Annotated in this window: 108 protein-coding genes (2 of these 108 cut by a window edge); 42 read left to right on the top strand and 66 right to left on the bottom strand. The window is 54.3% G+C overall.

Going from position 1 to position 114921, the window contains the following annotated elements; translation table 11 throughout:
* Both gap (AC2IBB_RS03655) and pyk read left to right on the top strand, forming a co-directional pair.
* A protein-coding gene (gene gap / locus AC2IBB_RS03655; RefSeq protein WP_486331556.1) for a type I glyceraldehyde-3-phosphate dehydrogenase crosses the window boundary here: on the top strand, positions 1 to 351 show its final stretch. 654 nt of this gene lie to the left of the window's left edge; only the last 351 of its 1005 coding nucleotides appear in the window; its start codon lies beyond the left edge, outside the window; its stop codon occupies positions 349 to 351.
* Between the two features lie 25 nt (positions 352 to 376).
* Entirely contained in the window at positions 377 to 1825 is a 1449-nt protein-coding gene (gene pyk / locus AC2IBB_RS03650; RefSeq protein ID WP_486331555.1) for a pyruvate kinase, read from the top strand.
* A 330-nt stretch (positions 1826 to 2155) separates the two neighbouring features.
* On the opposite strand, the gene AC2IBB_RS03645 is transcribed toward pyk, so the two are convergent.
* The 19 genes from AC2IBB_RS03645 to AC2IBB_RS03555 form a co-directional block, all read right to left on the bottom strand.
* Positions 2156 to 2905: an IS5 family transposase gene (locus tag AC2IBB_RS03645; protein ID WP_486328406.1), complete on the bottom strand. Its 750-nt coding sequence runs from the start codon at positions 2903 to 2905 to the stop codon at positions 2156 to 2158.
* A gap of 63 nt (positions 2906 to 2968) precedes the next feature.
* Positions 2969 to 3346, bottom strand: a complete 378-nt coding sequence (locus AC2IBB_RS03640) for a hypothetical protein (RefSeq protein ID WP_486331554.1) — start codon at positions 3344 to 3346, stop codon at positions 2969 to 2971.
* Between the two features lie 4 nt (positions 3347 to 3350).
* Positions 3351 to 3971, bottom strand: a complete 621-nt coding sequence (locus AC2IBB_RS03635; RefSeq protein WP_486331553.1) for a glycine-rich domain-containing protein — start codon at positions 3969 to 3971, stop codon at positions 3351 to 3353.
* 154 nt (positions 3972 to 4125) lie between these two features.
* A complete protein-coding gene (locus AC2IBB_RS03630; protein ID WP_486331552.1) occupies positions 4126 to 4830 on the bottom strand; it encodes an MOSC domain-containing protein in 705 nt (234 codons plus the stop codon).
* An 11-nt stretch (positions 4831 to 4841) separates the two neighbouring features.
* Positions 4842 to 5360 (bottom strand): alpha-ketoglutarate-dependent dioxygenase AlkB family protein, encoded by a 519-nt coding sequence (locus tag AC2IBB_RS03625; protein ID WP_486331551.1) that lies wholly within the window; start codon positions 5358 to 5360, stop codon positions 4842 to 4844.
* A gap of 12 nt (positions 5361 to 5372) precedes the next feature.
* On the bottom strand, positions 5373 to 5996 hold the full coding sequence (locus AC2IBB_RS03620) for a LysE family translocator (RefSeq protein WP_486331550.1): 624 nt from the start codon (positions 5994 to 5996) through the stop codon (positions 5373 to 5375).
* 243 nt (positions 5997 to 6239) lie between these two features.
* Positions 6240 to 6353 carry an SEC-C metal-binding domain-containing protein gene (locus tag AC2IBB_RS03615; RefSeq protein WP_216738955.1) on the bottom strand — a complete coding sequence of 38 codons (114 nt, stop codon included), beginning with the start codon at positions 6351 to 6353 and terminating at the stop codon, positions 6240 to 6242.
* A 324-nt stretch (positions 6354 to 6677) separates the two neighbouring features.
* Positions 6678 to 7373 carry a hypothetical protein gene (locus AC2IBB_RS03610; RefSeq protein ID WP_486331549.1) on the bottom strand — a complete coding sequence of 232 codons (696 nt, stop codon included), beginning with the start codon at positions 7371 to 7373 and terminating at the stop codon, positions 6678 to 6680.
* A 263-nt stretch (positions 7374 to 7636) separates the two neighbouring features.
* The gene (locus tag AC2IBB_RS03605; RefSeq protein ID WP_486331548.1) at positions 7637 to 7963 is read right to left on the bottom strand and encodes a hypothetical protein; all 327 of its coding nucleotides are present in this window, start codon (positions 7961 to 7963) and stop codon (positions 7637 to 7639) included.
* A 131-nt stretch (positions 7964 to 8094) separates the two neighbouring features.
* Positions 8095 to 8622 (bottom strand): tyrosine-protein phosphatase, encoded by a 528-nt coding sequence (locus AC2IBB_RS03600; protein ID WP_486331547.1) that lies wholly within the window; start codon positions 8620 to 8622, stop codon positions 8095 to 8097.
* A gap of 22 nt (positions 8623 to 8644) precedes the next feature.
* Entirely contained in the window at positions 8645 to 9130 is a 486-nt protein-coding gene (locus tag AC2IBB_RS03595; protein ID WP_486331546.1) for a C40 family peptidase, read from the bottom strand.
* Between the two features lie 47 nt (positions 9131 to 9177).
* Positions 9178 to 9801, bottom strand: coding sequence for a response regulator transcription factor (locus tag AC2IBB_RS03590; protein ID WP_486331545.1), 624 nt, complete (start codon positions 9799 to 9801; stop codon positions 9178 to 9180).
* A gap of 10 nt (positions 9802 to 9811) precedes the next feature.
* Positions 9812 to 11152: a cache domain-containing protein gene (locus AC2IBB_RS03585; protein ID WP_486331544.1), complete on the bottom strand. Its 1341-nt coding sequence runs from the start codon at positions 11150 to 11152 to the stop codon at positions 9812 to 9814.
* Between the two features lie 59 nt (positions 11153 to 11211).
* Entirely contained in the window at positions 11212 to 12498 is a 1287-nt protein-coding gene (locus AC2IBB_RS03580; protein WP_486331543.1) for a TRAP transporter large permease, read from the bottom strand.
* On the bottom strand, positions 12495 to 13040 hold the full coding sequence (locus AC2IBB_RS03575) for a TRAP transporter small permease subunit (RefSeq protein WP_486331542.1): 546 nt from the start codon (positions 13038 to 13040) through the stop codon (positions 12495 to 12497). The genes AC2IBB_RS03580 and AC2IBB_RS03575 overlap by 4 nt, the downstream gene beginning before the upstream one ends.
* A gap of 160 nt (positions 13041 to 13200) precedes the next feature.
* Positions 13201 to 14325, bottom strand: coding sequence for a TRAP transporter substrate-binding protein (locus AC2IBB_RS03570; protein WP_486331541.1), 1125 nt, complete (start codon positions 14323 to 14325; stop codon positions 13201 to 13203).
* Between the two features lie 216 nt (positions 14326 to 14541).
* On the bottom strand, positions 14542 to 15042 hold the full coding sequence (locus AC2IBB_RS03565) for a protein-tyrosine phosphatase family protein (RefSeq protein WP_486331540.1): 501 nt from the start codon (positions 15040 to 15042) through the stop codon (positions 14542 to 14544).
* A 42-nt stretch (positions 15043 to 15084) separates the two neighbouring features.
* Positions 15085 to 15555, bottom strand: coding sequence for a hypothetical protein (locus AC2IBB_RS03560; RefSeq protein ID WP_486331539.1), 471 nt, complete (start codon positions 15553 to 15555; stop codon positions 15085 to 15087).
* Between the two features lie 84 nt (positions 15556 to 15639).
* Positions 15640 to 16011 (bottom strand): hypothetical protein, encoded by a 372-nt coding sequence (locus AC2IBB_RS03555; RefSeq protein ID WP_486331538.1) that lies wholly within the window; start codon positions 16009 to 16011, stop codon positions 15640 to 15642.
* Between the two features lie 465 nt (positions 16012 to 16476).
* Between AC2IBB_RS03555 and AC2IBB_RS03550 the strand changes: the two genes are divergently transcribed.
* Both AC2IBB_RS03550 and AC2IBB_RS03545 read left to right on the top strand, forming a co-directional pair.
* Positions 16477 to 17208, top strand: a complete 732-nt coding sequence (locus AC2IBB_RS03550) for a substrate-binding periplasmic protein (RefSeq protein ID WP_486331537.1) — start codon at positions 16477 to 16479, stop codon at positions 17206 to 17208.
* Positions 17209 to 17393: 185 nt separating this feature from the next.
* The gene (locus AC2IBB_RS03545) at positions 17394 to 19310 is read left to right on the top strand and encodes a 5'-nucleotidase C-terminal domain-containing protein (protein ID WP_486331536.1); all 1917 of its coding nucleotides are present in this window, start codon (positions 17394 to 17396) and stop codon (positions 19308 to 19310) included.
* Here AC2IBB_RS03545 and arfB read toward each other — a convergent pair whose 3' ends face one another.
* The 3 genes from arfB to AC2IBB_RS03530 form a co-directional block, all read right to left on the bottom strand.
* A complete protein-coding gene (gene arfB / locus AC2IBB_RS03540; protein ID WP_486331535.1) occupies positions 19311 to 19730 on the bottom strand; it encodes an alternative ribosome rescue aminoacyl-tRNA hydrolase ArfB in 420 nt (139 codons plus the stop codon).
* Positions 19731 to 19732: 2 nt separating this feature from the next.
* Entirely contained in the window at positions 19733 to 20512 is a 780-nt protein-coding gene (locus AC2IBB_RS03535; RefSeq protein WP_486331534.1) for a hypothetical protein, read from the bottom strand.
* A gap of 145 nt (positions 20513 to 20657) precedes the next feature.
* Positions 20658 to 22481: a P-loop NTPase fold protein gene (locus tag AC2IBB_RS03530; protein WP_486331533.1), complete on the bottom strand. Its 1824-nt coding sequence runs from the start codon at positions 22479 to 22481 to the stop codon at positions 20658 to 20660.
* A gap of 262 nt (positions 22482 to 22743) precedes the next feature.
* On the opposite strand from AC2IBB_RS03530, the gene AC2IBB_RS03525 reads away from it, so the two are divergent.
* Entirely contained in the window at positions 22744 to 23280 is a 537-nt protein-coding gene (locus AC2IBB_RS03525) for an HNH endonuclease (protein WP_305901788.1), read from the top strand.
* A 26-nt stretch (positions 23281 to 23306) separates the two neighbouring features.
* Here AC2IBB_RS03525 and AC2IBB_RS03520 read toward each other — a convergent pair whose 3' ends face one another.
* Positions 23307 to 24221 carry a hypothetical protein gene (locus AC2IBB_RS03520; protein ID WP_486331532.1) on the bottom strand — a complete coding sequence of 305 codons (915 nt, stop codon included), beginning with the start codon at positions 24219 to 24221 and terminating at the stop codon, positions 23307 to 23309.
* A gap of 93 nt (positions 24222 to 24314) precedes the next feature.
* The gene (locus AC2IBB_RS03515; protein WP_486331531.1) at positions 24315 to 25235 is read right to left on the bottom strand and encodes an ion channel; all 921 of its coding nucleotides are present in this window, start codon (positions 25233 to 25235) and stop codon (positions 24315 to 24317) included.
* A 250-nt stretch (positions 25236 to 25485) separates the two neighbouring features.
* On the opposite strand from AC2IBB_RS03515, the gene AC2IBB_RS03510 reads away from it, so the two are divergent.
* Positions 25486 to 26442 (top strand): alpha/beta fold hydrolase, encoded by a 957-nt coding sequence (locus AC2IBB_RS03510; RefSeq protein WP_486331530.1) that lies wholly within the window; start codon positions 25486 to 25488, stop codon positions 26440 to 26442.
* 4 nt (positions 26443 to 26446) lie between these two features.
* On the opposite strand, the gene AC2IBB_RS03505 is transcribed toward AC2IBB_RS03510, so the two are convergent.
* Both AC2IBB_RS03505 and AC2IBB_RS03500 read right to left on the bottom strand, forming a co-directional pair.
* Entirely contained in the window at positions 26447 to 27091 is a 645-nt protein-coding gene (locus AC2IBB_RS03505) for a methyltransferase family protein (protein ID WP_486331529.1), read from the bottom strand.
* Positions 27092 to 27148: 57 nt separating this feature from the next.
* Positions 27149 to 27466 carry a GIY-YIG nuclease family protein gene (locus AC2IBB_RS03500; RefSeq protein WP_486331528.1) on the bottom strand — a complete coding sequence of 106 codons (318 nt, stop codon included), beginning with the start codon at positions 27464 to 27466 and terminating at the stop codon, positions 27149 to 27151.
* Positions 27467 to 27956: 490 nt separating this feature from the next.
* On the opposite strand from AC2IBB_RS03500, the gene AC2IBB_RS03495 reads away from it, so the two are divergent.
* The 5 genes from AC2IBB_RS03495 to AC2IBB_RS03475 all read left to right on the top strand — a co-directional run bounded on the left by AC2IBB_RS03495 (position 27957) and on the right by AC2IBB_RS03475 (position 35403).
* Positions 27957 to 30500, top strand: coding sequence for an ExeM/NucH family extracellular endonuclease (locus AC2IBB_RS03495; RefSeq protein WP_486331527.1), 2544 nt, complete (start codon positions 27957 to 27959; stop codon positions 30498 to 30500).
* Between the two features lie 82 nt (positions 30501 to 30582).
* Positions 30583 to 31326: a substrate-binding periplasmic protein gene (locus tag AC2IBB_RS03490; RefSeq protein WP_486331526.1), complete on the top strand. Its 744-nt coding sequence runs from the start codon at positions 30583 to 30585 to the stop codon at positions 31324 to 31326.
* Positions 31327 to 31435: 109 nt separating this feature from the next.
* A complete protein-coding gene (locus tag AC2IBB_RS03485) occupies positions 31436 to 32587 on the top strand; it encodes a GNAT family N-acetyltransferase (protein ID WP_486331525.1) in 1152 nt (383 codons plus the stop codon).
* 275 nt (positions 32588 to 32862) lie between these two features.
* On the top strand, positions 32863 to 34335 hold the full coding sequence (locus AC2IBB_RS03480; protein WP_486331524.1) for a glutamate-cysteine ligase family protein: 1473 nt from the start codon (positions 32863 to 32865) through the stop codon (positions 34333 to 34335).
* A gap of 48 nt (positions 34336 to 34383) precedes the next feature.
* Entirely contained in the window at positions 34384 to 35403 is a 1020-nt protein-coding gene (locus AC2IBB_RS03475; protein ID WP_486331523.1) for a M14 family metallopeptidase, read from the top strand.
* A gap of 129 nt (positions 35404 to 35532) precedes the next feature.
* Here the strand turns inward: AC2IBB_RS03475 and AC2IBB_RS03470 are convergent, their stop codons facing one another.
* From AC2IBB_RS03470 to zwf, 3 genes are read right to left on the bottom strand one after another with little or no spacing between them, the layout of a single operon-like run.
* Positions 35533 to 36186, bottom strand: coding sequence for a bifunctional 4-hydroxy-2-oxoglutarate aldolase/2-dehydro-3-deoxy-phosphogluconate aldolase (locus AC2IBB_RS03470; RefSeq protein ID WP_486331522.1), 654 nt, complete (start codon positions 36184 to 36186; stop codon positions 35533 to 35535).
* 36 nt (positions 36187 to 36222) lie between these two features.
* Positions 36223 to 36930 carry a 6-phosphogluconolactonase gene (pgl, locus tag AC2IBB_RS03465; RefSeq protein WP_486331521.1) on the bottom strand — a complete coding sequence of 236 codons (708 nt, stop codon included), beginning with the start codon at positions 36928 to 36930 and terminating at the stop codon, positions 36223 to 36225.
* Entirely contained in the window at positions 36923 to 38407 is a 1485-nt protein-coding gene (gene zwf / locus AC2IBB_RS03460; protein WP_486331520.1) for a glucose-6-phosphate dehydrogenase, read from the bottom strand. The genes pgl and zwf overlap by 8 nt, the downstream gene beginning before the upstream one ends.
* A gap of 247 nt (positions 38408 to 38654) precedes the next feature.
* On the opposite strand from zwf, the gene AC2IBB_RS03455 reads away from it, so the two are divergent.
* A complete protein-coding gene (locus AC2IBB_RS03455) occupies positions 38655 to 39539 on the top strand; it encodes a MurR/RpiR family transcriptional regulator (protein WP_486331519.1) in 885 nt (294 codons plus the stop codon).
* Here AC2IBB_RS03455 and AC2IBB_RS03450 read toward each other — a convergent pair.
* Positions 39536 to 39667 (bottom strand): hypothetical protein, encoded by a 132-nt coding sequence (locus tag AC2IBB_RS03450; RefSeq protein WP_486331518.1) that lies wholly within the window; start codon positions 39665 to 39667, stop codon positions 39536 to 39538. The two genes, AC2IBB_RS03455 and AC2IBB_RS03450, sit on opposite strands and share 4 nt — an antisense overlap.
* Before the next feature lie 200 nt (positions 39668 to 39867).
* Between AC2IBB_RS03450 and AC2IBB_RS03445 the strand changes: the two genes are divergently transcribed.
* Entirely contained in the window at positions 39868 to 41064 is a 1197-nt protein-coding gene (locus AC2IBB_RS03445) for a maltoporin (protein ID WP_486331517.1), read from the top strand.
* 210 nt (positions 41065 to 41274) lie between these two features.
* A complete protein-coding gene (locus tag AC2IBB_RS03440) occupies positions 41275 to 43440 on the top strand; it encodes a bifunctional diguanylate cyclase/phosphodiesterase (RefSeq protein WP_486331516.1) in 2166 nt (721 codons plus the stop codon).
* Positions 43441 to 43458: 18 nt separating this feature from the next.
* On the opposite strand, the gene AC2IBB_RS03435 is transcribed toward AC2IBB_RS03440, so the two are convergent.
* The 8 genes from AC2IBB_RS03435 to AC2IBB_RS03400 form a co-directional block, all read right to left on the bottom strand.
* Entirely contained in the window at positions 43459 to 43884 is a 426-nt protein-coding gene (locus AC2IBB_RS03435) for an early set domain-containing protein (protein ID WP_486331515.1), read from the bottom strand.
* A gap of 175 nt (positions 43885 to 44059) precedes the next feature.
* On the bottom strand, positions 44060 to 44983 hold the full coding sequence (locus tag AC2IBB_RS03430; RefSeq protein WP_486331514.1) for a DUF4382 domain-containing protein: 924 nt from the start codon (positions 44981 to 44983) through the stop codon (positions 44060 to 44062).
* A 534-nt stretch (positions 44984 to 45517) separates the two neighbouring features.
* Complete coding sequence (locus tag AC2IBB_RS03425; protein WP_486331513.1) at positions 45518 to 46531, bottom strand: SAM-dependent methyltransferase; 1014 nt, start codon at positions 46529 to 46531, stop codon at positions 45518 to 45520.
* Positions 46528 to 47307 (bottom strand): DUF1295 domain-containing protein, encoded by a 780-nt coding sequence (locus AC2IBB_RS03420; protein WP_486331512.1) that lies wholly within the window; start codon positions 47305 to 47307, stop codon positions 46528 to 46530. The genes AC2IBB_RS03425 and AC2IBB_RS03420 overlap by 4 nt, the downstream gene beginning before the upstream one ends.
* On the bottom strand, positions 47298 to 48536 hold the full coding sequence (locus tag AC2IBB_RS03415) for a class I SAM-dependent methyltransferase (protein ID WP_486331511.1): 1239 nt from the start codon (positions 48534 to 48536) through the stop codon (positions 47298 to 47300). The genes AC2IBB_RS03420 and AC2IBB_RS03415 overlap by 10 nt, the downstream gene beginning before the upstream one ends.
* Positions 48537 to 48580: 44 nt before the next feature.
* The gene (locus AC2IBB_RS03410) at positions 48581 to 49375 is read right to left on the bottom strand and encodes a DUF1365 domain-containing protein (RefSeq protein ID WP_486331510.1); all 795 of its coding nucleotides are present in this window, start codon (positions 49373 to 49375) and stop codon (positions 48581 to 48583) included.
* Positions 49359 to 50618, bottom strand: coding sequence for an NAD(P)/FAD-dependent oxidoreductase (locus AC2IBB_RS03405; protein ID WP_486331509.1), 1260 nt, complete (start codon positions 50616 to 50618; stop codon positions 49359 to 49361). Before AC2IBB_RS03405 ends, AC2IBB_RS03410 begins: the two co-directional genes overlap by 17 nt.
* Positions 50615 to 51565 (bottom strand): acyl-CoA desaturase, encoded by a 951-nt coding sequence (locus AC2IBB_RS03400; protein ID WP_486331508.1) that lies wholly within the window; start codon positions 51563 to 51565, stop codon positions 50615 to 50617. The genes AC2IBB_RS03405 and AC2IBB_RS03400 overlap by 4 nt, the downstream gene beginning before the upstream one ends.
* Before the next feature lie 216 nt (positions 51566 to 51781).
* Between AC2IBB_RS03400 and AC2IBB_RS03395 the strand changes: the two genes are divergently transcribed.
* Both AC2IBB_RS03395 and AC2IBB_RS03390 read left to right on the top strand, forming a co-directional pair.
* Positions 51782 to 52348, top strand: coding sequence for a nuclear transport factor 2 family protein (locus AC2IBB_RS03395; RefSeq protein ID WP_486331507.1), 567 nt, complete (start codon positions 51782 to 51784; stop codon positions 52346 to 52348).
* A complete protein-coding gene (locus AC2IBB_RS03390; protein ID WP_486331506.1) occupies positions 52345 to 52881 on the top strand; it encodes a chalcone isomerase family protein in 537 nt (178 codons plus the stop codon). The genes AC2IBB_RS03395 and AC2IBB_RS03390 overlap by 4 nt, the downstream gene beginning before the upstream one ends.
* Here the strand turns inward: AC2IBB_RS03390 and AC2IBB_RS03385 are convergent.
* Positions 52864 to 54408 carry an FMN-binding glutamate synthase family protein gene (locus tag AC2IBB_RS03385; protein WP_486331505.1) on the bottom strand — a complete coding sequence of 515 codons (1545 nt, stop codon included), beginning with the start codon at positions 54406 to 54408 and terminating at the stop codon, positions 52864 to 52866. The two genes, AC2IBB_RS03390 and AC2IBB_RS03385, sit on opposite strands and share 18 nt — an antisense overlap.
* 214 nt (positions 54409 to 54622) lie before the next feature.
* Between AC2IBB_RS03385 and rarD the strand changes: the two genes are divergently transcribed.
* Complete coding sequence (gene rarD, locus AC2IBB_RS03380; RefSeq protein WP_486331504.1) at positions 54623 to 55534, top strand: EamA family transporter RarD; 912 nt, start codon at positions 54623 to 54625, stop codon at positions 55532 to 55534.
* An 83-nt stretch (positions 55535 to 55617) separates the two neighbouring features.
* Here rarD and AC2IBB_RS03375 read toward each other — a convergent pair whose 3' ends face one another.
* The 5 genes from AC2IBB_RS03375 to AC2IBB_RS03355 all read right to left on the bottom strand — a co-directional run bounded on the left by AC2IBB_RS03375 (position 55618) and on the right by AC2IBB_RS03355 (position 61486).
* Positions 55618 to 56112 (bottom strand): hypothetical protein, encoded by a 495-nt coding sequence (locus AC2IBB_RS03375; protein ID WP_486331503.1) that lies wholly within the window; start codon positions 56110 to 56112, stop codon positions 55618 to 55620.
* A gap of 361 nt (positions 56113 to 56473) precedes the next feature.
* Positions 56474 to 56887 carry a hypothetical protein gene (locus AC2IBB_RS03370; RefSeq protein WP_486331502.1) on the bottom strand — a complete coding sequence of 138 codons (414 nt, stop codon included), beginning with the start codon at positions 56885 to 56887 and terminating at the stop codon, positions 56474 to 56476.
* A 7-nt stretch (positions 56888 to 56894) separates the two neighbouring features.
* Complete coding sequence (locus tag AC2IBB_RS03365; RefSeq protein ID WP_486331501.1) at positions 56895 to 57776, bottom strand: lysozyme family protein; 882 nt, start codon at positions 57774 to 57776, stop codon at positions 56895 to 56897.
* Between the two features lie 394 nt (positions 57777 to 58170).
* Positions 58171 to 59559 carry a sigma-54-dependent transcriptional regulator gene (locus tag AC2IBB_RS03360; protein WP_486331500.1) on the bottom strand — a complete coding sequence of 463 codons (1389 nt, stop codon included), beginning with the start codon at positions 59557 to 59559 and terminating at the stop codon, positions 58171 to 58173.
* 4 nt (positions 59560 to 59563) lie between these two features.
* Positions 59564 to 61486, bottom strand: a complete 1923-nt coding sequence (locus AC2IBB_RS03355; protein WP_486331499.1) for a sensor histidine kinase — start codon at positions 61484 to 61486, stop codon at positions 59564 to 59566.
* 339 nt (positions 61487 to 61825) lie between these two features.
* Between AC2IBB_RS03355 and AC2IBB_RS03350 the strand changes: the two genes are divergently transcribed.
* A complete protein-coding gene (locus AC2IBB_RS03350; RefSeq protein WP_486331498.1) occupies positions 61826 to 62116 on the top strand; it encodes an Lpp/OprI family alanine-zipper lipoprotein in 291 nt (96 codons plus the stop codon).
* A 9-nt stretch (positions 62117 to 62125) separates the two neighbouring features.
* Here AC2IBB_RS03350 and AC2IBB_RS03345 read toward each other — a convergent pair whose 3' ends face one another.
* A complete protein-coding gene (locus tag AC2IBB_RS03345) occupies positions 62126 to 63073 on the bottom strand; it encodes a L,D-transpeptidase family protein (RefSeq protein ID WP_486331497.1) in 948 nt (315 codons plus the stop codon).
* A 422-nt stretch (positions 63074 to 63495) separates the two neighbouring features.
* On the opposite strand from AC2IBB_RS03345, the gene AC2IBB_RS03340 reads away from it, so the two are divergent.
* Positions 63496 to 64440 carry an NADP-dependent oxidoreductase gene (locus tag AC2IBB_RS03340; RefSeq protein ID WP_486331496.1) on the top strand — a complete coding sequence of 315 codons (945 nt, stop codon included), beginning with the start codon at positions 63496 to 63498 and terminating at the stop codon, positions 64438 to 64440.
* Positions 64441 to 64450: 10 nt separating this feature from the next.
* Here AC2IBB_RS03340 and AC2IBB_RS03335 read toward each other — a convergent pair whose 3' ends face one another.
* Positions 64451 to 65305, bottom strand: a complete 855-nt coding sequence (locus AC2IBB_RS03335) for a fructosamine kinase family protein (protein WP_486331495.1) — start codon at positions 65303 to 65305, stop codon at positions 64451 to 64453.
* Positions 65283 to 66104, bottom strand: a complete 822-nt coding sequence (locus tag AC2IBB_RS03330; protein WP_486331494.1) for a hypothetical protein — start codon at positions 66102 to 66104, stop codon at positions 65283 to 65285. Before AC2IBB_RS03330 ends, AC2IBB_RS03335 begins: the two co-directional genes overlap by 23 nt.
* A 374-nt stretch (positions 66105 to 66478) precedes the next feature.
* On the opposite strand from AC2IBB_RS03330, the gene AC2IBB_RS03325 reads away from it, so the two are divergent.
* The 3 genes from AC2IBB_RS03325 to AC2IBB_RS03315 all read left to right on the top strand — a co-directional run bounded on the left by AC2IBB_RS03325 (position 66479) and on the right by AC2IBB_RS03315 (position 69118).
* Positions 66479 to 67513 (top strand): Leu/Phe/Val dehydrogenase, encoded by a 1035-nt coding sequence (locus AC2IBB_RS03325; RefSeq protein WP_486331493.1) that lies wholly within the window; start codon positions 66479 to 66481, stop codon positions 67511 to 67513.
* 478 nt (positions 67514 to 67991) lie between these two features.
* The gene (locus AC2IBB_RS03320) at positions 67992 to 68657 is read left to right on the top strand and encodes a GntR family transcriptional regulator (RefSeq protein WP_486331492.1); all 666 of its coding nucleotides are present in this window, start codon (positions 67992 to 67994) and stop codon (positions 68655 to 68657) included.
* Positions 68658 to 68725: 68 nt separating this feature from the next.
* Positions 68726 to 69118 (top strand): hypothetical protein, encoded by a 393-nt coding sequence (locus tag AC2IBB_RS03315; protein ID WP_486331491.1) that lies wholly within the window; start codon positions 68726 to 68728, stop codon positions 69116 to 69118.
* Positions 69119 to 69205: 87 nt separating this feature from the next.
* Here the strand turns inward: AC2IBB_RS03315 and AC2IBB_RS03310 are convergent, their stop codons facing one another.
* Positions 69206 to 69799, bottom strand: a complete 594-nt coding sequence (locus tag AC2IBB_RS03310; protein ID WP_486331490.1) for a hypothetical protein — start codon at positions 69797 to 69799, stop codon at positions 69206 to 69208.
* A 99-nt stretch (positions 69800 to 69898) separates the two neighbouring features.
* Here AC2IBB_RS03310 and AC2IBB_RS03305 point away from each other — a divergent pair, with 99 nt between their 5' ends.
* The 5 genes from AC2IBB_RS03305 to AC2IBB_RS03285 all read left to right on the top strand — a co-directional run bounded on the left by AC2IBB_RS03305 (position 69899) and on the right by AC2IBB_RS03285 (position 72649).
* Positions 69899 to 70456, top strand: a complete 558-nt coding sequence (locus tag AC2IBB_RS03305; RefSeq protein ID WP_486331489.1) for a thioredoxin family protein — start codon at positions 69899 to 69901, stop codon at positions 70454 to 70456.
* Between the two features lie 52 nt (positions 70457 to 70508).
* On the top strand, positions 70509 to 71060 hold the full coding sequence (locus tag AC2IBB_RS03300; protein WP_486331488.1) for a YqiA/YcfP family alpha/beta fold hydrolase: 552 nt from the start codon (positions 70509 to 70511) through the stop codon (positions 71058 to 71060).
* Positions 71061 to 71221: 161 nt separating this feature from the next.
* Positions 71222 to 71515 (top strand): DUF2470 domain-containing protein, encoded by a 294-nt coding sequence (locus AC2IBB_RS03295; RefSeq protein WP_486331487.1) that lies wholly within the window; start codon positions 71222 to 71224, stop codon positions 71513 to 71515.
* A 71-nt stretch (positions 71516 to 71586) separates the two neighbouring features.
* Positions 71587 to 72402, top strand: a complete 816-nt coding sequence (locus tag AC2IBB_RS03290) for a hypothetical protein (RefSeq protein ID WP_486331486.1) — start codon at positions 71587 to 71589, stop codon at positions 72400 to 72402.
* A 55-nt stretch (positions 72403 to 72457) separates the two neighbouring features.
* Positions 72458 to 72649, top strand: a complete 192-nt coding sequence (locus AC2IBB_RS03285; RefSeq protein WP_486331485.1) for a CPXCG motif-containing cysteine-rich protein — start codon at positions 72458 to 72460, stop codon at positions 72647 to 72649.
* 27 nt (positions 72650 to 72676) lie between these two features.
* Here the strand turns inward: AC2IBB_RS03285 and AC2IBB_RS03280 are convergent, their stop codons facing one another.
* Complete coding sequence (locus AC2IBB_RS03280; RefSeq protein WP_486331484.1) at positions 72677 to 73042, bottom strand: hypothetical protein; 366 nt, start codon at positions 73040 to 73042, stop codon at positions 72677 to 72679.
* Between the two features lie 175 nt (positions 73043 to 73217).
* Complete coding sequence (locus AC2IBB_RS03275; RefSeq protein WP_486331483.1) at positions 73218 to 75752, bottom strand: ATP-binding protein; 2535 nt, start codon at positions 75750 to 75752, stop codon at positions 73218 to 73220.
* A gap of 262 nt (positions 75753 to 76014) precedes the next feature.
* Here AC2IBB_RS03275 and AC2IBB_RS03270 point away from each other — a divergent pair, with 262 nt between their 5' ends.
* Together AC2IBB_RS03270 and AC2IBB_RS03265 are read left to right on the top strand one after the other, a co-directional pair.
* The gene (locus AC2IBB_RS03270) at positions 76015 to 76248 is read left to right on the top strand and encodes a DUF2789 domain-containing protein (protein WP_486331482.1); all 234 of its coding nucleotides are present in this window, start codon (positions 76015 to 76017) and stop codon (positions 76246 to 76248) included.
* Positions 76249 to 76578: 330 nt separating this feature from the next.
* Positions 76579 to 78582: an ATP-binding response regulator gene (locus AC2IBB_RS03265; RefSeq protein ID WP_486331481.1), complete on the top strand. Its 2004-nt coding sequence runs from the start codon at positions 76579 to 76581 to the stop codon at positions 78580 to 78582.
* Between the two features lie 178 nt (positions 78583 to 78760).
* Here the strand turns inward: AC2IBB_RS03265 and AC2IBB_RS03260 are convergent, their stop codons facing one another.
* From AC2IBB_RS03260 to argH, 9 genes are all read right to left on the bottom strand, one after another.
* Positions 78761 to 79384, bottom strand: coding sequence for a response regulator transcription factor (locus AC2IBB_RS03260; protein ID WP_011394293.1), 624 nt, complete (start codon positions 79382 to 79384; stop codon positions 78761 to 78763).
* Positions 79385 to 79537: 153 nt separating this feature from the next.
* Positions 79538 to 80527, bottom strand: coding sequence for a response regulator (locus AC2IBB_RS03255; protein WP_486331480.1), 990 nt, complete (start codon positions 80525 to 80527; stop codon positions 79538 to 79540).
* A 273-nt stretch (positions 80528 to 80800) separates the two neighbouring features.
* Positions 80801 to 82552 (bottom strand): diguanylate cyclase, encoded by a 1752-nt coding sequence (locus AC2IBB_RS03250; protein ID WP_486331479.1) that lies wholly within the window; start codon positions 82550 to 82552, stop codon positions 80801 to 80803.
* Between the two features lie 221 nt (positions 82553 to 82773).
* Complete coding sequence (gene xerC / locus AC2IBB_RS03245; protein ID WP_486331478.1) at positions 82774 to 83679, bottom strand: tyrosine recombinase XerC; 906 nt, start codon at positions 83677 to 83679, stop codon at positions 82774 to 82776.
* A gap of 152 nt (positions 83680 to 83831) precedes the next feature.
* Positions 83832 to 84563: a DUF484 family protein gene (locus AC2IBB_RS03240; RefSeq protein ID WP_486331477.1), complete on the bottom strand. Its 732-nt coding sequence runs from the start codon at positions 84561 to 84563 to the stop codon at positions 83832 to 83834.
* Positions 84564 to 84684: 121 nt separating this feature from the next.
* Positions 84685 to 85515 (bottom strand): diaminopimelate epimerase, encoded by an 831-nt coding sequence (dapF, locus tag AC2IBB_RS03235; RefSeq protein ID WP_486331476.1) that lies wholly within the window; start codon positions 85513 to 85515, stop codon positions 84685 to 84687.
* A 12-nt stretch (positions 85516 to 85527) separates the two neighbouring features.
* On the bottom strand, positions 85528 to 86799 hold the full coding sequence (gene lysA, locus AC2IBB_RS03230; protein WP_486331475.1) for a diaminopimelate decarboxylase: 1272 nt from the start codon (positions 86797 to 86799) through the stop codon (positions 85528 to 85530).
* 367 nt (positions 86800 to 87166) lie between these two features.
* Entirely contained in the window at positions 87167 to 90082 is a 2916-nt protein-coding gene (locus AC2IBB_RS03225) for a class I adenylate cyclase (protein ID WP_486331474.1), read from the bottom strand.
* 122 nt (positions 90083 to 90204) lie between these two features.
* Positions 90205 to 91611 carry an argininosuccinate lyase gene (argH, locus tag AC2IBB_RS03220; RefSeq protein ID WP_486333919.1) on the bottom strand — a complete coding sequence of 469 codons (1407 nt, stop codon included), beginning with the start codon at positions 91609 to 91611 and terminating at the stop codon, positions 90205 to 90207.
* A gap of 139 nt (positions 91612 to 91750) precedes the next feature.
* On the opposite strand from argH, the gene AC2IBB_RS03215 reads away from it, so the two are divergent.
* From AC2IBB_RS03215 to AC2IBB_RS03190, 6 genes are all read left to right on the top strand, one after another.
* Positions 91751 to 92836: a sensor histidine kinase gene (locus tag AC2IBB_RS03215; RefSeq protein WP_486331473.1), complete on the top strand. Its 1086-nt coding sequence runs from the start codon at positions 91751 to 91753 to the stop codon at positions 92834 to 92836.
* Positions 92837 to 92876: 40 nt separating this feature from the next.
* Positions 92877 to 93614, top strand: a complete 738-nt coding sequence (locus AC2IBB_RS03210; protein WP_486331472.1) for a LytR/AlgR family response regulator transcription factor — start codon at positions 92877 to 92879, stop codon at positions 93612 to 93614.
* 120 nt (positions 93615 to 93734) lie between these two features.
* Complete coding sequence (gene hemC, locus AC2IBB_RS03205; RefSeq protein WP_486331471.1) at positions 93735 to 94670, top strand: hydroxymethylbilane synthase; 936 nt, start codon at positions 93735 to 93737, stop codon at positions 94668 to 94670.
* Positions 94654 to 95436, top strand: a complete 783-nt coding sequence (locus AC2IBB_RS03200) for a uroporphyrinogen-III synthase (RefSeq protein WP_486331470.1) — start codon at positions 94654 to 94656, stop codon at positions 95434 to 95436. Before hemC ends, AC2IBB_RS03200 begins: the two co-directional genes overlap by 17 nt.
* Positions 95437 to 95510: 74 nt before the next feature.
* The gene (locus tag AC2IBB_RS03195; protein ID WP_486331469.1) at positions 95511 to 96914 is read left to right on the top strand and encodes a uroporphyrinogen-III C-methyltransferase; all 1404 of its coding nucleotides are present in this window, start codon (positions 95511 to 95513) and stop codon (positions 96912 to 96914) included.
* Positions 96911 to 98161, top strand: coding sequence for a heme biosynthesis HemY N-terminal domain-containing protein (locus AC2IBB_RS03190; RefSeq protein ID WP_486331468.1), 1251 nt, complete (start codon positions 96911 to 96913; stop codon positions 98159 to 98161). The genes AC2IBB_RS03195 and AC2IBB_RS03190 overlap by 4 nt, the downstream gene beginning before the upstream one ends.
* Before the next feature lie 17 nt (positions 98162 to 98178).
* Here AC2IBB_RS03190 and AC2IBB_RS03185 read toward each other — a convergent pair whose 3' ends face one another.
* The 4 genes from AC2IBB_RS03185 to trxA all read right to left on the bottom strand — a co-directional run bounded on the left by AC2IBB_RS03185 (position 98179) and on the right by trxA (position 102580).
* Positions 98179 to 99180 carry a 2Fe-2S iron-sulfur cluster-binding protein gene (locus AC2IBB_RS03185; protein WP_486331467.1) on the bottom strand — a complete coding sequence of 334 codons (1002 nt, stop codon included), beginning with the start codon at positions 99178 to 99180 and terminating at the stop codon, positions 98179 to 98181.
* Positions 99181 to 99190: 10 nt separating this feature from the next.
* The gene (gene ubiD, locus AC2IBB_RS03180; RefSeq protein WP_486331466.1) at positions 99191 to 100663 is read right to left on the bottom strand and encodes a 4-hydroxy-3-polyprenylbenzoate decarboxylase; all 1473 of its coding nucleotides are present in this window, start codon (positions 100661 to 100663) and stop codon (positions 99191 to 99193) included.
* Positions 100664 to 100789: 126 nt separating this feature from the next.
* Entirely contained in the window at positions 100790 to 102052 is a 1263-nt protein-coding gene (gene rho / locus AC2IBB_RS03175) for a transcription termination factor Rho (RefSeq protein WP_486331465.1), read from the bottom strand.
* Positions 102053 to 102253: 201 nt separating this feature from the next.
* The gene (gene trxA, locus AC2IBB_RS03170) at positions 102254 to 102580 is read right to left on the bottom strand and encodes a thioredoxin TrxA (protein ID WP_486331464.1); all 327 of its coding nucleotides are present in this window, start codon (positions 102578 to 102580) and stop codon (positions 102254 to 102256) included.
* A gap of 281 nt (positions 102581 to 102861) precedes the next feature.
* Here trxA and ppx point away from each other — a divergent pair, with 281 nt between their 5' ends.
* Entirely contained in the window at positions 102862 to 104409 is a 1548-nt protein-coding gene (gene ppx, locus AC2IBB_RS03165) for an exopolyphosphatase (RefSeq protein ID WP_486331463.1), read from the top strand.
* Between the two features lie 109 nt (positions 104410 to 104518).
* Here the strand turns inward: ppx and AC2IBB_RS03160 are convergent, their stop codons facing one another.
* Positions 104519 to 105625, bottom strand: a complete 1107-nt coding sequence (locus AC2IBB_RS03160; RefSeq protein WP_486331462.1) for a branched-chain amino acid ABC transporter substrate-binding protein — start codon at positions 105623 to 105625, stop codon at positions 104519 to 104521.
* 112 nt (positions 105626 to 105737) lie between these two features.
* Positions 105738 to 107648 carry an ABC-F family ATP-binding cassette domain-containing protein gene (locus AC2IBB_RS03155; protein ID WP_486331461.1) on the bottom strand — a complete coding sequence of 637 codons (1911 nt, stop codon included), beginning with the start codon at positions 107646 to 107648 and terminating at the stop codon, positions 105738 to 105740.
* A gap of 48 nt (positions 107649 to 107696) precedes the next feature.
* Between AC2IBB_RS03155 and AC2IBB_RS03150 the strand changes: the two genes are divergently transcribed.
* From AC2IBB_RS03150 to gap (AC2IBB_RS03125), 6 genes are all read left to right on the top strand, one after another.
* Positions 107697 to 108260, top strand: coding sequence for a TIGR02444 family protein (locus tag AC2IBB_RS03150; protein WP_486331460.1), 564 nt, complete (start codon positions 107697 to 107699; stop codon positions 108258 to 108260).
* Positions 108261 to 108264: 4 nt separating this feature from the next.
* Complete coding sequence (locus tag AC2IBB_RS03145; protein ID WP_486331459.1) at positions 108265 to 108768, top strand: DUF4124 domain-containing protein; 504 nt, start codon at positions 108265 to 108267, stop codon at positions 108766 to 108768.
* 127 nt (positions 108769 to 108895) lie between these two features.
* Positions 108896 to 109612: a BamJ family beta-barrel-assembly machinery protein gene (gene bamJ, locus AC2IBB_RS03140; RefSeq protein ID WP_486331458.1), complete on the top strand. Its 717-nt coding sequence runs from the start codon at positions 108896 to 108898 to the stop codon at positions 109610 to 109612.
* A 231-nt stretch (positions 109613 to 109843) separates the two neighbouring features.
* A complete protein-coding gene (locus AC2IBB_RS03135; RefSeq protein WP_486331457.1) occupies positions 109844 to 110614 on the top strand; it encodes a substrate-binding periplasmic protein in 771 nt (256 codons plus the stop codon).
* 73 nt (positions 110615 to 110687) lie between these two features.
* Positions 110688 to 112913: an NHL repeat-containing protein gene (locus tag AC2IBB_RS03130; protein ID WP_486331456.1), complete on the top strand. Its 2226-nt coding sequence runs from the start codon at positions 110688 to 110690 to the stop codon at positions 112911 to 112913.
* 173 nt (positions 112914 to 113086) lie between these two features.
* A complete protein-coding gene (gene gap / locus AC2IBB_RS03125; protein ID WP_486331455.1) occupies positions 113087 to 114085 on the top strand; it encodes a type I glyceraldehyde-3-phosphate dehydrogenase in 999 nt (332 codons plus the stop codon).
* Positions 114086 to 114114: 29 nt separating this feature from the next.
* On the opposite strand, the gene AC2IBB_RS03120 is transcribed toward gap (AC2IBB_RS03125), so the two are convergent.
* A protein-coding gene (locus tag AC2IBB_RS03120; protein ID WP_486331454.1) for a putative bifunctional diguanylate cyclase/phosphodiesterase crosses the window boundary here: on the bottom strand, positions 114115 to 114921 show its 3' portion. The gene runs 492 nt beyond the window's last position; the window shows 807 of its 1299 coding nt (coding positions 493-1299); the start codon falls outside the window, past its right edge; its stop codon occupies positions 114115 to 114117.

Raw genomic sequence — 114921 nt, 5'->3', positions numbered from 1 at the left:
GGCCTGGTGTTGCCAGAACTGGAAGGCAAGCTGGACGGCATGGCGGTCAGGGTTCCCACCATCAATGTTTCTCTGGTGGACTTTTCTTTCATCGCAGGCAAAGACACCAGCAAAGAAGAAATCAACCAAATCATGCGGGAAGCTGCTGCGAAATCAGCAATTCTCGACTATAACGAAGAGAAACTGGTATCGGCCGACTTCAACCATTCGGCGTTCTCCAGCATCTTTGACGCGGGCCAAACCAAAGTTAAAGGCCGCCATGTAAAAGTCATGGCTTGGTACGACAACGAGTGGGGCTTCTCCAACCGTATGCTGGATAACACGCTGGCTCTGATGAAGGTCGCCAGATAATCCGGTTCATACGAGAGGTAGAGATATGTTACGTCGCACCAAAATAATCGCCACGCTGGGTCCAGCCACCAGTTCGTCTGAGGCGCTGGAATCCATTATCAAGGCGGGAGTCGATGTTGTCCGGCTCAACTTTTCCCATGGCGAAGCCGCTGAGCACATCGCCCGTGCGGAACTGGTGCGCGAACTCGCGCGCAAGCAAAATCGTTTTGTCGCCATTCTTGCCGACCTGCAAGGACCCAAGCTGCGCATCGCGCGCTTTGTCGACGGCAAAGTCACTTTGACGCCAGGCCAGCGCTTCGTATTGGACGCACGCCTGGATAAAGAAGCCGGCGATATTGATCGGGTCGGCATCGACTACGAACAACTGGTGAACGACGTCGCCGCCGGAGACATCCTCCTGCTGGACGACGGACGTCTGGAGCTGGAAGTCGAGCAAGTTGTCGGACTGGAAATTATCTGCCGCGTGATTATCGGCGGCAAGCTGTCCAACAACAAAGGCCTGAACAAGAAAGGCGGCGGACTTTCCGCCAATGCGCTGACGGATAAAGACAAAGCAGACATCAAGACCGCCGCCAAGCTGGGCGCGGACTATGTCGCCGTTTCTTTCGCACGCACTCCGGAAGACATGCATGAAGCGCGCGCGCTGCTGAAGGCGGAAGGCTCCAACGCCAGCCTGATGGCCAAGATCGAACGCGCCGACCTGGTTCATAACCCCGAACAACTGGACGCCGTTATCCTGGCCTCCGACGCAGTCATGGTGGCTCGCGGCGACCTGGCGGTGGAAATCGGCGACGCAGAACTGGTCGGCGTACAGAAACACATTATCGCCCGGGCCAGAACCCTGAACCGGGTGGTGATCACTGCGACTCAAATGATGGAGTCCATGATCAGCAGCCCCATGCCAACCCGCGCGGAAGTATCCGACATCGCCAACGCGGTGCTGGATTACACCGACGCAGTCATGCTGTCCGCCGAATCAGCCGTGGGCCAGTATCCCGCGCAGGCGGTGGAAGCCATGGCGCGGATTTGCGTTGGCGCAGAGAAACATCCGTCCACGCATCAATCCAAACACCGTATTCATGAGGGGATGTCCCGCATAGACGAATCCATCGCTCTGTCGGCGATGTATGCGGCCAACCATCTCCAAGGCGTGAAGGCGATCATTTGTATGACGGAAACCGGCGCTACGCCGTTGTTGATGTCGCGCATCAAATCGCCTCTGCCGATTTACGCGTTCTCGCGCCACCATGAAACTCAGCACAAAGTCGTTTTATACCGCGGCGTGCAAACTATTCCCTTCGATTCGGATCAGCATCCTAACGAAGAGATCAACCAATTGGTGGTGAATGAGCTGGTGAAACGCAATGTCGTGACCGATGGCGACCTGGTAATCCTTACCAAAGGCGACTACGTGAACGCACAGGGCGGCACCAATACGATGAAGATCGTACGCGTAGGAGGTTCTATTCAGTAAGGATGAAGGGTCCCAAACGCTTTTTATCCGCTTTAGCAGGAGACCGCGTCTAACCCGGTCTCCTCATTTTCGATCACACTCTCGCACTCGCAATCTGAGTGATTTAGCAGGGTTCCGGAGTCCCCATTCCACCCTGCTCTTTTTTTGCCTGCTATTTGGGCTGACGCTCCGCAGCCTCGCCAAACTCCTCCCGCCCCTTCCTGCTTGTCACTAAACGCAAACGTATATCCTGGCCGCCAAACCGCTTGAGCGCCTGCCGGACGACACATGTCGAACTCATAAACGGGCAAGCGAAGTCTGCAGGTAAACGCCCTAGGGCCTGTTGACGTTTCACATCGGCAGCCATAAATACCCACAAGCCATGGCTACCATACTTTCATAGTTTCTCTTCAACTTGTCATATCTCGTCGCGATGGCCCGGTACTGTTTGAGTCGGGCGAAGGCATTTTCCACCAAATGGCGATACTTGTATAAACCCCAATCCATATCGTCATTACCTTTGACAGAGTTTCGCTTTCTCGGTATCACGGCCCTGGCCCCCTTCCTTTCGATCTGTGCCCGCACTCGTTCACTGTCGTAGCCTTTGTCTCCGACAATCGCCTCTGACGAGGGAAGCTTTTCAATCAACTCCGCCGCTGCTGTGCAGTCATTGACCTCGCCTCCAGTGATCTCAAATTCCACTGGAAGACCATAGGCATCCACGGCCAGATGCACTTTCGTGGTATTGCCCGCCCGACTCTTTCCAATCGCCTGAGGCTCTTCCGTACAGGCTCCTGCGCTGTGCTGATGGGCCTTCACATAGCTGCCATCAATGAACCCCCATTCCAAATCCGGCTCGCGGACCAAGCTCCGGAAGATCCTCAACCACTTGCCTTGGGTAGACCAGGAATTGAATTTTTTGAACACCGAATTCCAGTCTCCAAACTGCCCTGGCAAGTCTCGCCAGGGACACCCCGTCCGCATTCGGTACAACATGCCTTCCACCATCATTCGTAGTGTGGGCTTGTTATAGATTCGCTCTTGCAGCATGATCTCTTTCAGCTTCGACCAAAGCTCGTCACTGAGCATCAATCGGGGCATCGCAAACTCGTTTTGTTGTTGGTGTGGGAACCGCAATATGACGAGTTTGCGCCTATCTATCACCTATGACGAAACGTCAACACGCCCTAACAGCAACTTTTCCCTTATTGCTTTATGCGCCGTGCAAATATGGAAGCGCTTATCGAACACATCCAGATAAATCTCGTGATTCACCAAGTATTCATAGAACTCCCGGTTTGGGTAATAGGGCTCCAGCTCCTCTACTTGTTCATTTTCCTCATGTAATTTGCTGGCGACCAAATATTCCTTAACGTTGGCGATAGTTGCCTGCAAAGGCGAGTCTGTATCCCCCTGCCAGAAGGCGATAATTTCGCCTTGTATGGCGTGGCCCAATCCAGCCCACCAGTCCTCTACTTCCCCGTGTCTCTCCTGCGCCACGCCTTCAAGAAAAAATGAGGGCGCAGACGTACTACTTTTCATTATCTCAATCTCCTCCACAGCCGCCTCCGCATCCTCCGTCACCATCGCTATCACCTCCGCCAGCGCAGCCGGAACCGCATCCAATATGACTGGCGCAATAGCCAACGCCTCCCGGACCTTTGCAGTTAAGGCTGTAAACAAAGCCATCAGGAATCTGTAAATCGTGATCCATCGAAAAAATCAACGGCAGGCGATTTGGGTTGCGACGATCGATCCCTTCCTTGTGACAGGCCAGCCGCCATGCGGTCTTGATGCCGCTCTGCGCCTGGGTCGGGCTTCGCATGGCTTCCGCCGGCGTATGATGCAGGAAGCGGCCGAAACACTTCTGGCAAAACTGCTCGTATGCGCGGGTGAACAATATGAACTCGTGCCAGGCCACATCCACCGCCTGCGAGGGCATGGCCACCATGCGTCGACCGCCTAGTTGGCAGAGCGCAAAATACTCCTTCAGCCCAGTCATGACCATCTCTAGTTGCGAGTCGTTCAGATGCTGGTATTTGTTCTGGACTTTGCTCTTAATGCTACCGGGAAATTGAAATGCCTTCAGCGCCTGCCGTCGCGCCCGCTTAAGCAACACACGATAGAGTATAAAGGCAATAACCGCTCCCGCCGCCAACCACGCCATAACGCTTACCTCTTGCGCTGAGGATAGAACGAAGCCTCCTGCGTCGCGCCTTCCAGTATTAATGGATTAAAGAAAAAGTATGGATTACAGGAAAAGTTTAGACGTAGCTGCTTTATCTTGTGCAATGACTTTCAGTTATGGCGCCACTGAGCAATCATTCTATAAATGCGTGTTCGCCTTGCCGCAATACACCGGGCCCTATCACCTGCGCATATACGCCGAAATTAAACTGCATATGCTCGCCAATCGTCCTGGTGATCATAAGATCATCGTGCAAATCAGACTGCCGCATCCCCGTCATGACGCACCGTTCAGTCAGTCCGCAAATTTCCAGACGCAGCCCGCCGGAAAAGGAAAGGGTCTTACCCAGCCAGTCGTGCTCCACTACACCAACACCAGAGGTCGACAGCAGGATATTAGGCCGAAAGCGGCGTTCGTCGATAAGCGACTCAGGCAGCAGCCCTCGCAACCAATTCAGCGCTGAAGTGGAAATCAGGTGTACAGGCCCCGCATCAAGGTGCGATACAGCCTCTTCTCGCACCAACGTTACCTCCTGCCCCAACACGGAGGAAAGAGCTTGATTCAGGTCGGGATGGTCGTTCGACATGACCCGCCCATCAGGCAATCGCAACGATACCGAGTCGGCGTCAGAGCTCGCGCTCATCGTCAAAAGCCCTTCTATCCTGGCGAAGCGTCTTGTGTTCTTACCGCTGCCAAATTTACCCACTCCGTTGCGGACAGCGAATATCCGGTCGCCCACCACACCGCGTCCGTCAAACGTCAGAGCATCGAGCGCTTCTCCCAGAAGTGATTTAACCGGATAGCGCCACAGGGACGACGCGGCTCCAATTGACTGCATGCCAAGGTTCCTTATTTGAGAATGAGTCGGAATGTAAGACTGATGCGCTCCCCCACGCCCGGCATTTTGGGAATCGCATGCATCCAGCGGTCCTGTACGCCTTTATCCATGTACAGCAGCGCACCATGTTCGAGCATATAAGTTACAACATGCGCCTTATCCGCTTTACTACGGTAGGAAATACGCCGCTCGGCGCCCAAAGAAATGATCGCCACGCCCGTTTCCGGCGCCAGCTCTTCCGAAGAGTCGGAGTGATATCCCATGGACGATTCGCCATCAGGGTAGTAGTTCAAAAGACAATTATTCGGGCAAAAGCCCAGCGTCTTTTCAATGTCGCGCCCTACTCGCGCCAGATTTTCCGGTAGCTCCGTTTGCGGATAGCTCATGCCAGAATAATCATATGAAACGCCAAAGCTCGCCGTTTTCCTGGCTTTGAGACGTTCATCCCACGCCACGTTATCTTTCAGCTCACGAAACAGCGCATCCGGGCGTTCCACAAAGGCCGTTTGCAGAATGATATCTGGAGTCATCTCGCAAACCGCCTAGCCATGCCTCGCCGCAGCGGTTAGCACGCCTGCGCCAACAAGCAGGGAGCCGCCGACGCGGTTGAAACGCTTTAGCGCTTTGGGGTCACCTAACATGGAGCGCAGTTTGCCGGCGAAAACCGCATATATGGCGGCGTTGAGAACGCCTAACACCAAAAAAGTAGCGCCGAGTATGACAAATTGTGGAGCCAGCGCCGCCTCAGTGGAGACAAATTGCGGCACGAAGGCGATAAAGAAGATGATGCTTTTAGGATTAAGCGCCGTGGTGATAAACGCGCTGATGAACTGACTGCGCCCGCTGACGCCAGTCGCCTGCCCATCTTCAGCGCTCAGCGACGTGGAAGAGCGAAACATTTTCACGCCCAAATAGGCCAGATATAACGCGCCGACCCACTTCAAAATAGTAAACGTAAGGGCGGAAGCCGCCAGAATAGCGCCAAGGCCGAGAAAGGATAAGGTCATGGCGACCAGATCTCCCAATCCCACGCCCGCCGCCAAGGGCGCGACAGAGCTTTTTCCTGACGACAGCGCCTGGCTGACCACCAGCATGACGGATGGCCCGGGGATCATCACCACAATCAGAGACGCCACCACAAACATCAAATAAGTATCCAGACTCATACGCCACCGCCATAACGCTGTAGATCAAATATCGATTCCAGCAATGTACCCCGCTCACGCGCAAAGGGTCAATGAAGTAGAAGGGAGTATAGATAGGAAGTATCTGAAGGCCATCGCCCGCATGTATGTGCGGCGGCGATGGCTGAGGTAAGTCTGATTTTACGCGCTTGTCCACATCAAGGTCACAAGCGTCTATTTAGCGGAAATAGTCGTCTCGATTGACGCCGTCGAAAGCAACCTGACTTAAGACAACATTGTTTGAAACAACCTCCGTGAGCCACAGGGACAGGGATCATTTCTCCCCAGCTTTTCATGCAGATCTTTGTCTCCATGAACGACTCTGTAGCCGCGCTTCACCTGCGTTTCAGAGGGATAACCTTTCCTGCGCTTACTGGTGACCTCGAAAGCACAGCATTTCTTCGTATTTGGTACGCATGACACACCTCCATTGATGTTTCTGTCATTGTTGCTCCTCTCGCCTAACGGCGGGGAGGCGGCATCATAGCACTAGAAACGCATTCGACAAAGTCGCGCCGACATCATCAGGAGGATGAACAGGGACAAGTCTGGAATAGATAACAGTGTTGCTTACTATACTTAACTACAGATGAGGAAAGAGAGGATACTCGGGAGAGGTCGCAGGGCCTGTTGATCACAGAGCCCTGCTTAGAACACGCTGTACTACAGACGACGATGGATACGCGCGCCTTCTTTGGTGCGCTGATCCAAACGCGCCATAATCTCGCGCATTTCTTTCGCTTCTTCAGAAGCCTGGTTACGCTTCTGCGCTTCCATTTCCGCTTTCTCAGCCGCAATCGCTTCGCGAATGCGTTTTTCCTTTGCTGCTGAGCCAGTACGGCCTTCAGACAGCTTGGGACGGTTCACTGGAGCGGGAGCGGTTGCGCCAGTCGCAGATTTGGCTGCTTTCGCCAGACCTGCAGCGCCGGCTTTTTTCGCCGCCTTTTGCCCTGCTTTGGTCCCACCGCGACGGCGGGCTTCGATACCTGCGATCAATGCGCGCATCTCTTCCGCCTCACGGGTGGAAGCAGTATGGCGTAATGGTTTAGGGTCCGCTTTCGGCGCCTTAGGCGCTTCCGGCTTAACCGCAACCTCTTTCTTCTTCGGCGCGTAGTCGGATTCGTCAGAGTCGTCCGACATTTCCTGTTTCAATGCTTCCAACTCTTTCATCAGATCCATTGATGGCTTGGATTTGTTTTCTGGTCGAGTCAGTGTGACTTTAATTGCCCTGGCGTCAAGCGCTTCCATCGCCTCAGCCAACATTTCCCGAAGCTCTTTGGGGTTGTCAGAGTAGCCCCACTCTTCCATTTTGAAAGAGTCCGCGCCGCTGGACCGCAGAGTTTCAAAAAACTCTCCCATTGCGCCGTCGGATTCCTGGACTAACAAGTGCCCCCAATGATCCTCCAATGACCTGCGGGTGCTGCCCGCAAAAACTTTCCCCGTAACTTGATCGGTAGCAGTAAAAACTATCACCAAAAACCTCAAATTCGTTGCCGCACACTCTTCTTTTCCCCACTCGAAGACACACCTCCGAGGGGGCTGAACATTATAAAGAGATAACCGAAAATTATAAGGGCTGACAAACAGTCTCAAATGTGCATGGCGGGAAAATTTTTGTGAAATCAGACCTCAATTTCGGGCTCTCCGGCGCAGTCAAAGGTCATTTCAAAGGCATCCGTGGTAACGATAATCTTTTGCTGCGCGCCTTTCTGCGCACTTAATACGCCAATAACGGTGGGCATGTAGTCAGCGTCGCCGACAGCATCAAAATAATCTGTTTTGCAGGTGGTGACGCCGGAAAAAACTGCTCTCCTGGTAACGATGCCGGATTCCGGCTCCGGTGTGAGATCCAGACACAATTTTGCGGTCAAAGGAGAATAATCGATTCTGACGACCCAAAATGGATCCACCCCGATCAACTTCCTTTCAAGAAGATTCGTCATTTTCATGGTCATTCCCACACAAGGGTTCAATAGTTGAGCGAGCCATCATATAGGAAAGGAGCCTGTTTATACCGGCGTTAATTGATTAATAATTGGTTAATTCCGTCGTGAGAATCGTTACTGATCGTCACCTAAAATCAGACCAATAAAGCTTGCTTGAGAAGAAGGGATATTTCAGGGCTGTATACATAGTCGGATACGCAGCTAATGCCCTGTAAGGCCGTTTCTATATTGGCGCTATCCGCCACGCCGTCTGACAAAAGGTACTCTTCAACAATTGTGTCGTAAGGCGCATCAATGAGAAAAAGAATCAACGCGACAACCACGCCGGTCCTGTCTTTACCCGCCGTGCAATGAATCAATACCGGGAAAGCGCCGTCTCCACATAATGCCGCAAGCACTCGATTAAGCCAGTTGCGCACGGAGCCGTTTGCGGTGACGTAATTTTCAACGCTGTCCACGGCGGGGATATGAAGCTGCCTTTTACCCACAAAGACTTGGTCTGGGCCGCTTCTCAAATTAAGGATGCAATCCACCGGCGGAAGTTCTGACACGCTGAATAGCTCATTAACCGTTCCGCCACGGAATAACGCTCCCTCACGCATCAACTCGCGCCCAGAGAGACAATTCACCGCCTCTCCGACGTCACGCAAGTTAGGAATCACGCTCAACGCCTCTTACCTTTACTTACTTTACTCGCCGCGCCTGCCAGAAATGGTTGGCCCAGTAGCCGTTATGCAGATAGGCCAGTTCCACTCCGTTACTGGTAGATGCATGCAAGAAACGATTATTTTCCACGTAGATACCGACATGAAGCCCTTTCCAGCCGCCGGGTTTGAAGAACACCAGATCGCCGGGTTGCAGTTCCTTGCGACTGACTTGACGCCCTTTTTGCGACAATCCTTTCGTAGTTCTGGGCAACTTGGCGTCGAAGCGCTCTTGAAATGTGAGATACACCAGGCCTGAGCAGTCGACTCCGGACTTATCAAGGCCCCCATAGCGGTAGTCCACGCCGCGCCACTCGTCATACTGGTCATAAAGCGCGGCGGCGACAGGGCTGGATATCTGATCGGGAGACGGCGTCGCCACTGGCGGATGGTTAACCCTCACCGAGCTACACCCCGAGGCGAACGCCATTAAAATGGTGATTAATATGAATCCGGATACACGCATCGGCCAATCCTCTAAACTTGCGCTGACAGGCGAAACGTTAAACCGACTTACATTAACCCATGCTTAATGGCGTACTTTGTTAATTCCGCCGTGGAGCTAAGTCCCAGTTTCGCCTTAATATTCTGCCTGTGAGTTTCCACTGTACGCACGCTGATGGCAAGTTCTTCCGCAATGGCCTTGTTACTCTTGCCTTCCGCCACTTTCTTCAGCACCGACGCCTCCCGGTGAGTCAGGCTGGCGGAAGTCTCGCCGCGCAGTTGCGGTTGCGAGAACAGCGCCGCCGAAGCGCCGCTGCTGATGTAGGTGCCGCCTTCATAGACCGTGCGAATGGCGCGAATCATTTCATCCACAGACACATCTTTAAGAATATATCCCTTGGCGCCTTTGTGCAGAATCTGCGACACATACTCTTTATTGTTGTGCATGCTCAGGATCAGCACGCGGGTATCGGGAAAGTGCTGCGCCATATACTCAGTGGCGTCGATACCGTTCATGCGCGGCATACTCACGTCCATCATCACCACATCCGGTTGATGCTCCGCCACCGCCTCAATCGCCTGCTGTCCGTCTGCGGCCTGCGCCACTACATCAATATCCGGCTCCTGTTCCAACCGGGCGCGGATGCCTTCCAGCACCAGAATGTGATCGTCAACCAATACCAGTCTTATCATTCTTGTCTCTTTATCCCATGAAGGTCACCTGAATGCGGGTCCCTTTGCCTTCTTCCGAATGTACACTGAAATTTCCGCCGAGAAACTCCACTCGCTCGCGCATATTACGAATGCCGATACCTCTGCCATGACCCAGGCGACGCAATGAGAATCCGGCGCCATCGTCCTTCACCTCCAGAAACAGCCCTTCAGCGTCCTGTTCCAGCCGTAGCGTCACCTGTTTGGCTGCGGCGTGTTTCTCCACGTTATACAACGCTTCCTGGGCGATGCGGTACAAAGTTGTGGCGATATCCTCATCCAACTTGGTCTCCGAGACCTGTAGATACACAGATACATCAATGCCGGAGCGCTCTTCGAAATCTTCGCCCAGATGCTCCAACGCCGCCACCAGCCCCAAATCGTCGAGGATACTGGGACGTAAATCATGGCTGATGCGACGGGCTTCCTGAATCGCCTGCTTTAAGGTCTCCCGCCCTTTCAGCAGCGGCTCGCGCAAGGCTTGCTGGTTTTCCTTCAGCAGGCCGAGCACCGTCTCAATACGATACTTCACCGACACCAATAACTGATTGATGCCATCGTGCAACTCCCGCGACACCCGTCGCCGCTCTTCCTCCTGTAATTGCACGGTTTTATGGCTGAGTTCCTTCAGGCTTTGGTCCGCCAGCCGATGCTCATGCACGTTAAACCAGATCGAGGCGACCAACACGCCCATCACCGCCAGCAAAGCGATGATCACGAACGTCAGCAGCGCATCCGCCACGTTTTCGTCCACACCGTTTTTGATCAGCTCCATTTCCTGCTGGATGTCGTCGAGATACAGTCCCGTGCCGAACATCCAGTTCCACGGAGGCAGCGACTCTACATAACTGATTTTATCCACCGTCACCCGGGATGTGGGCTTCTGCCAGAGGTAGTTGTGAAAACCGCCGCCTTCCGTGGCGCGCGCCAGCAAGTTACGAATTACATAATTACTGTTGTTGTCCTGAATATTCAGCAGATCCATGCCCACCAGGCCGGGCTGGGTGGCGTGCACCAGATTCACGCCGCTGGGGGTATAGGCGAAGAAATAACCATCCTCACTGAAATGCATGCGCTGCATCAGTTCCTGAATACTGCGCTTCGCCTCCTCGTCAGAGTCCGCCTTCTCGACCAGATAGCCGGCGGTGATGCGCATGATGCTGACATAGCTTTTCAGCGCCGTTTCCTTGGAGCGCACCAGGTTGGTCTCAAAGGTTTCCAGCTCACGCTGCGCCAACTCATCCGCCAGATTCACCATCGCCAAAGCAAACGCGATGGAAATCAATAACAACGGCGCTAACGCCAACAGAACAACTTTAGTGCGCAGCGTCATGACGCAAGCCTCCAGCAGGTATACAGGATGTGGCGCCCGCTTCCCTGCGCGCGCCTCAATCAGACGTCAAAACCAAACCACCCCGGCGTCACCAGTAACAATATCAGCACCAGCGCCTGCAGAATGATGAATGGCGTTACGCCCCGGTAGATGTCCATCGTGGTCACCTCTTTCGGAGCGACCCCTTTAAGATAGAACAAACTGAATCCGAACGGCGGCGTCAGGAAGCTGGTCTGCAGGTTCATGGCGATCAGCACCGCAAACCAGACCATACTGATGCCCAGCGACTCCGCTACCGGCGCCAGGATCGGCACAATGATAAAAGAGATTTCCACGAAGTCGATGAAAAAGCCCAGCACCAGAATAACGAGCATCGTCAAAATCAGGAAGCCCCACTTCTCCCCGGGGAGTTGCGTCATCCAATGCTCCACCAGGGTGTCGCCCCCCGTGTAGGTAAAGGTCATTGAGAACGCGGTCGCGCCCAACAGGATGGCGAACACCATAGCGGTGACGGTGACGGTTTCGCGACTGCACTCCCACACCATTTTCCAGGAAAACTGGCGATAGCACACCGCCAATAATAAGGCGCCGGCGCCACCCAGTGCGGAGGATTCCGTGGGCGTCGCCACGCCAGTGAAGATCGATCCCAGCACCACCAGAATCAACGCCAAGGGCGGCAGGATGGAGAACAATGCAATTTTCACCTGCTGCGCCCGGTTTTCTCCATTATCCGGCAATGCCGGCGCCATATTGGGGTTCAGCCAGGCGACGATCAGAATATAGGCAATGTAGGCGCCGATCAGCACCACGCCCGGAACCACCGCCGCCTGAAACAGGTCGCCAACGGGGATGCCCATCACATCGCCAAGAATTATCAGAATAATAGAGGGGGGAATAATCTGCCCCAGGGTGCCGGAAGCACAGATCGTTCCGGTGCTCAGGCCCTTGTGATAACCGTATTTCAGCATCACCGGCAATGAGATCAGCCCCATGGCCACCACACTTGCGCCGACGACCCCGGTAGAAGCCGCCAGCAAAGCGCCGACCAGCACGGTGGAAATGGCGAGACCGCCGCGCACGCCGCCAAACAGACGCCCCATGGACTCGAGCAATTGCTCCGCCAGCCGGGTCTTCTGCAGCACCAACCCCATGAAAATAAACATGGGGATGGCCATCATCACGGTATTTTCCATGATGCTTTGAATACGATAGGGCATGAAAGCGAATAGCTCAGGCCCCTGGGCGATCAAGCCGAACACCAGCGCCACGCCGCCAAAAGTGAATGCGACGGGGAAGCCGAACATCAACATCAGCAAGGCCACCGCGAACATAATAATGCCAATCACGCCAGTCCCTCCTTCGCATGGGATTCTTTATACTTCTCTCCCAACAGCAGCACTCTCAGCGCCTGCGTGATCATGCCCAGGCCGGATAGGAGAATCAGCAGTGAGGACAGAGGAATCAACGATTTGATGATCCAGCGATAGGGCAGGCCGCCTGGATCGCCGCTACCTTCCATCAGATTGAATGCATCCAGGGTGAAGCCAAAACCGAAATACATCACCAGCAGTGAAAATGGCGTGACGAACGCTATCGCCCCCACCATATTGACGATGGCTTTCACCCGATCAGACCAGCCTTCATACAGCACATCCACGCGCACATGACCGTCTGTACGCAACGCGTAGGGGACGCCCAACAAAAAGACGGCGGCGAACAGGTGCCACTCCAATTCCTGCATGCCGATAGAGACCTGATTGAACAGGTATCGCATCACAACGTCGTAAAACACGTTGACCAGCATCAGCAGGAAACAGCCTGCGGCGAAAAGGCCGCAGAGATGAGACGCCCGCTCGAACAGACGATCGAAGAACTTAATCCACTGCATATTTCACTCCGGTCCGGGCGCAGGACAGCCCCTCAGGCGGATTTCCTCAGCGCGCAACGCAGCAACAAGCAAGCCTTGGTCAGGCCGGCTTCGCGCAAACGCCAGGAAAGGTTCCGCCGGAGGCGCGCTCTGTCCGAGCGGCCCCGGGGTTTATCTACAATTAGTCTTGAGGTTGGCTGTTGAGGTAGGCGAGATCGGAAATCTCGGTCCAGTGACGCGCTTTCAGCATATAGTCGTGTTGAGACTTGAGAATTTCCGCAGCCAGAGGGTCGCTGGAAGCTTTTTCTGTGAGCAGCTCATCGTTCGCCTTACGCATGGCTGCGATGACTTCCTTCGGAAAAGTACGCAATTTGACGTTCGGGAACTCCGTCTGAATAGTCGCCCAGTTCACAGCGCTTTCATGAGTAGACTGGATATACATATCGTAGGCGGCTGTGCGCATGGACACCCGCAGAATCTCCTGCAGGTCCGCAGGCAGTTCCTCCCAGGATTTTTTGTTGATCATGAACTGCAATTCTGTCGCCGGTTCATGCCAGCCGGTGTAGTAATAAGGCGCGATTTTGTGGAAGCCCATGCGCAAATCCAGGGAGGGACCCACCCACTCCAGCGCGTCGATAGTGCCGCGTTCAAGCGCGGTATACAGCTCGCCGGAAGGAATATTGGTAGGGCTCACGCCGATTTTGGCCAGCACTTCGCCCGCAAAGCCGGGAACGCGCATTTTCAGCCCCTGCAAATCCTGCAGCGAATTGATTTCTTTCTGAAACCAGCCGCCCATCTGATTGCCGGTATTGCCGCCGGGGAAAGAAAGCAGGTTGTGCTTGGCGTAGACTTTCTCCATCAGCTCCATACCGCCGCCGTAGTAAAACCAGGCGTATTGTTCCGGCGCGATCATGCCGAAGGGCATGGTAGTGAAGTACAGCGTCTCAGGCACTTTGCCTTTCCAGTAATAGGAGGCGGAGTGGCCCATGTCATACTGGCCGGTCTTGACCATATCGAACACGCCGAAGGGCGCTTTGTGCTTATTGGCGGAATCAATGGTGATTTTCAGCCGGCCATTGGACATTTTCTCCGCCATCGCCGCCATGTTACGGGGCGCATCGCCGAATATTGGAAAGTTGGGCTGCCAGGTTTCCGCCAGTCTCAGGGTATAGACCTGTTCCGGCGCTTTGGCTTCTGGGGAGGCGGCCTGCGCGCTGGCGGCCGGATTGGATTCGTTGCATCCGGAGATTCCGAAAGCCAACAAAACAGATACAGGAAGGATTCTCAGGAATCGCTTAAGAGTCATATTGTGTACCTTTCTTATATTTATTTTCGCGTAATAACCGCCGTCGCAGTTAAACCACAACGGGCTCGCGTCGCACTCGTACCCGGGCGCTTCACAAAATGCTCTCTTTTTGGCAGATCAAATTCTATCCGTATTAGCGCCGTGAGGCGGTGGGCGAATACGCCCGCATAACTACGGAGTCAGACTAAGTATTAATACGTAGAAGAAAGGTTGGTTTTATTGGGATAAGGCGCGCGCATGTTCTATCACCCAGCGCCGCTGGGCGTCCGTATCCGGCACCTCCACACCGCGCTTCAAGCTGATTTCAGCAAAAGCCTGCTCTGGGGTCCAGCCATGACGCACCAGCAAAGAGGCGGCGATCGTACCCGTGCGTCCGATGCCGGCGCGGCAGTGAATAACCAGATGCTCGCCCGCCAACACGGCGGGATAAATAGTGTCCAGCAGCGTGGCGACGTCACGCACGGACCGAGGCAGCCCGAAATCGGGAATGGGGAAATGAGTAAACGCCATACCCAAGCGGCGACACAGCTCCGGCGCCTGCGCCAGCCCCAGCTCACGAATCTCCTGGGTCTCCAGTAGAGACAGCATCCTGGTGACGCCGCTGCTGGCGATGCCCGCGAACTCCTCTTCCATCCACTCCCCTGCGACGGGCTTGGCCATGACGGAAAGGCGGCCGCTTCCAATAGGTTGGACGGGATAAATAGTGCTGACGAGCACGTTTTGACTCCTTAGCTTACGAATAATCGAAAGCGGCTATTTTTACTCAGTCCCCACGTACTCGTAAAACAATTCGCAGTAATCCACGTCTTTGTCCGCGCCGGCGCGCAGGCGTTGTTTTAGCTTTTGCGTGGCGGCGTGGTTAGCCGCGTAATCTTTGAGTTCGCCCTGAAACTCATAATTCATCGCTTCCACCAGCTCACAGAGTAACCGGTTATCACAGTGATCGATGAAACTGAGGGACTTGTCCAAAGCGCGTTTGAAATCCTTGGTCAGGAGGGAGCCCAGCGCGGAGGCTTTCAGCCATTTGTCCGCCCGTTCGTCGTCCAGTATGTGCTCGCTCAATTCGGTGGTTTTCGGATGATTGCGGATGGCGAGCTCGACAAGAGCGGAGTTTGCGCAGGAGGGTTCGGATTGATAATCCTGGACTAATTCTATCAGGGTATTTTCCTGAAGCGCCGTCCAGTCCTGCTCATGGGGAAAAGTCTTCTGAATATCGTGGAAGTCGGTCATTCCTGCTTTCTCGCTGATTATTATTCCTTTCGCGCCCGCTCCAACGCGCCTGCATCAGAGCGGACGACTTGTCACATCAGCAGCTTACCAGTCTCGCCACTCGCTGGCGATACCCTCCCCGTCGCCATAATTTTCCGGATCGACGCCCGCCGCTGCGGCGATGGCGTCAAACAGATCACACAGCTCTTCCCTTTCCGCCGTTTCGATCAGGGCTCCGCCTATCGTGTCGTTCAGATAATTCAACGCCTCTACAGCAACTTTAAATTGCTTGACCTTCACCTTTTCCGTCGCGCCTTCGCCCAACTCCAGCAGGGATTGCAACAGTTTATCCATAATCCGCCTGGCGGCCTCGTTGTTCTCATCCGTGTATTGCTCCAATCCATCCTGGAAGCGCTCCGCCCAGAGATCGAAAGGGTACTCTTTCTGGGTGCGCCGCAATCGCTGTTCGTATGACAAATCAATGCCCTCCTGCCGGCCGAGTGGATGAACATAACGTGAGAATAACGGGAATGAAAACTTAACCCGGAGCGTCTTACTTCTCCCTTCTCACGCAGACGCAAATTGTAAGCATCGAAACGACAGAGTCGCGCTCAGACCCACCTCAGCGCTGGCAAATTCGTGACAATTTGACTCATTTATCCAGTGTTACACTGTAAAAAAGTCAAATAGCGTCACTTTTAAAAAGAGTGTAAAAAGACGGACGCTGGGAACGCGCCTGAATTGAAATAGACCATGGCCGGACATACTTTAAGTTGATGAAAAATTGCCCAGCGCTATTGCTTGCCGTAATGCTTCTCCTGTAGCAGGCGCATGCAACAAAGTGTCGGGCCTGACGATAAGCCACTGGCTTTTTTGACTTGGTTTCGAGCATACGGGTAGGTCCTATTGAGTACCGTTTTTATACGTAGATTGGCGTCTTGGTTGATAGTTACCGCAGGACTATGGACGAATGCCGTCTTCGCCGACAGTTCCGTCAATCTGGCGTGCAACTACTTCCCTCCTCAAAAAATTGACACTCCCGAGAACACGGACCGGCCGGGTTACGACATTGAATTGCTACAGGCCGCTTTTCAACAGGTCGGCGTCTCCGTCCGGTTTCGTTATTTTCCTTGGAATCGGGCTCTGGAGCTGGCCAGGACGGGCGCTTACGACGGTCTGTGCAGCTGCTCCTATCTACCGGAGCGAGAGAGTTTTTTGTATTTCTCTGACGAGCTCGGCGCTCTGGAGAAAGGCTTTTACACTCTGACCGGCCGCAAAATTCAGAACGCCGCCGCCCTTGGCGATATGAAACCCTACAAACTGGCCGTGGTGCGCGGCTATAACCTTGAGACGGAGCTGCAAAAAGCCGGGCTTGAGAATATTGAAACCGTTGGGACAGATAAGCTGTTGCTCAATATGCTGGCTTTCCATCGCGTCGACGCCATCTATTCTTTCGCTGACACCATTCAGTACGAGGCGCAACAGATGCAGAATCCTCCCGGGTTGAACTTTATCCGCATGTCCAGCGCGCCTTACTACGCCTGCTTCAGCAAGAAGCATCCTCTGAGTCTGGATATGATGCTTAAGTTCAACACAGGCCTGCGCTTGATTCGCGAGTCCGGCGAGTATGATCGCATCCGGCAAAAGTATCTGGGCGTTTCCAGCTCCTCCTGATCCGGCGCGCCATCTCGCCCTTTACATCGCGCCTTATAGACCGCCCGTTTTACTCAGTAACCAAAGGGCGGCTTCCCCTCTTTTCTCCTCCGTTAGTTGCAACATTGCCGCAATAATTCAGTGGGACACTCCCAGCTCTAATAACAATCGGCATCCATACTCAAATTCACAGTGGAGCATGACTAATGGCGCCTTTTCATCTTACGCGCACAAGCGCAGTATTGTGCGCGTTGATCGCGCTCGCCGCCTGCAGCGACGGCGACAATAACAGCGACGGAGAGAACACCGGGTTCAGCCTGAGCATCCTGCACATCAACGATCACCACTCCCATCTTGCTGCATCCACCTTCAGTTACGACGTCAGCGCGTTGGAGCTGCAAACTAAAACTGATAACGGCTCCGATATCAGCTCGGTTACCGTCTCTTACGGCGGCTTTCCCATGCTGACCAGGCTGGCCGACGACCTGGCGGATGAGAAACGCAATGTCCTGAAACTGCACTCCGGCGATGCGGTCACTGGCACGCTGTATTTCACCCTATTCGGCGGGGAAGCGGATGCGGAGATGATGAACCGGATCTGTTTTGACGCCTTCGCCTTAGGCAACCATGAGTTCGACAACGGCGACTCCGGCCTGGCTTCATTTCTGAATTATCTGGCGGCGGATGATTGCGGAACCGACATACTGGCGGCCAATGTCGTTCCCGGCGACGCTTCGCCTATCGCCCAGGGCTACATCAAACCTTACGTCATCAAAGAAGTGGGCGGCCAGAAAGTCGGCCTTATCGGCATAGATATCGCCCAGAAGACGCAAGAGTCAAGCCGTCCCGACTCTGGCACCACGCTGCTCGACGAAACCGCCACAGCGCAGCAATACATTGATGAGATCAGCGCCCAGGGCGTCAACAAAATCATACTGATGACGCACTACACCTACGCCAATGATCAGACCCTGGCCGCCAATCTCACCGGCGTCGACCTTATTGTCGGCGGCGACTCCCACACCTTGATGGGCGGAGAGACGTTCACACAACTGGGCTTCAACGTCGTCAGCGACTACCCGAAAAAAGCCACTGACAAAGCCGGAGACCCGGTTTGCATCGTACACGCCTGGGAATATGCGCACCTGCTCGGCGCATTGGACGTCACCTTCGACGAGAGCGGTAAAGTCACCGCCTGCAGCGGCGCCCCTTACATGCCGGTCGCCAGGACGTTCACCTATACTGCTGCGGACAAAGTCACTAAAACCCTGCCGGCCATTGACGCCGACCGGGTTACGCAAGCACTGACCAGCTATAAGGAAGTTGTTTCCACTACACCCGACGCCGTTTCAGAGCGCCTGCTGGCGATATATGACGATGAAGTGGATACCTTAAAGCAGACCGTGATCGGCACGGTATCTGAAAATCTGTGTCTGGTGCGCTGGCCCGGCGAATCACGCTCCAGCCTGTGCGACGTTGCGGATAATTACGTGAACGGCAGCGATATCTCCAATATCGTCGCCAAGGCGTTCCTGACGGTGACGCCCACAGCGGACATCGCCATCCAGAACGGCGGCGGCGTGCGGACAGACATTCCGTTGGGCGATTTTACCGTGGCGGACGCGTACACCCTGCTGCCCTTCTCCAATACCCTGGTGACGCTGCAAATGACCGGACAGCAGATCGTCGACGTGCTGGAGGACGCGCTGTCCAATACCCTGGACAACAACGGCTCCTCCGGCTCCTACCCCTACGCCTCCGGCCTGCGCTTCAACGTGGACGCCTCCCAGGCCAAGGGCGCGCGCCTGTCCAACGTAGAGGTGAACTCACGGGTGGCTGGAGACTGGAGCGCCATCGACCTGAACGCGACCTACACGGTGGTCACCAACGATTTCATCGCCTCCGGCCAGGATGGCTACATCACTTTCGCCACGCCTTATAACGCCGGACTGTACGTGGATACCTTTACTGAGTACGCGCAGGGATTCGTAGACTATGTGGATGCGCTCACCGAAGACGGCATGACCGTGGATAAACTGCCGATCGACGAGTACAGCACTCAGCAGTACATCGGCCGCGACGGCTGCAATCACAGCCTGTCGGCGGATTGCGAGAACTATTAATCAGTCATAACGGTTCACCCGCCCGCGGGCGGACTTGACCTGAGCGCGCTTGGTTTTGCCGTCCAGGCGTCGGGTTTGCGAACCTTTGGTGGGTTTGGTGGCGATGCGTTTTTTGCGCGTCGCCATCGCCGCCACAATCACTTCCCGCAGCCGCGCCAGGGCGTCCTCGCGGTTTTGCTCCTGGGTTCGATATTGTTGCGCTTTGATGACGATAACGCCGTCTTTAGTGATGCGCTGGTCGCTTAGTTCAAGCAACCTTTCCTTGTATATTTCCGGCAACGACGACGCTTTGATGTCAAAACGCAGGTGCACAGCGGAGGACACCTTGTTGACATTCTGCCCCCCGGCGCCTTGGGCGCGGATGGCCTGCATATCGATTTCGTGATCGGGAATACTGACTTTATTGGAAATCTGCAGCACGGTTACAAAGCCTCCGGGTCCGTGTAAGTGGTCAGCCGGTTTTTCCAGCCCGGCAGCCATCGTTCCTTTTCGATAGGGTTTACGGCGTTATTCGCTCTTCTTTCCAGCACATAGATCGCCGCCATGCGAAACGCCAGTAATGGCGTACGTCCCTGCTCAAAACGATCCATTTCCTCCAGCGCCTGCTTTAATCCCCAACCTTGCCCGTTGTAGCGCTCCGTTTCCAGCAGACCGTCCCCTTTGAAATTAACGTAATCGATCAGCGCATAGGCGCCGCCCCGGGTTTCGCTTAACCGCATTACCCGCAACCGGATCGTTTCATGGCTGCCTCCGGGGGAGGACTCAATGATTTTCTCCAGAGAAGTAGACGTTCGCTGGAACATGAAAGCAATTTGCTGCGCTTTGGTGCGCTCCAGGAATCCTCGCAGCTCCTCCACTTGCGGACTGTTCTGAACGGCCAAAAACGCCTGCCGGGACGTCCAGGGGGCGTCAAAAGGGTCCAACTCCAACATCCAGGACGGCGCCGCCACACCCTGCGTCAGCATGGACTGAAACAATAACGGAAAACTCTCTTTGAATTTTTCCTCCACGCCAGCGGGATACCAGATGAAATGCCCAATTCCCAGAGACGGAAACGCCTCTCCCTGATTCCAGGACACCAGACACTCGCGTTTACTCGCGCATTCATTGTGAAATACTTTGCGCCCTACCCACTCCAAATCCGCATCATTAAGATGCAATTGCGGGGTGTATGTGGTTTCAGCGCATGCGGTAAAAAACACTGTCACGGCTAATATAAGCGGCCGCAGACTCCCGCCCAAAACTCGACTCAACATATAACGTAAGATCAATAACCTGCCTTAAACACTCACTTTACTGGTATGCAGCGGGAATTGGTATCGGGTAAAGGGCGGGGAACGCCTTGCTTCAGCCTTTCAGCACCGGCTCGATTTCCTCTGTCTCAATGGCGGGCAACACAAACGCCCGAATCGCTGGCGTTAATTTGTCTTCCTGCGCCGGCTCTTTAATAATCGCCAGCACGTCGTGGTCGATGCGTCCCAGACTGTCGCCATCCTGCAGCGGTTTCACCTGTTCGCCGCGCAGGAGCTTTTTCCAATAGTGGAGCCCTTTTTCTCCAAGCTGATCTGGATGATCGTTGACGTACTCCATGGCGAATAATGTGACCATAACAGGATAGGCATAAGGCATGCGCTGATCGCTCAACCCCGGCGCTTCATCTTCCGTCTGCAGCCAGTCTTCGCGCAGGTAGGCGCGTAGCAGGTTATATCCGTTGTAAAGCCGTTTTACTTGCCTGGGATTGCTCAGTCCAAAATGTTCCAACCAGTATTGAAAAGCCTGTTTCTGCTGAGGAGACATACCTTCTCTCGCCCCGTGGGCCGAAGAGTCAGGGAGCAACTGATGGATCGCCATAGGGGACGCTGTCTGCGACGGGCCGGATTGTGCGCCGCAGACCCCGTCCAGATAACGCGCCAGAGCGATGGCGTCTGGCTCGCTTAGCGTAATGGACAAATGCATGACTTTCGCCAGGTAATCACGCGCAATCGCCTGCGGGTTCTGCCATTTATGTTGCGGCGCGAGTTTTTCGTAATGCATCGCCAGCGCCGTCAGGGCAATCTGCTGATTGATGGCGATAATTACGGTTACGCGGGGAATATTCATCACCAAACGCAGGGTCTCAAAGGTTTTCACGATATTCTCGTAACTGCAGCGGTCCAGATCCTCCACCACCAGCAGAAAGCGACTTTCCGGCCCTTTCTTCGGTCGCAGCCGCAGTTCGCACAGCGACTGCAGATGCCTGTGCATGACGGGAGCGGTTCCCAGATAATGACCATACGCCGGCAGACGCAAGTAGGTGTTCAACTCCGGCGCCATCGGGCTTGCCCATACCGTCTGAAAGTACTTGTATGAGCCCGCCAGAAGCAGCGCCGGAATATGCGCGACAAACTTGCCGACCCCAGAGGAAAACACGGAGGAGTCGTCGGTGTATTGCACGCACCAGAACACGACCTGCAGCCCCAGTACGGCGAAGAATATACAGATTCGTTCCGATTTCAGCTTCCATCCGAACCTGAAGGTGAGCAGTAGTTTCTGCCCATTGTGATATCCCAGATATAGCAAATACAGAATGGAGGCCGCCGCCAATACCATGCTGGCGGACATCAGCCAGGACACCATGCCGTCGCCGAACAAATCCGTCACCCAGGTGGTTAATCCGGCATAGGACTTAAGAAAATGCAGCGCCCCGAGAAGCAAGACAAACGCAGCCGCCAAGGAAAACAGCCCTCTCCCTACCTTGTTGTGCTTCAGCGAAGGTGTACTCCCACTCCCCGTCTTTGCGTCAAACGCTGACAATGCTTTGATTGTCTCCTGCGCCAGCCCGGCCTGGGGACTCTCCGTATGCTCGTATTTCCAGGCGTTGTACTCGCCAAATAGAAAGGGCTGCGTCGCGCCGTGTTTATCCCGCAGGACTTTCTTCAGTTGGTGAATAAACGTGGACTTACCCACACCCCAATCGCCCATGAGGCCAATGGTTTGATGATCTTTGTTTTCAGGTGCAGCCAGAAAGTTCGCAAGCGTCTCGGCCAGAGGAAATCGGTTGAGGCGATCCTCATCGCTACAAGTCTCTGACGCCAGTATTTGGGAAGGACTGTACCTGGAAGGGGGCGTATTGTCGGTCATTGACGTTTCCCCTGCTTTTCTCAACTGCGCCTCAGAAATGCTCCCGCTCATATCCGTGTCCCTGCTCTGAAAGGCTGATGAACAAAGTGTAGCAGAGGGAAGGAGGCTGCTCGTTTTCGGCGGATTCCTCAAGCGACGTCCAGTAATTCAAAATTCGTTCCGGGTGTACGAATTTTCACCTGATTGATCACTTAATTTACCGAAATACATGGAAAAAACCGCCCACTTGTAATACAACTGTCAGAGTAAATGTATTTCATATAGCACTGGAACGTGCCTAATTGACGAAAGATCAGAGGTGTCCATGTATCCCATGGTGCTCAAGATAACGCCGTCAGGACTTCCTCAGTGTTGGCTGGATGTTTACGCCGCCGTGACTGAGATCGTGTGCGATAGGGCGTTATATACATTTGGAGAAATATGCTCCACCCTGCATGGCGGGTATAACTCGCAAGGAGTGCAGTCCACCATTGACGTGCCGCAGATCATTGTCGGCCGCAAGGACCCCAAAGAACTGCGCAGCATTCCTCCCCTCCTCAACCGCTACCTTTTTTCCCGGGACAGCTTCCGCTGCATGTACTGCGGCGAAAAATTCCATCACAGTCTGCTGAGTCGCGACCACATTGTGCCTTTGAGCCGTGGCGGCCGTAATGTGTGGACCAACGTGGTGACAGCCTGCAAACGCTGTAACGGACACAAAGGCGCGCGTTTATTGAGTGAGTGCAGCATGGAGTTGCTGGCGGTGCCTTATACGCCGAATCGCTATGAGTATCTGTATCTGGCCAATCGACGCATTCTGGCGGATCAGATGGAGTATTTGAAAAAAGGCTTCCGCAACCTGGTGGCGTAGCAGGCGGAAGCGCCCCTCAATTTGTTTCAGGTCCCAGAGCACCTGTGGCTTTGGTCGCCCAAAAGATGTCTGCGCAGCGCCATGGGCGCGGCGAAGGAAGAGCCTTTCAATGGCGGCCAGGGTTTCGCCGGATAATCCATACGTTCAGGAGAATAGCCTGTGAGACAGGTTACCGGCACATCCGCGCAATCATCTCCGTCCACATCATAGCCTACCGGAGCGCCAGTGGCGTCCAGCACCAGTCGGAAGAAGTAGGCGGCTTGCTCGTGGGTGTCCACTAATTCGTTATCGGCAATGAAGTCGCCCAGCTCCTCCTCCACCGCGCCCACTGTCACTACGCCATCCGCAAATGAGTATGTGTTGACCATGCCGCGGCCGCCGTTGCCGGCGATGGTGTAGACCTGCACCCCGCTTTCCGCCAGATCCTCCATCAGACGAATGATGCGATAGCTGAGACTCCATACTGGATCATGCTCCGCCCAGCTGCGCACGACCGCCTTGTAGCTTTCCACATTTTCCGAGCGCAGGGGCTTTTCAAAGGCGCTAATCAAAGTCGAGGATTCCCAGGACAGCACCAGAGCGTCAATAGGCTCGCCCCAGAATACGTGTTTGCGCACTTCCGCCAGTTGCCGAAGTATTTCTTCCTGAGGAACCTCGCCGGGAGTCAGGGGATAAGGCGTCACCTCCACCTGAGGGGCAGAGGCTAAAAGACTGACGATGTCGCCATGATAGAGCGGCTCTCTCCTGCGGTCTCGATCCAGATCGATCATGCCGTTAAGCCAACCGTCCATGTCTTTATCTTCTTCGGACGCGAAAGACTCATCGCCAGGGTAAAAACGATCTATCACCGCCACATGGTAGATAGGCGGAGCCGGATCTTGGTTCTCCAAGCGGCAAGACGCGTTAAGCACAGCAGCAACAACGAAATATGAGAATCCCATACATTGGCTCCCGAATATTTCAGTTCTGTCATATTCAATAACTATAGCCCATGTCTGGAAGCGGCGATGTTGAGGCCTTTGAGAATGGACTCCCTATCTCGTCATTTTCTTCACGAAAACGACAACAAAGAGCGCCAGGGTGAAGCTGCCGAAAAAAGCTTCCGTCGCGGCGAATGCGCGGGTGAGGCCCACTGGGGCGAGATCTCCGTAGCCCAGTGTGGTGAAAGTGACAACGCTGAAATACAGGCAACTCAGAAAATACTCCAGTTCAGACCACAAATTGGCCCCTCCGCCGGCGTACAGCGCCTGCTCTCCTTCGCGGATGCCCAGCGTGAAGTAGATAAACGAGAAGGCGAGCACAATAAGACAGGAGAAAAGAATGACGCGGTCGGGACGCTCCCCGTATCCGCAGAATAAATCCACCAGTTTGGAGACGAAACGTGCGCCGGAAAATGGCGGTAACTGAAAGCGACGCATCAACATCTCTTTCTGAAAGAAATGCCCGGCGGTCTCAAAGAGCCCCTGTTGCTCGGCGACTTTACGCAGATGTCGGTATATCTCCTCCGCCTGTTGATAAAGGTCCAGCTTCTGCTCCCGGTTGGCGGCCTTTTCCGCCAGCCTTTCCTGCAACAGCTTATCGCCCCACTGAATATGTTCGATTTTGGTTTGCTCGAACACTGCGCCCAGCAGATTGCAGTTCTGCAGGTTAGCGCAATGCAGATTCGCCTTGCTCAGATTGGCTTTCATTAAAGAGGAGCCGGATAGGTCCAGACGGAAACAATGAGCGCCTTCCAGATTGGCGCGATAGAGATCGGACTCCACCAACTTGTAACCATTTTTGGAGTTGCGCCGCACCAGGTCGATACCGGCCAACTCCGCCCGACTCAGCTTGAATCCGCGCATGGGCTCGTCAGTGCGGGCGCGTTCCTCAAGCTGAGATTTCAATTCATCGCACTCTGCGCGATCAGGGTCGCGCCAATAATTGTCGTCAGGGACCTGGGAGTCAGCGGTCATACCCTATTCCTCCACTGCAATCAGCCTGTGCGTCGCGTTAAAGCAGTGTCATCCGACGCGTTGCTCTTGAGATAAAACTCAGTGTAGATCAGAGTCACAATTTCAGCCGCGCCGCCGCTCAGGCTCAAAGCTAGACCGTTGCTTCTGCGGCTCTGGATTTGATTAAATGTCCGCTTACGGCAGCCCTTAGATCCATTGTCCCGCGATGGGAGAAGGCTCCGTTTGTCAGTATGGATTTACAGGAAACAGCATGCGTTTGTCTCATTCCGCTCAGTTTTTTCGGGCCGGGCTTCTCATCGCTGCGCTGACCCTGCTGTCAGCGTGTTCCGAGATTAAATACGGCCTGTATGATCTCGCCATGGACTTTGAACGCGCCCAGGCGGGCGTGACCGCCAAAAGCCTGGAGACTCAGGGACACCGTTTCGCCTACCTGGAGAACCAGGCGCCGCCGAGCGCCGAAACCATCCTGCTGCTGCATGGTTTCGGGGCCAGCAAAGAGAACTGGCTGCGCTTTATGCGCCACCTCCCTTCCCACTACCACATCGTCGCTCTCGATCTGCTGGGCCATGGCGACAGCAGTAAAGATCTCAGCCTCCCCTACGACCTCGACGATCAGGTGGGCTACGTACGCGCCTTTACGGAAGCCGCCGGCCTGGGCCGCTTTCATCTGATGGGCAATTCCATGGGCGGCGCGATCTCCTCTATGTACGCCGCTGAATATCCAAGTAGCGTCGACTCATTAGTGCTGATGAACCCCGCAGGCGTGTACGAATTTTCCAGCGAGCTGGAAGCGCGACTGCAGCAAGGTGAAAACCCGTTGATAGTGAGAAAACCGGAAGATTTTGAGGTCCTTATAGACTTCGCCATGGAGGACAAGCCGTTCATTCCCTGGCCGATTACCTCCGTGCTGACGGAAAAAGCCATCGCCAATACAGGCATATATGATCATATATTCGCAGAGCTGGTGAGAGAACAGCACGATTATGATTTCAAGCAAGTATTGCGGAACGTCAAATGCCCGACTCTGGTGCTCTGGGGAAGAGAAGACCGGGTGATCGACTATCGCAATGCGGAGGTATTCACCCGTCAAATCGTCAATTCGCGCAAGATGATCATTGATGGCGTAGGACACGCCCCGATGATCGAGGCGCCGGAGAAGACCGCAGAAATGACGCAGGTCTTCATGCGTTTACTGGGCGTGAACTAAGCGACTAATCCTGCCAACCCGGCCCCATTGCTTTGCCAAAACGGGGAATCCAGCGGGGCGCCCGCTCACAATAGCGCTCATAAGCCTGGCCATAAGCGCGTCGCAGGGCGGTTTCCTCCAGTCTGGCCTGAATTGCGATCATGCCTGCGCCGATGATCAGGCACCCCAGGGTAAACAATGACGGCAGCGCCAGAAACAAACCGATCTGCCCGATATACACGCCTGCGAACAGCGGATTACGACAATAACGAAAAGGTCCCTGAGTCAACAGTTGCGCTTTGCCGTCAGCATCAATGCCGGAGCGCCAGTCTGTGTGCATGTAGGAGTGCACATAGTCGATTAACCCGAAGGAGAGCAGCAACAGGCCGACGCCGCTCCACAACACGGCTGGCGCAAACATCGCAGGAAACACGCCAAGATAGGCGTCCACATCGGGATAAAACACACGCGCCACCGTCACCGCCAGAATCAGCAGGCGAAACAGGTTGAATACCCAGCGCACCCACCAGCTCTTGCTGGCGGCGGCGCCGTAATGAATATGACTGACGCCGGTGCGCTTGCGCAGCCCCAGGCTACGGCAGGTGTAGTGCACGCCAATCATGGTGAAAAAGATAGCCAGAAAGTGACTGACGATTACGTCCGTGGACATCCTGTTGTTCTCCCATCTCACTTGGTGAAGGTCGCATCAGGAACGCGGGACCTGTACTCACAGGCCGAAGCAACTACGGTTCAACTCCCGAAAAGCGTTATCCAATACATGTTCTTCTATCAGACGCAGTTTGCCGCTGCGCTTCAGTTTTTTTATCTCAATTTCCCGGCGGCTCGCGCTGGCGCGATCATGGCCCGCCTCCGCATACAACAGGCGCACCGGTTTACGCCCACGAAAAAACTTGGCGCCGTTCCCCTGCAGATGATCCTGAAAACGTTTCGCAGGGTTGTTGGTAATGCCGGTGTAAAGCGAATTATCGCTGGCCAGCAACATATAGACGCACCAGCGCATGGCGGCGACTTCTTTTTCCGACACCGTTCGGACCACCTGTTCGTTTTACTTCTGGTTAAGGACGTCTTCGTTCGAAGGGCGACAATATGTGGATTTTACCCCAAGCCACTGGGATTTGTTGACTGAACATCTCGCCATAAAAGGAGTTTTTTCGGTATGCGCATTTTTTGACCGCCACGTCAGAAAATGCACCTTTGCTGAACATATGGTCAAATAATATACATAATTTATCTCTATCCCGGATTAGTCCCTCCAACTTCGTCAAGCTCTGGCATACGAATCGTAAGCATTTGATTAGCCACTTATTATATTCGTTTTAGTTTCTTCTCATGAAAGCGCTCAAGGGATAGGTACTTTTATTTATTGTAACCAGGTCACATTACGCTCTCACCCCGCCTTGATCGTGGCATAACGCTTGCTCTAAGCTCTCGTCCGGTTATATCTGGCTGGAGTCAGAGCAGTATTGGCCGGACGCACTTTATACAATCCTGGTTGTAACTCGGAAATAATTAAAATGAAATATCCTGAAAGCAGCAGACGCCGCGCCCTCATGGCGGCGATGATCACCGCGTTCCCACTCTCCGCTCAGGCGGACCTCATCATTTCGGAATACGTGGAAGGTTCTTCCAACAATAAAGCCCTGGAATTCTACAATACCGGCAGCGACGCTGTAGAACTCAGCGCCTATGAGATCGCACGTTTTAAAGACGGCGCAGAAACTCCTAACGCTTTCATGACCCTGCCTTCGTTTTCCCTGGCGGCCGGCGCGGTATATGTGCACGCTAACAGCGGCGCTAATGATGGCTTGAAAGCGCTGGCCAACAGCACCTCAACTGACGACGCCATCGGCTTTAATGGCGGCGATTCCGTCGTGTTGCGCTTGGTTAGCGGCGATATTGTCGACCGTGTGGGAACACTTAAAGAAGGCGCAAGCGCTTACCTGAAAGATGTCACTCTGTCCCGTACAGATACGACCGCCAACCCAGATTTTAACCAGGATCAGTGGCAAACACTGGCGAAAGACACCTTCAGTGGGCTGGGCAAAGCCCCTGGCGCGGACGGAGGAGATGGCGGCGACGGCGGAGATCCTGCGCCAACCTTAGGCGCCTGCGGCGAGGCGGCTACGCTGATCAGCGCCGTACAAGGCAGTACTGACGAAGTGGCGATGAAAGACCAGACCGTGATCGTTGAAGGCATAATCACCGGTTTCCGCAACAACGGATTCTTCGTCCAGGAAGAACCTTCTGACGAAGACGGTAATCCCCAAACCTCTGAAGGCATCTTCGCATTCAGCAACGGCGGCGGCTCTCTAACCCTGGGCAATCTGGTGCGTATAAAAGGCGCCGTTTCCGACTATCACGGCAACAGCCAGATCAGCGTCTCCGAACTGGCGGATTGCGGCGCCACTGACGCCGTCGCCACCGTGACGCCAATTACCCTGCCGTTTGCGATGGACCTTAATCTGGAAGCGCTGGAAGGCATGGTCGTCAGCGTATCCAATGCGGTGGTCGCCAATACTTACGGCCTGGGCCGCTATGGTGAAATCACCATCAGCGACAAGCTGAAATGGACGCCCACCGATGTCGCTATACCCGGCAGCGCGGAATACAACGCGGTTATTGAGGAAAACAAAGCCAACCTGCTTTATATCGAAGACAATTCCTCCAGCCAGAATACCGCCAGCGTCAGCTTTTACCCTGACTTTGGTTACGACAACCCCATTCTGCTGGGCGATCTGGTGTCCGCCACCGGTCCGCTGAACTACTCCTACAATGTGTACCGCATCAACCCGATGGCCTCTATCGGCGTCACCTCCCCCGGCCGCACCGCCGCGCCGGAAGCTGCGCTGGGCAATCTGGCGGTGGCCAGCTTCAACGTCCTGAACTACTTCAACGGCGTGAAGAAAGACGACGACACCATCGATTACTCCGCCAATCCGCGGGGCGCTACCTCAGAAGAAGAATTTCTGCTGCAGCAGGCGCGTATCGTCAAAGCGCTGAAATCTCTCGACGCGGACGTAGTTGGCCTGATGGAGCTGGAGAACGACGGTTTCGACGATGACTCCGCCATCAGCACCCTGGTGACGGCGCTGAACAATGAAATCGGCGAAGACGCCTATACCTATGTGGCGACAAAAGACGGCGGCAAGCCGGGCACGGATCAAATTACCGTCGGCCTGATTTATCGCGCCGCCAGCGTCACCCCCAAAGGCGACGCCATTGTAGTCGACATGCCTGAGCAGACTCTCGCCTCAGAAACCGCCGCCATGCGCCCTTCTTTGGTGCAGGCTTTCACTCACAAGACGTCCGGTCAAAGCTTTGCGGTATCCATCAACCACTTCAAATCCAAACGCTCCAGCAGCGCCTGCGATAACAGCGGACCAACGGATATCGATCAGATGCAGGGCAACTGCAACCCATTGCGCGTCTCCGCCGCCGTCACCCTGGGCGAAGCCCTGGCGACGCTGGGATTGCCTGAGCGCATTTTGATCCTGGGCGACCTGAATGCTTACTCCAAGGAAGACCCCATTTCCGTGCTGACCGACTACAATCCGGCCACCCACGGCTACGCTATCAAGACCGCCGCCAACACCGGCATGGACGCAGGGGCCGCAGTGGAAGTAAGCAAAAACTATGGCTATGCTTTGGTAGCTGAAACCCATGACGCGGAAGGGTTTTCATATACCTACGACGGCGCGCAAGGCAGTCTCGACCATATCCTGGCCAGCAGCGCCGCCATGGAGGATATCGTGGATCTCGATCACTGGAACGTTAACTCCATTGAAGCCTACGCCCTGCAGGCCGACGGCCTGTTCGAATACTACAAAGACTCCACCGGTTATTTCGGCGTCGGTCCCTACCGCAGCTCCGACCACGATCCGGTTGTAGTGACGTTGAATCTGGAAGCCATCGACGATAGCGACGGCAATAACGGCTCCGACGAAGGAAACAGCGGAGGCGACACCAACAAAGGCAAGGATGACGGGGGCGGCGGCCTGGGTCTGCTGAGCATCTTGGCTCTGCTGACCCTGCGGCTCACACGCCGCCGCCCGATGTAAGTAGTTCAAGGGGGTGGAGCTTCGGTTCCGCCCCCTTTTTGCAGTTCGCTCCGATAAAACGACCAACTATATAGGAGTCAAAATGCGCTTAATCATCTCGGTCATCACTTTCATCTCCCTTACCCTGGCGAGCTACGCCAGATCCGAACAGCTCATCTTCAACTCTGCGGAATTCAGTCCCTTCGTTTACGAGGAAAACGGCAAGATGGGCGGTCCCGTCACCGACGTCATCCTGCTCACCTGCAAGAAAATCAACGTAGACTGCAATATCAAACAAGAATCTTTCAGCAAGTCGGAAGAGCAGGTGAAAGCCGGCGCAGTCAATGGCGTTTACCTGGTGAGCTGGAGTGAAAGCCGCGCGGAATGGATGTACTACACCCTGCCAGTGCTGCGCACCAGCTGGGGATTCTTCGTGCCGGCGACGGATAAGAAGGACTACCTGACCCTGTCCAGCTTCAGCGGCCATCGGGTAGGCGTCTTTGGGCCATCCAGCAGCTCCAAGACGCTGGATCGCATCAATCCTGTGGTGAACATGGACATACAATTGTCCAAAGACGATCTGGGCAACCTGAAAAAACTGATTCAGGGACAACTCGACTCTGTTTATATCAATCGCGACGTGGGCCTCGACCTGATGCGGCAAAGCGGGCTGGCGGACAAAGTCCGTTTCGCCTGGACCCACACGGAACGCAACTATCATATTGGGTTCAGCAAAAAGACCGGACGCAAGTTGGTGAACCAGTTCAACAAGGCGCTGCGTAAAACCTATGAATCCGGCGAGGCGCGGGAGATTCTCGCCCAGCGCGGCCTGGAATCCGTCATGTAATCTCCTTCCGCCGGACGGCGCAGACGTCGCTCCGGCTTTTCCTTTGCGCCGAACTGTCCAATAATGGGCCGGTTCCCTGGTTTCATCGAAACATACATTGGGCCCGAGTATGACAGCGCTGCGCGCGGAGTTTATCGACAGCATTGAAGCCGTCTCCCCCGTTCAATGGAATCAGTTGAGCGGCGTGGACAACCCTTTTATCCGTTACGAGTTTCTGCACGCCCTGGAGACGACTGGCTGCGTCGCCGAAACAACCGGCTGGCGGCCGCAACATATTCTGATCCGCGACGCCCAAGACGCCTTAGTTGGCGCTGCGCCCTGTTATCTGAAAACTCACTCCTACGGGGAATACGTGTTCGACTGGGCCTGGGCGGACGCCTACCATCGTCATGGTCTGGAGTATTATCCGAAGCTGCTCACTGCCGTCCCTTTCACGCCTTCCGTCGGACCGCGCCTGTTGGTCTCCGCCAACGCTGAGCGGGAGCGCGTCTCACAGGCGATCAGTCACGCCATGGGCGAACGCATGCGTCAATCCGGCGCCTCGTCCTGGCACTTGCTGTTTCCAGACGAGGCCACGCGGAAAAGTCTGAGTGAGAACAAATCCCTGTTGTTACGCCACGGAACCCAGTTCCACTGGCTCAATGAAGGCTACGCGTCCTTTGACGACTTTTTGCAGGCGCTGGCCTCACGTAAACGCAAGAACATCCGTAAAGAACGCCAGGCAGTGCTCAGCCAGGGCATTGCATTCAAGCTGATCGAAGGAGCGGATGTGGGCGAGCCTGAACTGGAGGCTTTTTATGACTTCTACCAGCTAACTTATCTGAAACGAGGACAGCGCCCTTATCTCAGCTACGCTTTTTTCCAGCGCCTGATCGCGGTTATGCCGGAGCAAGTATTTCTCATCCTGGCGCAACGGGAACAGCGCTTCGTCGCTGGCGCTCTGTTTCTGAAGAACAATTCAACGTTGTTCGGCCGTTATTGGGGCTGTACGGAAGAGTTCGATCACCTGCACTTCGAGACCTGCTATTATCAGGGCATCGATTACTGCATTGCGCATAAACTGCTGCGCTTTGACGCAGGCGCCCAAGGGGAGCATAAATTACTGCGAGGATTTCGGCCCACGCCCACCTACTCCCTGCATAAAATCGAGCACCCTGCTTTCCGTCAGGCCATCGCCAACTTTCTTGATGAAGAACGCGAAGGCGTCAACGCATACATATGCGACGCCAACGCTCACCTGCCCTTCAAGCAGACGAAATAGTACGCCGCCGACAGCCGCTTTTTTGCGCTATAGTTTCGCGCTCGGAAAAGTTGTCCTACTTTATTAATCAGGCAGACAAATAGCTTCCTGCTGTTTGTCTGCAACGACAGGGTTGTCTGCAAAGACAGGGCCTGCACAGATCAGTCCTTGTCTCCCGCGGCCAGCCGCCGCGCAGGCGCATCCATGCGCCTGAGTATTAACATGGCAATGTCATTGCCATGTTAATAATTAGAACGATGTTGGCTGCAAGCGCGCTTGCTGGAGAACTCGCAGATATGGGGCGACATGTTGATAAGGCGCAGTTCAGCGCCCAGGAGTATGCGGACTTCCAGCAAAGATTGCAGGAGAACCTGGCGACGTTACGCAAGCTGCTGGACGAACCCGACTTCGGCGTCGGCCCCACTTCATTCGGCGCAGAACTGGAACTTTATATCATCGACCGGCATGGACGTCCCACCGCTAAAAATCAGGAAATCCTGGCCGCCGTCAACAACCCCAACCTCACTCTGGAGCTGAACCGCTTCAACCTCGAGTATAACCTGGAGCCAACCCCTGCATCCGGGGCCTCCTTCAGCGCTCTGCAGAGACAGATCGACAGCGTACTGAAAACACTGCAGAACCATGCAGCCTCCCATGGGGCGTCACTGTTGCCCATTGGCATTCTGCCAACATTGACCGCCGAGGACATGGGCCCAGACGCCATCACCGACAGCCCCCGTTATCAAGCGTTGGCGCGCCAACTGAGAGAGAAGCGCGGCGAGGACTTTCATATCAGCATCAAGGGTCGCGATGCTCTGGATCTGTATTGGCAAGACGTGTCTCTGGAAGGCGCCAACACCTCGTTCCAGTTTCATTATCGCGTGAACCCGGCGGATTTCGCTGATGCGTTTAACGCCGCACAACTGGTCACACCGCTGGCGGTGGCGCTGGCGGCCAACTCGCCACTATTCCTGGGACGACGATTGTGGCACGAGACCCGCGTCGCCCTGTTTAAACAGGCCACGGACTATCGCATGGAAACACCATTGCGGCTAAGGCTTCCCGCCCGTGTGTTATTCGGCAACGGCTGGGTGCGCAAGGACGCCCACGAGATATTCTGCGAGGGCGTCTCCCTGTTCGAACCTCTGCTGCCTATTTGCGGCGATGGCGGCGCCCCCCGCCCCGGCCAAGCGCCGCTACTGGAGGAGCTGCGCCTGCACCAGGGCAGCATCTGGGCCTGGAATCGCCCTATTTACGACCCGGCGGACGGCGGCCATATCCGTATTGAAATCCGTGCGCTACCGGCGGGTCCCAGCACCACGGACATGCTCGCCAACGCGGCTTTGACGGTGGGGTTGATCGAAGGTTTGCGTCCAGCCATGCACGACATGCTTCCCGCCATTCCTTTCCGCTATTGCGAATATAACTTTTACCGCGCCGCCAAATACGGCCTTCGCGCGAGACTGTTCTGGCCGGGCCGGGGCGGCGAAGGCTTGCAGGAACGGCCGGCGCTGGAGATTCTGGAGGAACTGCTGCCTTTGGCGGAGCAGGGACTGAATGCGGCGTCTATTGACCCGGCGGACATTCGCCACTATCTGGACGTATGCGCAGAAAACCTGGCGCAACCGGTCAACGGCGCGCTCTGGCAGTTACGGATGCTGGAGAAGCTGCGTCCTCACCGAAGTGACGAAGAGGCTTTAAAGGAGCTGGTGATTCGCTATCAGGAAAATTACCGTAGTGGAGAACCTGTGCACCGGTGGACGTATTGAGCATCTGGCATTCGCCGCCTCAAATGATTACCCAAGGGGTTGAACACTATGCCGCTCAAGGTTATTGAAGGAATCCGCAGCCTGGATTTCGAGGAGGACTTCACCGCCTTTCTAAAGCGGCTGGGGGGGCCTACATTAATCCGACTGCAAGGCCGCGACAGTTCGCGCCGCCGCGCTTTTTGCACCCTGTTGCATGGCAATGAGCCATCCGGGGCGCGCGCTTTATACGCATATCTACGCTCCGGCGAAACGCCGGCAGTGGACATGGATATCATCATCGCTTCCATTCCCGCCGCCTTGGCCCCTCCAATGTTCAGCCAGCGCATGTTGCCTGGCCAGCGTGATCTCAACCGCTGCTTCCGGCCTCCGTTCAAGGATGATCAGGGTAAACTGGCCGAGGCCATTCTGCACTTCCTGCACCACAGCAAACCTGAATGTTTAATTGATCTGCATAATACTTCAGGCAGCGGTCCCGCCTTCGGCGTAGCCGTGCGGTGCGACGCCGACCACCGCGCCTTGACGTCACTCTGGACCAACGACTTGATCGTTACCGATCTACGGCTGGGCGCGCTAATGGAAATCAGCGAGCTGGACGTGCCAACGGTGACGATAGAGTGCGGCGGCGCGCAGGATGAAACTTCTCTGTTGATTGCGCGGGAAGGCATGCAGCGTTATTTCGGCAGCGAACAGGTGCTTGCCGCCGCTGGCCACGACTATGGCGTCAATCGGTTTCGCAACCCTATTCGCATGGAATTGAAGCCCGGCCGGCGAGTGCATTATGGCGATGCCGCCGATCCCGATGCGGCGCTGACGCTGCCGCCGGACGCCGCCCGTTTCAACTACGGCTCAGTACCCGCCGGCGAGCGCCTGGCCATTCTGGGCGATGCGGGTCTGGACGCCCTGACCGCCAAAGATCATCTAGGCCGTGAGCGCCTGCACGATCACTTCGCCGATATCAACGGCAGGCTTTCTCCCAAACATCCGCTGAAATTGTTCATGGTGACCACCAATCCCATCATCGCCACCACCGATTGCCTGTTTTACTTTATAGACTGCGCGAACACCTGACCTCATGTGGGGCCCATTTGAATACGACTGCTCAGACATAAAAAAACCCGCCAGGCGACGGGTAAAAATATATTGCTAATGCAATGAGGGAGGGTCGTTGCTATCGATAAAAAGAGCCCCTTTCCGCCGTCAGATAGCGGTCAGACTCTCTTCAGCAATAGTCCGGATCTGCCGCCAATCGCCTGCGGAGATGGCGTCCTTAGGCGTTAGCCAGGAGCCTCCTACCGCCAGTACGTTCGGCAGGGCAAGATAATCTTTCGCTTTTTCCCGGGTGATGCCGCCAGTCGGGCAGAACTTCACATTCGGGAAAGGACCGGAGAAAGCCTTCAGCGCAGATACGCCGCCAGCCACTTCCGCCGGGAAAAACTTGAATGCGCGATAACCAAGGCGATAGCCTTCCATGACTTCAGACAATGAAGATACGCCCGGCAACATCGGAATTTTGGCCGTCAGGCCGTATTCCAACAGCTCTTTGGTGGAGCCCGGGGTAATGACGAACTGAGCGCCGGCGTCCTCCGCCGCTTTGAACTGCTCGACCGTCGCCACGGTGCCTACGCCAACCCATACTTCGGGCAGCGCAGCCCGCAAGTCCGTGATCGCCTGCAGGGCGTGCGGCGTGCGCAACGTGATTTCCAGGATACGGATGCCGCCTTCCACCAGGGCTTTCCCAAGCGGTAACGCATCTTCCGGACGATCGATAGTGATGACCGGCACCAACGGGCAACTGCTTACGATAGCGTCCAGTTGATTTTGCAACGCTTCAGGATAGGTCTGGGATGTCATAGGTTTCTATTCTCTCTATTACTCTCAAGTTCCTTCTCAAGGACTCCAAAATACATTGAGCCCAGGGCGGATGAATCCGCGCACGGGCATCTCCGCCACCGCGTCCAGCTTGCCCAGCACCTTGTTAAGAGTGGTCAGCTTATCTTCGCCGGTGATATGCAGCGCCTGATGCCTGGCCGCCGCCAAAGCGTGATAGGAAAGCGTCATCCGTGGATGCAGCGCCGTGACCGGATGCATCGGCGCGCATTTGTCTTTTGTACTGAGACCATGCGCCAGCTCTTTCGCCCCTGGGAACAGAGAGGCAGTATGTCCATCCGCGCCCATTCCCAGAATCAATACATCAATAGGCCAGGACAGCGCAGCCAGACTGACTTCCAACTGCTCACAGCCTTCCTCAGGCGTGGCGGCTGAGTTTTTCAGCGGCTGGAAGTTAGCTTCCGCCGCAGGGCCCTGTATCAAAAACTCTTTCACCAGCGCGGCGTTGCTGTCGTCGTGAGTTTCATCGACCCAGCGTTCATCCGCCAGCGTGATGTCCACCTTGCTCCAAGGCAGCTCCTGCTGCGCCAGCGACTTGAAAAAAGCCACTGGCGTGCGGCCGCCGGAAATCACCAGCAGCGCGCGGTCTTTCTCCTGCAGTGCGGCGCGCAGCCACTCAGCAGTCTGCAACGCCAGCTTATGCGCCAGCGCCGCTCGTTCTTCTTCAACTTGCAGGGTGACGCCCTGCGGCCAGGATAGTTCAAGCATCTTCGTACCAGCTCCTTCCGTCCCGGGTGATCATGGCGATGGAGGCGACCGGCCCCCAGCTTCCTGCGGGATATTTCTTCGGCGGCAGTCCCAATTCGGCCCAGCCTTCGATAACCTGATCAATCCAGCGCCATGCGTATTCCACCTCATCGCGACGCACGAACAGGTACTGGTTGCCCTTGATGACCTCCCACAGCAATCGCTCGTAGGCGTCGGGCACCCGGCCAGTGTTAAAGGCTTCGGAGAAGCTCAATTGCAACGGCCCCTGACGCAGACGCATGCCTTTATCCAGACCCTGGTCCTTTGTCAGCACTTGCAGGGAGATGCCTTCATCCGGTTGCAGACGGATAATCAGTTTGTTGTTGGCCAGGTGTTTCTGGTCAGGATCAAATATGTAGTGCGGCGCCGGTTTGAAGTGGATGATGATTTCAGACAACTTCTGCGGCATACGCTTACCGGTGCGCATGTAGAAGGGCACGCCCGCCCAGCGCCAGTTGCAGATTTCCGCCTTGATGGCGACAAAACTTTCCGTGGAGCTGCCTTCGTTGGAGCCCTCTTCATCCAGATAGCCTGGAACCGGTTTGCCGTCGATGTTGCCCGCGGTGTACTGTCCGCGCACCATGTGAGTTTCCATCAGATCCGGCGTAATCGGCTTCAGCGCTTTCAGCACTTTCACTTTTTCATCGCGGATACTGCCTGCGGACAGATCAGATGGCGGGTCCATCGCGATCAGACACAACAATTGCAGCAGGTGGTTTTGCACCATATCGCGCAATTGTCCGGCCTTGTCGAAGTAACCCCAGCGCCCCTCAATGCCGACTTTCTCCGCCACGGTGATTTCCACGTGGGAGATGTAACGCTGATTCCATTGCGTAGCGAAAAGGTTATTCGCGAAGCGCAGCGCAATCAGGTTCTGTACGGTTTCTTTACCCAGATAATGGTCAATGCGGTACAACTGGGATTCATCAAAGAACTCAGCCAGGCGGTCGTTGATCTCGAAGGAGGACTCCAGATTATGACCGATGGGCTTCTCCACCACTACGCGGGTGGACGGCTGAACGCAGTCAGCGCCTTTCAGGTTTTCCCCAATCATGCCGTAGATCGCAGGCGGCGTCGCCATGTAGACGATCAGTGGAACATCAGAATCCTCACGCCATTGATTAATGCTGCGATAACCTTCGGCGTCGCCGAAATCGAGCTGCTGGAAGCGTACCTTGCCGAAGAAGCGATTCAGCGCAGCCTCGTCCAGATCATTCTTGGACAATAGCGCTTTAAAACGCTCCAGTGTCTGCGCCTTAAAGGCCTCTTCGTCCACTTCCTGTCTGGCCAGCGCGAGAATGCGAGTCTGCGGATGTAGCAGTTTGGCCCGCTCTAGTTGAAATAGCGCCGGAAACAACTTGCGTTGCGCCAGATCCCCCAGTGCGCCGAAGAGCGCCAAGTCACATTGTGTAGATGCTGCTCGATTCATAGTTTTCATATTTGGTAGTAATTATTCGTAATTTTGAGACAAAAAAATGGTATTTTCAACCTGAAACGGCAAATATTGTGATAATTTTACTACATTTCCCGTATTCACCTGACTTACCTTCCACTTATTGACTAGGGGCGAACAGGCCATGCGGCTGGCGACCCAGGGTGCGCGGAGTTATATTAGAGGCGATAACAAAATGTGTAGTAATTTCACTACAACAATAAATAAATCGCTCCCGGAATCCATACAGATAATGAATGAAACCATATCCCACCAGAATCTGCTGGAGGTGATCCGGCAGAGGCTCGACGATTTGAACAAATCCGAGCGCAAAGTCGCCGAAGTCATCCTGCGCGATCCAAAAGCCGCTACTCGCTACAGTATAGCCGCACTGGCGCGCGCCTCTGATGTCAGTGAACCCACAGTCAATCGCTTTTGCCGCAATTTCGCAGCCAGCGGCTTTCCCGATTTCAAGATTCAGCTCGCGCAAAGCCTTGCCAGCGGGACGCCGTACGTCAGCCAGAGTGTTGAATCGGACGACACCGTCGAGGAATACAGCGACAAAATATTCCTCAGCACCATTGCTGACCTGGACAAGGCCAGGCAATCTCTCAATACCTCCGCTATCTCAAAGGCGGTGGATTACCTGATCCAAGCCAAACAAATTTCATTTTTTGGCATGGGGGCGTCCGCCGCCGTAGCTATCGACGCTCAGCATAAATTCTTTCGCTTCAACATTCCGGTCACCGCCTACGACGACTTTCTTATGCAGCGCATGGTCGCCGCCGCCGCGCACACGGGCGACGCCATCGTCACCATCTCCTATACCGGTCGTACGCGGGAAATGGTGGAAGTCGCCAAAATCGCTCGCGAGCAGGGCGCTGTCGTAATCGGCATCACTGCGCCGGATTCTCCTCTGGCTCGGGAGTGCACCGTGGCCCTGGATGTCATTGCGCCAGAGGATACCGACGTCTATATGCCGATGACCTCCCGAATCGTGCATCTGGCGGTGATCGATATTCTCGCCACCGGCGTCACGCTAAAACGTGGAGCGGACTTTCATTCTCATCTGAAGCGCATCAAGGACAGTCTGCGCGACACCCGTTATCCCCACGATGATGGATCTAACGGCGCCTAAACGTCCACGCTGATTCTTTCTGCTTTTATATAACTCACACCCGGAGAGTGACGGCAACTCTCCGGGTGTGCGCGTTTTGCTCCCTTCATCGCCAGAATAGCGCTCGCTATCAGCTTGACGCTCGCCATTACTACCTTTCTCCTCCCCCCTCCCCCTGACTCCTCCCCCCCCAAAACTTTCCTAACGGAGGATGTGCCATATCAGGCGTTCACTGAGTATGAGACCCAGCAAATAACAATTTGTCCCATCGACAAAGCGCCTCCGTTATCCGGGCGTACTCAAAGGTCCGGCCTGGCGAGTCCTTTAACAACAAGAGCAGGAAAAAACGATGACAGACAAGAACAACAAGCGCCTCTTCAAAGTAGCCCCCCTGGCGACCGCCATCGCGGCCTCTTTGTTCACCGTAAACGCCAGCGCCGTTGAGTGGCATGGCTATGCGCGCTCCGGTATCGGCATGAGCGACAACGGCGACCAGCAGTGTATCAACAAGCAGGCGGTTGGCCGTTTGGGCAATGAATGCGAAACCTATGCGGAGCTGGATCTTCAGCAAGAGCTTTTCAACCGCGACGGCAGAACATTCAAAGTTGAAACCATGCTCAGTTATAAATCCAACCAGGACGGAGATTATGAAGCCCTGAACAGCGAAGATGACGAAATTGCGCTTCGCCAAATGAACGTTCAGGCCAAAGGGGTGCTGGGATTCGCCCCCGAAGCGACGCTGTGGGCGGGTAAACGCTACTATCAGCGCCACGATATTCACCATCTGGACCTTTTCTACTGGGACGTATCCGGTCCTGGCGCTGGTATTGAAGGTATCGACGCGGGCGCAGGCAAATTCTCAGCCGCCTGGACCAGAGGCTACGGCAACATAAACATTCTCGACTTCCGTTATTCCGGCATTCAAGTCGGCGCCAGCTCATTGGAAGTGGGCTTGGACTTGGCCAAACCAAGACTGACTGACGCCCAAAAAGACGCTGGCGCAGCAGACGATCTGAGCACGCTGTTCACTGCGGAACTATCCACGCCGATCATGGATGGCTTCAACAAAATCGTATTCCAGTATGGAACTGAAGGCTACGCCTCACCAATGCGCAACTTCGGCGGCGGGCAATGGAATGGAACGCTGGATAAAGGCGGCAAAGGTTTCCGTCTGATCGACTGGGGTGTGGTAAAGCCAAGCTCCAATATAGAACTCAGCTACGCAGCGATGTATGGCGTCTTTGAAGATGACGACATGAACGACGATTCTTCGTTCTATAGTATTTCAGCACGTCCCGCGTATAAGTGGTCCGATTACATGCGCACTTATCTGGAAGTTGGCTACTTCGCTGCAGACGACGATGGCGTCGACTCCCAGCTGGACAAAATCACCATCGCACAAGCCTGGTCCGCAGGTCCCAGCTTCTGGGCGCGTCCAGAGATCCGCGTTTTCGCCAGCTACATTAGCGATGGCGAAGGTACGCCGTTTGAAGGCGGCGAAGATAGCGTGCTGAACTTCGGCGTGCAAATGGAAGCCTGGTGGTAATCCACTTTCCTTTCCCCTATCTCAACCCAAGTGTTCGGGCCGGTTAACCGGCCCTTTTTTTCGTCCCTTTGACTGGCTAAGACTTTGTCGATCACGGCTGCCCCTGCTATTTTTTATTGATAAGTCCACAATGCTGCAGGGTGCATTTTGTCTGCCAGAGCGTCTTATCACTTACTACTATCGCTGCTCGTCTTTTGCCTGGGTTTTACCATGACGCTGTCCTTATGGTCGCGAATTGATATCGAGACCCGGGAAAGACGACAACACGCCTTGGACTATCAGGCCGAATTTCTCAGTAAGCGCATTACCCGCCAATTTCTTGAGCAGGTAAGCGCCCTCAAGCGTTTGGCCGCTTACTGGGACCATAACGGCGGCTTCAGCAAGGAAACGTGGCTTAAAATCGCCGAGGAACTGCATAAGGACTTTCCTAATTTCAAAGCCATTGAGTGGACGGATAATAACTACGTAATTCAATGGATAGAGCCGATGGAGGGAAACGAACAGGCGCTGGGATTCAATGTGGCATTTAACGAGAGCCGGCGACAGGCTCTGGAAGCCGCCCAGATGCAGGGCGTCATTAACTCCACGCCAGTAATCACCTTACAACAGGGCGGCCAGGGCGTGGTCGTGTACGCCCCTATTGGCAGAGGCGAGAACTTTCAGGGATTTATCGTCGGCGTCTTTCTGGTGGAGCAATTGCTCAGCAGCCTTATCTCCCCTCGGGAGGATGACCACTTTCATGTGCGCGTGTATGAGGAAGATAAGCGGATATTCAGCAACAGCGCCGAGGACGTCAGTCCTGACATCAGCGCTGAAGCGGACTGGAAGCCTCTCCAGTTCTCCTGGCGTTTGAGCGTGCAACCCAAATCCGATTGGCTGCATAATTATTCATCCCCTCTCCCTGTCTTCGTCATAAGCGCGGGAACCATATTGTCGGCGCTGCTGGCCTGGGTCTGCTTTCTCGCCATGTCTCTCGGGCGTCAGCGCCACTCACTGCTGAACGCGAACGAAGCGTTGCAGAGTGAAGTGGCTAACCGGCAGGAAGTGGAGCAAACGCTATCCCACGTCATTACGCACGATGCCTTGACGGGATTGCCTAACCGTTCCTTTTTTCAGGAAGATCTGGCGCAAGCTATCCTTCGCGCCCAGCGCGCCAACAGATATTTAGCCGTCATGCTGGTAGATCTGGATCAGTTCAAGAAAATCAACGATACCCTGACCCACAGCGCCGGCGATCAGTTAGTGATTTCCTTGACCAAGCGTTTCAATGCACTACTTGAAAGTGAAGTCAGCATCGCCCGCGCCGGCGGCGACGAATTCATGATGCTGCTGGAAAATCCTGATTCCGTGGATGAGGTCATCGCCATCGCCAATCGCGTCATGGCTTGTATGAAACAACCTTTTTCATTAAACGATGAAGAAGTCTTCATCACCTGCAGTATCGGCATCGCTGTCTATCCGGAAGGCGGCTCCAGCGCCGAGGACCTGATTCGCAACGCCGACGCCGCACTCTATCGGGCTAAAGCCGCCGGACGCAATGGCTATCACTTTTACACCACAGGCATGCATGCCGAAGCGCTTAAGCGGCTGGAGCTGGATCGCTGGCTGCGTGAGGCGATCGCACGCAACGAACTTACCCTGGCGTTTCAGCCCAAGGTGAATCTGAAAACAAGGGACTACACCGGAGCCGAAGTGCTGCTGCGCTGGTATCGCCCGGAGCAGGGCTTTATATCACCGGCGGAGTTCATCCCCCTGGCGGAAGAAACAGGGCTGATCAAAGAGCTGGGCATGTGGGTGGTGCGCCAGGCCTGTCAGCAGTTATCGGAATGGCGCGGCACTCCTCTGGGACACATCCGCCTGGCGATCAACTTATCTGCGATACAACTTGAGGATAAGGCGCTGGTCCACAAAATCGACGGCTTGCTGCGGGAGTTCGATATCCCGCCGCGGCAATTGGAGTTCGAGTTGACGGAGGAGGTTTTCATCCAGAATATAGAGTCTAACATGGCTCACCTCAACGAACTGATCAAAATGGGCTTTCGCTTGTCTATCGACGATTTTGGCGTTGGATACTCATCTCTCGCCTATCTCAAGCATTTCCCCATCTCCTGCATCAAGATCGACCGCAGTTTTGTGTCTCAGCTGGAAACAAACACCGATGACCGAGTCATCATCAATGCGGTGATCGCCATGGCTCACAACCTTAATCTGAGCGTCGTCGCGGAGGGTGTGGAAACTGAGGCGCAAGCCACCTACCTGAAAAAGCAAGGTTGCGATGAAGCCCAGGGATATCTGTTCGCCAAGCCGTTGCCCCCGGATCAGTTATACAAGCTGGTCACATCGTTGAGAAACGGGACCAGCCTGCAACAGGGGTAATCAGGGGTAATGATGAAGCTACTTCGCCGGCTCTACGTAAACCACTGGCTGTTCGCCACTGTTATCAAGGTAAAAGCTGTACACGCCAGTCTCAGGCGGGTTGAATTTAAAGTTTTCAAAAACGGACGAGCAATTGGCTTTTGCTTTTTTACCGAACTCCAACATTTGATCTTCCTGAGATAAAAATCCGCAGTTGGTTCCAGCACTCCACGCCGCGTCCCCGAACTTCAGTTCATAAGGCTGTCCGTCCGCCTTCAGCTCAACGCTGGCGACATAGAGATCCGGTCCGGCTTTTTTAACTTTATATTCATCCAGCGCATCCCACCAGGCAAACTGCCCGCGCAGGTATAACGATTGGCTTAGATCTCGCTTACCGCCAGTGGAAGCGCATCCGGTCAGCAGTATAGTGACGGCCAAAGCAGCAATAATGATTGGCTTTTTCATTCTTGTTCTCCTGCAAAGTTGTTATTGAAAGTGTCGCAGTCAGAATCAAAATGCTCGGTGAAAGCGTGTCAGGACGCATCATCTATAACGCCAAAGGAAGGGGCGTAGCATCAGGAAGGAGAGGGAGTAGAAATACGCAGCGATACAGGGTAATGCAGGCGGAGCAATACGCCGCTTAAAGCGGCGTTGCAGTGGCGTCCAGAACAGCGGTTTTATCGCCGTCGTCATTGACGACGACCACAGTCACAGTCTGCTCAGCGAAGGAGAACCCCTGGTCGTTCAGCTCAGGGTTATCCTTGGGGTTACAGCTATACGCCAGGCGATAGGCTCCATTGTCCGGGTTCCAGATAACCGCCCTGTACATGCCATTCTCCGGATTCACCACGCTGGACAACACTGCGGTCGCTACCGGGTCTTTGTCATCGCCGTCGATATCGTCCAAAACCGCATGGGCGCCAGCGAACATATATATCGCGCCAGCGTACTGACTGGAGTCATCACAGTTGGCCGCCAGTAATTCCGGCGCGACATTGACGGTCAAGGAGCGCACGCTGCTTAACTCCACCGTTTTCAATACCGGCTTCAGCTTGAACTGACGGTTGTTCTCAATGATGGAGCGCCTCAGATCCAAATCGATCAGAAAACCTTTGGGCTGACCGGCGTTTACCAGAAACTCCCGGTTAATCTTTAACCCGTCAAGGTTGTCTTCAGGAATGGAAAGCTCATAACGGGAGCCGTCCGCCAACTCAATGTAGGAGTCAAAAATTCCGTCCATCCGAGCATTCACCATAAGACGCAACCAGGAGTATGCGCCTATGCCCAGCTCGCCCTGCAAAAGGGAAATGCGATTACCCGCCAGCGATTCTGACAATAAGTCTATACTGCGCGGTTCTGCATATTCGTAAACGGAACGGCCGTTTGATTGAGACTGGATCTCGACACCGGTAAATTCGATGACCACCTTGGTCGCTCCATCTACCGGCGCGTCAGTGATTTCGAGAGAAAACGGAGCCTTGTCCGCAGCGCTCTCGTCCTGCCCGCAACCGAACAGGCTTAGCGCGCCCACAAGGAACAAAAATTTAAGCACGAGTTTCAACATCGTCATTCTCCCCGCTCAAACTCCGGAGAAACGAAACCGGCCCGATTTCTGGGTTCTTCCATAGAATCTATCTAACCTTTTCTGCAAAACATTCGCGTTTGCGGCGGAAAAAGCGCCGGCGACCCTGGCGACCAATACTGAAACCTATCCTGCTTACACGCGAATCATCCAACAAGCGGCGTATTTAACCCCATGATTGATGAAATTACGACCATCCATATGGACTATTTGGACGATCGTACCGCCTACACTCTCCGGATTAGCGCCAATAATGATCTTTATTATCATAAGGTTATAAAAGTGACCCATTATTAAATCGCCGCAAAGTCATAAGTTTTATGGTTACTTTGAAAGGTCGTAACGCATTTGCAGATACATATTCATTTATATGTATCTCGTTATTACATTTGCAGTGCAGGACGCACTTATTCCATTAAGATGGGGACATTGATATTGATGAAGAGATACGAACTGCCGCAGAGAGCGATAGCGACTGGCGCCAGATTCGCTATCGCCCGGATACTCTGCTGCGTCTTATTGTTTCATAAAAAGATAATGACCAACTTGCCACTCTGCGCCGGAGCGATAGTTAAACAGCTCCGCACAGGCCATAAAAAACATGCGCCAGCGTTGTATCCAGATATCAGCATCGCTCTCTCCATAGGCGTCAGCAAAGATTTGCCTGACTGCGATTTCATGATTATCCAGATTATTTAGCCAGGCTTCGGCTGTCGCGCCATAGTGGCGACCATCCAGCAACCATTGCTGCATCAGGTGCAGATTCTGCTGAAAGTGGCCGAAAGTGCCCGCCGCCGGCATCAGCCCTCCGGTAAAGAAATACCTGCCCATCCAATTATTGGCGCCTTCCGTTTCAAAGGGATAGAGCAGGTTACGGTGACAGAATATGTGGGCGAAAAACAAACCAGCTGGCGTCAGCCACTGGCTGATACGCTCGAACAAAGCCTGATAGTTGCGTACATGCTCAAGCATCTCTACCGAAACAATGCGATCAAACGTCGTCGCGGGGCGAAACACATTCACATCGCAGGTCAGAACTTTTAGATTACGCAAGCCGCGCTGCGCCGCTTGCGCCTCAATAAAACTGCGCTGTGACGAGGAGTTGGACACTCCGGTTATCTCCGCCTTAGGAAACGTCTCCGCCAACCACAGACTCAATGACCCCCAGCCGCATCCCAGATCCAGAATACGCTGCCCATCGGCCAACTGAGCCCGCTCCGCATATATCGCCAGCATCGCCTCTTCCGCCGCAGCCAGATCTGTGACCTCACTGTCCCACCAGCAGGCGCTGTACTTCAAACGCGGCCCCAGAACCAGCCGGTAAAACTCGGCGGGGACTTCATAATGCTGTTCGTTCGCCGCCTGCGTCTCAATTGCGATAGGGCCGTTGAGAAAGCGGGCGATTCTCTCAAGCTCACCGCCTCCCCGCTTGCGTTCCTGCATCAGACGCTCACGACACAGACGACGAATGCCAAAACGAATCAGGGCGTCAGGCACCCAACCTTTCTCCGCCAGTTCGATCATGCTCATGATTTGGGCCTCCAGGGAATAAACATAGGGGTACGGCGTTGATAATCCCGATAATCGTCCCCTCGTGAACGCAACGCCTGCCGTTCGGTAAAGGGGATGCCGGTAACAAAGTACAGGAAGACGAACATCAACACTGGCGCGCCCCATAACCATTGACTCCAGGGGGATGCAGCCCCCAGCAGCGGGTAGGCGAACCAATGCAGCCATTCAAAAAAGTAATTGGGGTGCCGTGAATAGCGCCACAGCCCTGTCCGACAGGTCTTACCACTGTTTTGCGGATTGGCTTTAAACGCCGCCAGCTGTCTATCCGCCAGCGCCTCTCCCACCCAGGCGACAACCACCAGTAGCAGCGCAGATGCATACAAGGGCGCTGACGGCGTTTGCGCCTGACTAACCACCCAGGCGGGCAAAGCAAAGATCCACACCCAGGAGGCTTGCATCAGATACAGCCCCAGAAACACGCTGCGCCAGCGATCGCCCGCCCACAAACGCAGAGCGGCGTATCGGCCGTCTTCCTCGGCGCCTGCGATTCTGTGCGCCAGATGCCAGGCCAGGCGTCCGAACCAAACCAAATAGATCAACGCCACGGTCAGGCGCAAAAGCTGATCGCCGGTTCCCGCCAATGCAAAGGAAGCCCCAGTGACGCCCACTCCCGCCGCCCACCAGACATCCACCCATCCCGCATTACGACTGCGAGTCTGCAACACGTATCCCACCAGAAAGACGGCCGCCAGACAGACCGGCGACCACCACAACAGGGTCAGGCTCACAGCCATTGCCCACGGCGGCAATTCGGTTTGGCGAACAGCATCTGCACGTTGGAAATCGCCCGTTCGCGGAAACCGCCTTCGCAATAGCAAAGATAGAACTCCCACATGCGAATGAAGCGCTCGTCAAATCCCTGCGCGCGCACTTGCGGCAGATTGTGCAGGAAGCGCCGACGCCACTCCTGCAGGGTCAGTGCGTAGCTTTCGCCGATATCCTCCAGATTAAACAGGCGCAACCCCGCTTTGGCCGAGCTCTGCGTGAGCACGGACACGCAAGGGATAAAGCTGCCGGGGAAGATGTAGCGCTTGATGAAGTCCACATGTCGCAGCGCTTTATCGTAACGATTATCGTCGATGGTGATAGCTTGAATCAGCCCCAGACCATCTTCTTTCAACAGGCTGCTGAGCTGACGGAAGTAGCCGTCCAGAAACTGATGCCCCACCGCCTCCACCATTTCAATGGAAACCAGCTTGTCATAGCGGCCTTCCAACTTACGATAATCCTGCAACAGCACAGATACCCGATCTTGCAGGCCCGCTTGCCGCACTTGCTCCGCAACCGCGGCGTGCTGCTCGACGGAAATGGTCGCCGTCGTCACCTTACAGCCATAATGGCGGGCGGCGTACAACGCCATGCCTCCCCATCCTGAGCCGATTTCAAGCAAATGATCATCCGGCGTTAACGCCAGCTTGCGACAAATACGATCCAGCTTGGCGACCGAAGCCTGCTCCAACGACTCCTTGCCTGTGGCGTACAACGCAGAGGAATACATCATGCTTTCATCCAGAAACAGGCGAAAAAAATCATTACCGAGGTCGTAGTGCGCAGAAATATTCTTGCGAGAGCCTTGCAGCGTGTTGCGATTAAAGCTGTGCCACAACTTACTCAAAGCGCTGGGAATGCGCGCCATGCCGGACTCCAGCTGCTCAAGACGCGCCCGGTTGCGTAATAGCAGGCGTACGAGCGCAGTAAGGTCCGGCGATGTCCAGGCGCCTGCCATCCAGGACTCCGACACCCCGTTGACGCCTCCGGTTACAGCGATGCGGTAAAAGTCCGCGTTTAAGACTTCAATCCTGGCGCGCAGAGCATCATGCCCCGGCGCGCCAAAAACCTGATATTCGCCATTATCGAACAGTTCGAGCTCCCCTCCTTGTATGCCAGCGCATAGCTGATACAAAGCGCGCTTCCAAAAGCGTTCGGGCAACAGTAAAGGTTTGCTGATCGTACTCGCCCACATAGTTATGTCTCCAGCTATTTGAACCATCAAGGCTTAGCGCCGTTTTATACCGATTCCTGACCCATCCGCTTTCTCCCCCTGAGCGCCTTCCTATCAGGATGGGGGTAAAAAGGAACGCCCTTACGCCAAAGTGAGAACGCCTGCCGATATATCGCCGCCGCCACAGTCACGCACAAAAAGGGGAATTTAAGCGGCGCGCGCCAGGCGCTGGCGGCGGTCAGGGGTTTCTTGACCAGGCCGAGACTGGCGTCGAACACCGCCTCGCCATCGTCCAGGAGGCGCATGTGCGTCCACACCCGTTGCTCGTCCAGGCGAAACCGCCACTCATAGCGCAACGCCATTGGCATGAACGGCGACACATGAAACGCCTTGTCAAAGCTGAAAGTAAGCGCCTGCCCCTGCAACCGTTGCGGCCTCAGCGGCAACACGTAAGAATGACGCTCGTTCCAGGGCGTGTTGTTAATCTCCGCGACGATTGCATACAACTCTTCCCGATGGTTGAAGCAGAAATAGAACGACACGGGGTTAAAGCAAAACCCCCAGGAGCGTAAATGGGTCAGCAGGCGAACAGCCCCAGTCTGCGGCGCTACGCCGGCTTCATGCAGGCGTTCATACACCGCCTGTCGCAACTCCGGAACCTCAGGGCGCAGATAGTCTGAGCGCCGAAACTGCACCAGATTAAAACCGCGGCTGGACCAGAAAGGCAGAGTGTTAATTTCCTCTAGCTCATCCAGATCCAGCCAGGTCATGCTGAGGCGGTACTCAAACCTATGCGACGTCGGCGCATAGCGGCGATGCCGCACCTTGCCTTCGCAGACCGCGCTATGCCGCAACGCCATATCGCCTCCGTTGGATCAAAGACACCACATCCAGCGCGCTACGCACGCCATCTTCATGGAATCCCCAGCCCCAATAGGCGCCACAGAAATAAGTATTGCGGCGGCCATTGATTTCACTGCGCCGCCCCTGGGCTTGCAGGGTCTCAATTGTGTAGACCGGGTGCGCGTAGGTGCGCCGGGCGTACACTTTTTCGGGAGCGATCGGAAAGCTGGGGTTCAGTGTGACTATTACGGGCGTCGTACATGTGAGGCTTTGCAGAGAGTTCATCCAATAGCTGACGGAGCAATGCTCAGTCTCGCGCTGGGGAATAAAGGCGTTCCAGCTCGCCCAGGCGGCGCGTTTCGACGGCATGGCCCGGGTGTCGGAATGCACCAGCGCCAGATTCTCCTGATAGGGAATGGCGCCCAGCACATCACGCTCCGTCTGATCAGAGTCCTTGAGTAAAGCCAGCGCTTGATCGCTGTGACAGGCGAATACGACAGCATCATATTTTTCAGCGCCATATCGCTCAGAGTGCACCATGACGGAGTCACCGCAGCGGGTCACCGTAGCGACCGGACAGGACAGACGCACGCGCGGTCCCAGCACGGCCTGAATACGCGACACGTACTGATGCGAGCCTCCCTGCACCACCTTCCATTGCGGACGACCGCGCAGCTGCAACATACAATGGTTATCCATAAAAGAGACAAAGAACTGAAATGGAAAAGCCTCGATCATCCGCGCGGATGCGGACCACAACGCACAAGCCATGGGTACGATGTGATTGTCGATAAATGATCGGCTATAGCCATCTTCGCGCAAAAACTCGCCCAGCGTCATATCCGCCCCAACGTCCAGTGCGCGCTGCGGCGCTTCGTTATAGAAGCGCCGCAAATCCTTGAGCATGAGATAAAAGTCTGGACGCAACAGGTTGCGTTTCTGCGCCAGCAGCCGGCTCAACCCTGCCGCGCCATATTCCATGCCCGTCGCTTCATTCACCGCGCTGAAACTCATGTCGCTGTCGCGCCATTGCACGCCTAATTCCCGCAACAAGTCGCAGAATCTGGGATAGTTGCGCTCGTTAAACACAATAAAGCCGGAATCGACCGCCACTTCCTGGCCGTCCAGGCGCAGAGCGTGGGTATCAGTATGCCCGCCTGGGCGCCCATTCGACTCATACAGCGCCACATCATGACTTTTATGTAGATAATAAGCGGCGGTGAGACCGGAAACGCCAGCGCCGATGATTGCGATTTTCATCTGCGGCCTCCGTCTAGCGACATAACCGAAATTTCAGGCTTATGCGCCCATTTCTTATGCTCAGGCACATCTCTGAGATCCCAGATCAGGCCCAATGCCGCCATCAACCGCAACAAGTAATAACTGAGATCAAACTCCCACCAGAAAAACCCCTGCCTCGCGCTGCCGGAGTAATGATGGTGGTTGTTATGCCAGCCTTCCCCCAGGGTCAACAGGGCCAGAACCAGATTATTGCGAGAGTCGTCTCCGGTTTCATAGCGACGCGTCCCCCAGCGATGAGCGAGAGAATTAATGGCCAGCGTGGCGTGAATCAAAGCCACCGTGGAAATGAAATATCCCCACACCAGCATTTGCCACCCACTCGTCTGCAGCTGCGGAGCCAGATACGCAAGCGCCTCTCCCAGACACCACATGCCAAAACCGAAAGCCAGGGGGATGCACATATCAAAGCGATCAAGCCAGCGCAGCTCCGGAAACTGGCTGAAATCCTTCACCAGATTCAGCGGCGCTTTGAAGTGTTTTCCTCCGAGAAACCAGCCTGCGTGACTGCGCCAGAAGCCATGTCGGGGCGAGTGAGGGTCTGCTTCCGTATCCGAAGTGCGGTGATGATGACGATGATGCGCCGCCCACCAAAGCGGCCCTCGTTGCGTGGCTGAAGCGCCCAATACTGCAAAGATGAACTGTAAGAGACGGCTGGTGCGAAAGGACTTGTGGGCGAAATAACGATGGTAAAACGCCGTGATAGCGAACATTCTCACCAGATACGCCACAACTGCGACCAGAACCGCCACAGAGCTCCACCCCACCCAGAGCACCGCAACACAAGCGACGTGAAGACCGACGAATGGCCACACCCTGCGCCAGTCCACAGCGTCCCGATCCACCTCTACTGACATTCCTTTGCGGTCATTATCAATCCAGCTCAATAACCAGCCCAAGCCTTGCATAGTTAAGACAGTCCTCAGTTGTAGGATTCGCCGCCATCATCGCCAGTATCTTACGAACGAAGCGGCGGTTTGGTTTGCAGGCGGGATTTTATAACTGTCTTGGTCGGGTCTGGCTAAGTTTGCACATTACTGTCGCCAACCATGGCAAAACTAATTCTCATCCAGCGTCGTAAAAGCTTAGCATCACGCGTATAAAACCATTCAGGAAACGACATCATGGCCCTTCTCCGCAACAGCTTAACCGCCGCCTTCGCAGGTCTCTTGAGCGCCTGCTCCAGCTCGGGTCCTTTGACGCCCTATCAGGAATACATAAAGTCGGCTAGCCCTGGCGCCTTCTCCGCCATTGAGCAGGAACCCCGGCTACACGCATTTACGGCGCTGATGAGCGATTTCACGCCGGAGAGCATTCCCGCTGCCGTCGAACGCGCCTACGCGGAAACTTTCTATTTCAATGACACCTTCCACAGCGTGCAGGAGCGAGATCGACTCACGCGATATTTTGTTGTCATGGCGGAAAAAGCCGAGACTAAAGTGCAATTTCTTGATTACGCCGCCGCTGGCGACGACATTCTGCTGCGTTGGGCTATGACCTTGCAGTTCAAGGTCTGGTGGAAGCAGGTAGACGTGACCTCTATCGGGATCTCGCACTTACGCTTCAACGACCAGGGTAAAATCGTTCTGCATCAGGATTACTGGGACAGTGCGGAAGGGTTTTACTACCACCTGCCTCTGGTTGGCGGCGTGCTACAAAAGATTCGCGGCGGCGTGGGAGCACAGCAGTGAAAATCTGGCTGCCGATATGGCTGGCGTTATCCAGCTCGACGCTGTGGGCGTCTGACTCGGAAGCCTTTCCCTCAACGCAGCAAATCGCTGGAGCGACATTGCAACGTTGCGGCGTCTCTGAGTTGAAGGCTTATCGCTTCTTCACTGTTGGCGCAGCCGCTTTTTACCGGGAAGACTGCGCCGCGGCATGGCGTCAGGACTCACAGGAAAGCCGAATCATGGTGTTTCATTACGAGCGAAATATACCTGCCCGCGCCTTTGCCGAAAGCGCTGAATCCTTACTACGGCGTAACCAAGCCCTGCCGGAGAACATCAGCGCTTTACGCCAATTTCACAGCCGCTATCGGGATGTAGACAAGGGCGACGCCTATCGTCTGGAATACCAGCCCGCTAGCGGCCTGCGCCTGCTGCTCAATGACCAGGAGCTGGCGCGCCTGCGGGAGGAGCCGCTGGCCCATGCTTACTTCAGCATCTGGCTGGGCCGGCGGCCCTTTGATGAAGCCCTTAAACAGCGCTTACTCGGGCTGGACTAGCTTGACCACTTCTTCAGCGTATTCCGGCCGAACCTGACGGGTCGGGAACAAAGTCTCCAGAGACGTGGAAAAGCTGCTGTCGTTGATGATATGCGCATGATAGCGACGCAGCTCTCTGGGTTCCCGCACGCCACAGGAGTGGGCGATAACCCCCACTTCATAAGCCATTTTCTTAGCGTAATTAGCGACGCGTACGGCTTTGTTGGCGGGGTCAAGGCCTTTCTGCAGCTCTGGATCATGGGTGGTGACCCCGGTCGGACAGGTGTTCTTATTGCATTGCAACGCTTGAATACATCCCAAGGCGAACATATAGCCGCGGGCGGAGACGATAAAATCCGCTCCCATGCACAACGCCCAGGCGACGCCGGAAGGCGTGATGAGCTTGCCGGAGCAAATGACTTTGATGCGATGCCGCAAACCGTATTCCATCAGCTTATCCACCACCAGGGGCAGGCTTTCTTTGATAGTGAGCCCGACATAATCAATCAAGCTCTGTGGCGCGGCGCCCGTGCCCCCGTCCGCACTATCGATGGTGATAAAGTCCGGGGCGTATTCAAGCCCGCGTTCATGAATACGTTTGAACAAGGTGTCGAGAAAACCGTAAGCGCCAATTACCGCTTTGAAACCCACTGGCTTCCCGGTGACTTCGCGTATGTGCTGAATCATATCCATCAAATCATCCACATTTCGGATCTCCGGATGACCGTTGGGACTGATGGACGCTTTGCCCTCGGGAATACCGCGGATGGCCGCGATCTCCTCCGTCACCTTTCCGCCGGGAAGAATACCGCCTTTGCCCGGCTTGGCGCCCTGACTCATTTTGATTTCAAACATTCTGACTTGTTCGTGCGCGGCGATTTGCGATAGCTTCTCATCGCTCAACGCTCCTTCTTCCGTTCGTGCGCCATACTTGGCTGTACCGATCTGGAATACCAGGTCACAGCCGCCTTCAAGGTGGTGCTTGGTGAGTCCGCCCTCCCCGGTATTCATCCACACACCCGCTTCTTTCGCGCCACGGGACAGCGCCATAACCGCCGGACGGGAGATAGCGCCGTAACTCATGCCGGAGATATTGAAAATGGAGCTGGTGCTGTATGGCGTGCGCGCGAAGCCCTCTCCCAGGATGATCTCTTTTGGCGGCACCGCGTCTTCCTCCAGCGTGGGGAAAGGGCAGTTCAAAAATATCACTTCGCCTGCATGTGTGAGATTGCGAGTGGAGCCAAACGCCACCGTGTTATCCACATTTTTGGCGGAGCGATAAACCCAGGCGCGCTCCGCACGATTGAAGGGCAACTCTTCCCGATCCATGGCGAAAAAATATTGCCGAAAAAATTCGCCAAGGTGCTCGAAGAAGTAGCGGAATCGTCCAATCACCGGAAAGTTGCGGCGGATCGCATGCTTCTTCTGGGTAATATCGATGATATAGGCGATCAACACCCAAACCACCAGTATGGCGATCACCGCAGCACCAAAAAAAGTGGCGATTTCAACCAAAGTAAAAGTCAGGTTTCGGATTGCGTCTGACATCGCAGCAGTCTCCATATTCGGCGGGTAGCATAATGACGCCGAAAGTATCAGCAAGTGGGAACCGATTACAGTTATTAGGCAAATTATGCAGCGCTATGGTTTCCCTCGCCACCGAATCACGCCCTCTTTCAGTTCAGGGTAAATGCGAGCTTGTCAGTCAGGGTTTTCATCCGCATAGTAATCGGCCCCTAACTCTTTGCCTCTGCAGGAACCCATGAGCGCATTGTCCACACAGCCATCTTCACCCACCGGCGCTCTCGCCGCTTTGGGCGCATTCCTCATTTGGGGATTCATGCCCATTTACTTCAAACAGCTGAGCCATATGCCCGCTCTGGAAATCCTGGGGCACCGCATCGTCTGGTCCAGCGTGCTGACAGTCTTCTTGTGCGCCGTCAGCGGACGCTTGATGGCGGTGCGCGCGGGCCTGCTCGAATGGCGCAAATTACGGTGGCTGGCGTTGTCGGCGTTATTGGTGGGGGGCAACTGGCTGCTGTTCATCTGGTCTGTAAACAACAACCACCTGACAGAGGCGAGCCTGGGTTACTACATCAACCCTCTGGTAAATATGCTGTTAGGCTATTTGTTCCTGGGCGAGCGATTGACCTTTCTGCAACGCATCGCCGCCGCCCTTGCCGTGGGCGGCGTTTTGCTCGAAATCATCGCCTTCGGCTCCCTGCCCTGGATCGCTATCGTACTGGCGCTCTCTTTTGGATTTTATGGCCTGCTGCGTAAACAGGTAGCCGTGGACGCCGTAAGCGGGTTGTGTGTGGAAACCTGCTTGCTGGCGCCGGCCGCCCTGATCTATATGTGGACCTCCGCTTCTCCCGCCAGCAATATGTTCTCTAACGACAGCTATCACAACTTGTTGTTGCTCGCAGCAGGTCCGGCCACCACTTTGCCGTTATTATTATTCATCATCGCAAGTCGCAGGCTGACTCTGACTATTCTTGGCTTCTTCCAGTACCTTGGCCCAAGCATCATGTTCATCCTGGCGATAACGCTCTACCAAGAGCCTGTGCCACAAGGTAAATGGACGACATTCATCATTATCTGGTGCGCTTTGGCGCTGGTGTCCTGGGATGCGATGATGCGCTATCGCGCGCGTCGGTTGGCGCCGACGGCGTAACGCCTCCCAATGCATAGAAGGTAATTAGTGGGGGAAGCAGAAAGCAGCGGGCGACCTCTCGCCCGCTGCGAGGCGCGAAATTCTTAGTTAATCCGCACCAGAGAGTTACGTTCCGCCTCTGACAGTTGGTCGATGGATACGATAGTCAGGTCGCCGTTATTCTGGGTTGAAGCATATCTGTCTTCCAAAACCGTCGCCTTTCCATCGGGCAGCTTCCACATTGCGCCAGTAATGGGGTCAACTATCAACATACCAATCAACCCACCCAGCAAAATATTACCGAAATACCAGCCATCCAGCGTGCTTTCAAGCATAACGGTTTTATCTACATAGCCATCTTTGTGGAACGTCACTCGGTACTTCGCTTTTTGAAAGTAGCTTCCACCCGAACTAAGCGTCACTGTCGCAGGGGTATGCCCTGCATGGATTTCATTACCATTTAAATCTTCAATGACAAACTGCGCATTTGACGGAGAGCTGCTTATCGCCACTGGATAGCTGCTTTCACTGACAATACTCGCGCAACCCGTGGAAAAAATAAAAGAAGCTAAAACCGACACTGCCACAAACTTTTTCATAGATATTCCTGAGACGACTTATGTACCAATGCTAATTGATAGCCCGACATACAACCGACTACGCCAGCGGTGAAAACCACCCGTTATCATCAAAAGCTGCAGGCTACCGTTAGATGCGCCACTCACCCCGGTCAAACCAGATGAAGTAACAACACGGAGGCCATTATGTACATGCAAGCTGAATTGAAACTGAATGGATAATTTTTATGATTAAATCTCAGAAATTTTTATAGGTAATGTTCACTTGATATTATTCACTACTACCAAAAGTTTCACGCGCCTTGCAAAAAACTCCTCAAAAACAGGACTTCCCCTCCCCAATATGCGCCCAATGGGATCCCGTCTAAAAATAAATATATTCTTATTTTTTATGGCACTGCAACGGATCAAAATGGTTTTTTCTAACGGGAAGCTCACAACTTAATACAATCGACTCTCCTTCAATATAAAAATATTCAATTGTAAATTCTATACTACTCCCGTCCAAAGAAACATCTTCCACAAAAGCCCCACTTGACTTACTTAAGCTCAGCTCTTGGTTATTGTAAGGGAGTTCTTTTACAGTCAAAGTTTCTATCGGGTTAAAATTAGGACGAGAAAGAATTTCAAATTGAATAATAGGGTTAAGCTCCATATTGTGCTGAACTATCCTGATAACCTGCCCATTAACAACTTCTGTCTTAATTTGACTTACCGAAGCTGGCACTCCTGTACTTTCAGTCAGAGCTGAGCAGGCAATAGGCGTTAAAAGAAGAAAACATAAAAGTCTTTTCATAATTCATCTACTTAGCTTTATCTAAAAATTTATTACGTCGTTCAAAGCGATCCTTAGGTACGTTTGGCCAATTACTTTTATTACTCAGTTGTTTTTTAAATTCTTCGACATCGTTATCCACAATACTTTTCTGTATAATTTTTCTCGTTGATCCAGTATAGTCACCTCGAAACTTGAGATCTATAACGATATCTTTAATGGCGGAGTTCAAGCTGTCCCATTTCGTTTCACCATAAGCCAATACCACATCCTTCTTTCCACATATTCTTTCAACTTCACCGCTCTCTGATTCGTAACTTTTCTTGAAGATATTTAACTGCGTATTCGCAGAAATCTGGAAGTCGAGCAGATCATTATCAATAATAAAGCGTTCAGCACTATTGCCATAAAGTCCAGAAGCAAGCTTTAATACTTCTGCATTTTTTGTATTAACTCCCGCATTAATTAAGTCTAAATATATTGCAGACGCCTCTTTCCTTCTCATGTCATATCCGCGACCCAGAGTAAGGCCAGATACAGCAGAAGGAACATGAAGTTTGCGCGAGTGGTACTTTCCACCTTCATTGCCTTCTGACTCCCACGTCACAATCCCAAAATCTGGTGCGGTAATCGCCACAGATTTAAAAACCGAGTTACTAAGATCGATTAAACTCTTAAATGTTTTACCATTCGGGTCAACCCTTCCATCAGGTGAAGACACCTTCATATAGCTAGTTTGGAAGTCGTTTATAGCTGAAACTAGATTTGAGTCGCTTTTCCCATTGATTACAAACGACTTTTCTTTGTTAATTCGCAGGTACACATTGATCAGGGCTTGAATTAGCTTAACGTCTTGTTGAGCATTCTTTCCGTTTTTACCAACGGAGCTTCGTATTCTTAAAGAACTCATAATAGCCTGAAAAAAATATTAGTTAAAATGTAAGAAGCGTCATTTGGCTAAAAAAGACGTCAAAAATAAAAAATAGCATACCCGACTCTTACCAATAAAAAGTGTAGTTAAAATTCAATGACATGCATTAATTGGCAGGTTGGCGTGCATGCAAGCAAATCGCACTATGTGGCTACAAATTTTTAGCGTCGCCAAACCGCGTGATGGTAACCCAATCGTCAGTCCCACAGTTTGGGCAGGATCACTCTCGGACGACGCAATAAAGAAGACGGGTACTGTGATGAAATACCAAAGCGCGAACAGCGAAGCAACCAGCGCCAACACGAAACACAACAGACGTTTCATAAAACGAAATAACTTCATGCCTTGAAGAGAAAACACCAGAATGCGAGCCCTACTCCGAGTCGCGAAAATCCTGGCGGCTAATGCCGTATTTTTTCATTTTGTCGTATAGGGTTTTCCGCGGCAGCCCCAGGGCGACAAGGGTATCCTTGATGCTGCCCTGGTGAGCGGCCAGGGCTTCGCGGATAAGCGTCTGTTCGTATAGCTCCACCTTTTCCGTCAGCGTTCGGCGGCTTTGTATTTCAGGTTCGCCAAGCATATGTTCCATGTCAAAAGAACACTCCTCTCCCATAATCACATAGCGTTCCGCCAAATTGCGAAGCTCGCGCACATTGCCTGGCCAATTGTGGGTCAGCAGGCGATGTCTTTGTTCGGCTTTTAGCGGAACTATTTCCTGCTGATAACGAGCGGCGGCGACCAAAGCAAAGTGTTCAAACAGCAGTGGGACGTCCTCAAGGCGGTCCTGCAGGGAGGGAATTTCCACCGCCACTGTATTCAGCCGATAATATAAATCGCTACGAAACTCACCTCTATCCGCCATTTCCTTCAAACTGATTTTAGTGGCGGCGATCACACGCAGATCCAACGGAATCAATGTATTGGACCCTAGACGCTCCACTTTGCGCTCCTCCAACACCCGTAAAATTTTGACCTGCAGGGACAATGGCATACTCTCTATTTCATCCAGAAACAGGGTGCCGCCATTGGCGTGCTCAAACTTACCGATACGGCGTTTATCCGCACCGGTAAAAGCCCCGGCTTCATGGCCGAACAGTTCGCTTTCAATAAGATTCTCGGGCACCGCGCCACAGTTGATGGCGACGAAGTTGTGCTCGCGCCGGTTGCTATGCTCGTGCAGGTAGCGCGCCACCAGCTCTTTGCCGACGCCGGTTTCGCCAAACAGCAGAATGTCCGCCGGCGTGTTCATGATTTGTTGCAGTACGCGCCGTAATCGTTGAATCGCTGGAGTACGCCCGAGAATTCGCGGTCCGGGTGCGTTTTGTTCCTGCAACTCTCTCCGCAGATCCCGGTTCTCCAGCGTTAGACGGCGCTTGTCCATCGCCCGCCGAATCGTGTCGAGCAGGCGTTCGTTGCTGAAAGGCTTTTCAATGAAGTCATAGGCTCCTTCACGCATGGCCGAAACGGCGGTAGAGATATCGCCGTGTCCGGTCACCAGAATCACCGGCAACTCGGAATCCACTTTCTGCAGCGCCTGCATCAACTGCAATCCATCCATCCCCGGCATATTGATATCGCTGACCAACACGCCAGGCCAATCGGTTTGCAAATTTTGTAGCGCCTCTTCCGCACTGAGAAAGGTCTCCACTTGCAACCCGTCCAGCTCCAAGGTCTGACCAACGGACTGCAGAATATGCCGGTCATCGTCAATGAAATACACCATCAATTCAGCGCAGGACGCACCCGTGTTTTCTGACTGCAAAATCTTACTCCTCACTATCTCCGCCTGCCGGTTGCAGGGCGGCTTGAGAGTCAACAATACTGGAAGCCTCCGCCTGGGCCAGCGGAAGTTCGACCACAAACAACGCCCCCCCTTCTTCATTATTAACGGCGCGCAGCTCCCCCTTCATCGACTCGATGATTCTGTACGAAATAGAGAGGCCTAACCCCAGGCCCTGCCCCCTGTTTTTAGTCGTGTAAAACGGCTCGAAAATATGCTGCATTACATGCTCAGGAATACCGGACCCCGTATCGCGCACCTGAATCCAAACCCTGTCTCCCTGCAAATCGCACCGAATGCGCAGCTGTTTTTGCGGACCGCCAGACATAGCGTGCAAAGCGTTAGTGACAAGATTGATCAACACCTGCTCCAAACGCACCATGTCGCCCTGTACATAAATATCGTCAGCGACAGCGTCTATGCGCCAGTCCACATGCGCCCGTCGCAACTCCGGCTCAGTAATTTTCAAGGCCGCGTCGATACAACTGTTGACGTGCACCGGCCCGGACACATTGGCCTCTTTGCGGGCGAAGATTTTCAATTGCCCAATAATGGATGCCATGTGATCAGTCAGACCAACAATTTCCCGCAAATTCAATTGCGCCTTTTCCGGCATATTGCGCTCAATGAAAGCCTGCGCATTCTGCGCATAAGTGCGCAACGCCGTCAGCGGTTGATTCAGCTCGTGATTGATGCCTGCGGATAATTGCCCCAGCAATGCTAGTTTAGCGGCTTGAATCAGCTCATCCTGGGTCAGTTTAAGCTCTTTCTCCGCCCGCTCCCGCTCTTCCACCTCCTCAAGCAGACGCGCATTGGCCTCGGAAAGATCACGAGTACGGTGTTGCACGCGCGCCTCCAGCAGATCGCGGGCGGCTCGCAGAGCCCGTTCCCGCCGCGCACGCTCCACCAACAGCAACGCCAGCAGCACAATGATAAAAATCATCGACAGACTGAGCAGCAGAACATTGCTGATTTCTTTTTTCACACGCTCCATCGGCAACAGTACCTGCACTTTCCACCCGGCTTGGGGCATATCCGCAGATTTGCTCAAATACGTCTGAATGCTATCGTCACCTAGTCCTGCGTGGACAAATCGGCTGGAGGAGTCCAGCAACGGCTCCGATACTGGCGTTTGCGCCAGAACCATCGGCTTCAACAACGCTGGATCATAGCGTTGCTCTCTTGCTATCTCCTGGGCTTCCGCCGCGCCTAGCGCACGAGTGAGCCGGAAACGCCATTCCGCACGGGTGGAGATAAATACAACGCCATAATTATCCGTCACCAGCACTTCGTAGGCGTTTTTTCCCCAAGGACTCCCCCAACGCTGCTCGACGGCGGAAAGGTCGATCTTGACCACGATTACGCCCAGAATGACGTCGTCATCCGACACCGGAAAAGAGAAATAGAAACCACGCACCCCGGAGGTCGTGCCAAGGGCGAAGTACTGTCCGGATCGTCCCTGCATGGCGTCCGAATAATAAGGGCGATAAGAAAAGTTGTGCCCGATAAAAGTTCGCGGCAAGCGCCAATTACTGGCGGCGATGGTGTCCCCCCGCGCATTCAGCAGATACACATCGGCTGCGCCGCCAATGAAGTTAATCGATTCCAGATATGTATTGGTGCGGTTAATCAGTTCAACGTTCGTCGGGTCCTGCAACAGCCCCAGCAAACGCGGGTCCACTGCGAGAATATGGGGCAGAGATTCATATTTACTCAATAACGCTTGCAGGCTGGAAACTGAGCGTTGCAACTCATTGGCGGCGTCCTGTTCCAGATCTCTAACGGCTGACGTTCTAGCCCAATCTTCAGTGACGTAAATCATGCTGCTGAAAAGTAAGCATAAAACTAATACGAAAATGCCGCTGCGCAGATAACGCCAACCTCCCTTCCCAGCGCCGGAGGCCGTCACACGCGATGTTTCCCATCGCTTAATCCCGCTTTTAAATATGACCATTTATTAATAAATCTGATTAAGCATATTTAGTCGACACACCCTTAATTATCGTTCGTTTCACGAGATCAGGGGAATATTATGCAGCGAAGATAGGAGCGTCCACTGAAACGCCCTGTTATAGGGCATAAATAAATTGATACTTGAGCAGAACTTACTAATTAATTATTCCGATTAGCATTTATACTTAATGGCTTTAAAACCCGAAGCAGTCTAATTAAACTAACCCGGCGCTTTGAATCTTCGGTTCAAAGTCAAAACAGATTATCACTACCCATAAAAAAGGGGGAAACCTCAATGAAAAAACTTCTAGTTTCAGGGATCGTTATGTCTTCGTTGCTTGCCGGTGGTTGCGCCAGCTTGACTGAGCAAGACCGTCAGGCCCTCGACGCCGCCACGACGACTGCGAACAACGCAGAGCAAGCTGTTTCCGGCGCTCAAAACACTGCCGATACAGCTCTGTCACGCGCTAACCAGGCTTACGCCAAAGCGGAAGAAGCTTTAGCTGCAGCTCTGGCTGCTCAAAAGGCGGCTAACGAAGCAAACGAACGTGCGCGTCGCATGCTGGAAAGAGCCAGCATGAAGTAATCCGGTTCCTCAAGAACCGGATTGCATGCTTGCGGCCAGGGACGGCTGCAGCTCTCCTACCGGCGAGGGAAGGCCAGTCAGATCCGCCAACGCTTTCGTCACCTTATCCTCGTCCACCATCACGCTGACGCCAGTCGACTGTAGTTTAAGCAACTGATAGGAAAACTCTTCCCGCAGCTTTTGCTCAGTGACATCGGCCTCCGCATGCACTTCTATCCACAGTTTGCCGTCGTCCACCGCCAGCTTGACCGACTGATTGATAACCTTTACCGGCGTGTTGTCCGGCACCATCGTCATCATCTGCTTGATATCCCAGTTATACAGACGAATGCAGCCGTGGCTGACGCGCATTCCAATGCCTACGCCTTTGTTGGTGCCGTGTATCAGGTAGCTGTCCGCATCCAGTTTAAACGCATAGGCGCCCAGGGGGTTATCCGGTCCGGCAGGAATGGCTCGGGGCAAGTGCTCGCCATACTCTTCCATCTGTCTCTGGCGTATTGACTCTGGCGGATACCAGGTCGGGTTTTTCATACGGGTGACAATCTTGGTGTCCATGATCGGAGTGGGGAAGTCGATGGTGCCGATACCAATAGGTACGGTATACAGACGCTTTTTATCCGGCTGGAAATAGTAAAGACGATACTCCGCCAGATTAATCAGAATGCCATTGCGTAATCCAGGCGGCAGAATAAAACGTCCCGGAATGACAATCTCGTCGCCTTCGGCAGGCAACCAGGCGTCTACGCCAGGGTTGGCGCTCACCAGCTCATTAAACCCGAAATTGTATTGCTCGCCGAGATCGACGAAGGTGTATTCTCTTTTCGCTACCAGCCGATGTTCTCTACCGACGATATCCTGCTTGGGATTCCAAGTCAGCTCCAGCGCCCCGGCAGAACCGCTTAACGCCTGGATGCTCACTGCGCCAACTAATCCAATCAGGGCTGCTTTCAGCTTCATTTTTTTTAATTCCTGTAACGATACTAGTCGTGTTCGTTTATGAGGTCGTATTCTGAGCGGCATTTTAGCACTAACCCCCGACAATCCCAGAGCGGGGTGTACCTATTAGTCAGGCAGACAAATAGTCTCCTTCTATACTGTCTGCAACGACAGGGCCTTCCTGGTGCATTACATATCCGCCGCATAACTTATGCGCTATATACAATAATCTATTCATTCACAATTAAAAGTCCACCCGCGCTCCAGCGCTACGTCAAGCCTTTTCTGTTAAAACACAAATAAATAAAGGTCCCCGCCGCACTGAAACTGCACTCCCGAAAAGGTATACTTGCCCACATTAAATAACGTTTAAATAACTCAAAAGAATAATACTCACCTGCAGTGAGGCCGTCTTTAGAGGTTGTTCACAGGAGGTAATTCCCATGAAGATCATCCAGATAAGTGAATTTGGCGACCCATCCGTTTTACGGCTGGTCGACGCCAAAACGCCTGCCCCCTCCCCCAATCAAGCGTTGATAAAAGTGCGCGCCTGCGGCGTCAACCCCATTGATTTCAAAACCCGCAGAGGCTTGGGGTTCGTGGCCGAGAAGGTCAAGACACGCATGCCCTGGACCCCCGGATACGATATCGCGGGAGACATCATCGAAGTGAATGGCGCAGGCTTGCCCTTTGAACCCGGCGACCGGGTTTGCGGACTGGTGAACTTCCCTTTACCCGCTGGCGGTTATAGTGAATACATTGCATTGTCCACTGATAACCTGGTTAAAATCCCTTCCGAGCTTTCTTATGTGCAAGCCGCCGCATTGCCACTGGCCGGCTTGACCGCTTGGCAGGGACTATTCGAAGTCGGCGCGCTGTGCGCAGGGCAAAAAATCGTTATTCTGGCCGCCGCTGGCGGTGTTGGGCATATCGCAGCACAACTGGCGAAGAGTAAAAGCGCTCATGTCTGGGGCACAGCGTCCAAACCTCATCACGATTTTCTGAGCAGTATTGGCGTCACTCCTGTGGACTACCACAATCCCCATGAGCTGGAAAGATTGCGCAATATGGACTTCGTATTCGACGCCGTGGGCGGGGAAACTGGTTTGGCGGCGTTGGAGTTCCTCTCGCCAAAAGGGGCTTTGGTGACATTGCCGACCATCAGTGCGACTTATATCTGTGACGCGGCCCAAGTTCAGGGGAAACAGGCCAGCGGCTATACCGTGCATCCCGACCCCCGACGCCTACAGTCATTATTGACATCAGCCGCCAAGGAAAAGCTGCACGTGGAAGTTCAAGCGACCTTCCCACTTGCACAGGCGGCGGAGGCCCATCGTCTTTTAGAGAGCGGCCACGTACGCGGCAAAGTCGTCCTGACGATGGACTAAGGCTCGCCTGTCAGGCGTATACGCTCAGTATGCGCTGCACCTGCCCGGAATATCCGCCTCCGAATAAGTTGAGATGATTCAACAAGTGGTAAAGGTTGTAGATGTCGACGCGATCACGCCAACCTTTTTCCAGCGGATACGCCGCTTCATAGGCGGCGTAAAACTCTTCCACGAAGCCCCCAAACAACATGGTCATGCTCATTTCCGCCTCCCGCCAGCCGTAGTAGCAGGCGGGATCGATCAACACGGGAGCGCCATTCTCATCCTGATGCGCATTGCCAGACCATAGATCGCCATGCAGCAACGATGGCGGCTGCTGTGGAACCAGTTCCGGAAGCTTGCGACACACGGCCTCCAAGCGCCACATGGAGCCACTGTCCAGTTTGCCGCAGTCATAGGCAAGCTGTCCCTGGAACAGCAGGCGCTGCTGAGCAAAGAAGACATACCCATCCGTGTAATTGTCATTGGGCTGTAAGGTAGTCCCGCAATAAGTGGCGAATCCAAAACCAAACTCCGACGCTGTAGACAAATGCTGCCTGGCCAGCCCTTCGCCAAAACGAGCCCAGTAATCCGGCGCTCTCTCGCTGGGTTCCAGCCACTCCAACAGCAGATAGTTTTCAGCATTGGCGATCACCACCGGCACGCGCACGCCTTTGGCTTCACGCAGTATATCCAGTGAACGCGCCTCCACCGAAAACATGCCTACTGGCGGTGAGCCATGATACTTAAGGAAAAACCGTTCCTTGCGGCTGGTATGAATTTCCAGGGTTTGATTAATGCACCCCCCGCCCACAGACTGTGAGGACTCAAGCTCGCCGTACCCATTTTCCGATAACCAGGCGCTAACCTCCTGAGTGAAGCTCATAATCATTTCCATGTAAGCTGGGCGCCGTCGCCTGCGCCATTTTTCCAATATGGGACTGCATGACAGCGTGAATCTGCCAGGCTTCCTGCCAGAGCTGACGCGTTCTGATAGATGCATCATCACTGAGTTCTTTTTCCAACAGGCGAGGATGATAAAGTCGAAACATCACATTCAGATTACTGAGTCTGCGAGGAAAACGGGGAATACTGAGCATACGGGAGTCCCGTAGTCGTTGCTCCATGTTTCTGGGCAACACCCTCCCCACACCCACTAGCCAAGGGGATATACGCACCGGCCTGGCCCAGGCTTCCGCTCCCTGATGCAGGCATAACAACAACGGCGCATGAGCGCGCAGGGATAATTCAATGAAACGCGGACTAAGAAAAGGCTGCACATTCACGCCATCGCCGAAACTACAATTCTCTCCCTCCGGCATGATAAGGCAGTCCGTGTAGCGACTGGCTCGCATAAGATGCAGTACATCACTGAACGACAAGGCGCGATCAACCTGGGTCAACAGCGTAAAAAGCTGCTTCAGCACCGGCGCCTGATAGTAACCCCGCCACGTCAACGCAAAAGGCACACGCTCCTCGCCGCCGCTACGCAAATAAGCGTGCATTAGAGCAATCGCCGCAGCCAGAGCGCCCAGCGCCGGGCCATGATTCATTGCCACCACCAGCTTGGGGTGCTGTTCGAGAATGGCGGACAAATCGTCCGAATCAGGGTGCAACGTGAGTTTCTTGACGTACGCCCATTTCATCAATTCATTCGCCAGCGCAAGTTCTTCAATCGTACGCACGGCCGGAATCTCCTTTACGCTGTGGAGCGCCAGCTTAATTATTTATTTTAAATAGGTTTCTCCGTTAACTAAGAGCATAGCCAAGCCGCTCCCCTATGTCACTGCGCCAGTATTTTTCCCGGACCTGACAGCGGGTTTATTAAGCGGCCAGGTCGTTTTATACTCAAACGAGGTTATGACCCGTCTTTACTGCGGGGAATACCCCCTAACGCGGACCCTTAGCCTCCAACAGCAAAGAGCATCCGCCCAAAATAAAAAAGCGCGTTTCCTCTGTTAACGCGAGGTTATCACCTTTCACGGCCCCAGCCAGGCGCGGCGACCACAAGTCACCCTACCCCTTAGCTGTAACGTGAGTTTTAAAGAGGAGTGCAGTCATGTTTGATCTGCTCGACAAATATCGAGTCAACGAATTGCATGTCAGAGACGATGCAGACAGTGGACTCAAAGCAATTATCGCTATTCACAATACCCGTCTCGGTCCCGCCTTGGGCGGCTGCCGTTTTATCTCTTACGATTCCACTGAAGCGGCCCTGCTGGACGCCGTTAGGCTGGCCAGAGGCATGAGCTACAAGGCTGTCTTGGCGGGCGTGGAACAGGGCGGCGGAAAATCCGTCATCATGAAGCCCAAAGGAACGTACGATTCGGAAAAGCTTTTCCGCACATTCGGCCGCTTCATCGAGTCTTTAAACGGACGTTACATCACCGCAATCGACTCCGGCACCAGCGCACGGGAAATGGATTACATACGCCGCGAGACCAACCACGTCACTAGCACCAGCGACGAGGACAACCCCTCTCTGTACACCGCTCGCGGCGTATTCGAAGGCATCAAAGCCGCCGTTGCTTATAAGCTAAAGCGCGATTTGAGCGGCGTAAAGGTCGCTATACAGGGGGTCGGTAATGTCGGCTACCTGCTTTGCAAATTTCTATACCAGGCTGGCGCTAAGCTTGTCGTAGCGGATATCGATTCCGCAAGAATCCAGCGTGTACGGGAAGAGTTCAATGCGGAAGCAGTTAGCCCGGCTGAAATCTATCGCACTCCCTGCGAGGTCTTCGCTCCCTGCGGACTTGGCGGAGTCATTAATGACCAAACTCTGGAACGGCTTAATTGCCTTATCATCGCAGGCTCTGCGAATAACCAACTGGGAGAAAACCGCCATGGAGACGTACTCCACCAGCGCGGCGTTCTGTACGCGCCGGACTATGTCATCAATGCTGGCGGGTTAATTTACGCCTCGTTGCACCATAGCGGTAATAAACAGTTACTCATTGACGACAAAACAGCGCGAATCGCCAACACCTTGACGGAAATCTTTACTCAATCAGAACAACAGCGCGCACCGACCAGTAAAATCGCCGATCAATTAGCGGAAATGCGGCTTTATCAAGGACTTTCCGCCGCTGCTTGAGGCGGATTGAAGCTGGGACCGAATACAAAACCGGTAAAAACAGTAAAAATGCGCTCACAATTCCCCGTTCGCCCGCTAATGACGGGGCGAACGGGAGATTTCCCAGATGGTAAATGACCGGGAAAGGTCTACACTGGATTATAAGGACGCCCCCGATTGAGCGTCAGACACTGGCGATTGCTCTCGTTCGTGTGTAGTCGACGTGGAAGGGAACGTTCTTTATCTGCTGCGCTTGCGGAGCCGGATTCGGCTCCGCTTTTTTTTGTCCGGTGCGTTTAATATGCGCGCGGCCTGCTTCAGAGTTATCGGCGCCTTTTCATATAACTTTAAGTTATTTATTGAGAACGCATTGTTATCCGTCCAAACGGTAACCCTCCCGCAGGTTGCGGCTTCTGCGGTTTTCTTCAAGCAATTTCTATGCAACCATTAGCGCCCTGTAACCCATTCCCATCTTTCGTTCGCCCGCATCGGGGTAAAAATGACCTTCAAACCCAAGGAGACGCTGACTGAGCAGGTCGCCCAGCATCTGGAAGATCTGATCGTACTCGGCCAATTGCAGTCCGGCCAAAGAATCTTCGAGAACGCGATGTCCAAAGAGCTGGAAGTCAGCCACGGCTCCATCCGAGAAGCCCTCTTGCTACTGGAAAAGCGCTATCTTGTGACCAACGTGCCCCGCAAAGGCGCTTTCGTCACTGAATTGAACGAACATTTCGTCGCTAGCCTGTACGAAACCCTGCTGCTGATTTTGAGTCACACTGGCGTCAAATTGGTGCGTAACTGGCGCCCTCAGGATATGGAGCGCCTGGAATCGCTTTATACGCAGATGAAAAACTGCTTTGAAAAAGGCGATCTGCTGAACTTCCATCAAATCGGCGTCGCGTATACACAAGCCTCGCTGACCTATGCGGATAACTATTTCATCATCAATATGGTCAACGACCTCTGGCCCTCCGCCAAACGCTGTAGTTTTATGGCCTTGCGTCAGGGTCCCAAAATCATCGAAGACAACCTGTCTTACATGCGCAATTCTCTGGACGCAATTCAACAGCGCGACGAAAAAGTCCTGCTATCTATTCTGGCGTCTTACGCGGAAAGCCAGCGTCAACAAGTCATCGATTGTGTGAGAGCGCAGACGCAACGGTGAGAACAGAACAGACAATTGGTCGCTTGCTGCGGCCCCATACTTCCCGTTGTGGAAAGGTCTTGCCGCTCATGTTCAGCTTCGCGCTGCTGGCTGGCTGCGCCGGAAAAAGCGCCCAACCCGACGTATCCGAGCCGCAGCCGGAAGCGCCGACGGTCGACGATGCGCAGTCTACTCCTGAACCTGAAGCGCCGGAGCCCAAACCGCCAACTCGCCGGACCAAACCAAAGCAGAAAGAAACCTGTGTTTTCCGGCCATTGAAGGGCGTGGCGGAAGTCTTGGAGATTTACCCCCGGCAATGGCTAATGAGCTTTTATCCCGGAGACTTGGAGTTCGTCTATCCCACTCCGACCGGGGCGCCGGAGCCAGCGCAAGGAGAGGAGTTTCGGGCGATTCGCTATAAGAGATACAGCGGTCCCTGCCCCGAAGAGTTCTACGAGCTGATGGGGCCCTTGCACTACTAAACAGGCTCGCAGGCGCATCCATGCGCCTGGTTCTTAGCAGGCCAATATCATCGCCATGTTGATAAACAAAGGCCTGAGGGAGAAATCTTATTTGCGAGGTTCTTCCAGCTTAATATGACTGGTATCTGGAGCCGGCGGCGGCGGGTCTTTTTTCTTTTGTCCGAGATCGCTGCCGGTAGGCGCCAGTTGCAGGTGCGACAAATCTGGTTCAGGCAGAGGCAGAGTTTCATGATGCTCAGACATTGCCGACCCAACTGGCGCGATATCCCAGTCCACATCCGACAGAATTTCATCTACCTTCTCGCCGGCGACAGGCAGGCCTCCTGCTGGTGAAGCAGACTTAATAGATTTCGCCGTCGGAGTGGGCTGCGGCGCAGCTTCACGCACAGCGGGTTGAACGGGAGCAGAGGACGCCGCTGTTGGCGCTGGCGCAGATTCCTTAATTTCCGGCGCGCCCATTTCACGAATCAGGCACACAGCGCCATTCTTGTGCAGCACGGCTTTGTATTTTTGAGCGGTCGCATCGTCCAGACGATTGCGCAGCACCACTGCTTTGCCGGAGAACATCTGCTCCACCTGCGCGGGCGACGCCTTAAACAGTTTTGCGACATTATCTTTAACTTGGTCCAGCGAGAAACCGTCCACCACGCCGCCGGTAAACACCAATTCGTATTGCGCCACTCATATCTCCTTCAGTTTCTTTTTAATGGTAAACTCTACCCGTCAGCCTTGCCAGTCAATACGCTAAATTCCCCCAGGAAAACAAAGAAGGAGACTACAATGGCCCTGACCTCTTCCACCATGCTCGCACTGGGCTCCCGCGCGCCGAACTTCAATCTTAGCGATACGCAGGGACGTCACTGGTCGCTGGCGGATTTCAGCGATGATCCTGCGCTGCTGGTGATGTTCATCTGCAATCACTGTCCCTACGTCATCCATTTGAAGTCTGCGCTGGCGGAATTGGCGCGCGATTACGCCGCCAAAGGCCTAGGCGTCATCGCCATCAACGCGAACGACGCGAGCGCATACCCCGCGGACTCTCCAGAAAATATGGCGCTGGAAGTCGCTCGCTACAAATACGTGTTTCCTTATGTCTACGATGAGACGCAAGACATCGCCAAAGCTTATCAAGCTGCCTGTACGCCGGATTTTTTCTTGTTCGACGCTCAGCGCCGACTGGTTTATCGAGGTCAGTTCGATGACAGCCGTCCTGGCTCCGACAAGCCTATTACTGGAAAAGATTTACGCCAGGCGGTGGACGCGCTATTAAACGGCGGAGAAATTGCCTCCGATCAACGCCCAAGTATGGGGTGCAGTATAAAGTGGCGCGACGCTTAACGGTTGTAGCGCCTGACTCTCGACAAATTGGCAGGAGGCGACAGGATAGACGATGTGGCGGGTCATTTTTTCCCACGGCCGTGACAGCGGCCCTTGGGGCGGAAAAATTCAGTATTTGTCAGATATCGCAGGCCGCATGGGATTCGCCATCACCAGCGTGGATTACCGCGGCATCTCTGACCCTGACGAACGAGCGGAACACTTATTAAGACAACTGCCCGGCAACGAACGTCTGATATTGGCAGGCTCCAGTATGGGCGCTTATGTCTCGCTGAAAGTTTCCCAGGATCATCCTGTCGAAGGCTTGTTTTTATTAGCCCCAGCGATCGGTCTGCCTGGGTATGCAGAACCCTGGCTGAAGCCATCGGCCCCACATACTGAAGTCGTACATGGCTGGAGAGACCACCTGATTGAGCCGCAAAATGTGCTCCAATGGGGAAGTCAGCAGCGTTGCACTCTACATTTTGTCGATGACAACCATCGTCTATTGATCAGCCTGCCGCAGATCGGCGGCTGGTTCGAGGGTTTCCTGACGGCGCGACTTCGCGACGCCGAAAACAGGCTGCAGGCAACCTGTTATAGCGCCGCCAATGCATACTATTAACCAGGCAGACAAATAGCTTCCCTCTATTTGTCTGAAACGACAGGTACTGCGCATGACAGAGCCTGTCTCCCGCGGCTAAGCGCCGCGCAGGCGCATGAATGCGCCTGATTATCAACATGCCAATATCGTTGCCATGTTAATAACCACCGGAACTTGAAGCTATGACCCTTTCCACCCAAGACGTAACCGGCATTATTCAGCACATGAACGACGACCATGCAGAGACGCTCTGTAACTATGTCCGATACTATGGCGGCGTCCATGACGTGGTGTCCGCGGAGCTGACGGAAATCACCAGCCACGAGCTTTATTTGCAGGTGATCGCCCACAGTCTCTCCTGCAAACTGTCCGTCCCTCTGATTCGCTCGATTCATTCAACGGATGAGGCGCGACAAGTCTTGGTGGAAATGGCCAAGCAAGCCAAAGCCGGGCTCGCAAGCGAGAAGAGTTACTAAAGTCTGGGCTCCATAGAAACGCAACATTCCAAAGCTGGCTTCTCACCTGTCTATATTATTAGAGTCCAGCCATGGACATCCTGACTCTGCAGGCAACCAAGATTGTCATCACTGTGGCGACGGTCATGGGTTTGGCCTGGGTCGCAGAGAGAGTAAGCACTCGCACTGCTGGGCTGCTTTCTGGTTTTCCCTTGGGAACTGCTATCGCCCTGGCGTTCATTGCGATAGAACAGGGTTCGGCGTTCGCCGCCGCCAGCGCCACCCACGCGTTGCTTGGGTTTCTGGCGGCGCTGGCGATGACCTCCGCATATTTATTCTGTCTTAAGCTGCCCTATTCCGTCATTTGGGCGCCCCTGTCCGGCGCTCTGGCGTTCATTGCAGCGAACGCCGCGCTCAGCCTGATCAGCGGCGGTCTGTGGCGCAATCTGGCGATCGCAGGGATAGGGGTCACACTGATCGCCGTCGCCTATAAAAATATTCCTTCGGTGAATATCGTCGTCTCTGTGCGTTTAACCTACCCGGTATTACTTTTACGCGGTTTCCTGTCCTCAGTATTGGTCCTCGCCATCACCGCATTAGCCTATCTCGGCGACACCCTTCTTGCGGGACTTTTTGCAGCATTTCCCGTGACCTTCCTTCCCCTTCTGTTCATCGTTCACCTGAGTTACGGCCCAGATCCCGCCCGCACCCTGATCAAGTACTATCCCGTCGGACTCGGTTCTCTGCTCGCCTACACCCTCACCGTCGCGCTGACTTATGATCGCCTGGGCGTCTTCCTGGGTACGCTTACCGGCTTCTCAGTCGCCATTGCTTACCTGGCGCTATTGAGACTCATTCGCCAGCGACCGCAGCCAGATGCGCGATCACACAGAACAGGCTTGCCATAGCGCAGTTTTTGATCTATCACTTAAATACCTATCTGTATTGCCCGAGAAAGTAGAAATGTTGCGTTACTGCGAGGTTTCCTGCCCCTATTGCGGGGAGACCCAGACTGTTGCTGTCGACTGCTCCACCGAAATTCAGGATTACTACGAAGACTGCCGTATTTGTTGCCGCTCTATGTCCGTACACGTGACCTGTAGTTTTGAAGGTGAAGTGCTGGACCTGTGCGTCAGAAGTGAAGACGAGGCTTAGTCGGCGTTCTTACGCCGACTGACGTAGTCAGAGACAATCGAACTGGTCAGCTTCATCGAAGGCCACTGACACCATCTCGTATCCCATTGAAGAGAGGTCCTTTAGCAGTACGGAGTTAGCAAGCACCCTGCGACAAATGCGCCGCACTTGCGCGTCGGTATCTTTGTGCGCCAAATGCTCCGCAAATCGGAAGTCCAACACCATGTACTTTTTCACGCCGTATTGATCAGGTTGACTGAGCTCCACGCTCTGATAACCGATGAAATACATTTCCGAGCTGATTCGCTCCATGTCTGCAAGAGCCAGATGCAACTGCCGAGTGGGCGGCTCGGCGAAAGCGGCTGGGGCGCAACCGATGGAAATCATCAAAATAAAAAACCATTGACGTACCACTGACCTTCTCCCCTGAAGCGTTCAAATGAACACTGCATAATTATTAGCCAAACCTGTTCAATGTATCGCCTTGAACCAAAGTGTTTTTCATTGGTTTACAAAGGCGACGCAAACTTGACTGCAAGAGAAGATAAAACTTCGTCAATCTCCCGTCAGTTAGAATGCATACAACGGTTCATGCGGTATTTTTGACTCCATCCTCCGCTTCCGACACCAGCTTCTCCACTTCCTGCGGATAAGCCGCCAACTGCGCCTGCAGGCCCTGCAGATCGAACTGAGACGCTAAAGTCGACAACGAGCGGGCGTACTCCTCCAGGCCTTCATGGGCGTATGTCTCCGCCATGGCGCTAAGACGACTGGCGAATTCCTGCACGCGTTGGAGGTCGCCACTGTCCTTCAGGTCTTCCCAGTCGGTCCAGAGCTCTTGTTTCAGCTCTGTCGCCAGCTGCTGCTGCACTTTGGAATCCATATGCGCTTCGGTGGCTTGTTTAGGCTTGGTTTCCAGCTTCGCCCGTTCGCGCGGTGGCGGGCTTTCGGTCTTGGCCTTTTTGCCTTTCACTACCGCCAGATAGTGCGTCAGTACATTAAACAGCAAGGCGCGTTCGATAGGCTTGCGCAACGCATCAGCGAAACCAAGCTGGTCTATGCGTACGAACTCGTCCGCCAGCGTCGAGCCAGTCAAAGCGATGACAGGGATTTTAGCCGTGAGTGGATGTTGCTTAAGCAAGCGAGTCGCTTCATACCCGTCCATTCGCGGCATACGTAAATCCATCAGGATCAAATCCGGTTTCTCCTGACGCGCCAGCGTCAACGCCTCGCGTCCATCACAGGCTTCCGTAATGACCAACTCCGTAGCGCTGAAAAACTCCTTGATAAGCTTGCGGTTTGCTTCTACGTCGTCCACCAACAGAATTTTCGCAGGCCGGAAACGCGGCGCTTTAGCGGAACGCAGCTCGTACTTGTTCTCTTCTTTACGCTGGCTGACAGAAACATGATGCAAGCGAATTTCGAATCGGGAGCCTTTCCCCAGCTCGCTTTTCAGGCCTATTTCGCCGTTCATCATTTCCACCAGCTTTTTGCTGATAGCCAGGCCCAGCCCTGTACCGCCGTACTGGCGGTTACTCTGCCCTTCGTGCTGCTCGAAGGCATTGAATATTCTCGCCTGCTGATCCAGGGCAATACCTATACCACTGTCCTCTACTGCGATCTCCAGTTCAATGTGATCGTCATCACCGGGAATAGTAGAAGCCTTGGCGCTGAGAGAGATGTAACCGTCGTGGGTGAACTTGATGGCATTGCCCACCAGATTGAATATCACCTGCCGCAAGCGCACTTCATCCAACACCAGCGAGTGCGGCAATTGATCATCCAGCACAATGCGCAGGTCCAGTTTTTTCTGTGAAATGCGAGCGGAAAAAATCTGCGCCACATCCTGCAGTAACCTGTGCGGATCAAGGGGCGCATACTCAATTCGAAGCTTGCCGGATTCTACTTTGGACAGGTCGAGGATGTCATTTATGATGGTCAGCAGGGCGCGACTGCCTTTCTTGATGGCGTCCAAATAGGACTTTTGTTTGGCGTCATGAATCAGCCCTTCCAACAATTCCGTGTAACCAATCACTGCGTTCATTGGCGTGCGGATCTCATGAGACATATTGGCGAGGAACTCACTTTTCGCCTTGTTGGCGGAGTCCGCCGCTTTCGCCAAATGCTCCGCATGTTTCATCGCAGCCCGCAGGCGTTCTTCACTCTTGCGCAACGCCTCTTCAGAACGAATCCGCTCCGCCACTTCCCGGGATAGTTTACGGTTCCAGTAAAGGAAAATAATGATCACCACTACCGCCACGGTAGTGATGCGCCACACCAGCGCGTAGTCGATTTTCTCCTCGTAACTGAAAGTGATCCACTTTTTGTAAATCGCTTCCTGCTCTTCCGTCGTAATAGTATTGAGCCCTTTATCCAGGATCCGTGTCAGTATCGGCCAGTCCGAGCGTACGCCGATGGCGATGTCATAGGTGTAGGGCGTAATGCCAGTCAGCTTGATGTTGCTGACGCCAAGATGGTTGACCAGATAACTGATGCTGGGAATATTGCTGATCAGTACGTCGATATCTCCATTGGACACGCCCAGCAGCCCCTCTTCCAGAGTATCCACGAACACCAGATTTAGATTGGGATGATTGATCAGAAGAAAATCCTGACTGGCGTAATCTTTAACCACTGCGACGCGCTCCTGATTCAACTCTTCCAGAGAACCGATGAAGCGCATTTCATCACGAACCGCCATCACAATGGGATAAGAGAGGTAGTGCTCGGAGAACAACATGCGCCCCTCACGGCGCGGCGTCACTGCGACAGCGGCGATAACATCCAGCTCACGTGTCTGCATGGCGCCCAGGGTAGCGGTCCAGTTCTCGCGTCGGGTGCGTTCGAAGCGATAATTCAGGCGTTGCTCAAGCAATTGAATATAGTCTGCGACAATGCCCTGATAATTGCCCTCTTCATCTATCATTTCAAAGGGGGGCCAATGTGGATCGCCAGCGATGCGGATATTGGGGTGGGCCTGCAGCCATGAACGCTCAAACGGGGTCAGTATATCCGCAGAGCTTTCATCCGCGCTTGCTGGAGCCAGGCAGCCACACGCAATAAAAAAAAGCGCCACGCCCAAGCGCGCCGGCCATCGGCGCACGGCGTATAGCTTAGACCTCATGCCAACAAGCCTGTGCAGAATAATAGATGTGAATAAAAACGGATCGTCACCCGTCCTGTCCCCTTGTGATCGGCGCCCGGCTCAGAAAATGACGGCGAAGCCCTGCGGCCGGAGCGGGTAACATTATGGCATGATTACGCATTATTGACAGCCGCCCGCAATTGGCCGTAGCGCTTGAACTTCGCCTATACTTGGTATGCTGTTGCGGACTGATTGAGACGCCGATCACAAGCTCACCACAATCTTTGAGAGGAAACGTCTGATGGATACTTCAACTCATAATATGAGCACGCTCTTCGCACAACTTGGCCTGGAGAGCGATCCAGCTCATGTAAAACAATGGATTAGCAGGCACAGCCCACTAAACAGCGCAGTTTCCCTTGCTGAAGCGCCTTTCTGGAACGAAGCGCAACGCGATTTCATTATGCAGGCTTGGGAACAAGACTCAGATTGGTGCGAAGCCATCGACGAACTCGACGCTCTACTTCGCCACTAGATAAAGGCTTGCCAAGAAAGAACTTTTTGTTAGTTTAAACCGCGCCAGTTTGGATGAACGTTTTTTCCTTAAAACAGTCGCCTAGGCCGCGCCAGACGGGCCTAGTCCAAACGGGTTGGGAGATTAATTCTTGCCGACAGACGTAGTATCATGCGCAATTCGCCGGCTTTGTTTGTAATCGGCCGCGGTATCCCCGCACACATCTTCAATGCCTTGATCGACTGCCATGGCGAGCGTTTCGAGGCGGCGCCTCCATGAGTGATTTGCGCGACAGAAGTTGACCGGATTACACAATGCCACTCCCAATTCACAGCTCAGCGCGGCGTCAGGATGAATCTCAATAATCAGCAATACATTTCGCATCGACTAAGGCGCAGAACCCTGCTGGCCTATCTGTTGTTCGGCATGATACTGGCCTGCGTCATGCTCGCGTTGAGCTGGCTGACGTTGGAACAGAAATGGCGCAGCGCTATGAATAACAGCGTCTCAATCATTCAGGAAGATCTGGCGACAGCGTTGGCCGCTAAAAACGAATCGCAAGCCATCGCCACTTTGCAGACCTTGAACAAGCTCCTGCCTCTACGGGAAGCCATTCTGCGGGAAAAGCAGGGTGCGGTGTTGCTTCGCTATGAAATAGAGAGAAAAGAAGGCAGGCCCTGGCACGCCATATTTGGCTTCTTACCCACCATAGGCGCTCAGCTCTTTGAGTTGCCAACCGCCACGTCGGCGTCTCAGAGCCCTGCAAAAGGCGAGTTATGGGTAGAACTGCAACCCGCCGTATTAATGGAAGAGCTCGCCCAGCAAACACTGCCTCTTTGGAGCACAGGGCTGGCTTGCCTCATCATCTTGTACTTATTCCATAGCATCCAATTAAGCCAAGCCATTGAGCGGCCTCTGCACGGCATCCTGCAACGTCTGGCGCAGATTAACTACAACCGCCCCGCCAGACATTTGCTGCCCTTACGCGGAGCCCTGCGCATACAGGATGAGCTGGACGTACTGGCGTCGCATATCAACCAGATGTTGCTGGGTATCGATTCACAGTTGCGACGCCGCAAAGAAATTGAAGACGAGATAAAAACACACCGCCGCCACCTGGAAAAGTTAGTACACGAGCGCACCTCCGAGCTGGTGGAGTTGAATAAAAAGTTCGTACAACAGCAGTTCGACGCCAAGGCGTCCGCTCTCGCAGCGAAACAGGCCCGCTGGGAAGCGGAAAAAGCCAACCAGGATAAGACCCGCTTCCTGGCGGCGGCCAGCCATGACTTACGTCAGCCGCTACACGCAATGAGCTTGTTTATCGAGGCATTGCAACCGCAGCTGACGACCAGACAAGCCCAGGAAATACACCGTAATCTGGCGCGCTCTCTGGAAACCATGAAAGAGTTGTTCAACTCGCTGCTGGATATCTCCAAACTGGAGGCGGGCGTCCTCAAACCAAAGAAAGAACACTTCCCGCTGCAGCGTATTTACGACCGCCTGGAAGTAGTATTCCGTCAGCAGGCGATGGACAAAGGTCTGGACTTACGTATTGTTCCCAGCCGCTCATTTATCTATTCCGATCCGCATCTACTGGAGCAGGTGTTGGTGAATCTGGTTTCCAACGCCATTAAATATACAGAAAGCGGATTTATCTTTATTGGCTGCAAGCGGGAAGGAAAGCGCGCCCGTCTGCTGGTTTGGGATAGCGGTCCCGGCATTCCACCGGATGATCAAGGCTCCGTGTTTAAGGAGTTCGTACAGTTGAGCAATCCGGAGCGGGATCGCAGTAAAGGATTGGGACTTGGGTTATCCATCGTCAAACGCACCTGTCAGCTGCTGAATCACCCTATCCGCTTCTCCTCGCAATTGGAACAAGGCACCCGCTTTGAGATCATCGCGCCATTGGGCCTGAACAAATCTCAGCGTCCAGCGCCGCCCCGAGCCACTGTTGCTCCATTGCGCTATGAGAGAGTGCTGGTGATCGACGACGACGCCTCTATTCTGCTGGGGATGAAAGCGCTATTAGAGTCTTGGCAGTTGCAGCCCATACTGGCTAAATCCATCGAGGAAGCCCTGGATCTATGTAAATCCTATAAGCAAAAGCCGGATCTGATTATCAGCGACCTGCGCCTGCAGGCAGGCGTTACCGGCCTTGATGCTATTCAACGCATGCACCAGCACTTCCGCTCCAATATCCCATCTCTGTTGATAACGGGGGATACAGCGCCGGATAGAGTTAAGTTGGCGTATGACTCCCCATACCCTCTGCTGCACAAGCCAATCAAACCTGCGCAATTACGCTCGGTATGTATGTCTGTGCTAAAAATGGGCGCGCCTCAAACCTCTTCTTGAGTACACGCTCTATCAGGAAGTTCTTCTGGGCTTCCTGATCCCTACTATTCCCATTCCAGGTAAGTTTTTCTGTGGCTGTGGAAAAGATTAGATATTAAGCGGAAAAGTATAAGCAGGAGTTACCCGCAGCCCTGCGAAGATACAAAAACTACGGGTAACGTTTGGCGTAGAGAAACAGCTAGAGTAGCTTCAGTTCTCTGGCGCGATGAACCGCTTGGGTGCGATTAGCGGCATTCAGTTCACGGAATATAGCGGCAATATGCGCCTTGATAGTGCCTGGCGCGATACTTAGCTTGGTGCCGATTTGCTTGTTAGACATGCCTTCAGCTAACAATCCCAGCACTTCATGTTGACGTGGCGTCAGACAAATGTCGCCGGTAGGCATGCCTTCATCGTGCCCGGTACGCAGCAATTCATGCGGAATATAGACGCCACCGGACAACATCAGCTGAATCGCACTGGCGATAACCGCATTTGAAGAGGACTTGGGAACGTAACCCAACGCGCCCAATTGAATCGCCCCCTGAATCAATGCCGCTTCCTCACTGGCGGAAATAACAGCGAAAGGGGTCATGACAAACTCTTGCTTGAGTTTGCGTAGTAACTCAAGCCCCTGGCTATCCGGCATGCTGAGATCCAGCAGCACCAAATCCACGTCAGTGTTGGCGTTCAGCAACCGAAACACTTCCGATCCCGAGGCGGCTTCCAAAATTTCTGCATCAGGATACAGACCACTAATGATCAGTTTTAAACCACTGCGAAAAATGCCGTGGTCATCAGTAATTACGAATCTGTTATTCATGGTTACTTGGCGTTGAATTAAGGGTTCAGACAAACAGCAGTATGCTTGCTTATGCGAGTATTGCCTATGCGTATCGGACACATACCTAAACTATAGCAAACTCCCGTTTGTGACTAATAATTAATCTATCGTTTTTTTGACCTGTTCGATGTCTTAAGCGGCATCTAACTCATCCTTGGCCGCAACTCTGGACAACTTGTCCAGTAATCTCGACTCCCAGTTCCCACGCTCCTTGCCGGTCTGAGAACTGTCGGGCGCCATTTCCAGCCCCACTAGCACTGGCGCATCATAGAGCGAGTCAAATTCGCTAACGACCTCGATACATTTATCCTCGTCCTGTATCTGCACGAGCCAACTGGTTACTTCCTTGGAGCCATTTAATAACAGACAACACTCCTTGGCGTCCGGTGAGCAACTTACCGGCACGTGATAGCCCTTACGACTGAGAAAACGCCTTAGCACCAAGCGTTGCTCATCGTCGTCGACCACCAATCCCAGTACGCCGCGCACTGCCGGTTTGGCGACATTAGCCGATAACCGGCAGTATTTGCCTAACATGTCCTGCAAGCCATATAAATTAAACGGCTTAAGCAGAAAATCGTTGATCTCCAACCAGGGATGAGAAACATGTTCTAACTCCCTGTCGTCTTCCGCCATCAACACAATGGGGGCTTCAGCAAGCTGCTCATTACGGCGAATCCAGGTCGCCAAGCGCGCCCATTCCATGTCCTGAAGTGCGGCGTCCACCAGAATCAAAGCAGGCTTGATCGTATTGATGAGACGTTGCGCTTCGGCGCCGCTGCGCGCTGACACCAGACGTACGCCCATGTGTTTAAATAATTTGTCGAGCGTAGCATGCAGGTTGTCGGAGCCATCCACCACCATTACAGACTGCGCATCTGGCCTCACGGCTTGTTTGGCCGGCGACATGGCCGCGTGTGGCGCAGATAATTCGGAGTGAGCCGTCGGCTGCAATGTCTCGCTCTGTGAAGAAACCAGTTTACTTGTGGCTGCTGGTGAGGCGTACCCGAGCGTACTCACCCGCAACGCCTCCATCGCACTCATTTCCCAATTGAGCTCATAATTGATCTGGGTTCCATCCCGACCGTCGAAGCGGCCTTTCGCTAATCCAAGCTTTGACATGAGTCTTTTAAACAGACCAGCGTCTTGATGTTTGGAGGACTCGCGTGACATGGGGAAACCCTATATGTAGCATTTAATTGATGCTAATTATCCACTTAGCTAATCACAAAATGTTACATAAGTTTACGACCCAAACAATAAGCCCGAAGGATGATTCACCCCGTTTCACCTAGCCCAAAAAGACTAGACCATTAGCAGAACTGTGATGCAGCAAACAGAAAAACCTAACGCCTATTACTAACCGGCTATTGCAAATGGCGAAACACTTCTTCATCAGGCGCCCGCGACTTGCACCTGATTACGGCCGTTGCGCTTGGCTTTGTACAACGCCTGATCCGCTTTTTCAAACACGCCCTGCACAGTTGCGTCTCCTGAAAACTCACAGACGCCAAAAGACATAGTGATGCGGACTTTTTCATTACGAAAATGAAAGGGTAGACGAGAAATCATCTCGCGGGTTTTATCCATTACTTCCACCGCCACACTGGCTGGCGTCTCCGGCAGTAAAACAACAAACTCTTCGCCGCCGTATCGGGCGATAAAATCCGTTTTACGAATCCTGCGCGACACTTCCTTACCAATCAATTGAATGACTTTATCTCCCGCCAAGTGCCCAAACTTGTCATTGACCTCTTTAAACCGGTCGATATCCGCCACCACAAGCGTCAAAGGGTTGCCGTAACGCCGCCAACGCTCGAACTCATCTCTTACTCGATTTTCATAGGCTTCTCTGTTTGGGAGCGCCGTTAGCGCATCAGTGAGTGCTCTGGCGCGTTCTATTTCCAAGCGCTCGCGCACTTCGCCGGACTCGCTTTCCAATTCCCGCAGGCGATGGTGCAGCAACTCAACTTCTTCACTAAGGCGCGCCTCGCGGTCGGCTTCTTTATGCATAAAGCGATCAATGGAGGAGATCAGAGTATCAAGATTATGCTGAACTGAGCATTTTAGTGAGTCGATATCCGTCGCTCCCCGCACATTCTCCTGCATGGAAGACACTTGCTCGCGCACGCTTTTTTCCAATTCCGCATTGTTATCCCGCGACTCCTGAACATTAGCCTGACTGCCCTGGAGAAAATTCTGAATGCTGGCCAAGCGTTCATCCAACGCCTTAAGAAAGCTCTCGAACTCCCGTTGCCCACGGCCCACCGCTGCGATGGCCAGCGCCGCCACATCATCCAGCGTCGGGGCCAGTTCATACCAATTTAAACCCGCACTTATTTTGTTCTTTAATTTCTCAGAGTCCCCTAACATGTTCGGGGGTAACACTAATTGATCAATCAGGTGATTCAGAGACGTGCAGACATGATCGGCGATAGCGGAAAAGCCTGGCTCAAAATTTTCGCCGTCCAAGTTTGCAGCCGCTGCGTCTTGGCCCACTTCCAATGCATAGCGACTCTCTTCCGGGTCCTGAGGTTGCGGTGACGCCTGCGGGGGCGTTGACTCAGTATCCTCATCCGGATCTTCCTGGGCGACATCTTCGCCGCCGCCTTCACGGTTAGCGAATAGCCGACTTAAGAAACCTTCTTTCTTTTCCTTGCGCCCATCCGTCTCCAGAAACAGCTCCTGCAGCGCAGCGGATTGCAGCTGAGAAAACTCCTTCAATAACTGTGGATAATGCCGTAAATCATCAACTCTGTCCTTAAGCTGCTTGCCGTATTTTTTTAGCTGCTTACGCGCCTCTCGGGACAGGTTCTGCTGCAACAGTTGCTCTATCAGTTCTCCCAAGGCTTCCAGCACGCCGCTGGATATCGCCTGTTTGTGCTGATCCAGAGCCAGCACACGTTTTTCTATGGTTTCCAGTTGCTGATTCAACTCACGAGAGCTGCCGTTTTCCCTCCTCAGGATATTGCGCAGGGCTTCCAGCTCCCGATCCAAATCCTTATCCACGCCTTCCGCCGCCAGACTAACGCGGACAACTATACGCTCCAGAACATGTATGCGCTCTTTGAAGCCAGACTCCAACTGCTCGAATTCATCCAGCTTGTCGAAATACTTTTTTTTCCAACGGTCGTTTTCAGAAGCCATGCAGAAAGGATTTTATTTTTTAGGAAGTTAACAATGCATCTGCGCTTCCAGAACAACCGGAAGCGGAACGTAAAGTAAAGCCAGCATCGAGTGTGCGCCATCTACGCATGCCCGATTCACTATGAGTATAGGCGGTTTCTAAAACATTGAACGCAAACAAAGAGAGGGCGACAAAAACTGGGGACAGGGACAGGTTTATAAAGTCAGCTCAGACAGACGTTTTAATCAGACTTGCGCTTGCGAGCGCGAGGGTGCGCTTTGTCGTAAACCTCCGCCAGATGTTGGAAGTTCAAATGGGTATAGATCTGCGTAGTAGAGATATCGGCATGCCCGAGCAATTCCTGTACGGCTCGCAGGTCGCCACTGGACTCCAATAGATGACTGGCGCAAGAGTGACGAAATAAGTGAGGGTACAAGCGACCACTGAAGCCTTTCTTTTGCGCCCACTGGCGCAGGCGCTCCTGGATGCTGCGGCGGGACAAGCGCGCGCCACGCTGGCTGACGAACACCGCAGGCTCTCCTGCCGCCGCTAGTAAAGCCCTCGCCTGCAACCAGTCTCTCAAGGCGTTGCGCGCTTGACCGCCCACGGGCACCAAGCGTTCCTTACCGCCTTTTCCCAAGACCCTCGCCATCCCTTCACCCAGGTCTAAATGAACCAGATCCAAACCAGCCAGCTCACTTAAACGCATGCCTGAGGTATAGAACAGCTCCGCAATCGCCTGATCGCGTATTTCCAGCTCGTCGTCTTCCACCGGTGTATCCAGCAACTGTTTGGCCTGATCAACATCCATGGTCGCAGGCAAACGTTTAGACATTTTCGGAGCGCGTACGCCATTGGCGGGATTCTCGTATACAAGCCGCTCTCGCAAGAGATACTCATAGAAGCGTCTTACTGTAGACAATAAGCGGTGCAGCGAGCGACTGCCAAGCCCACGTCGATGGAACTCGCTGAGAGCCTGACGCAATTGCGGCGTGTGCAGGTCTTTCCATGTGGTGACGCCGTTGGCGTCGCAGTAGGCGACGACACGTCGCAAATCGCGATTGTAATTACTGACAGTATGTACGGAATAGCGGCGCTCACTATGCAGATAAGCGATGAAGGCCTCTACTTGCGCGGACAAACTCATTGAGCGCTCTCCGTACGATTGATCAGGCGGACAAGCAGCTTTCTTCTATTTGTCCGCAACGACAGGGCTGGCCGCCGCGCAGGCGCATCTATGCGCCTGAGAATTAGCATGCCGATATCATTGCCATATTAATAACGGGCGGGAACGAAAAGCTAATCCGGAAAATGCTCGTCTCCCCAGCCTTCTTTCGCCAGCATTGGCGGCAACATGCGGCTTAAAGACTCACTGATATACGACAAGAAAAGCGAACCCATACCAGTATTGAAATAACGGTCATTACGACTGCCGATACTGAGCATTCCCAGTAAGTCGCCGTATCGGAGGGGAATAACAGCGCACGAAGCAATATCAGCATGGTTGTGTGGGAACAGAACCTGCAACTGCTCAGGCTCAAGCTTTCCGCAAACCGCTTTAGTGCTTTCAAGCAGCTCTTCGCCCAAAGCGTCCGAACACTCTGTCAGCGAGATTGTGGAGACATTACTTACCGGAAAGTCTTTATGTTCCGCAAACAAAATCAGGCTACAGTAGTCCACCTGAAAGTCCCCAGTGAAACTGTCTTCAAGCACTATCACTACTTCATCAAGGGAACGCGCCTCAAGCAGGTTCATCAGCAAACGCTTGCTCTTTTCAAAAAAACGGTCGTTCTGGCGCGCAGTATCGATTAAATCGTAGAGTTGCCGCTCATAGTGATCACGTTGTTCCCGAAACAGGCTGATTTGTCTCTCAACCAGGGAAATCGCCGCGCCGGACCGGTGCGGCAGCCGTATTTCATTGAGCAGTTCTTCATGCTCAACGAAGAAGTTGGGATGCTCACGCAGGTAAGCCGCCACAGCTTCTGCTGTCAGCGCCGCATTTTCGTCACTGCGCTTTGCCTGATTATTCATTCACCACTCCACTGCCGGAACTCTACTTAAGCGCCCATCAGGGCTTGCGAGTTCCGGTTGTATGCCTGACGTTTGTATTAATAGTCCGTCTATTTTATTCCTGTCAGTGTCCCTGCCGAGTTTAAATCCTCACCTGGCCATCAAATACGCGCACCGCCGGTCCAGTCATCATTACCGGATGGCCTTCGCCCTCCCAGCTTATCTTGAGATTGCCGCCGGGCAACTTGATTTCCACCTTGCGGTCCAAAAGTCCGCGCAGCCTTCCCGCCACTACCGCCGCACAGGCGCCAGTGCCGCAGGCCAGCGTCTCTCCCGCTCCTCTTTCGAACACTCTAAGCTTAGCAAAGCGGCGATGAACCACCTGCAAAAAACCAATATTGGCGCGTTCAGGAAAGCGAGGATGATTTTCCAGCGCTTTGCCCAGCTTGTGCACCGGCGCTTTATTGACATCGTCCACGACCAGAACGCCATGCGGATTACCCATGGAAACCGCACTGATCTCATACATCACGCCATTGACTTCAATCGGGTAGGTCGTCTGCTGCGCCTCGGCGGTAAAAGGAATTTCCGCCGGCGACAGTCTTGGAGCGCCCATATCCACCGTCACTAGGCCGTCCTTGTTGACGATAAGCTCGATAACGCCCTTCTTGGTTTCTACGCGGATATTTTTCTTGTTAGTCAAACGGTTTTCTTTCACAAAGCGCGCAAAACAGCGGGCGCCATTGCCGCATTGCTCCACTTCAGAGCCATCGGCATTGAATATCCGATATCTGAAATCCACATCGGGACGTCCTGGGGGTTCAACGATCAACAACTGATCGAAGCCCACGCCAAAGTTGCGATCAGCCAGTCGACGCACTTGCTCTGGACGAAAATGCGCATGCTGGGAAATGAGATCGACAACCATAAAATCGTTGCCCAAACCATGCATTTTGGTGAACTTTATTAACATTTCAGCTCACTTTTATGCAGGTTTTACCGAAGCGCTCTCCGGCAGCGCGCACTCTCCCGCGAACAACTCCTCGATCGTTTCGCGACGACGCACGAGGTAATGCTTGTCGCCATCCACCATCACCTCAGCGGCGCGACCGCGAGAATTGTAGTTGGAACTCATAACGAAACCATAAGCCCCTGCGGAGCGCACCGCCAGCAGGTCGCCCGGTTTCAGATTCAAAAGGCGCTCTTTGCCGATGAAGTCCCCCGTTTCACAGACCGGTCCGACAATATCATAACGCGCTTCTTTGCCTTCGCTGTGCTGCTGTACCGGCACGATATTCTGCCAGGCGCCGTACAAGGACGGGCGGATCAGATCGTTCATGGCCGCATCGACAATGGCGAAGTCTTTATGTCCGTTATATTTCAGATACTCCACGCGGGTGACCATCAAGCCAGCGTTAGCGGCGATAGAGCGGCCCGGCTCCAGCACCAGGGTCAGACCGCTGCCCTTCAGGCGCTCCATGACAGCGCGTGCGTACTCGTTGGGATGCGGAGGCGTCTCCTGGTTATAGGTGACGCCCAGACCACCGCCCAGATCCAAGTGCTTAAGACGAATGCCTTCGCTGCGCAATGTTTCAATGATATTCAGCACTCGCTCCAGCGCATCCAGAAACGGGCTGATCTGAGTGAGCTGCGAGCCGATATGGCAGTCAATGCCAATGACATCCAAGTGAGGCGACGCCGCAGCGGTGCGGTATAGCTCCAGCGCCTCGTTAATGCTGACGCCAAACTTGTTTTCTTTTAGCCCAGTGGAAATGTAAGGATGCGTCTGAGGATCTACATCCGGATTGACGCGGATGGAGATTGGCGCTTTTTTGCCCATATCCGCGGCGACCTGTTGCAGCCTTTCCAGCTCAGGAGCGGACTCCACATTGAAGCAATGCACGCCGACTTCCAGCGCGCGGCGCATCTCATGTCCCAGCTTACCAACGCCGGAGAAGACTATTCGCTCCGCCTTGCCGCCGGCTGCAAGAACCCGCTCCAGCTCCCCGATGGAAACAATGTCGAAGCCAGCTCCAAGGCGCGCCAGCACATTCAGCACCGCCAGGTTGGAATTGGCTTTGACGGCATAGCAAATCATGTGAGGATAGCCGTCCATCGCTGTCTGATAGGCTTTCAAATGCCGTTCCAGCGTGGCCCGGGAATAGATGTAACAAGGCGTGCCGTAATGCTCGGCGATTTCCTGTACGGAAAGATCTTCAGCAAAGAGCTGATGATTGCGATATTCAAAGTGGTCCATAGGTCAACTCAAGCTGCGGAACGGGCGTCGCTCTGACTTCTGACGACGCATGGGCCGGACCTGATCCTGGCGGGGTTAAAACCCCGACGGCGCTTTCAACTCGATGCGGACGTCCCCGCTCCGCCATGTCTGCTGATCAGGCATCTGTAAAGGACCTTTCTGACCACAGGACATTAACCAAGTAGAAGCGTATACCAACAAGATCACGCCGATTGCGCGCATAGCCCATCCCGGAATTAATCAAATTCCGCCAGTATAACGGCGCAGTAACACAATAGAAACAGTCCTGAACACAATAGAATCGCCGCCGGGCGATGGCGTAAGGGCGGAATTAAATGCCGCCGCGAAAATGACCGGCTCAGCTCCCCTATCTGGCTGCGGCGGGATTTATATCAGACAGCATCGCCGCGCCTCCTTCGGAGCGGGCCGCACGCACTTCCCTCTCCAGCACGACCTTATATTGCAGATATTGAGTGGTTTGCAGATGGCTTTGATACTCTTCACGCTCCAGGTCGTGGGGAAGGCTGAGATCAATGATATAGCCAGGTAAGGCGGCGCTGTTACGAAAGCGACTGTTCAAATAATGCGCCAGCGCCGCCGCCACCCGACCGCCGTGCTCCAGCACCGTGAACTCTTTTTGTTCGCAATAGAGATTAAAATCCAGTTCACGGCCATTCTCGTAGGCGCCGATCGCCTGTATTTCAACATAATCGCCAAACCCCTTATGAATACTGATATCCCGCTTTTCAGTCCGGCACTCCGGCTTGCCTGGCTGCAATTGATAGAACTCCACCTCCAGGAATCCAGCACCGCCATCCGTCAGGGAGTCGTGCATCTGCTTACGCTCCTGCACGCCCAGCAAAAACTGTTTCAATGACCCCAACAACACATTAAGGTCAGCCCCGAACTCCCGATATACCAACAGTGAGCCTTTCTCATCCACTACATATATATCGGTAATACGCCCCTGACTCAGGTAGAACACCTGCACTGCGTGAGGGCGCATGCGAGTGAACACAGCGCGCAAGACATCTTCGCTCAACGCGTAATCATCCACGACAATCGAGCTGTAGTGTTTTTGCGGCTGCGCCAGAAACTCACACAGACCGACGTAATCCTCCAGCGCGGTGAACCTTGGCTGATCGTCGACAAATTGAAGTACAAAGTAGCGGTCTTCCATTTGCAAAATATAACGGCTCCGCGCGCGCGCTTTGACGCTGAAGAAACAGGAAACCACTTGCTGAAACAACTGGCTGACCCGTTGCGCGATCGCCCCCGCCCGAGTGGGGCAATAACAGAGCACGGATAGCTGCGGCAAACCCTCGCCGAACTGCTCACTCTCGGCCAGGGCGGCGAGGTAGTTTTTCAGGCACTGCACCAGGGTGTCGCCGGACTCATAACGCTGCACCATCACTTCATTCCAGCTATTGATGATGACCTGATCCAGCGTCACCACCAGATTGGCCCGTTCAGAGGCGTAACCCAGCGCATCGTTACGGTTGCTGAGCTTATGCAGACCGCGGCGGCTCAGGTCCGCCATGGGATCAACGCCTACATTCACGTAGACCAGGGAAGCCCGGAGTCTGGCTTTGGCGCGATAATCCTGTTGCGTCACTGGCGGTAAAGGCAAACTTATCAGTGAGCGCACACTGGCGATGATTTGTTGCAGTTCATATTGAGAGGCGTGACTATCTCCCGCCGCCAGACTAACGCTGCCGCCTGTGTCCAACAAGCCGTTGCAGTACGCCCAGACAATCAGTTCAATCAAGCTGTTAGAGCGTTTAACCGCAGGATTGAATGCAGCCTCCATCGGATTGGACAGGTTTCGATACAACAGCCAGCCATTGCCCGTCGCGCCAACAGCCTGGCTGCTGAGATGATGGAACGCCAGATTATCCTCCGACAGGTTTGGAGCAATGCCAGGGTTAATCATCTCGACCTTGCCGGCCTTGCGCTGGAAAGCCGCATAGAGCTTACGCCCCAGCAGATTAATATCACGGGCGCTGATCGCCGCCGCCAGCCCTTTTTCCCGCGCATAGGAGGACAGAAACCGGTAACAGCCGGTCAGCTCATTAACCACTGCGCGCTTTTCCTGAATCACCTGGTCCACTTTCCAAGCGGAGCGGCCGTCAAGATAGCGGAACTCCCGCTCAGACCATTCCCATTCATGAGTCAGCTTTTCCATAACTTTGCGACGCCAGGACTTTTCCCTTTCCGGAACGAAAGCAGACAGGCGCTCGCCAATTTTCAAATAAAAGCTGCGCCGCACCAGCTCCAGGCGCCCTTGCTCACGCCGGGCCTGCAGTGACTGCTCAAGGCGGCGGTACACCATGACATAGGGATCTAGTTCATCAGGGTCGAGCGTATCCGCGAAGACCGCCTGCTTGTAGGCCAGACTCAGGTTGGGCAGCGTATCCTCGTCCTTGGCGTATGATTCCACCAGCATCAGTTTCAGCACCGACTTATAAGGGGAGTCGATTCCTTTATAAAGCTGCCACATACCAGCGCCGACAAACTCGTTGGGTGGTATCCGGGCGCAGCCGCCAAAGTCGATATAGTCCTTGGGTTTGATAAAACGTTTCTCTAATAGAAGCCCCGCCAATTCAGCGTAATTCGCCTCCTGGTCTGGTGGAATCAACCACCATAATGGATAAGCGCCCCCCAACCAGATGCCGGTGCGGTAAAACTCATCCAGTAACAGATAATGCTGAGCGGTGCCGCAATCTTCAGAGTCGGCGGAAGCCTCCTGACGCCCATTGCGAAACGCCTCCGCATCCATCAAAAAGATGTGCATTTCGGACCCCATGTCCATGGCCCATCGACACACCAGGTCCGCTTTGCGTTGCAATTCCGTTACAGCTGCAGTCCCCAGATCCGATCGATGACACAGCCAGACATCAAAGTCGCTGCCGCCGGAGTGCGCGATCGTCCCCGTGCTGCCCATTAAATAAAGGCTGGTGATGTCCCCATGATGTCGCGTCGGCTCCCGATAATTAAAGGAGCGGCTAAGACGTTGCGCCTGCGCAACGACGCTCTTGTCCGGCTCATAGTTAACTAGACGGTGTGGAGTGGTGCGAGAAACATAACCTGGCAACAAGGGATGATTGACATGGAACAGAAGGGGCAAAAGCTCCAATACAACCTGCTGCCTTGGCGTCAACGCCAAACGGGTGCGCTGCAAACGATGCTCAACTAGCGTGACAAAACGCTGACACAGCGTTTTCAAGACTTTGCGGTCCACGCCTTCGGTGTAGTCGGGATTTAAGCTGCGCCGGTAACTCATGCATAGAGTATAGCGGGGGCGGCGCAATGCGTTTGCGACAGTCAGTATTTATTAGGCAAAGGAATGTTAAGGCCCGGGTCGGTTAAAGCACCCGGGCGAAACCGCAATCGAACGCGGGAGTTTTACATCTCAGTGTTGCGTTTGAGCCATTCCCGCGTGCGGGCCACCGCAGCGCGCACCTGCGCCGGCGCCGTACCGCCAATGTGGTTACGGGCGTTAACGGAGCCTTCCAGCGTCAATACCTCGAACACATCCGCATCAATATCCGTGCTGAACTGGCGCAGCTCCTCCAGGCTCATTTCGCTCAAGTCTCTGCCGCTGGACACACCCAGCGCCACCGCTTTACCGACAACTTCATGGGCGTCGCGGAACGGCAAACCTTTGCGCACAAGATAATCCGCCAGATCCGTTGCGGTGGAGAAACCGCGGCGCGCCGATTCCGCCATGGCGTCACGATTGACCGATACCGCCGGCATCATGTCGCCATAGGCTTTCAGGCAGCCTTTGACCGTATCGATGGCGTCGAACAGCGGCTCTTTATCTTCCTGATTGTCTTTGTTGTACGCCAGCGGCTGGCTTTTCATCAACATCAACAGGCTGATGAGGTGTCCGCTCACACGACCGCTCTTGCCACGAATCAGTTCAGGCACGTCCGGATTTTTCTTCTGCGGCATGATGGAGGAGCCCGTGCAAAAGCGATCCGGCAGGTTGATGAAGTTGAACTGCGCGGACGTCCACAATACCAGCTCTTCAGAGAAACGGGACAGGTGCATCATCAGCAAGCTGGCGAAGCTGCAGAACTCAATGGCGAAATCACGATCGCTGACCGCATCAAGAGAGTTCTCCGCCGGCCCATTGAAGCCCAGCAATTCGCTGGTGTACTGACGATCGATCGGATAAGTCGTGCCCGCCAGAGCGGCCGCGCCCAACGGCGAGACGTTGAAACGCTCTCGGCAGTCCAACAAACGGCTGAAGTCGCGCTTCAACATCTCCGCCCAGGCCAGCATGTGGTGGCCAAAAGTTACCGGCTGCGCAGTCTGTAAGTGAGTGAACCCGGGCATAATGGCGTCCGCTTCGCGCTCCGCCAGATCAGCCAGGGCGGCGATCAAACGCAAAAGGTCAGCGGCGATGACATCGACCTCATCGCGCAAATACAGACGAATATCCGTCGCCACCTGATCATTACGCGAGCGACCGGTATGCAGCTTTTTACCGGTAACGCCGATTTTCTGGGTCAGGCGCGCTTCGATGTTCATGTGCACGTCTTCCAGTTTGACCGACCATTCAAATGCGCCGGCTTCGATTTCCGCTTCAATTTCACGCAAGCCATTGATGATCTGGTCGCGCTCTTCTTCAGTCAGCACCCCGACTTTGGCCAGCATGGTGGCGTGAGCGATGGAGCCGCGGATGTCGTGATGATACATGCGCCTGTCGAAGTCCACGGAGGCCGTGAAACGTTCTACGAAGGCGTCGGTGGCTTCTGTGAAGCGGCCGCCCCAGAGCTTATCGGTAGTGTCCTGCTTTGTCATGATGGTCAAGTTGCCTCATACTTGGAAATGATTCGAAGCGCACGGAACCCATGCCCAACCTGTGGCATGATAGGTAAAGGCCCGCGATTATAACAGTTTCCCGCGCTCTGTAGACATGCAAGGCGACGGGTCGGGGCGTTTGTATTCGCCAACCAGCTTTGACGACATGAAAATGGAGCAGTCCCCCAAGTCTTCCCACCCGCCAGGGGTGTTTTTACCAGAGCTTTGCAATGTTCAAGCGGTCCTCTTGATGGTGATCGCTACGGGGCTATGCGCGTTGTTGTTTACGCTTATCTATGCGGGCCCCGGCCATTTCGATTGGGACTATTTCGCCCTGACCTCCCTATTCATGCTCTGGGTAGTGCTGACCAGCGCGCTGATTCTTTGCCGTCTGCGCATACTCGGCGCAGGCTGGAGTATGTCCCGCCAAGCACTGATCGCCTATCTGATAGCGCCGTCGATTACGCTGGTCTACGCCATACTCGCTAACGCCCTGTTCCGCAAAGGCGCGCTGGAAGAGCCCGGCTCGGGCTTCTGGTTCGTGGTGCAGGCAGTGGCGATCAGCGCCATTTTAACCGGCATCATCCTGCGTTATTTCTATCTACAGCATCTCTGGCACCTGCAACAGAAATCGGAGCTGGAGTCTCGGGTACAGGCGCTACAGGCGCGTATCCGCCCGCACTTCCTGTTCAACAGCATGAACTCTATCGCCGGACTGATCCCCATCAACGCCAACGAGGCGGAGGAGGCGGTGCTGGACCTGGCCGAGTTGTTTCGGGCGGCGTTGAAAGAATCTTCGTCTCTTGCTCCGCTAAAGGAGGAGCTGGCGCTGTGCGAACGCTATCTGCGCATTGAACAACTCCGTCTCGGCGAGCGACTGACCGTAAAGTGGGACATGCGCAATATCTCCGACGCGGCCCGAGTGCCGCCACTGAGCATCCAGCCCTTAGTGGAAAACGCAGTTTATCATGGCGTGCAGCCTTCAGCAGAAGGCGGCCTCATCACCATCACCGCCTACGAACAAGGGTCCTGGCTGTACGTATTGATCAGCAACCCTGTCCATAACGGAGACCCAGGCCAGGAGCACAAAGGTAATCGCATCGCCATGCAAAATATACGCAGCCGCCTGCAGGCGTTTTTCGGCGATCAGGCCGTGCTGAAAACCAGTCAAATGGACGGCCGCTTTACCGCCACCATGCGCGCGCCTTTACATAAAAAAGCCTGAGCGGTTAAAACATGCAATACTTCAAATACACAAACAAGACATGACGAAAGTTATCATCGTCGACGACGAACCCCTCGCCCGAGAGCGCTTGAAGCGCCTATTGCTGGACACCCACTACAACGTCTGTGCGGAGGCCGCTGGCGGCGATGAGGCGCTGGAGCGCATTCGCATCCACACCCCGGATATCGTTCTGCTTGATATTCGCATGCCCGGAAAAGACGGACTGGAAGTGGCGGCGGAGCTGGCGCAACATCCCCAGCCTCCCGCAGTGATATTCACCACTGCCTATGATGAGTACGCCATCCAAGCGTTCCGGGTGCGCGCGCAGGACTATTTGCTCAAGCCCATTCGCCGGGAAGATCTGATGCGCGCCTTGCAAAACGCGACACAAGTAAATCGCGCCCAACTGCAAAATCTGAAGCAGGAGCTCAACGGACAGGACGAAGAGCCAGCGGTGGTCTGCCGTAGTAGTCGTGGCATGGAGCGTATAAAAATCAGCGACATTCTCTATTTGCAAGCCGAACACAAGTATGTGACGGTGTTTCATACACAGGGGGAGACGCTCAGCGATCAGCCGCTAAAAGAGCTGGAGCACGCCCTGCATCCCCACTTTTTGCGTATCCACCGCAATACGCTGATCAACCGCCACTACATAGAAATGCTGCAGCGACGTCACGACGGCCATTACGAAGTGCGTCTGCGCGGGTTGGCGGAGCCGCTACAGGTCAGTCGGCGTCTGGTGACCGAGGTCAAACAATTTTTGGCGCAGCCGACCTGATCGCCCTCCGGCAAAGACAAGCGACTGGAAAATGAGTATGCTAGCGCCTGCAGTTGGATTTATGTGTAATTTCAACTGACTTTTTCGCCGGATACGACATAAATAGCGCAATTTTAAACTATGCCGAAACAGCAACTTGTGATCGCCACTCGTCAAAGCGCGCTCGCGCTATGGCAGGCGGAGCACGTCAAGCAACGCCTTGAAGCGTTGCACCCCGGATTGACCGTTGAACTACTCGGATTGACCACCAAAGGCGATATCATACTGGATACGCCGCTCGCCAAAGTCGGTGGCAAAGGGCTCTTCGTCAAGGAGTTGGAGACAGCCATGCTGGAGGGACGCGCTGATATCGCCGTGCACTCCATGAAAGATGTGCCCATGGAATTCCCCCCCGGACTGGGCCTCGGGGCGATTCTGGAGCGGGAAACCCCAACCGACGCCTTCGTCAGCAACCAGTACGCCAGCCTGGACGAGCTTCCTGAAAGCGCTGTCGTAGGCACTTCCAGCCTGCGTCGCCAATGTCAACTTGCCGAGCGACGACCGGACTTGAAAATCGTTTCCTTGCGCGGCAACGTAAATACGCGTCTGGCCAAGCTCGACGCCGGTGAATTTGACGCCATCATCCTCGCTTCATCCGGCCTCAAGCGCCTGGGCTTTTCCGATCGCATCCGCGAAGAGCTTGCGCCGGAAGTCAGTTTACCTGCGGTCGGACAGGGCGCGCTTGGCATTGAGTGTCGCCTCGACGACCCCGAAGCCATGGCGCTTATCGCCCCGTTGCAGCATGCGGAAACCACCTCACGGCTGTCCGCGGAAAGGGCCATGAATCATCGTTTGCAAGGGGGCTGCCAAGTCCCCATCGCCGGTTATGCGGAAGTGATTGGCGACCACATGAAAATACGCGGCTTAGTAGGCAGCCCGGACGGCGCGCAAGTGCTTCGGGACGAAGTAGAAGGGCCTGTCGCGGCAGCGGAAAACCTTGGCCGGGAGTTGGCCGAGCGTCTATTGCAACAAGGAGCAGGAAAAATTCTGGAAGCCGTGTATGGAAACCACTCTTAGTCAGGAGCTGAGCGGCCTCAGAGTGCTGTTGACCCGCCCTCAGGGAGAAAACGATTCTTTGCGCGCGCTGCTGGAGCAAAGCAGCGCGGAAGTTCGGGAATTACCGGCCATCGCCATTGAGCCATTACCCGAAACACAAGCCATAAAAGACTGCATCCTCGACCTGGATCGCTATACTCATGTGATCTGCGTAAGTAAGCATGCATCGCGTCTGTTACTGGAGTTAATAGACGCTTACTGGCCGCAAACGCCTCAGGGCGTGCGCTGGTTCGCTATCGGCGACAGCAGCGCAGCGCCGCTGCGTAACTACGGATTAACGGTGAGCACGCCTGAGCAAGGCGCCGCCAGCGAAGACCTGCTGCAACACGCAGACCTGCAGGCGCGCAGCCATGAAGAGCCGCCCATGCGGGTGTTGATCGTAAAAGGTTGCGGCGGACGCGAGCTGTTGGCGGAAACCATGCAGGAACGCGGCGCACAGGTCGCCACCCTGGATCTATATGAGCGTAAAACGCTGGAATATGATCCGAATGAGTTAAACGAAGCCCTCAAGCAATGGCGTCCAGAGGTCATCGTCACGTTGTCCGGCGAGACTTTGCTGCACCTTTGCCAGTTGGGCCAGAATATCGGTTACGCCTGGGGCGACACGCTGTTCGTCATCCCCAGCGCCAGAGTCGCCACCCTGGCGCAAGAGAACCGTCTGAATTACAAAATCGCGCCGGAGTTATCCGACGAGGCCTTACTGGCCCTCCTCAAAACGGCATGTTAACCCTTCTTTAGTTAAGAAGGATCGCCGTTGTCTGCAGGCGCGTTGATTACTTAGATTACTGGGTAGGAACGAGTGTGACGGAAGAAGCAAAACCAAACAAACCAGAACAGCCGGAGCAGGATAAAGCCGCTCTGGAACAGGAGCCCGCGACGTCTCCTGAACCCGGAATGGACCCCGCCAACGCCAAGGACAGCCCCGCAGAAACCACGCCTGACGCAGGCTTATCCGCCTCATTTACTTTGTCTCGGTCGGCAATCAATCCAGAGAAAGAGGACGCGGAAGCGCCTCAAGCCGCGTCCGCCGCTCCCGAACAGGAACCGCCATCAACCACAGCGGAAGTTCCTGTCAATGAACCACCTCCCACACCAGTACCGCCGCCACAGTTTCCACCGCCGCCCGCAACACCACCCGTAGCGGCTAAAACCCCCAAAACCTGGCCTTTGTGGCTGGCGATTCTAGTTCTGTTGGCAGTCATAGGCGTTGGCGCCGGTTGGTTTTGGACTTACATGCAAACCTGGCAAGCCAAGCTGGACCGCGCGATGGACCAAAGTCAGGCGGGTGAGCGTCTTGCAGACGAAGTGGGCCGACGCTATCAGGATCGCCTGGACAAACTGGACGCCGCCGTCGCCAAACAGCGTGAGAGTCAGGCCCAGTTGCAGCAGATGATGGACCAGACCGCGAGAAATCTGCTGAGCAAAGGCGAGACCGGCCGGGTCGACTGGCTGTTCGCCGAAGCCGAATATCTGCTGCGTCTCGCCAATCAGCGTCTGCATATGGAAAAAGACTACGTCGGCTCCCTCGCCATTTTACAGGCCGCCGACCAAGTGCTGGCGGAAACCAAAGAAGTCGCCGCCTATCCTGTACGCAAGGCTTTAGCGGAGGAAATCGTCAGCCTGCAGGCGATCGCGGATATTGACCGTCAAGGCATCTATCTGCGCCTGGAAGCATTGATCAATCAAGTGGAAAACCTGGATCAGCGTCTGTTCCTGAAAGACACTATGATGCTGAGCGACAACCCGGTTCCCGAAGAAGCGCCGACGCCTAGTGGAGAAAGCCACTGGTACGACAGCGTATTGGCGTCCATGGGCAAACTGGAAAAGTACTTTTCCATTCGCCGCTTGGATGCTCCCGTGGAGCCACTGCTGGCGCCAGAACAAATTTACTACCTGCGCCAGAATCTGCGCATGATGCTGGAACAGGCGGAACTCTCACTGCTGGAGAAAAACCAGGACGTTTACGTTCACAGTCTGGAAAAAGCGGAAAAATGGGTGGCGGACTATTTCGTCACCAACAACGCCTCCGCCAAAGCCTTGTTGGACAACCTGCAACAGCTCAAGAAAGAGCCTATCGATCCGGAATTACCGGATATCTCGACTTCCTTGCGGATGCTGAAGAACCTGATGGAGTCCCTGTACAAGCGCGGCGGTAAACCTGCAACTGGCGCGCTCTCCGTGGATGACAAGGAGCTGGCCTCATGAATTTCTATGCGCTGGTGCTGCTGATATCCCTCGCCATCGGCGTGGCGCTGGGCTTTTTAGTGCAATTGGACGCAGGTTACGTGCGTGTTTCGTGGCTCAACTGGCTAGTGGAGACCAACGTATGGATCGCTCTCGCACTTCTGGTCGGGTTTTATTTTGCTCTGCACTATCTATTCAGGACACTGTCGACCACTCTCGCTGTCAGAGCCGGCTGGCGGCAATGGCGCAAGAAACGCAAGTACAGCCGAGCGCAGCAGCATACCATTCGCGGCTTGTTACATTACGCAGAGGGCAACTGGAAACAGGCGCAGAAGTTTTTATCCGGCAGCGCGGAACAATCCGACACCCCTCTGATCAACTATCTTGCCTCCGCGCAGGCCGCCAACGAATTGGGCAATGAAAAAGAAAGCGACTTATTTCTGAAGAAAGCGTTCGACAACACGCCTGGCGGCGACGTCGCCATCGGCGTAACTCAGGCGCAATTGCAGCTGGCGCGAGGGCAGTTGGAACAGTGCTTATCCACCCTGCTGAATCTGCGCAAAAAAACGCCTCATCACCCGTTCGTACTGAAGTTGTTGCAGCAGGTTTACACCCGTTTGAACGACTGGCAGAAGATGAGCGAGATCTTGCCGGAGTTGCGTAAGTACAAGGTGCTGAAAGACGACGAGGTGGAAAAGCTGGAGTTGGAAACCTGGCTTAATCTACTACGTCAGGCCTGTGACGAAGCGCTACGGGTGCGTAAAGGCGAGTTCAACAGCGAGCCCCTGAACGCAATCTGGGACCGCATGCCCGCTAACCTGCGTAAGAACCCCCACGTCATCTATGCGTATGCGTCGCAACTGATGCGACTTGGCGCTGGCGGTCAGGCGGAAACCCTCCTGCGTAAAGCGTTGAAACAGCATTGGAGCGACATTCTGATTGATCTGTATGGGCAGATCGCTGGAGCAAATGTAGCAGAGCAATTGCTGTCTGCGGAGCACTGGCTGAAAGAGCGTCCCAACGACGCAGGCCTACTGCTGGCTTTGGGGAGACTTTGCCTGAGAAATGAGCGCTGGAGTAAAGCGAAAGAGTATTTTGAAGCGAGCTTGAAGCTGAAACGTCGCCGGGAGACTTACTATGAGTTAGCGCGCCTGTTAGCCGCGATGGGCCAGCCTCAGGCCAGCAATGAATATTTCATGCACGCTCTACAAGACAGCGCCAAGCTCCCAGACCTGCCTACGCCAAAGTCACAACGCCGCAGCGCTTGAACCGACGCAGCCCAGGGCTAGCCCCTGGGCGCATACTCCAGCACATCTGAAAAGAACTGTTCGGCAGGCAGCCCCAGCGGCGCCAATGCATCCATCGCCGTATACACCATCGTCGGTGAGCCGCTGACATAGACCAGACTGTTATCCCAATGGCGTCTTTCAGCCAGCACGGCGCGCACCAGCTCAGCATGGTGGCCCTGCCATTCATTGTCGCGGTTGTCCGCTGTGACAGGGATGAAAGAGACATTTTCATGGTGTTCCGCCCAGCTTTCTGGAAGAGAACGCAAATACATTTCCTGCGCCTGCCTTACCCCCCAATAAACTGAAAGCTTGCGATCAAACCCCTGCGCCAGCAAATACTCAGCGATGGACTTGATCTGCGCGAACCCAGTACCGGCGGCGATCAGCGTTACGTCCATATCGGGCGCGCCGGAGACCAAACACTTACCCAGAGGCAGGCGGGCGCGCACCACTGATTCTGAAGTCAGATATTGATATATAGCCAGGGCGTTGCGACTTTCCTGATGAACCTGGATATGCAGCTCCACCTCGCGGCTTCCCGGCGCATTAGCGATGGAAAAGAAAGCGGCCTCAACGCCAGGCGCCAACAGCTCCAGATATTGGCCAGCGAAGAATTCCGGCAATCCGCCAGCAGGCGCAAGCAGTTGCACCTGGTGCACATCGTCAGACAGCGCGGTGACCGCCTTGATTTGAAACGCCAGTGTTTTTGTTTCCAATTCGTTTGGTCCCCAAATCCGTCTTAATTCAAACTCACAATCGCCCGCAGGCGTCGCTTTGCATAGTAATACATCGTCCACGCCCAAGCGCCGACGCCCAGAATCCCCCGCCGCCCCCACAACGTTCCCTTTCAGGAGCCTGGCGGCGCAGACATGGCACACGCCATTATCACACGCATGGGGAATCTTGTATCCCTGCCGGATCGCCGCCGCCAAAACCGTCTCGCCTTCCCGCACGTCAAATTCGTGACCGGAAGGATAAAAACTCAGGCGGTGGGACATCGCCGCGGCCTTAGTCAATGCCCAATTGCGACCAAAGGTCGTCAACGCGGGCTTTAACGTCTGCATCCATTTGGATGGTGCGGCCCCATTCACGCTGCGTCTCTCCAGGCCACTTATTGGTGGCGTCCAGCCCCATTTTGGAGCCCAGCCCTGATACTGGTGAAGCGAAGTCCAGATAATCAATAGGCGTATTCTCCACCATGATGGTGTCACGCGCCGGATCCATTCGCGTGGTGATGGCCCAGATCACATCTTTCCAGTCCCTGGCGTTGACGTCGTCGTCGGTGACGATCACGAACTTGGTGTACATGAATTGACGCAGGAACGACCAGACCCCCATCATCACCCGCTTGGCGTGGCCAGGGTACTGTTTCTTCATAGTCACCACCGCCAGACGATATGAGCACCCCTCCGGGGGTAGATAAAAGTCGACAATTTCTGGAAACTGCTTCTGCAAAATGGGCACGAAAACTTCATTCAGAGCCACGCCCAACACTGCTGGCTCATCGGGAGGCCGTCCAGTGTATGTGCTGTGATAAATCGGCTTCTTCCGTTGCGTGATACGCTCAACAGTAAACACTGGGAAACGGTCGACTTCGTTGTAGTAACCTGTGTGATCGCCAAAAGGGCCTTCCGGGGCCATTTCTCCCGGATGAATGACTCCCTCCAGCACGATCTCCGCACTGGCGGGGGCCTGGAGATCACTGCCAATGCAACGCACCACTTCCGTCTTATTGCCCCGCAACAAACCTGCGAAGGCATATTCGGAAAGTGTATCCGGCACTGGCGTCACCGCCCCCAGAATGGTGGCCGGGTCCGCTCCCAAAGCCACCGCGACAGGGAACGGCTCCATGGGGTGAGCTTCTCTCCATTCCCGATAGTCCAATGCGCCTCCCCGATGCGACAACCAGCGCATGATCAACTTGTTGCGGCCAATCAGCTGCTGTCTATAGATGCCCAGATTTTGCCGGGTCTTATTGGGTCCACGCGTAATCACCAGCGGCCAGGTCACCAATGGACCGGCGTCGCCCGGCCAGCAGGTTTGAATCGGGTATTGATAGAGGTCGACATCATCGCCTTCGATGACCACTTCCTGACTCGGCGCGGAGCTGACTTCTTTCGGCCCCATATTCAGCACTTGCTTGAATATGGGCAATTTACTCCAAGCGTCCCGTAGACCTTTAGGCGGCTCCGGCTCTTTCAAAAATGCCAGTAACTTGCCGATTTCCCGCAAGCTATCGACGCTTTCCGCGCCCATACCCAACGCTACCCGGCCAGGCGTACCAAACAGATTGCCGAGAACAGGGATGGAGTAACCCCGGGGATTTTCAAACAACAAAGCAGGGCCTTCACGCCGGAGCGTACGGTCGCATATTTCGGTCATTTCCAGGTGAGGGTCGACTTCCGCGGTGATGCGCTTCAGCTCGCCGCGTTGCTCCAATATACGGATGAAGTCTCGCAGATCTCGGTATTGCAGACTCATAAGATTCGATTTAGACAGGCTGGGTCGATGGATTCATAGGCGCACAATATAGGCGCAGCGGATAAAAGAAAACCCCTGCGCCGGCTGGCGACAGGGGCTTAAACTCATCTCAGGTCCGCCATGCACTTAGCGCTTTTTCATGGCCTGGAAGAATTCGTCGTTGGTCTTGGTGTCCTTCAACTTATCAAGCAGGAATTCCACCGCAGCGATATCGTCTTCCATAGAATGCAGCAGCTTGCGCAAGATCCACACTCTTTGCAGTTCTTCCTCAGACATCAGCAGCTCTTCACGGCGCGTGCCGGAGCGACGGATGTTAATCGCAGGGAAGACGCGCTTCTCAGAAATTCTGCGGTCCAAGTGCACTTCCAGGTTACCGGTGCCTTTGAACTCTTCGTATATCACTTCGTCCATTTTGGAGCCAGTGTCGATCAGCGCCGTGGCGACGATGGTCAGGCTGCCGCCTTCCTCGACATTCCGCGCCGCGCCGAAGAAGCGCTTGGGACGCTCCAGCGCATGGGCGTCCACACCACCGGTCAGTACTTTGCCGGAGGATGGGATTATGGTGTTGTAAGCGCGCGCCAGACGAGTAATGGAATCCAGCAGAATCACTACGTCTTTTTTGTGCTCAACCAGACGCTTGGCTTTTTCAATAACCATCTCAGCAACCTGAACGTGACGGGCCGGCGGCTCGTCAAAGGTGCTCGCCACTACCTCACCGCGTACGGTGCGCTGCATCTCGGTCACCTCTTCAGGGCGCTCGTCGATCAGCAAAACCATTAAATGCGTTTCGGGATTGTTGCGGGTGATGGACTGGGCGATGTTCTGCATGAGGAGGGTTTTACCGGCTTTCGGTGGGGACACGATCAAACCGCGCTGACCTTTACCGATAGGCGCGACCAAGTCCAGAATACGCGCTGATAAATCTTCCGTACTGCCATTGCCGGCTTCCAGACGCAAACGCTCCTGTGGGAACAAAGGCGTCAGGTTCTCAAAAAGGATTTTGTTGCGGGCGTTTTCAGGTTTGTCGAAGTTGATTTCATTCACTTTCAACAGTGCGAAATAACGCTCGCCGTCTTTCGGCGGTCGAATCTTACCGGCGATAGTATCGCCTGTTCTTAGGTTGAAACGGCGGATTTGACTGGGTGAGACGTAGATGTCGTCAGGACCAGCCAGATAAGAACTGTCCGCGGAACGCAAGAAGCCGAAGCCGTCCTGCAGGATTTCCAGAACGCCATCGCCATAGATGTCTTCACCGCTTTTGGCGTGTTTTTTCAGAATACCGAAAATCACATCCTGCTTGCGGGAGCGAGCCATATTTTCCAGGCCCATTTCTTCAGCGATGGTTAATAGCTCAGGAACGGGTTTCTTTTTTAATTCAGTAAGATTCATAGGATCGAAAAACAGTTGACCTGATTGGAGAGGGTTAGGTTATAGATGGAAGAGTTTATCGTTTTACTTATTAATCAGCGAAAGGAGGATTATCGCCAAAAAGTTGAAAGCAAAATCAGTATAGGTTGAATTATAGCCTTCGTCCAGAAAATTACGCGCATTTTGAGCAGGGGTCAAACCCCCGCTCACAGAAGGCGTATATTAAAGGTTGCTGTCCAGGAACGCCGTCAACTGGGACTTGGATAACGCGCCTACTTTGGTCGCATCTACGGCGCCATTTTTGAACAACATCAGCGTTGGAATGCCGCGAATGCTGAACTTGGGCGGAGTCTTTTCGTTTTCGTCGATATTCAGTTTGCAGATCTTCAGACGATCGCCATATTCTTCCGCGATCTCTTCCAGCACAGGCGCAATCATTTTACAGGGACCGCACCACTCAGCCCAGTAATCCACCAGCACAGGGCCGTCGGCCTTCAAGACTTCGCTATCAAAAGAGTCATCAGTTACGTTAACAATTCGGCTGCTCATTATTTAATCCTGGCTAAGAGGTGAATGCTATTACCGACTACTATATAAGGTGGGCCTGGTAAAAATAACCTTACAATCCGGTTAGGAAAATGACTTTGACGTCTTGTGAAAGAAGTGGTTCCATTCTCCGCCGGCTTAATTCGGTCGGCTGACCTTAATATTGGAGTAATCAGTACTACTGAAAATTGACCGCTTAGGTCGACTAATTCAGCAAGCAAGTTGACAATCTAAAACGAGATTTCCTAAATATAAGGTTTAGCGCAAGGATTTCAAGAGAGTTCATGACAATATCATCCACCACCCCGGCGGACGCCGCCTCTCCGGCGCCGGCTTCACCAGAGCTGATCGCCGCTATCGATATGGGCTCGAACAGTTTCCATATGGTCGTCGCCCAGCTGGTTCACAATGAAATCCGGCCGCTGGAGAAACTAGGCGAAAAAGTCCAGCTCGCAGCAGGTCTGGACGCACGCAACTTCCTCGACGAAGCCTCCCAGCACCGGGCGTTAGCCTGCCTGGAGCGTTTCGCTCAGCGCATCAGCGGCATGCCCCGCGGCGCAGTGCAGATTGTAGGCACTAATGCATTACGGGTAGCGAAAAACGCCCGCGCCTTCATACGCAGGGCGGAAAAACTTATCGGCCACCCCATTTCGGTGATAAGCGGACGGGAAGAAGCGCGACTCATTTACCTTGGCGTCGCCCACTCACTTTCCGACGACGCCGACAACCGGCTGGTCATTGATATCGGGGGCGGCAGCACCGAATTCATCATCGGCCAGCGCTTTGAAACCAAAGAGCTGGAAAGTTTGCACATGGGGTGCGTGTCCTACCGGGATCGATTTTTCGGCGACGGTAAGATCACTCAACTGCAATTCGCTCGCGCTTTTGTCGAAGCCTCCCGTGAGTTGCTCAACATACGCAACCGTTATCGCAGCGTAGGCTGGCACCATTGCGTCGGCTCTTCAGGCTCCATCAAGGCCATAGAGCAGGTGCTGGCGCACAATCAATGGGGCGCCCATAAGATCACCCCGGACGGCTTGGTCAAACTTAAAGACGAAGTGGTGCGCCTGGGTAAAATCAGCCAGCTCACCAAGCTTGGCGTACGTAAGGACCGGCTGTCGATTTTCCCCGCGGGACTGGCGATATTGATGGCCGCATTTGACGTATTGCAGATCGAGGAAATGGAGTTCTGCGACGGAGCGCTGCGCGAAGGTCTGCTGTATGACATGATTGGTCGCATCCATCATGAAGATGTACGCGAGCGTACTATCAATAGTCTGCAGGAGCGTTACCACATCGACCGCGAGCATGCGGCGGCCGTTGAAGGAACCGCCGTAGCGCTATGGAAGCAGCTCGCAGAGCAGTGGAAACTGCCGAGCGAGGAACTGACCGAGCTATTGCGCTGGGCGTCTCGCCTGCACGAAGTAGGTCTGGCCATCTCCCATACACAATTCCACAAACACGGCGCTTACCTGATTCGCTATTCCGACCTGGCGGGGTTTTCCCGGCAGACTCAACAGTCGCTGGCGATGCTGATCCGCGTTCATCGCCGGAAAATCCTGGATACAGTCTTTGACGAGTACGCACTGGAAGACGCGGACCCATTGAAGCAACTAGCCGTGGCGTTGAGGCTTGCGGTAGTCTTGCAGCACTCACGCAACGGTGAAGTGCTGGACGCCATCAAAGTGAAGGCGAACAAGAAGTCGTTAACGCTTATTTTTCCAAAAGACTGGCTGCAATCCCGCCCTCTTACCTGCGCCGACCTGGAGGCGGAAAAAGGTCTCCTCACTAAATTCGGCGTTGATATGGAGTTCAAGGAAGAGGATAACTAAGCGCCTGGATATTTAGGCGATGGCGTCAACGATATGTCGCACAAAGCGCAGATGGCGTTGCCTGAGGCGGCAAAGAGGAGCGGCTCTTCCGCTCCTCTCGTACACCCTGTTACAGTGGTGTGGAAGTACCGTCCTGATGCCAGGTGAACAAACCGAACTCGAAGCCTTCAAGATCGCCTTTATCATCCCAGGTCAACGGACCCATCGCTGTGTTGATGGTGTTTTCACGCAGATAATCAGCGACTTTCTCAGTATCGCCCTCACCCACTTTGTTCATGGCCGCCACCAATGACTGTACGGCTGCGACGCTGGTCCAAACGAACGGACCTGTGGGGTCCTGTCCTTTGGATTTCATCAACGCCACTACATCCGCGTTATCGGCGTTCAGGTCATATCTGGCGGGCAGGGTCACAATAAGTCCCTCGGAAGCCGGGCCGGCGATAGAGGAAATTTCTTTGTTGCCTACCGCTTCAGGCCCCATGAACTGCGGCTTGAAACCTGCGTCGCTGCTCTGTCTCAAGATTAAACCCAGCTCTGGGTGATAACCGCCGTAGTACACCAGATCCACATTCTCTTTTTTCAGTTTAGCGATCAGTGAAGAGAAATCTTTGTCGCCGGCAGTCACGCCTTCAAACGCCACCACGTTGACGCCCATACTTTCCAGCGTGCTTTTTACAGAGCTGGCGATGCCCTCGCCATATTGTTGCTTATCATGTATGACGGCTACGCGCTTGGGCTTGAGCTGTTCTGCGATGTATTTGCCAGCGGTGGGCCCTTGTGCGGAGTCCAGACCGATAGTGCGAAAGATATAACGGAAACCGCGCTCAGTAATGGAAGGGTTGGTGGAGCATGTCACCGCCAGTATGCCTTCATCTTCGTATACGTCAGTAGCGGGCTGGGTGGAGCCGGAACACAGATGTCCGACCACATACTGCACGCCGTCGTTAACGACTTTGTTGGCGACCGCCACTGCCTGCTTGGGCTCGCAAGCGTCGTCGTACTCAACTGCTTCCAGCATTTTACCTTTGACGCCGCCAGCTTTGTTGATCAGATCAATGGCTGCGTGTACGCCGTTAAACTGCATTTCGCCATATTGCGCGACAGACCCGGATTGCGGTCCTGCAATAGCGATTTTAATGGTTTCAGCAGCTTGAAGAGCGGAGGAGAGACACAGGCCGACTGCCAGCCCGGTAAGAGTGCGTTTCCACAGTTTCATGGGAATACTCCTTGCGAATATATTGTGATTATCGTGGTTGCAAGGACTCTAACTAAACTCCGTAGCGGCGAAGCGGTCTATAGGCATATATACGCATAGAGAGACAGGCCAATCAGAGCAGTCCTTCCAACTCCTCATTCAACTCCAGCCAGGCCTCTTCCGCCTCGGAGAGACTTTGGCGGCTCACCCGCTGGGATTCCAGAAGCGCCTTCAGTTGTTCCTTATTTTTATCTTCGTAAAGGTCTCCTTCTCCTAATTGCGCTTCGATTTCCTGCAGTTTGCCCTGCAACTTTTCTATCTCAGCTTCCAGTGTAGCTATTTTTTTCCGCAGCGGACTCAATCGCTGTCTTTTTTCCGCTTCTTCACGTTTACGACGCTTGCGGTCTTCCGCGCTTTCCTGTGGGTCAGTTTCCAGGGAAACGTCATTTTTTGAGGCATCGGACTGGCTCGCCCGCAAACGACTTAGCAAGGCCTTTTCATAATCTTCCAGGGACCCCTCATAAGGTTCCATACGGCCGCCATGAACCCAGACGAACTGGTCCGCCATCGCCCTCAATAAATGACGATCGTGGGAAACAACAATGACCGCGCCCGGATACTCTTGCAGCGCCATGTTCAAAGCATGACGCATGTCTAGATCAAGGTGATTGGTGGGCTCATCCAGCAATAACAGATTGGGCTTATTCCAGGCGATCAAGGCCAGCGCCAAACGCGCCCGCTCACCGCCGGAGAAATTCTTGATATCACCTGACGCCTGCTCGCCCGGGAAGCCAAATCCGCCGAGGAAGTTGCGAATTTCCTGCTCCGACGCCTGTGGTTTGGCCTTTTGCAGATGCTGCATCGGCGTCGCACCCGGGTCCAGCGCTTCCAATTGGTGTTGCGCGAAGTACCCGACCCTTAAATGTTCACCGCCTGTTCTACGGCCGGAAATCAACGGCAACTGACCCGCCAGCGTTTTGATCAGGGTGGATTTACCTTCACCGTTGGCGCCGAGCACGCCCAGACGGGCGCCGGGCAGCAGCGTCAGGTTTACCTGCTGTAAAACCGGCTTCGCGTCATACCCCAGCCCGGCGTCATCAATCACCAGCAAAGGACTGGAAATCTTGTCGCTGCATGGCAGAGAGAAGCTGAACGGGGAATCTACGTGAGCCGCCGCTATCAACTCCATACGCTCCAGTTCTTTCAGACGGCTCTGCGCCTGCTTGGCTTTGGTGGCTTTGGCTCCAAAACGTCGCACAAAAGACTGGATTTCAGCAATGCGCGTCTGTTGCTTCACATAAAGCGCCTGCTGTTGCGCCAGACGCATCGCCCGCGCTTCTTCAAACTGACTGTAGCCGCCAGCGTACAGAAACAGCGAACGCTGATCATAATGCAGCACATGAGTCGCCAAGTGATCAATAAAATCACGATCATGCGAGATGAACAGCAGCGTCCCCTGATAACGCAACAGCCAGTTCTCAAGCCAGACCAGCGCATCCAAATCCAAGTGGTTGGTAGGCTCGTCCAACAGGAGCAATTCGGATGGGCACATCAGCGCTTGCGCAAGGTTGAGGCGTATGCGCCAGCCACCGGAAAACTCGCCCACGCTTCGCGTATGCCAATGTGTGGGAAAGCCCAGACCTTCTAATAACTGGCGCGCGCGCACTTCAGCGCCGTAACCGTCTATCAGGTCCAGCTCGTGGTGCAAGCGCGCGGTGGCCACGCCATCATCCGCCTGCTCCGCCAACGCCAGCTCGGCTTGCAGACGCCGCAGCCGCTTGTCGCCGTCGAGGACAAAATCCAGTGCAGAACAGTCCAGCGCCGGCGTCTCCTGCGCCATGTGCGAAATGCGAGTTCCCCCCGGGAAGGCGATATCCCCCGAGTCGGAGCCGATCTCTCCTAAAATAAGGCTGAACAAAGTGGATTTACCGCAACCGTTAGGGCCGACGATAGCGACGCGGCTGCGCGCCGTAACAGTGACGGTAGCGTTTTCCAGCAGATACTGGCCGGAACGTTGGATCGATAACTGATTTAGACTTAACATGGCGGCGGATTTTAGCACGCTTGCCTGCGATTCTTTAAAGAGTTTTCTATGAGCGCCAACGCCTCTGACACGCCAAAGCCAGACGTTTCCGGAAACCCGGGCGGAACCATCCCAACCACTCTGGACAACCCACTCTGGCGTTACGCATTAGCGCGTTATGAAAATCCTCAGATCAGAAATACCTGTCTGCAGTGGCAAGACAGGTTTGGCGCCGATGTTAATATGCTGCTCGCCTGCGGCTGGCTGGCGCAGCAACAGCGCCGTTTCGAGCCTGACAGCGACTTCAGCGCCATTCATTCCTGGCGCGTTGACTTTGTTCTCCCCCTGCGCGCTGCGCGCAATTCGCTGGACAAACAAGACGACCGCCAAAACGCACTCAGAAAGCGCATTCTTCAGCTGGAATTACAGGCGGAGCGCTACGAAATATCGCTTATCTATGCTTTACTAACAGGTACGGAGAAACAGGACTTATCATCTCCGCAGGAGGCGATGGAGGCCGTCGCTCTTTGCCGCAGCAATCTGCTTGATTATTTCTCCCGTCTCAACGGCGCGCAGGAAATGGATCAGGCGCAATTGAATTTAGTGGCCGTCAGTCTGGTCATGGAGATGTAAACCTTTGAAGTGGATTTTTCGATTTCTGACATTGGCCTCGCTTGGGGTCGCCCTCGCCCTGCCTTTTTTTATTAAAGATAAGACAGGTTCGCCCATGTGGCGACTGCCCTTACCGGAAGGAACCGAGACGCCAACGCTGATGACCATGGACAAAAAGCTGCCGGAGCAGGAAGTGGTGCGCCAGGTTTATAAATGGCGCGACGCTGATGGCGTGCTGCAGTACAGCGACTCCCCGCCCCCCGAAGGCGTCAATGTGGACGTAATTAGCGTCAGCAACAAAACCAATATTATTCAGTCCGTTCCCACGGAAAAGAAGGAAGAGCGCCAAGTCGCCACTGGATCTCCTCGCGACGGACTGCCTCCCGAGACACGCAAGACTCTGGAGGATGCGGAAAACAAAGACACCCTCAGTTTCGAACGCGCGCTGAACCTCATGGATGAAGCCAAGGCGGTGCGCGACCTCATGAACGAACGCAACAAGCAGCTGCAACAGGTCAACGGCGGTTAGAATTGTGAACCAGACCCGGAAACCAGCCTAATCCGGGGGACCGCAGCCCCCTAGCGCAGGCCGCCAAAAAGCTGTACCTTAAAGCGCTTTCTACTGCCAATCCATCTAATTTTTTTGAGGAATAATTATGAAAAAAGCGTTAGCCAGCATGAGCGGTCTGCTATGCGCTGTGGCGTTATCTTTGCCTGTCGCGGTTCATGCAGAAACGGAAAAGCTCACTAACGACGCGCAAAAAACCGGCTACAGCTTCGGCCAGATGTTTGGTCGTCGTCTGGCGGACTCCATGCCCGAGTTGGACATTGAAAGCTTCACCAAAGGCGTCGCTGATGCTTACGCCGGCAAGCCTTCCATGATGACCGACGAAGAGATCTCTGCGCAGGTCCAGCAATACCAGCAGGCTATGCAGAAAAAGCAAATGGAGGAGTTCGAGAAGCTGGCTGATGAAAACGCCAAGAAAGGCGATACATTCCTGGCGGACAACGCGAAGAAAGACGGCATAGTCACCACCGACAGCGGACTGCAGTACAAAGTATTAAAAGCCGGCGAAGGCGACAGCCCGAAAGCGAAAGACACTGTTGAGGTGCATTACACCGGCAGCCTGATCAATGGCGAGGTATTCGATAGCTCCGTACAGCGCGGCGAGCCTGTTTCCTTCCCGGTAAACGGCGTTATTCCCGGCTGGACCGAAGCGCTGCAGTTGATGAAGCCCGGCGCCAAATGGCAGCTGTTCATCCCCGCCAAACTGGCTTACGGCCCAGGCGGAAATGGCCGCATCGGCCCGAACGAAACCTTGTTGTTCGAAGTTGAATTGCTGTCAGTCAAATCTGAGAAATCCGAAGGCTAATACGCCGCTATTGTTTGCCCGCAACAATGCTATGCTTTATAGCATTGTTCAGGCAGACCGTCAGAAGGACCTCTCGCCCGCTTCAGCCGCCGGAACCAGAATTCCGTCCGGCTGAGACATTCTCGCATTGACGACTGCGAACAGGATTTTCGCTACAGGATATCCCCCTGTGTTTTGAAGGAATAAAAGCCGAGCGCCGGCTGAACGCTTATGCATTCAATGTGAGTCACCTTGAACACCTTTCACCGTCTATTTACCTTATTGCTCTGTGGAGCCTTCGCATGGGGCTCACCGTCCGCCTCCGCCAACTTCGATATTCATGATCTGCTCGCAGAGAACAAAGAAGTCGTCATCGGCTACATTGAGTTCCCCCCTGTCTTCTTTACCAATGATGAAGGCCAGCCGGAAGGCTACCTGATTGACCTCGCACGCATGTTGATGGAGAAAAAACAGTATTCCTGGCGCGCAGTCTCCCGCCCAACCCGGCGCATGGCCATTGAGCTGGCGGACGGCAAAATTGATCTCTGGATCGGCCTCGCCACCCTGCCGGAATTCACCGGGGCCACCTTGGTAGGCGACTCCATTGTAGCCCGGATTGAACTTAACGCTTACTGGCAGGGCGACAAAAAAACCATCAGCCGTATAGAGGATCTGGTGGGCGAAAGCGTGGTTCTCTTACACGGATTCAGTTACGGCGGGGCCATCAGATTTCTTCGGGACCCGGTCAACCGCATCCGCGACTGTTCTGCTTTCAACCATGCCCAGGCCATCGGCATGCTCAAAGTGAAACGCTGTGATTATCTACTAAACTATGATGGACCTATGCGGCTGGAGCTGAAGAAACAGCCTGTTCAGGACCTGCACCGCAGACGCCTGTCCTCTCTGGACGCGCGTTTCGTTGTGAGCAAGAAGCGAGAAAACGCCGCCAAACTGCTCAACGATCTGGAAGACGCGCTGCATGAACTGGTCGCAGAGGAAAAATGGTTTCTGCCGCCCCCGTAATGTCATTGACTCAGAAGTAACGCAACCTGGTCAGGAACTGTCTGTATCGCTCAGCTAGAAAGGGAGCCCCGTCATGCTGCTGAGTTATCGATCTTCGCTTGGTCATACTGAGACCGCCCCATCCGCCGCCACGCCTTTTGTTCTCGCCACACATCCGGAGTTTACATTCAATTCGCCGGTCGGCCTGGCCGTGGACCGTTACCGACGTGTCTGGATAGCTGACACCGGCAACAACCGGCTGGTGATCATGAACCCTTATCTCAGCGAAGTGCTGGCGGTGTTCGGCGGACCGGGTAAAGCGCCTGGCTGTTTCAACATGCCCTTCCGCCTTTGTCCGCATCCCACAAAAGCGCTCATGTACGTGTCGGACTTGGCCAATCGCCGCATCCAGGTCGTCGCCTATCGTAAAGATCTGCAGCTGGAGGTAGTCAACGTGTTCGGGGATAAGCAGAAAGAACCCTTGGTGGGGCCGAATGGACTGACATTCATAGATGGCCATCTCTGTGTAGCCGATGAGTTCTACGCCAATAGCGAAGGCGACAGCCGCATCGCTATTTTCACCGATACCGGTGAATTTAGTCATGACATCCAGCATATAGACAGCGGCGGTGAGACACTCACGCTGCTCTGGCCGCAAGGCCTTAGCGCTGATGAAGAAGGCCGCCTGTATATCGCCAACACCGGTCACGCCAACGTGCTGCGTTGCGATCTACAGGGTAAAGGCGTTCCGTTCGCCGCCGGAGGCCGTAGCGAACTGACCGGACTTGGCGTCGCCCGGGACGTCACGGTGGCGCACGACCGCCTGTATATACCTGGCAGCGGCGAATACCAGATTGGCGTCTTTGACCGCGAAGGTCAGCCACTGGATTCCATGCACGGCTTTTTCGCGCCAATCCAGGTCACCGCCGTTCCGGGCAAAACCAATCGGCTGCTGGTGTCCGATCCCATTCTCGCGACCGTATATCTTCTCGATCCCAAGGATCTGATTCCCGGTCTGGATACGCCTACTTTCATCGCACAGGCCGGCAACCCGCGCAGTAATCCGGGGCAATTCTATTACGTGACCTCTGTGGCGATGGTGGATAAACCCCGGGTGGGCCCGCCGCAAGTAGACCCGGCCTCCCCATTCTGGCCGGCGCAGATGTCTGCGCAGTGGTGGTTTCACTATTGGGACGCCTGTCAGTTGTGGTGGCGTTCCGCGCTCAATGTGCGCGAGGACCCGGATGTGGGGGTATGGATGATGAATGCGGTGCCGCGCACGGTGCTGCATTCCGATCTCAATGACCAAGTGGAGATCCCCGAGCAAATCAGTTACACCATGTTCGCCGGCATGCTGGGCGTGGACATCTATCAGCCGCCGCACCCTCTGCCCGGGCAGATCGACGCCGACGCCCCTCTGCTGCTGCTTGGCAACTACCTGAGCGGCATCATCTCCGTCCTGCAATATAACCCCTTCATCAATGACCTGACGCTCTATACTTTTTTCGGCGGTCCCGGCGACGATCCCTGGGAGTTATCCAAGCCAATGGGCATGGCGGTATCGCCCAGGGGGGACATTTATATCGCGGACTCCGGCAATCACCGAATTTCCCATTGGCGCATCGACAGCCACGGCATTATCGGCCATGTACGGACTTTCGGCCGCTTCGGCGCTGGTCCGGGAGAGTTCCACTCCCCCAGCGACGTCACCCTGGATGAAAACGGACGCGTCTACGTCAGCGATCAGTTCAACAACCGCATACAGATTTTCGAGGCGGACGGAACCTACGTCGACGCTTTTGGCCAGGCGGGATACGGCGATACAGGCGACCACTTCCTGTTGCCCACCGGCGTGCATTACGTCAACGGCCATCTGGTGGTGAACGATCTGGTCAATCGTGCGCTTAAGGTGTTTAACCCGAGCGGCCAGTTTATCTGCAGCTATGCGGGCCTGGGCGCTGAGCCGGGTACAGGGCAGCTTTGGATGCCGTTCCTGTTGCACGGAGCCGGCGACATCATCGCCGTGCCCGATTGCGCGTTGAATGTGGTGCATTTATATGAGCTGGACGCCCACAAAGCCGCCCCTGCTCCCAATGGCGCACGCCAAATACGTTTACAGCGGGCGCCCGCGCCGCTGCGACACAAGATGCACCCCGAAACTAAAGCCGCCGCGGAGGAAATCAAAGAGCACCTGCTGGTGCTGGCCAGCCAGTCGGAGCAGCAGCAACAGCCAGAATTGAGGGAAACGCATCTGGACCGTCTGCAAGAGGCCCACGCGCGTTTGCGCGCCAAACACCCACCGCCAGCCATGTTTCTCTAATGGCGCGGAATAACGAAATTTCGCGCAGGCTCTATACTTAAGTTTATGCAAATAAACTTGGTAACTTGCCCCTGGCGCCAATTCATCAACGGATCAAAGACTTAACTCAGTCACGCCGTTAACGAACGACGCGAGAGGCGGTCGCCCGAAAAAGCCACGCAAAGGGGTTACCTATGATACGGGTCGGCATCAATGGTTTCGGTCGCATTGGACGTAATGTATTGCGCGCCATCTATGAATCCGGTTATCGGGACATGATTCAAGTGGTGGCGATCAACGACCTGGCGGATCGGGAGACCTGCGCGCATCTGTTGCGCTACGACTCCATCCACGGCAAGTTCAATCAGGAAGTCCGGCTAAGCGGCGAACTGTTGCGCGTCGCCGGCGACGACATCGCCATGCTGCAGCACGCCGATCCTCTGGAGTTGCCCTGGGCGGTGGCGAGTGTGGATCTGGTGCTGGAATGCACCGGCAGGTTCACCAAACGGGAGCAGGCCGAAGCCCATATCATGGCCGGCGCGTCAAAGGTGCTGATTTCCGCGCCCTCTGAAGACGCCGACGCCACCGTAGTATACGGCGTTAATGAGCATGTCCTTGAAGCCCGCCACGCGATTGTCTCCAACGCCTCTTGCACCACCAACTGTCTGGCGCCGGTGGCGATGGTGCTGCATGAAAATCTGGGCATCGAACAAGGCGTGCTGACCACCATTCACAGCTATACCAACGACCAGCATCTGCTGGACCTGGCGCACAAGAAGGACCTGTTCCGCGCCAGAGCCGCCGGCTTATCCATGATCCCCACGCGCACAGGCGCCGCACGCGCCATCGGCAAGGTCCTGCCGGGACTGGAAGGGCGTTTGACTGGTATGGCGGTGCGGGTCCCCACGGCCAATGTCTCGCTGCTGGACTTGTCTCTGAAAGTGGCGCGCCATGTCAGCGCCGAAGAGATTAACGCCATGATGCTGGCGGCCAGCCGGGAAACGCCGATTCTGGAGTACAACGATCAGCCGCTGGTCTCCATCGACTTCACTCATTCAACCGCCTCCGCCATCTTCGACGCCAATCACACCCAATCTCACGAAGGTATGGTCAAGGTGCTGGCCTGGTACGACAACGAATGGGGATTTTCTCATCGTATGCTGGACACTGCGTTGACGATGATGAGCGCCTGATTCAGGTAAACGCGTCGGACTGAAGATAGTCAGACGCCATCCCGGAAATACTGCGCCGAATCAAACGCATGCATCCATTCAGTGAAGGCGTCGCGAGGAATAGGTTTGCAAAAGTAAAACCCCTGCGCCTGTTCACAGCCCATGGCCGCCAGACGATGCAACGAAGCGGCGTCTTCTACGCCTTCGGCCACTACCTGCATGCCGAAGATATGCGCCAGCCGGATCATCAGGCCGACCATGTCGCCATCCGCGGGATGATCCAGCATACGAAAGATGAACGCCTTGTCGATTTTCAATTGATTGGCAGGCAGGTCCTTGAAATATTCAAGGGAAGAATAGCCGGTCCCAAAGTCGTCGATCGCCACTGATACGCCGGTCACCCGCAGCGCCTCCAGATTGTCGATGCTGCGACTGCGTTCCCACAATAACACGGTTTCCGTTAATTCCAGCACCAGGTTTTCCGGCTTAGTGTCCCAAATACCCAGCGCGCCGAGCACCAGATTGCTCAATTCAGGATTGGAGACAAATTCCGGTGATATATTCACCGCCAGGGCGAAGTCAGGATAACGCTCCAGCCAGTCGCGTCCCAGGCGCAAGGCGGTGTTGAGCACCCACTTCTGCAACTCATAAGTCAGTCCGGCGTTCTCGATATAGGGAATGAACAGCTCCGGCGACACATACCCCCGCGTCGGACTGCGCCAGCGCAGCAACGCTTCCGCGCCGGCAACGGTTTGCGAAGGGATATGGATCTTAGGCTGGAAATACAATTCCAGCGAGTTCTGCTCAATCGCCTGAATGACTTCTCTTTCAATGTTCCAGTCCCCCAAACGACGACT

This window comes from Hahella sp. NS-SX17, assembly GCF_057367735.1.
The sequence above is the reverse complement of the archived record's forward strand: the minus strand, read 5'-3'. Positions and strand labels throughout refer to the sequence as shown.

What these genes read in the sequence shown, in the direction of transcription:
- AC2IBB_RS03415 (WP_486331511.1), bottom strand. Translation starts at nt 48,536, where the DNA reads ATGTGGGCGAGTACGATCAGCAAACCTTTACTGTTGCCCGAACGCTTT.
- gap (WP_486331455.1), top strand. Translation starts at nt 113,087, where the DNA reads ATGATACGGGTCGGCATCAATGGTTTCGGTCGCATTGGACGTAATGTA.
- argH (WP_486333919.1), bottom strand. Translation starts at nt 91,611, where the DNA reads ATGACAAAGCAGGACACTACCGATAAGCTCTGGGGCGGCCGCTTCACA.
- AC2IBB_RS03530 (WP_486331533.1), bottom strand. Translation starts at nt 22,481, where the DNA reads ATGAGCGGGAGCATTTCTGAGGCGCAGTTGAGAAAAGCAGGGGAAACG.
- AC2IBB_RS03345 (WP_486331497.1), bottom strand. Translation starts at nt 63,073, where the DNA reads ATGAAGCTGAAAGCAGCCCTGATTGGATTAGTTGGCGCAGTGAGCATC.
- AC2IBB_RS03325 (WP_486331493.1), top strand. Translation starts at nt 66,479, where the DNA reads ATGTTTGATCTGCTCGACAAATATCGAGTCAACGAATTGCATGTCAGA.
- AC2IBB_RS03400 (WP_486331508.1), bottom strand. Translation starts at nt 51,565, where the DNA reads ATGCAAGGCTTGGGCTGGTTATTGAGCTGGATTGATAATGACCGCAAA.
- AC2IBB_RS03595 (WP_486331546.1), bottom strand. Translation starts at nt 9,130, where the DNA reads ATGCGTGTATCCGGATTCATATTAATCACCATTTTAATGGCGTTCGCC.
- AC2IBB_RS03525 (WP_305901788.1), top strand. Translation starts at nt 22,744, where the DNA reads ATGGTGCTCAAGATAACGCCGTCAGGACTTCCTCAGTGTTGGCTGGAT.
- AC2IBB_RS03285 (WP_486331485.1), top strand. Translation starts at nt 72,458, where the DNA reads ATGTTGCGTTACTGCGAGGTTTCCTGCCCCTATTGCGGGGAGACCCAG.
- AC2IBB_RS03375 (WP_486331503.1), bottom strand. Translation starts at nt 56,112, where the DNA reads ATGAAAAAGTTTGTGGCAGTGTCGGTTTTAGCTTCTTTTATTTTTTCC.
- AC2IBB_RS03605 (WP_486331548.1), bottom strand. Translation starts at nt 7,963, where the DNA reads ATGAAAATGACGAATCTTCTTGAAAGGAAGTTGATCGGGGTGGATCCA.
- AC2IBB_RS03225 (WP_486331474.1), bottom strand. Translation starts at nt 90,082, where the DNA reads ATGAGTTACCGGCGCAGCTTAAATCCCGACTACACCGAAGGCGTGGAC.
- trxA (WP_486331464.1), bottom strand. Translation starts at nt 102,580, where the DNA reads ATGAGCAGCCGAATTGTTAACGTAACTGATGACTCTTTTGATAGCGAA.
- AC2IBB_RS03350 (WP_486331498.1), top strand. Translation starts at nt 61,826, where the DNA reads ATGAAAAAACTTCTAGTTTCAGGGATCGTTATGTCTTCGTTGCTTGCC.
- AC2IBB_RS03475 (WP_486331523.1), top strand. Translation starts at nt 34,384, where the DNA reads ATGCCGCTCAAGGTTATTGAAGGAATCCGCAGCCTGGATTTCGAGGAG.
- AC2IBB_RS03210 (WP_486331472.1), top strand. Translation starts at nt 92,877, where the DNA reads ATGACGAAAGTTATCATCGTCGACGACGAACCCCTCGCCCGAGAGCGC.
- AC2IBB_RS03495 (WP_486331527.1), top strand. Translation starts at nt 27,957, where the DNA reads ATGAAATATCCTGAAAGCAGCAGACGCCGCGCCCTCATGGCGGCGATG.
- AC2IBB_RS03570 (WP_486331541.1), bottom strand. Translation starts at nt 14,325, where the DNA reads ATGACTCTTAAGCGATTCCTGAGAATCCTTCCTGTATCTGTTTTGTTG.
- AC2IBB_RS03470 (WP_486331522.1), bottom strand. Translation starts at nt 36,186, where the DNA reads ATGACATCCCAGACCTATCCTGAAGCGTTGCAAAATCAACTGGACGCT.
- AC2IBB_RS03575 (WP_486331542.1), bottom strand. Translation starts at nt 13,040, where the DNA reads ATGCAGTGGATTAAGTTCTTCGATCGTCTGTTCGAGCGGGCGTCTCAT.
- AC2IBB_RS03620 (WP_486331550.1), bottom strand. Translation starts at nt 5,996, where the DNA reads ATGAGTCTGGATACTTATTTGATGTTTGTGGTGGCGTCTCTGATTGTG.
- zwf (WP_486331520.1), bottom strand. Translation starts at nt 38,407, where the DNA reads ATGAAAACTATGAATCGAGCAGCATCTACACAATGTGACTTGGCGCTC.
- AC2IBB_RS03630 (WP_486331552.1), bottom strand. Translation starts at nt 4,830, where the DNA reads ATGCAGTCAATTGGAGCCGCGTCGTCCCTGTGGCGCTATCCGGTTAAA.
- ppx (WP_486331463.1), top strand. Translation starts at nt 102,862, where the DNA reads ATGACAATATCATCCACCACCCCGGCGGACGCCGCCTCTCCGGCGCCG.
- AC2IBB_RS03290 (WP_486331486.1), top strand. Translation starts at nt 71,587, where the DNA reads ATGGACATCCTGACTCTGCAGGCAACCAAGATTGTCATCACTGTGGCG.
- ubiD (WP_486331466.1), bottom strand. Translation starts at nt 100,663, where the DNA reads ATGAGTCTGCAATACCGAGATCTGCGAGACTTCATCCGTATATTGGAG.
- AC2IBB_RS03515 (WP_486331531.1), bottom strand. Translation starts at nt 25,235, where the DNA reads ATGACCGCTGACTCCCAGGTCCCTGACGACAATTATTGGCGCGACCCT.
- AC2IBB_RS03625 (WP_486331551.1), bottom strand. Translation starts at nt 5,360, where the DNA reads ATGACTCCAGATATCATTCTGCAAACGGCCTTTGTGGAACGCCCGGAT.
- AC2IBB_RS03455 (WP_486331519.1), top strand. Translation starts at nt 38,655, where the DNA reads ATGAATGAAACCATATCCCACCAGAATCTGCTGGAGGTGATCCGGCAG.
- AC2IBB_RS03450 (WP_486331518.1), bottom strand. Translation starts at nt 39,667, where the DNA reads ATGGCGAGCGTCAAGCTGATAGCGAGCGCTATTCTGGCGATGAAGGGA.
- AC2IBB_RS03445 (WP_486331517.1), top strand. Translation starts at nt 39,868, where the DNA reads ATGACAGACAAGAACAACAAGCGCCTCTTCAAAGTAGCCCCCCTGGCG.
- AC2IBB_RS03240 (WP_486331477.1), bottom strand. Translation starts at nt 84,563, where the DNA reads ATGAATAATCAGGCAAAGCGCAGTGACGAAAATGCGGCGCTGACAGCA.
- AC2IBB_RS03385 (WP_486331505.1), bottom strand. Translation starts at nt 54,408, where the DNA reads ATGTCAGACGCAATCCGAAACCTGACTTTTACTTTGGTTGAAATCGCC.
- AC2IBB_RS03545 (WP_486331536.1), top strand. Translation starts at nt 17,394, where the DNA reads ATGGCGCCTTTTCATCTTACGCGCACAAGCGCAGTATTGTGCGCGTTG.
- AC2IBB_RS03560 (WP_486331539.1), bottom strand. Translation starts at nt 15,555, where the DNA reads ATGACCGACTTCCACGATATTCAGAAGACTTTTCCCCATGAGCAGGAC.
- AC2IBB_RS03490 (WP_486331526.1), top strand. Translation starts at nt 30,583, where the DNA reads ATGCGCTTAATCATCTCGGTCATCACTTTCATCTCCCTTACCCTGGCG.
- AC2IBB_RS03190 (WP_486331468.1), top strand. Translation starts at nt 96,911, where the DNA reads ATGAATTTCTATGCGCTGGTGCTGCTGATATCCCTCGCCATCGGCGTG.
- AC2IBB_RS03510 (WP_486331530.1), top strand. Translation starts at nt 25,486, where the DNA reads ATGCGTTTGTCTCATTCCGCTCAGTTTTTTCGGGCCGGGCTTCTCATC.
- AC2IBB_RS03640 (WP_486331554.1), bottom strand. Translation starts at nt 3,346, where the DNA reads ATGAAAAGTAGTACGTCTGCGCCCTCATTTTTTCTTGAAGGCGTGGCG.
- AC2IBB_RS03410 (WP_486331510.1), bottom strand. Translation starts at nt 49,375, where the DNA reads ATGGCGTTGCGGCATAGCGCGGTCTGCGAAGGCAAGGTGCGGCATCGC.
- AC2IBB_RS03270 (WP_486331482.1), top strand. Translation starts at nt 76,015, where the DNA reads ATGGATACTTCAACTCATAATATGAGCACGCTCTTCGCACAACTTGGC.
- AC2IBB_RS03320 (WP_486331492.1), top strand. Translation starts at nt 67,992, where the DNA reads ATGACCTTCAAACCCAAGGAGACGCTGACTGAGCAGGTCGCCCAGCAT.
- AC2IBB_RS03585 (WP_486331544.1), bottom strand. Translation starts at nt 11,152, where the DNA reads ATGACGCTGCGCACTAAAGTTGTTCTGTTGGCGTTAGCGCCGTTGTTA.
- AC2IBB_RS03200 (WP_486331470.1), top strand. Translation starts at nt 94,654, where the DNA reads ATGGAAACCACTCTTAGTCAGGAGCTGAGCGGCCTCAGAGTGCTGTTG.
- AC2IBB_RS03635 (WP_486331553.1), bottom strand. Translation starts at nt 3,971, where the DNA reads ATGGCGTGGTTGGCGGCGGGAGCGGTTATTGCCTTTATACTCTATCGT.
- AC2IBB_RS03160 (WP_486331462.1), bottom strand. Translation starts at nt 105,625, where the DNA reads ATGAAACTGTGGAAACGCACTCTTACCGGGCTGGCAGTCGGCCTGTGT.
- rho (WP_486331465.1), bottom strand. Translation starts at nt 102,052, where the DNA reads ATGAATCTTACTGAATTAAAAAAGAAACCCGTTCCTGAGCTATTAACC.
- AC2IBB_RS03295 (WP_486331487.1), top strand. Translation starts at nt 71,222, where the DNA reads ATGACCCTTTCCACCCAAGACGTAACCGGCATTATTCAGCACATGAAC.
- pgl (WP_486331521.1), bottom strand. Translation starts at nt 36,930, where the DNA reads ATGCTTGAACTATCCTGGCCGCAGGGCGTCACCCTGCAAGTTGAAGAA.
- AC2IBB_RS03480 (WP_486331524.1), top strand. Translation starts at nt 32,863, where the DNA reads ATGGGGCGACATGTTGATAAGGCGCAGTTCAGCGCCCAGGAGTATGCG.
- AC2IBB_RS03335 (WP_486331495.1), bottom strand. Translation starts at nt 65,305, where the DNA reads ATGAGCTTCACTCAGGAGGTTAGCGCCTGGTTATCGGAAAATGGGTAC.
- AC2IBB_RS03405 (WP_486331509.1), bottom strand. Translation starts at nt 50,618, where the DNA reads ATGAAAATCGCAATCATCGGCGCTGGCGTTTCCGGTCTCACCGCCGCT.
- AC2IBB_RS03425 (WP_486331513.1), bottom strand. Translation starts at nt 46,531, where the DNA reads ATGAGCATGATCGAACTGGCGGAGAAAGGTTGGGTGCCTGACGCCCTG.
- AC2IBB_RS03185 (WP_486331467.1), bottom strand. Translation starts at nt 99,180, where the DNA reads ATGTCCCACCGCCTGAGTTTTTATCCTTCCGGTCACGAATTTGACGTG.
- AC2IBB_RS03250 (WP_486331479.1), bottom strand. Translation starts at nt 82,552, where the DNA reads ATGGCTTCTGAAAACGACCGTTGGAAAAAAAAGTATTTCGACAAGCTG.
- AC2IBB_RS03430 (WP_486331514.1), bottom strand. Translation starts at nt 44,983, where the DNA reads ATGTTGAAACTCGTGCTTAAATTTTTGTTCCTTGTGGGCGCGCTAAGC.
- AC2IBB_RS03365 (WP_486331501.1), bottom strand. Translation starts at nt 57,776, where the DNA reads ATGAGTTCTTTAAGAATACGAAGCTCCGTTGGTAAAAACGGAAAGAAT.
- AC2IBB_RS03520 (WP_486331532.1), bottom strand. Translation starts at nt 24,221, where the DNA reads ATGGGATTCTCATATTTCGTTGTTGCTGCTGTGCTTAACGCGTCTTGC.
- AC2IBB_RS03155 (WP_486331461.1), bottom strand. Translation starts at nt 107,648, where the DNA reads ATGTTAAGTCTAAATCAGTTATCGATCCAACGTTCCGGCCAGTATCTG.
- AC2IBB_RS03485 (WP_486331525.1), top strand. Translation starts at nt 31,436, where the DNA reads ATGACAGCGCTGCGCGCGGAGTTTATCGACAGCATTGAAGCCGTCTCC.
- AC2IBB_RS03370 (WP_486331502.1), bottom strand. Translation starts at nt 56,887, where the DNA reads ATGAAAAGACTTTTATGTTTTCTTCTTTTAACGCCTATTGCCTGCTCA.
- AC2IBB_RS03255 (WP_486331480.1), bottom strand. Translation starts at nt 80,527, where the DNA reads ATGTCAAAGCTTGGATTAGCGAAAGGCCGCTTCGACGGTCGGGATGGA.
- AC2IBB_RS03505 (WP_486331529.1), bottom strand. Translation starts at nt 27,091, where the DNA reads ATGTCCACGGACGTAATCGTCAGTCACTTTCTGGCTATCTTTTTCACC.
- AC2IBB_RS03435 (WP_486331515.1), bottom strand. Translation starts at nt 43,884, where the DNA reads ATGAAAAAGCCAATCATTATTGCTGCTTTGGCCGTCACTATACTGCTG.
- lysA (WP_486331475.1), bottom strand. Translation starts at nt 86,799, where the DNA reads ATGGACCACTTTGAATATCGCAATCATCAGCTCTTTGCTGAAGATCTT.
- pyk (WP_486331555.1), top strand. Translation starts at nt 377, where the DNA reads ATGTTACGTCGCACCAAAATAATCGCCACGCTGGGTCCAGCCACCAGT.
- bamJ (WP_486331458.1), top strand. Translation starts at nt 108,896, where the DNA reads ATGAAAAAAGCGTTAGCCAGCATGAGCGGTCTGCTATGCGCTGTGGCG.
- AC2IBB_RS03300 (WP_486331488.1), top strand. Translation starts at nt 70,509, where the DNA reads ATGTGGCGGGTCATTTTTTCCCACGGCCGTGACAGCGGCCCTTGGGGC.
- AC2IBB_RS03265 (WP_486331481.1), top strand. Translation starts at nt 76,579, where the DNA reads ATGAATCTCAATAATCAGCAATACATTTCGCATCGACTAAGGCGCAGA.
- AC2IBB_RS03130 (WP_486331456.1), top strand. Translation starts at nt 110,688, where the DNA reads ATGCTGCTGAGTTATCGATCTTCGCTTGGTCATACTGAGACCGCCCCA.
- AC2IBB_RS03150 (WP_486331460.1), top strand. Translation starts at nt 107,697, where the DNA reads ATGAGCGCCAACGCCTCTGACACGCCAAAGCCAGACGTTTCCGGAAAC.
- AC2IBB_RS03395 (WP_486331507.1), top strand. Translation starts at nt 51,782, where the DNA reads ATGGCCCTTCTCCGCAACAGCTTAACCGCCGCCTTCGCAGGTCTCTTG.
- AC2IBB_RS03340 (WP_486331496.1), top strand. Translation starts at nt 63,496, where the DNA reads ATGAAGATCATCCAGATAAGTGAATTTGGCGACCCATCCGTTTTACGG.
- xerC (WP_486331478.1), bottom strand. Translation starts at nt 83,679, where the DNA reads ATGAGTTTGTCCGCGCAAGTAGAGGCCTTCATCGCTTATCTGCATAGT.
- AC2IBB_RS03275 (WP_486331483.1), bottom strand. Translation starts at nt 75,752, where the DNA reads ATGAGGTCTAAGCTATACGCCGTGCGCCGATGGCCGGCGCGCTTGGGC.
- AC2IBB_RS03315 (WP_486331491.1), top strand. Translation starts at nt 68,726, where the DNA reads ATGTTCAGCTTCGCGCTGCTGGCTGGCTGCGCCGGAAAAAGCGCCCAA.
- AC2IBB_RS03420 (WP_486331512.1), bottom strand. Translation starts at nt 47,307, where the DNA reads ATGGCTGTGAGCCTGACCCTGTTGTGGTGGTCGCCGGTCTGTCTGGCG.
- AC2IBB_RS03305 (WP_486331489.1), top strand. Translation starts at nt 69,899, where the DNA reads ATGGCCCTGACCTCTTCCACCATGCTCGCACTGGGCTCCCGCGCGCCG.
- AC2IBB_RS03260 (WP_011394293.1), bottom strand. Translation starts at nt 79,384, where the DNA reads ATGAATAACAGATTCGTAATTACTGATGACCACGGCATTTTTCGCAGT.
- AC2IBB_RS03590 (WP_486331545.1), bottom strand. Translation starts at nt 9,801, where the DNA reads ATGATAAGACTGGTATTGGTTGACGATCACATTCTGGTGCTGGAAGGC.
- AC2IBB_RS03645 (WP_486328406.1), bottom strand. Translation starts at nt 2,905, where the DNA reads ATGCCCCGATTGATGCTCAGTGACGAGCTTTGGTCGAAGCTGAAAGAG.
- hemC (WP_486331471.1), top strand. Translation starts at nt 93,735, where the DNA reads ATGCCGAAACAGCAACTTGTGATCGCCACTCGTCAAAGCGCGCTCGCG.
- dapF (WP_486331476.1), bottom strand. Translation starts at nt 85,515, where the DNA reads ATGTTAATAAAGTTCACCAAAATGCATGGTTTGGGCAACGATTTTATG.
- rarD (WP_486331504.1), top strand. Translation starts at nt 54,623, where the DNA reads ATGAGCGCATTGTCCACACAGCCATCTTCACCCACCGGCGCTCTCGCC.
- AC2IBB_RS03610 (WP_486331549.1), bottom strand. Translation starts at nt 7,373, where the DNA reads ATGGGAGAGTTTTTTGAAACTCTGCGGTCCAGCGGCGCGGACTCTTTC.
- AC2IBB_RS03440 (WP_486331516.1), top strand. Translation starts at nt 41,275, where the DNA reads ATGACGCTGTCCTTATGGTCGCGAATTGATATCGAGACCCGGGAAAGA.